Origin of the sequence: Halobacillus seohaensis, from assembly GCF_042663045.1 — a bacterium.
Classification (GTDB): Bacteria; Bacillota; Bacilli; order Bacillales; family Halobacillaceae; genus Halobacillus_A; species Halobacillus_A seohaensis.
Window position 1 is genome coordinate 288,357 of record NZ_JBHSZV010000013.1, and the last position, 89,907, is coordinate 378,263.

Sequence of the window (89,907 nt, forward strand, 5' to 3'; positions counted from 1 at the left end):
ACCTGGGCCTGTTTATCCAGGTTATGAACCTTTAATAAAACTTGCAGGAGCGAAAGTTAGGTATGTAGATACAACAGCTAATGATTTCAAACTTACAGCTGATTTAATCGCACAAGCAGTTACAGATCAAACAAAGTGTGTAATCCTTCCATACCCTTCTAATCCTACAGGAGTATCACTAACTGAAGAAGAACTGCAGGATATAGCCAATGTGATTAAAGATAATCAAATCTTTTTAATTGCTGATGAGATTTACAGTGAACTGGTTTATGATCAACCTCATACATCCATTGCAACTTTTTCTTCCGTAAGAGATCATGTCATTGTTATTAATGGCGTATCTAAATCTCACTCAATGACTGGTTTTAGAATTGGATACTTACTAGCTCCGGAATGGTTAGCCAAACATATTTTAAAAGTTCACCAATACAATGTTTCTTGTGCTTCATCAATCAGTCAATACGCAGCCTTAGAAGCCATAGAGAATGGACGTCAGGATCCAAGCGAGATGAAAAAAGAGTACGAAAAAAGAAGAGAATATGTCATGTGGCGACTGGATAAAATGGGATTAGAGTATGTCGTTCCAAATGGAGCCTTTTACATTTTTCCTAAGATTCATAAACAAGGACAGTCTACTTTTGACACAGCTATTGAATTAGTCGAGAAAGCAGGGATTGCCCTTGTTCCAGGAGATGCCTTTTCAACCTATGGTGAAGGATATATGAGGCTATCTTATGCTTATAGTAAAGAAACATTAGAAGAAGGCCTAGATCGTTTAGAAAATTTCTTATCAAACTAAACTGGGCAGTAAGTAAAGCAAACAATCTTTCAACTATTAGATTTGTATTAATTATGTAAAATTTTAATTACAATTAATCATTCTATTCATCGATTCCCATATGGGTGTGGTAAAATATAATGGAACCTAGAGAGATACGGCTTTGTATGAGAGGAAGATTAAGATTGTCCGAACAAGCTAAAAATGAATGGTTGGAATGGATTAAAGCCATCGCCATTGCGGTTGCACTAGCATTTATATTACGCACCTTTTTCTTTGCCACTTCTATCGTTGAAGGAGCGAGTATGAACCCAACGCTTGAGAGTGGAGAGAGAGTCATGTTTAATAAGATTATTTACTATTTGGATGAACCCCATTATGGCGATATTGTCATTATCGAACGGCCCTCAAAAAACTATGTAAAAAGAGTGATCGGGCAACCTGGTGACACGGTTGAATTCCGAGAGAATCAACTGTTTGTCAATGATCAGGCACAAGAACAAACCTATCTAGACGACCAAACCATGTCTGGCACGCGGGATTTTGGACCTGTAGACGTACCTGAAGGAAGATACTTCGTTTTGGGTGATAATCGCTCAATCAGTAAAGATAGTCGAAACGGTCTTGGATTCGTTAATGAAGACGAAATTATCGGTCGTACAGAACTTATAATTTATCCATTTAATGAAATTAGCCTAACAAAATAAAATGAAGCACTCTGGTTAGTGAAAATAAACAGGTTCGGTTTAAGTGACAAAACATGAAATAATAATCTTTTCATCAGTTCAACTAGCATATAAGTTGGGCTGATGATTTTTTATTTAACAGGTTTACAGAGGAAATAGTCAAAATAGCACTAATCATATGTTAAACCTTAATAAGCTGTCAGTTGAAGTGGCTATGATGGAACAGAATCAATGGTTCCGTAGTTAGAAAAAGTGAAAGGGCTCTTGGGATAAGTAGTTCCGATACCGTGGAGAACATCTAAAATTACAGGTGAATAGCAAACAAAAACGCTTGGATTTTTAATCCCCAAGCGTTTTTTCTTATTAATTGTGTTCATCACTTGTTAATTTGGGCACGCATTATATTATGATTTCTGCAACTTCTTTGGTCGTTATACCTTGCTTGAGAATTGGTGTAGTGTTTCAATAAGCACATCTAGCTTACCTTCAATGCGATGAAGCAAATAAAATGTTACCGCAATAGGAAAGCCTAAATCTGTTATAAAAGGCAACCAATTTTCCATCAGAATTCACTTCCTTTTCCCCTATCCTTTTTAAGTTATAGAAAAAGCCGCTATCTTCTTACATAGCGGCTTTAACTTCCTTACAATTCTATGCTCGTAACATTTCTTTCAACAATTCTGGCTTCCTTCTTGGCAACTAAATCTCCTCCGCTAGAATAAAAACAATTTTCAGCAATGATTGCATCCATTGCTGCGTTGATTTCAGTCTCATCTGCAGGCTCAATAGGTTGATCAATAGAAATCGTGACAACTTTATCTTCTTCATTTAAAAATTTCAACTCAAGCTTTTTCATACTTATTCCCCCTGGCTAAGATTCATCTAATTTTAAAGATCTACTAAAATGGAACGGTCATTTCTTTCAATTGTTGATAGTAAATTTTGTTGAAGAGCTTCAAGTGCTGTAGCTACATTATAAAGCTGCTCTTCCGTTGCTACCATTTTCACATTGTTAAAAGATTTGCGACGATACGTTACATTTCCTTCTTCATCAGTGCCATTTTCAAAGACGAGTTTCAACTGTGTATTGACCATATCTGCTGTTACTGCCATGTCAACCACCTCCTTTCACTTCTATAATCGATAGAAATGAAGTGGAGGTGTCCTTAAAAACAAAAAAAGTGAGCGTCTTTTTAAAAGACCTCACTTTTTCTCATCTGTGTATAAGATGTCCCATTCTATATAGGTGACTTTTAGCCACGATCGAAAATACAAAACCCTATTAGTGCGAATAATACAACAAGACAGACGAGAAACATAAGAATTTCTGCCATACGCTCACCCCCTCATCAATCCCATTTTAGCAAAAAATCAGACGAATAGCTTCATTTTTTATATTTCTATGATAACTCTTTCACATTTTTTTATACAGTAAAAACACCTAATTCACAAAATAGACACAAAACCTTGAATAGTTTGTGAAGTATTGAACAATATATTCATTTTTTTTGGAAAATTCAGTATATTATAAGAGTGTAATGAAGTTTGTGAAACAATGAACAAACAAAAGGAGGAAAATAATATGATGAAAAAATGGTTTACTAAACACGTAAGTGCCGCGATTATTTTATTAGGAATTCGTATTTATCTAGGGTACACATGGTTAACGTCTGGCTTTGGAAAAGTTACTGGAGGTTTTGACACAAGTGGTTTCTTACAAGGAGCCATCGGGAAATCTCAAGGAGAAGAAGCTGTCGTTCAAGCTTGGTGGGGAAGTTTTTTAGAAGGATTGGCCTTACCCAATCACGAACTTTTTACATTTTTTGTAATGTGGGGAGAGGTTTTGATTGGATTGGCAATGATTATAGGCTTATTAACGAAAACAGGAACATTATTTGGGATGATTATGAATATGGCCTTCCTATTAAGTGGTACGATAAGTTCAAATCCGGAAATGCTTATACTCGGGAGTTTAATTCTAGTAGGAGGAGCGAATGCAGGTAGAATTGGATTGGACCGTTATACGTTAGAGTTGGTCAAAGAAAAAGCCTATCCCCTTTTGAAAAAGATTGCTTAAATTATGTAAAGGGAGCATAGCTCAACAAGCTATGCTCTTTTTTTATAACCAAGAATAAAAAACGTGTCTACTCTTCCCTCTATTTTTCGCTTCATATAAGGCACGATCAGCAAATATTTGTATTTTTTCAACTGTATCAGCATCATCAGGATAAATGCTAATTCCAAGGCTGCAGCTAAAGGTAAATGTATAATCTTGAACTTGAAAAGGCTGATTTATCCGTTCAATAATCCTTTTAGCTACTTCCTCTGCTTCTTGGTCAGTCTCAATCTTTGGAAGTAATACCGCGAATTCATCCCCACCAATACGTGAAACAACATCCCCTTGGCGAACAGCATTACGAATCCTTTGTCCAATCAAAACTAGTAATTCATCACCTGCTTTGTGTCCAAATTCATCATTAACCTGTTTAAACTGATCACCATCTAAATAAAGAAGTGCTAACCTTTCTGGAGACCCATTTTGAACATTCTGCTCCGTTTTTGTTAAATATTCCTCAAACATCCTACGATTCGTTAAACCGGTTAAGTCATCCGTGTAAGCCAATCGTTTCCACTCGTCTTCCGCACGTTTTCGTTTCGTAATTTCTCTAGTAGATAATACAATTTTAGAATAAGATCCATCCTGATTTTTAACAGGAGTCATTCTCGTTTCTACCCATAAAACGCTGCTATCTTTCTTGACCAATCTTAGTTCATAACGTAAACCTTTTGTATTCGTCAATTTGGATGTTGAGTTTTGTTCAACGATTGCATGATCTTCTTTACAAACATAATCTGTATAATTTTCTCCAACTAAGTCTTTTGGATGATAACCTAAAACATGTTTGTGTGAAGGTGATGCATATTGGATCATTCCATTAATATCGATAATTTTAATAAGATCTTGGGAATAATCCGCAATTAATCGATATCTTTCTTCGGACTCCTCGAGCTGTCTTTTTGTATCTACCTGTTTGGTTATATCCTCAAGAATCATGACGACACTCGTATAATAACCGTTCTCATCAGCAATTGCCGTTAGTCCGATCGAAGCGGTTATCCACTCACTGTTTTTACGTTTGAGTTGACATTCGAACCTTTTAAGGCGAGCACCTTGCTTAAGCTGCTCCAACAAAGGAAAAAAATCTTCTCTTACATGTGGTTGAATATCAAACCAGGACATATCATATAGTTCGGATTTCTGATAACCAAATATGCGATAAAAAGACTCGTTAATTCTTAAAAATTGAAAATCAACATTAAAAAGAGCAAAAGCTTCTTCTGTATTTTCTGTATAAGACGAGAAAATTCTGTTTAATTGACGTACTTCTGGTGATTTAAGTGTATACATTGATAAATTTTTAGTTATTGCAAAAATGTGGGTGATTTCGGATTTATTATCTATAAGTGGAAGAAGAGTTGTTTCTGCGAGATATTGTACATTCGGGAAAACAACTGTGTCTTTGTAGGAGATCTTATGGTGGAACTGCAATACTTTACGATATTGTTCTGATAAAAAACTTGCTTCACTTTCTGGTAAACAGTCTATTAAGCTATAGCCTAAATCAGTCGGATTTAATCTTGCTAACTCATATCCAGCTTCATTCATATATTCATAGATAAATTCATCTTCTGAAACTTTCATTAAAAAAGCACAGTCACTCATGGAATCGCCAATGAGTTTTAGGAGCGGGATATGTATTTGATCTAATTGGTTATAAACTAAGGGCATAGTATTCCTTCTTTCTTTTCAACCATTTAATAGTTTTAATAGAAACAAACTGATGGTTTACATTATACAATATTTTCTGCCGTCAGCTACGATAAATTTAGACATTTATATACCTTTTTTTGCTAAGCTATTAAAACTTACTGTAGATTAGCTCTGAATTTATTCGTCCCTCCACTCCGATGTGACCAGGCCGTTTCCACTAGGAGTCTCCCTCTATTCTCATCCACCGTCCTAAGGTCTCGGTAACATCAACTGACAATATTGTAGTGTAATCGATGGTTCTAGCAACATTACGTCACATGAACGATTACGGATCCGTTCTCTCAATGTGGTTAGAGGGCGAAGGGGAACGGTGAGACTCCCTCCGGAAAAACTCACAGGTCACCTCGGATACTTGATGATATTTTTTGTATTATAGTTTATATAAAAGGTCAAGTGGTGACTTTTATGCGTGAACGGTATAGCCTGTGATGTCTTAAAATTAATATCAGTTAAAAAAGCAAACTTACTGCATTTCGGCAATAATTTGCTTTTTTTGTTGTTCTGAAACATAATTCTTTTTCCTAAAAACTTCATAGTGATTGCTTCGAACAGATTTTAAAATCGCTCGATACATATATGCGGCTCCTTGAACAGGAAATCTTGAATAGGCTGGATACTGAGGAAATGTAACCATTGCGCTTACATAATAATCTTCTGCAACTGTTGCTAAGTCCTCCCACACTTCCACAAAAGATGTATTAATGGTTCCATTAATCAGCTCTAAATAAGAATAATTATAGTGATCCATTGTTTTCTTAGGAAGGTACACACGTTCACGCTCGATATCTTCTCCAATATCTCGAAGTATATTCGTAATTTGCATAGCATAGCCAAGTTTAATCGCACCTTCGCGAAGCTCTTTTTCTTTACTTGGCGCTAAAACAGGAAGCAACATGAGCCCGACCGTGCTTGCTACATGATAACAATAATCCAAGAGATCATTTTTGTCTTCAATTGAAGTAGGTCGAAGGTCCATCCATTGCCCTTCAATCAACTCATAATAAGGTGTAAATTCTACGGGGAAATTATTAAATACATCAGCTAAAGCAATCCATGCCGGATGATTACTGTCAAGATCTCCGCTGACGAATAAATCAAACTCATGAGCAAAGTCAGATAATTGTTCCTCAGGATACTCTCCCTCGTCTACAATGTCATCAACCCGTCTACAAAAAGTATAAATAGCCCATACAGCTTGTTTTTGTTGTTTTGGAAGCATTGAAAAAGACTTGAAAAATGTTTTAGAGTGACTACTTATTACGCTTTTACAATAGTCGTAAGCTTCCTCTAAATTCGTCATTGTTAACCACCTCGTTTGTAATTATGCCTTGTATTACTTTTCTCTTGCAAACGATCAGTCAAAAGCTGTTACAAAATTGACACACTTTTCCATCCCTTGGATACACACATACGTCTGAAGCATACTAACTAAAATGCTTACAGAGTACTTCGAAAATCGAGCAGAATACTATGAAGAAGGAGTGTTTATATTGAATAATCAACGAGTATCTACAGCAAGTCAGATGCAAGAGGCCCTTTTAGTAACCGACATCGAAATGCAACACATCAATCATTGGTATAGTGATTTAGAAGATGAAAATGCAACAATTCACCTTGATCTTCAACACGGTTTAAACGATCCTTGTAAGATTGTTATGCTTTCAGATGGATTCTGTATAGAGTAACTTTTATAAAAATAGGCATCTCCCCATACCTCCGCTCTTTACCTAGCATAAGCTAAGGTGTAAGCCAAACAGGAGGTGGGATTATGCACGAAAACAATCCTTATAGTTATGGTCGCAGGTGCCCAAGACCCGGAAGCAACTTCGCTTTAATCGTGGTGCTGTTTATTCTACTCATTATCGTAGGAGCAGCATTTTATTGCTAAAAATGAAAGTGGTGGAGGTTGCAAAAAATTAAACATACTAACCAGTAACCTCCCCTCTTCCCTTGTCCAGAAATCAAGATACAACCCTTACGTTTTCTAATAGGACATGAAAAAAAGTAGCTGTCTTCCACATAAAGTGGGAAACAGCTACTTTTTTCTTACCCAATAAGAATTCGCTCCTTTGGATAATGATAATTCGTCGTCTTTTTGTCATGATGGAAACTAAACAAGAAAGTTAAGATCCCAATCCGCCCTATAAACATTAAAATCATTAGAATTCCTTTTGAAAAGGTGGACAAGCCTGGGGTGATGCCTAATGAGAGACCCACGGTACCAAAGGCAGAGCAAACTTCAAAAATAATTTCATTTAACGAAAAATCTTCAATAATTGAGAGCATCAGGATAGATAGAAACACCGTAAATAAAGCCATCATCGTGACGACCACAGCTCGGTTTAAATCCTCATGATGGATTTCACGTCGAAAGACTCTTATATTATTCTCACCACGAGCAAATGTCAATATAAAGATCACCACGAGTGCAAAGGTGGTTGTACGTATACCTCCCCCTACACTGCTTGGAGAAGCGCCGATAAACATAAGCGAGGACATAAAGATGTGAGTATGTTCGGCAAATTCATTAATATTCATCGTAGATAATCCACCACTACGCGTAGTAACCGATTGGAATAAAGCATAAAAGAATACTTCATGCCAGCTTTTATCAACAAAAAAGTGATTAAATTCCAAGATGATGATCATAACTGTTCCAAACACAATTAATGCAAAAAAAGTAAATGTAGTTAATTTTGCAAATAAGGAGAACTGAATTGTTCGGACATCATAATTATTAAAAAGATACTGTTTTACTTCAATTAATACAGGAAATCCTATGGCTCCTGCAACAATTAACATCATATTAATAAATTGGACAAAATAATCATCCCTAAAAGGAATTAGCGACGCTCCTGTAATATCAAACCCACCATTAGTCATGGCACTGATTGCCCCAAAAAACCCTTGTAAGTAAGCTTCTCCCGGACCATAATACTGCAAAAAATATGTTCCTAAAGTTAAAAAGCCTATAAATTCGATAATTAGTACGACAATAACAATTTGCTTTACCATCCGTACCATCCCTTGGAAGGATGTTTGATTTTGGTCAGTCATAATGAGACGACGCTCTTTCAATCCGATTTTCTTACCTAAGATAAGCCAAATCATAGTTCCAACAGTCATCACACCTATACCGCCGAATTGAAGCACAAAGGCAATAATAAAATATCCCGTCGTACTAAACGTTTCGGCGGTTGGAACAGTTGTTAGTCCTGTTACACTGACTGCGCTTACTGCAGTAAATAGAATATCGATAAATGATAAATCTACTCCAGGATTATGAGCTATTGGCAGGGCAATTAAAATGGATGAAATCGTTACAGCAAATAAATAAAACACAGCGATTAGTTGAAATGGTGATAATTTATTGACCCATCTCAGATTTCGCTTTCTCACCCACATCATAAATACATGCCCCTTTTACAATTGTTTTCCTAAATTTGTGTAATATGTAATTAATAAGCGAAGTTACGTTCCTGTTTCTTCGCCTCTACGTTTAAACTCATCTAAAAGGGCATCGCCTTGGTAACCCTCATCCAGAAGAGTTTTGAGCATTTTCTCGATATGCTCTCTTCTTTTATCTACCATTGTTCCCTTAAAAATCACATTCATGTCATTTCCAATTAAATTTAAATCGATAACCTTAGCCAAAAAGGTGGCAGGTTGATTGCTGCTTTTTGAGATTTTCACTTGAACTAACAATTCCTCAGAATGCGTTAAAATACGACTAAAGTATTTCTCGTAGTCATTTTCCATATAAGCTTCCATCACCCAATGTCCTTGCTCATCTTCACGGTTAATAATTAAGCCATCATTTAACTTAATTCTTCTCTGAGTAATATCTTCATTTTTTTCCTCAACTATATCTAGAGTTACAAGTTTAAATGTCTTCACAATCTGGCACCTCCGATTGGAATCTAACATTATTATAGAGGACGAAACCAAATAGGGCAAAGATCGATTTAATATTTTCTCGAAAACTAAGACAGTGAAGCGAGCCATAGCGAAAAAAAACGAGCTCTATAAATTAGAACTCGCAAGTTTTAACCGCCAATATAAGACATTTCTATTTTTGTTTTCGTTGTCGGTACTCCATTCTTTCGATCGACTGAATATTGGTCATCTCGCATCGTCCAAATTTTGATTAGTCTTGAAATAATTGCTTGATCCTCCTCAGAATTACGGATCATTTCCCTAATATCATATCCTTCAGATGCAAATAAGCAAGTAAATAGCTGCCCGTCAGCTGATATTCTAACTCTCGTACAACTGCTACAGAAAGCTTCCGTTACCGATGAGATAACACCAATCTCTCCTGAACCATCAGAATATTGATAACGATCGGCGACCTCTCCATAATACTGGGCTTCTAAAGGTTCTATCGGCATTTCTGCATTAATTTGCTCAACAATTTCTTTCTTTGGTACAACTGTACTCATGTTCCATCCATTATGATTCCCGACATCCATAAATTCGATAAACCGAAGAGTGTCTCCTGTTTCTTTAAAATAACGAGCCATTGGTAAAATTTGATCTTCATTCATACCTTTTTTGACGACCATATTAATTTTTATCGGTAAATCAGCTGCTCTTGCCGCTTCAATTCCTTTAATAACGGGAGCTGTTTTTATCCCTCTACCATTCGTTTTCTTAAAGACTTCATCTTCTATTGCATCTAAACTTATATTCACACGGTCTAAACCGGCTGCTTTTAATTTCTTCGCTTGCTTTACCAAAAACACCGCGTTCGTCGTAATCGCTACGTCTTTGATTCCGTCTACCTGCTTAATTCTGGCCACTAGCTGGTCAATATCTTTTCGCATAAGTGGCTCGCCTCCAGTTATACGTACTTTTTCCGTACCAAACCGAGCGAATATTTTAACTAATCGAATGATTTCATCAAAGCTTAATAATTCTGATTCAGGCATAAAACGATAATCGTCTCCGAAGATTTCAGCAGGCATGCAATATGTGCAACGAAAATTACATTTATCAATTACAGAAATCCGCAAATCCTTCATTGGCCTGTCGTGCTTATCTAATACGTATTGAACCATATTCACAAGCCCCTTTCTGTTTAACCATTCAACAAAAATTCTTCCGATCCACTTTCCTCTTCTAAAAGTACAGCTTGAACTTGGTCACCTTTTTGATAGCCTCTCGTTCCGCCTTTTAATACAATGAGAACATTAGTATGTGCTAAAGAAGTAACTACTGCTGATTTATCTAATCCTGCTGGATACACTACAACTCTTCCATCCTCATAGGAAATGAAACCTCGAATAAATCGTGTAAAAGGATTGGGTTTCATTATATCACTTCCAAGGCTAACGTCGATGATGGAATGATAGGAATCTGATCTCTTTAAGTAGGCTTGAATATAAGGGTGAGCATACAGCTCGTATCCTACGTAGCATGCTGAAGGGTTTCCAGATAGCCCAAACAAGAGTTGCCCATCTACTTCAGCCACGGTTGTAACACTTCCTGGTCTCATAGCTATTTTATTAAATAGTACTTTTGCACCCAATTTTTCATATACATCGGGCATTAAATCGTAATCGCCTACAGATACACCGCCCGTTGTGATAACAATATCGACTTGTTGCATTGCTTTAAAAATAGCCTCATAACAAGGATCAAATTCATCTGCCAATTTTCCGAGATAAACGGGTTCTGCACCACTTCTTTCAATTTGCGACAAGATCATATAAGCATTTGAATTCCGTATTTTACCTGGTTGTAAAGGTTCATCAACATCAAGCAATTCGGTTCCAGTAGCAAATACACCCACGACAGGTTTTTTGTACACATGAACTTCATGGTAACCAAAAGTTGCTAAAAGAGCTTGTACTCCCGGGTTGATAGTTTCCCCAGCCTTAACTAAAGTCGTTCCTTTTGAAGTTTCGGATCCCTTAGATATAACATTTTGACCGTCTTCCATTTTACGTTTTATCGTCATATAGGAATTTCCATTTTCTTCTAATGTCTGACAAATTTCGAACATTGCCACACAAGTGGCTCCCTCTGGGATTTCTGCGCCCGTCATAATTCGAACAGCTTCTCCTGTTTCAAGAGCACGACTAGCACGATGCCCAGCTCCGACCTCTTCAATAACATGAAGTCGTACTGGGTTTTCACGAGAAGCTTCAGCTACATCCTCCGCGTTGAAAGCAAACCCATCGTAAGGTGATTTATTAAATGGTGGAACCGCATGAGTTGATACAATATCTTCTGCAAGTACTCGTTGATAACTTTCGTCAATTGTAATTTTTTCTATAGAAGACTGGGGAGCAAAATGCATCACTCGTTCCACTGCCTCTGTAACTGGTATAGGTGTTCTATGTAAATTCATGTACTTTCCTTCCTTCTATGAAATAAAGATATCTAATTTGACCTTAACGAAAATAAAGAAAAATTACAATCTTTAATAAACATGAGCTTCCTCTCCTATCGAGAGGAAGCTCATTTAATACAGGTTTCGATAAGTTGCTTTTCGATTTAACAACTGTTCATCAATCACTTTATTATACTTCTTTATCATTCTACGTTTGTGCCTTTTAACCGAAATATTTACTGTGAAAATAAAAAAGTGTACCGTCATGATACCTACACCCTTCCCCAGGAAAACTATCCGTAAATTAAAAAAACCACAAGATTACTCTATGTAATCGTTGTGGTCAATATGAGTGTGTATTAACTAGGAACAATTATTTTTTTGTCTAAATGGCTTAACAACTTGACTGCCTGGCTTGGAGTCATCTTTTTATAATGATGAAGCCCATGCTGCTGCTCATCTTTCCGATCTGCCTCGGCTACTACATCTTGTAAAGCGTTCCTTTGATTATCAAGGGTAAAGGGTAAGTAACTGTCCGTATGCAGTAAAACAGCCAACGATACTTCTTTTGCTACTAACCGATCTTCACCAAGACGAATTAAAAGCTTATGCGCTCTTTCAGCTCCTTTAATGGCATGAATATCATGCTTACGGTATTCTTCATAATCCCATTTTCCATCACGATACCACTCGTAATGGCCCATATCATGAAGCAGGGCGGATTTTGTTGCTAAATCAGGAGAAACACCTTTCCTTATCGCTAAATCATAAGCGTAGGTTGCAACTGTAACGGCATGATGAATGCCTGAACGTTGTAAATACTTCTGAGTTATTCGATGTTTAAACACTTGAACTAAAGTAACCCTCGACATTTCATCACCTCTCTTTTCAAAAAAATATACCACTTATTTGTTTTCCTTAACAAGTATCTAGATTACTTGATAGTGAAAAAAGTTTACCTTAGTTATGAAAAAGGAATAAGACACATAGATCAACGTATTTGCACTTACGGCCCTACGTTACAAATGAGAATTCAGAAGACAACTTGTAAGCGGAGGGATGACGAAAAAATGTTTTATAAATATTATTTGATGAATGTCTCCTTACGTTTAACAACTTTTCCTTAGGGGTAATATTATTTTAAGATATTAATATAACTGGAGGTGAGTGAGGTGAACCAACTATCCTCTTATCAAGTACGTTTTAATCAGCCCTTATCTACTGATCAAATTGTAAATATTTATAAATACTCAAAAAAAGATGATCGCCACATATATCTGCACCAAGATCAATTAATTGCAGATGCCGGTCATTTCACAAAATTATTATCATTTTTTCTATTTGTAGATACCGATCAACCAACATTAATGATTATCGATGGTAAGGATATTGAAGAAGTGTTTGAAACCATCCACACCGAGTGGAAAGATTGTGTTTCTGAAATAAGTATACGATCAAAGTTCAGTGAGGCTCAAATTAATAATCAAACGTCGATATCTGTATAGAGTTCAAGTGGTTAATTAAACGTTGATTATGCTTGATAACCTAGAAAACAATAATCACTATTGTTTATCACATCTGTCCGCTTATATTCTTACTTAAATATCCGTTTTTTGAAACCTATGATAGGATAGTAATAAAGATTGTCATAGGGAGGCATCGTTGTGAGCGTAACAGAATTAGTTCTAAAAAGTGATCTACTGCTTTTACGAAGCATTACAGATCATGACATCCCCGTCCTCTGGGATCTGATATATGGTACGAATGAACCTGAATGGAAAAAGTGGGATGCTCCTTACTATCCTCTTGAACCTCATACATTAGAGAGCTATAGAAGTCACGAAAATGCCAGAAAAGAGCGTTTAAAATTTGGAGAACCTGATTCAAGATTAGTTATTGAAGTTAATGGGATGATTATTGGGACCGTGACTTATTACTGGGAACATAAGCCATCTTTATGGTTAGAAGTTGGGATAGGAATTTATAATTCTGACTACTGGAGTGGAGGCTATGGTACAGAAGCTTTACATTTATGGATTGATCAACTTTTTAAAAGTTTACCGATTGCACGTGTAGGATTAACCACATGGTCAAAAAACGAGCGGATGATGCGTGTAGGTGAAAAACTTGGTATGAAACTAGAAGGTCGAATGAGAAAATGCCGCATTTACGAAGGGAAACACTATGACTCAATACGAATGGGCGTGTTAAGAGAAGAATGGAATTATTGGCGATATAAAAAGGGATCTTTCAACTAACTGAAAGATCCCTTTTTCGTCTTATGATAGTTGGTCTGAAAGTGGTGGTACGATTTGTTTTTTACGTGAGACCACACCTGCAAGAACCGCTTGATTATTTTCAAGTTGTACCTCAAAGGCTTTATTTACAGCCTCAGATTTTTCACCAATAACAATTGTAGTAGAGTCATTGGTTAATATATCTGTAATAACAAAAACGAATAAATCAAGATTTTTGTTAGAGACGGTTGCTTCTATTTCACTAACAATCTCTGCTTTACGTTCCAATACCTCATTTGTATCGACAGTATTTACTTGGGCGATTTCTACTTTAGATTCTCCCATGGTAAATTCTTTCGCGTCAAGAGTAAGAAGATCACTGGTAGACAATCCACTTATATCAGCACCCGCTTTAAGCATGTCTAATCCGTAAGAATCCGCATCCACATCAGCGATGGAGGCTAATTCTTTAGCTACTTCAACATCTTCATTAGTGCACGTTGGTGATTTAAATAAGAGAGAGTCTGAAATAATACAAGATAACAACAAACCAGCTGTCTGCTTGGATATCTCTTGCTTATTTTCTTTAAACATCTTAGTTAAAATAGTAGCTGTACATCCTACTGGTTCTGCACGATAAAACAAAGGTCCATTCGTTTCAAAGTTAGCAATTCTGTGATGATCAATAACTTCAGTAACTTGCACTTGGTCAATATCATCAGCACTTTGCTGACTTTCGTTATGGTCGACTAAGATTACTTGGTCTACTTCATTAGCAACCGTCTCTACAAACCTAGGTGCTTCTACCTGAAAATAGTCCAGTGCATACTTTGTTTCACCACTTACTTCCCCTAGGCGAACAGCCTCAACCTCGTCACCAATCTTATTTTTAAGTTCAGCATATACAATTGCCGAACAAATCGTATCTGTGTCTGGATTCTTGTGTCCAAATACTAACTTCTTCGTCATGAGATCCACTCCTTTTCAATCATTATGTAATGAAACTTCAGTTCTGATTATAAGGCAAAATCATTCACACGTCTATTATGCTACTTAAGTTGATATATTTCTTTACAAAGGAAAAGACATGAAATAGTTACTATTCCAAAAAAACGCAACTTCACTAACCAAAATAGCACAGTAGAAAGAGTTACATGAGCTTGTAGCAAAGGTATTCCTATAGAATGGTACGGTTTATTATGGTGTCCTTGTCCGTTCATTTGTTACCTAGAAGCCCCCTTCCCCCTAATAGAAGCCACTGAAAAACTGATAATTTAAGAGAAGAAGAAATAAATCAAAGAAGGGATCACCAATAAAATGTAGGTGATCCCTTCTTTATTCTTTGTAAAGACTTTTCAATGGCTTTAGCTTTAGCTCGAGGGGCCTTGCCGTTTTCGCCGCGGAAAGCGAGCAAAGATTCCCAACCAATCAACACTACTATTTGCGTATTTCATAGTTGCAAATGATGTAGAATTTAATTTTTTATCCAACCCTGATATAAAAATCAAAATAAAGGATTGAATTTCTCCATTAATTACTTCTCTTCCAATCCCACAAACGCATGTTTAATTGGAGTTTGGACTATGAAGAATACGATTCGTCCGATGGATACCATATTTTTCTTTAAGTTCAAGCCTGTAAAGCTCTCGTGATAGTTTGTTGTAGTTTTTTAACCGCTCGCTTGTTAGTTCACCTTTTGAAATCGCTTCTAAGACAGCACAGCCTGGCTCTTGATGATGCTTGCAATCTCGAAATTTACATTCATCAGCCAACAGGTCTATATCGGAAAAAACCTCTTCTACACTCGAGGAGTCTCCCCATAATTGTAATTCCCTCATGCCTGGAGTATCAATGACTACAGCTCCATTTTCTAGGATAAACATTTCTCGATGAGTCGTAGTGTGACGGCCTTTCCCATCTTGCTCTCTCACGTCTTTAGTTACCTGCATTTCTTTTTCTAATAATCGATTAATAAGAGTAGATTTGCCAACACCTGATGAACCAATTAATGAAAAAGTTTTCCCAGCTTGCAACTCAGTCAACAGGCTATCCATACCCAGTTCATGAAGACTACTGACAGCATAGACAGGTACAGCAGGGATATGGTTTTCAATTTGAGAAACAATCCCTCCAACATTTGCACATAAATCACGTTTCGTACACACAATGATGGGCCGTGCTCCACTTTCATACACTTGCAAAACATATCGTTCAAGCCTCTGAAGGTTAAATTCAGACGTAAGAGCCGTTACAACCATAGCCCCATCAATATTCGCAGCCATGACTTGCCTTTTATGTTTAGAACCTGGTTCTTTTCTAGATAATACGGTACTCCTATCCAGTACTCGATGGATCATTGCCTGTTTGACGTCATAGGGTTCATATACTACCCAGTCCCCAATGACCGGCCACTCCGTAGCTTCATAACGAAACTTACCTGATACCGTCGCCTGATATCTTTCCTTCTCTCCCCATACGGTAAAAATATCCGAAGCCGTACGAGCGATACGTCCAAGTAATTCCCCATCTTGAAGTTGATTTTTCAGAAAATCTGTAATAACAAATTGACTCACCGAATTCCTCCTATTTTGGAGGATAACATCAATTCAGCTGATGGTTCCTCCATTTGATGGTAAATAAGTTAGGTGGATACGTTCAAATAGATTAGTCATAACACATCAGCTCCTTTGATTTATTAATTTAATTATACATTATTTTTTAAAAAAAGCATCGAGTTTGGATAACTAATCCAAACTTGATGCTTTCGCCTAACGTAATTGATCAAAAACATTTTTCACTTTCGGCACGACATATGAGCTTCCCTCATCAACATCCTCAATTGTCATCGATACTAACAAATCTTTTTGATCTGTGTCCCAAGCAATAAACCAGCCGTTTTCTTGACCATTTTCATCTTCAAGAGACTGTTTTAGCTCTGCCGTCCCTGTTTTACCAGCTAAGTTGATCCCTTCAAGTGGTGGTTCATAACCCGAGCCTTCTGAATCTTCTACAACCGCCTTGAGATTTTCACGGATTGTCACAGCTGTACCCTCACTAATCACATCGTCTTGCCATAATTGTCCTGGTTCTTCATCTTTGTAAAGCGTTGGTTGCAATAAGTCTCCATCCGTAATAAATGGCGTATACGCTATAGCAAGGTGCAGTGTACTCATTTGTACTTGTCCTTGACCATATCCAGTATCAGCGAGTAAAACCTCATGATCACCAAATTCTCCCTCATTTATAATCTGAGAACTTGAAATAGGATAAGGAAAAGGGATCTCCTCGGAAAACCCAAAATCTTTAGCCTTTTGTAAAAACTTTCCATCGCCAATACTAAGGATTGAACGAGCAAAATAAATATTATCAGAGCGAACGAGAGCATCACGTAAATTTACAGATTGATCCACGTTAGCACTGTCAACCCTAGTAACAGAGTAATCCCCCCAACCTTTTTTAGTGAAAGTTTTGTCTGGTATCGACATTTCTTCCGATGGATCAATATCTCCAGTCTCTAGGCCAATGGCTGCTGTGATAGGTTTAAATGTTGATCCAGGCGATGAATTGCTCGTGAATTTATTTAAAAGCGGACGCTCAGGGTCTTCTTGCAATTCACTTCTTCGTTCACTGTTCATCCCTAATACAAATTCATTAGGATCATAAGCGGGTGAGCTAACTAAAGCTTTTACTTGACCAGTTGACGGATTTATTGCAGCAGAAGAACCTGCATCTCCATCCATTTCACTATATATTGCTTGCTGGATATCAGAATTAATCGTTAGTGTAACATCCTTACCATCTCTCGGTTCCTTCTCAGCGAGCACTTCTTTCTCATTATCCGCTTCATCTAAGATAGCAACTTTTCCACCTGCTTCCCCCTTTAAATCATTTTCTAATATTCTCTCTAATCCTGTTTGACCCAATTGATCAGTAGCAGTATAACCCTCTCCGCTCTTTTCTTCCAACTGTTCCGCAGTAATCGCATCGACGTAACCTGTTAAGTGAGCAGCTGATTCTCCTAAAGGATAAATACGAGCACTTTTTTGTTGAAACTTAGTTCCATTTAGCTTTTTAATTTTTTCGATACGCTCTTCATCATCATTCGCTATAGATGATAGGGGGACGAATGACGAAGCTTTCACCCAAGATTGCTCCATTTTTTCATTAATATATTCTATAGATAAACCTAGAATATCTGCTAACTCCTTTTTAACCTCTTCTTTATCGTCTTCCATCCAGTCAGGAACGAGGCCGACTTGTTGAACCACTCCGTTTTCCGCTAAAGCCTGCCCATTTTCATCTAAAATCTCACCGCGCTCAGCAGCTAGAGGTTGAGCTCTTATCGTATCTCCTTCTTCCATTCCTGAAAAGATCATTGATGAATCCCATAGAATAGCCCATTCCCCTCCTTCATCATTATCTTCAAAGACCAGTTCTGCTGTATGGGAAAAATTCAAATCTCCAGCTAACGTTTCCATACTAACTTCATAATCATAGCTTGGTGAATCTTCTTCATCATAATCCTTTTTTTCATCCGGTAGATTATATGTAACCGCAAGATTAGCCATGGAAATGCCATCATATATAGCAGTATATCTTTTCTCAAATTCCTCTTGAGTGATTACATTTTGTGAACTCTCACTAAGTAGGTTATACATGTTTGTAAATTCTTCACTCTCCCATGCCTCCATATATGCTTCTACAGTTGTTTCCGGTCGTGGTTGATCAGAGCAACCTACAAGCACAATAAAGGCAGATAGAAAGATAAACATCATAAGTTGTTTCATGTTTTCCTCCTTCTCATCCTTCTTATAATTTATGAAAAAAAGTTAATTGTATGTAATTATATCAAAACTACCTCAATAAGAATTCGTTCTTTCTCTAAGAAATCCTGATAAAACTCATAGACAAGTTAGAAACCTTCAAAACAAAAAAGCAAGAACTTCGGGCTTTATAAGCCTTTCGTTCTTCCTTCTATAAATACACATAGGTCCCCAATAGTGGAAAAAACCTCAAATTCTTTCCCTTGAGGATAAGCACTTGCTCGCTCTATTTCAATACCCCAATATTTAGTAAGTTCTGAAAAGGCATAATAAAATCGATCTCGATCTTCCTTAAACAAATGCCTTAATTCACTATCTGTCGTTAAATGTTCAACTGGATTTGTTAAATCTACAGCACTATACCTATAAACGTATTTAACTGTCGTCAAATAAATTTCATAAATAACATTTTCTTGTGAAACCTTCCTTATCTCTTTTCGTGATTTATAACGATCAAAATCAAATACCTCGCCCATTGACGGTACGTTCCTCCCCTAAAAAAGCTTATCTAATATATCTATCTGTATTTAGTTCTACTTTGGTCGACGGAATTCCTTTATTACTATACATAATTTTATGTGAATTTTATAAAAACTTAAAGTATTTGGTTTAAAACTTCATTACCGTGTAGGCACAGATTGTATAAGAAGATTTACAGAAACCTTTTATGTTATTCTTACATCGACATTAACCAAAAGGAGTAGGTGTAATGAACTCAACAATAGAAACGATATTGAATCATAAAAGCATCCGAAAATTTAAAGATACCGCCATAACACACCATCAATTAGATTTAATTATTCGTGCTGCCCAACAGGCTTCAACGTCTAGCTACATGATGGCTTATACAATTATAGGAATTACAGACCCTACCAAAAAAGCAGTTCTAGCAGAGGTCAGTGGTCAACCTTATGTAAAGGATAACGGGCACTTACTTGTCTTTTGTGCAGATTTACATCGGCCAACTAAGCAAGCGAGCGAGGAAGATTTCAGCCAAATGACGGAAAACTTAGAGAATAGTGAACACTTTCTCGTTTCAGCTATCGATGCTGCTCTTGCCGCGCAAAACGCTGCAATTGCAGCAGAATCCATGGGTTTAGGAATTTGCTATTTAGGAAGCTTAAGAAATAATTTAGGTAAAGTCGATGAGCTTCTATCATTACCCAAACACGTTATTCCTTTATTCGGTATGGCAATCGGCGAACCCGCACATGGGCCAGACAGAAAGCCACGGTTACCTAAGCAAGCTGTATACTTTGAAAATGAATATCAAGAACATGATGAATCTATCAATCAATTCGATGAACAAATGGCCACCTATTATCAGTCTCGATCATCGAACAATCGAGCCGACACTTGGACCAAGCAAATGCACCGACGCTTTGCAAAAACAATAAGAATGGATGTTACAGACCTAGTCCAAAAGAAAGGGTTCAATAAACGCTAAAGAAAGATTGGTGTCCACATGTACAGTCAACTTGAACAAGTTGCTAAACAAATCGCTCAAGCTAAAACAATTGTTGTATTAACAGGTGCTGGTGTATCAACGGCTAGCGGAATTCCAGATTTCCGATCAAGCGATGGGGTATGGTCTGAAGATCTTTCGCGAGAAGATTATATGTCAAGCCACTATTTTTCAACGAATCCCATCGATTTTTGGAAAAAATATAAGAGCATTTTTCATATCAAGTTATTGCAACAGTATGAACCAAACAATGTTCATTACTTTCTAAAAGAATTAGAAATCAAAACAAGAAAAGTATCGATCATTACACAAAACGTTGATGGGTTACACACAAAGGCTAATAGCTCTCGAGTCATCGAATATCATGGCTCATTAGATAAAGCTTCTTGCCCTGCTTGCGGTCAATTATATTCTGTCAATTATGTACTCGCCTACGAAACTCCGCGTTGTGAAACATGTCAAACGGTGATTAAACCAAACGTAGTATTGTTCGGGGATTTAATTACAGCCCATGATGAAGCAGAGGCTGTAATTGATCAGGCAGATCTGTTGATAGTTTTAGGAACGTCCTTACAAGTCTCGCCATTTAACGTTCTCCCTCAATATGCAGTGAATAAAGGCATTGCTACCGTCTTAGCAAACAAAGAACCCACCCTGAAGGACTATATATTTGATACGGTGATCCACGGAGATTTATCTTCTATTATCACTGACCTAAAGTACCAACTTAAAAATATGTCCTCATCGTAATCATACGATGGGACATATTTCTCTTATTTACGGAGAAAGAATAAGTTCTTCTCCTTCAAATTCCGAAAGACTCGTTGTATGATATCCTCCATTCACCCAGTCTTCTAACTGGTCATGGTACCATTCGCTACGAAAATGTCCCGATTGACCCGGCCCGACTACATGCTCAGCTTGATCAATAGTTGATAGATCACTAACAAAACGCCAAGGAGCTCCGTGATTAACTATCCCATCCTTATTAAAACCTGCCGCTTGTACAGTCACTCGACTGCCACTTACAGGAGTAGGGTCTCCAGGATTATAAAACCGCTCCAAAAATCCAATACTAGACAAAGGATGTGTGAATTCCACAGCGTGATAATCGCCCCACTGCCAGGACCGTGGGTCATTACCTAGCTGTTTTTTATGATCATTTATCGTTTGATTAAATGCTGATTGAACGACTTCTGTTATACCTCCAGCTTCTTTAATCCAAATAGAAGCTTCTCCTCCCATTTCCATTCTTAATAACTCATCTGTCGTTTGTCCAGCTCCATGGAACAACTTTAATATTTCCTTATTTATTTTTTCAGAGAAAATTCGTTCCTGAATATTCGCCATCCAGTCATGGAAGATTAGTGGTTGAGGTAACTCTTTATCATCTTCATAATTCCAATCCTGCATTAATTTTACAACCTGATCATCTGAATCATTCAACTGGCCTAAGAAGAATGGTAGAAATTCCTTTGCTTGTAGATTCATAATATCCATTTGAATATCTTTCATGCTTTCAATCGTATGGCTGTCAGTTGCTTCAATAAGCTTGACGATTCGCTGATAACGATAAGGTTGCGCCCAGTTATGACTTATATGATAAGGATAATTATCCGTTACGATTTTATTGTTCGCTGTTGCTACAAATCCTTTGTCAGGGTTTACAGTTGTTGGTAATTCTTCAAACGGGATATAACCTTTCCACTCATCTTCAGACTCCCAACCTCTTAAAGGCAGTAAAGCATCTTCCGCTTCTTCGTATATAGGAATACGACCATTTGCTTTATAGGCAATCGTACCGTCACTTGAGGCAAACACGAAGTTCTGAGCAGGTGCTAGGAATTTCTCTAGCCCTTTCTCGAACTCTTCCCAATTGCTCGCACGATTAATTTCAAGAACAGCCTCAAGCTCTGTTGTGGAATCTAAAGCTGTCCATCGCAAAGACATGACTGATTCTTCCCCACTTTTTTTAGCGAATTCACTAATAATCGGTCCGTGCCGTGTTTCCATCACTGTGTAATCTATTCTATCTTCACCTTTTACTGCAATTGGTTCATCGATCACCTTAGCTTCTTCCCACTGATCTTCATACAAAAATTCACTTTCATCTTCCGGGTTTCTTTTTTCCAAATATAACTGTTGAACATCTGGCCCGACATTCGTAACCCCCCACGATACATCTTGATTGTGACCAAGAATCACACCAGGAACACCGGCAAAAATAACTCCCGACACATTGTATTCCGGCGAATTCAAGTGCATTTGATACCAAATCGATGGTGTGGCTAACCCTAAATGAGGATCGTCGGCTAAAAGAGGCATTCCTGATTCAGTCAAATTGCCATCAACGACCCAGTTATTACTCCCATTGAACTCTTCCGGCAGAACTGCCCCTTTAAAACTGCTAGCAACGTCGACCTCCTCTTCATTTAAAATTGAAGGGGCTGCTTTTGGATAAGTGGGCATTATTTCTTCAGCTTGGTCTTTAGGAAACTCATGAATGGCAAAATAGTTAAACGCCTGTCGCTCCCAATGCCCCCCTAAATCAAATGCCATAAATTTACCGATCGTTAACGAATCCACCGGCTCCCAAGGTTCTGGATTAACGCCCATTAATTTAAACTCTATAGGCAAACGATTTTCATTAATGGCCTGCTCCATATAACCATTCACCCCCTCAGCAAAAGCTTTTAAGCTCTCGAGAGTTTCTTCTGAATAGTCTGCAATTGAATCTTCGGCTGCTCTCCTTAATCCAAGTGTACGAAAATATTTATCTTGATCGATTGTCGCTTCGCCGACTACTTCACTTAACGTACCCGATGCCTGCCTTTTCGCTAACTCCATTTGAAATAACCGATCCTGAGCTTGAGCATAGCCTTGAGCCATAAACAAATCATGACTATTTTCGGCTTCAATATGAGGCACACCTTGCTCATCCCTTGTAAGAATCACGGTATCCTGTAAACTAGCTAATTGTACCTCGCCAGAGACTTGGGGTAAGGTTCGATTTAGGAAAACGCTTACAAAAATAAACATAGCAACTACTAGGAAAATCAGTATTCCAATTATTATGAATGTAACTTTCTTCCACCGTTTCATCTTTCTATTTTCCTCATAAGTATTACGTACCGCTTCCACTAGATCCCCCCTCATACGAACTTTTTTCTATTATACCTTAACTAGAATGGGAAATGTATACATATATTCTCTGGCAAGAGTTAGTAGACTCTTGCTTCGGGTAAACTTAATTTTATCAAGATCTAGGCTTTAACTAACAGGTTCTGGCATTGCTTTTAATAGAGGACCATTACTCCAATCACAATCCCTAGCCATATGAAAACATTGCAAATTCCAGAAAAAAACATTAAAGTTTTAGTGGGAGATCAAAATTTATGTTCACACCCAATGGTCAGAGTAGATAAAAAAAAGACCGATTACAAAGATTTTGAAGAACTATGAAAGAACGATAATTTTATTGGAGGTTAGTTTGTGTCCGTTCTTATTTGGATCGTTATTATTGCATTATTTCTTGCTAGCTTTGTCAGTCTCGTGTTTCCAATTATTCCAGGTCCTTTAGTTTTATGGCTTGGCTTTCTTGCTTATTACTTCTTCCTTAATGGGAATGAACTCAGTCTTTTTTTCTGGATAGCCATGGTGCTCTTAACGATATTGCTAATCGTTTCAGATATTATTGCAAATAGTTATTTTGTGAAAAAATATGGGGGGAGTAAATGGGGAGAACGTTCAGCTGCACTTGGAGTGATTGTTGGGTCATTCATCATTCCTCCATTTGGTATAATTGTCGTGCCATTTCTTATTGTTTTAGTCGTAGAGTTAGTTCAGAAACGTACGGTTAATGAAGCTTTAAAAGCGGCAATGGGCTCGCTATTTGGATTTCTTAGCGGAAGTTTCGCTAAAATTATCATTCAACTATTTATGATTATCTGGTTCTTTATAGAAATATGGATTTAAATTGGACATAAAAAGGTCCATGCCCGTCACATCTAGAAATCTAATCAAAAAGTTGCAGCCTAACGGGTTCGGTTTTGAAAATCATTACTTAAAATTTCACACTCGAAAACCGAACCCGTTACCTAATAGGCTGCAAGTTTTTTAATTTATCCTGCTTTACGTTGATCATCGTCTTTCTCTGTTTCTTCTAACTGTTCAATCTCGGAATCAGGATTTGAATTAGATTCAGTACCTTCCTCAAAGCGGAAATTTTGCAATCCATTTTCCATAGAGGCAGCTACATTTTCCAATTCTTCTGCAAGATGATTCAATTGTTCCATTGCAGCATTACTTTCCTGAACGGATGCCGAAACTTCTTCAGCTGCTGCTGCTGTATCTTCGGTAACTGTACTTATTGCATCAATATTTTGCACGAGTTGGTCCTTTTGACCGCTCATTTTCTGCATAGACTCGATAATTCCATTAATTGCACTCACATTTTCTGATATGTTTTTAAATACTTCATCAAATGATTGTTCCGTATCATTGACAGATTGTTCCTGATGAGAAACGACTTCTCCTGTATCTTCAATGAGACCGACAATATGCTTCGTTCGATCCTGCATATGCTCTATCATCGAAGCAACATTCGTTAAGGCTGATTCTGATTGTTCAGCAAGTTTACGAACTTCTTCCGCAACAACGGCAAATCCTTTTCCTGCTTCACCTGCTCTAGCCGCTTCAATCGCAGCATTTAAAGCTAGCAAATTGGTTTGACCAGCAATACCAGAAATTGTACTAACTACTTGATTAATATTTTCTGAACTGTTCTGTAAATCTTCAATCGATTCACGCATCTCATTTGTCATCGTGGTTGTTTTGTTCGAATGAGTACGCAGCTTTTGCACAATTTCTTTCGCTTCTTCTGATTGATTTAAAAGTAGATCAGATTTTGACTTAATGGATTCACTTTGAGTAACTACGTCAGTAATTGTATGGGCAAGAACTTGGGAGGATTGAACACTGTCACCCATTAGTTCAGTCTGACTTTGTGCACCTTTAGCAATTTCTTGAATCGCACGTGAAATTTCAGAAGATGCAGCCGAGTTTTCCTCCGAATTAGCAACCACATTCTCTGCAGAGCTACTCACTTGATTAGAAGAATGCTTTACTTGATCGATTAATGTACGTATAGAATGAATCATTTGGTCAAAATCCTTAGATAGTTCACCGATTTCATCGTTACGATCGATGGCAGCTTCAATTGAAAAGTTCCCTTCACCAGCTTCTTTCATCGATAATTGTAAGTCTTTAATAGGCTTTGTTAAGTAACGTGTAAGTAAAATCGCAATACCAAGTGATATTAGAATAACAACAACTAATACGATCACAATTGGTAAAATAATGGTGTTAGCTTGTGATACAAAATCAGATACATTTACAGTACCAACCATCTTCCAACCAGTTTTATCATTTGTAGCATAGGCAACTATTTTCTCCTCACCGTCATCAAACTCATATGTTCCCGATTCATTGTCCATCACCTCTGAAAAGTAAGGTGAGTCTTCCGCACTAGTTCCAATTAATTCTTCGTTGGGATGAGCCAGGTAGATGCCAGTATCACTAATAAGCATGGCACTGCCTGTTTCACCAACTTCCACTTCTTCGATCATTTCAAAAAGTGTGTTGACTGTAAAATCTATAGCAAAGACACCCGATACACTTCCATTTTGCTCAATAGCTCGTGCTGCACTTACTACCGTGTCCCCGGAAGCTGCATCTTTATAAGGCTCAGTCCAGATGACTTCTCCCAATTGTTCTTCAGCTTTGATAAACCATGGTCGATCTGTCGGATCATAGTCGTCTCCAAGATCTGTCTCAGGATAGATAAACATATCTTGTGACTGCTTTTCACCCATATAGATATTTAAGATATATGGATTCGAAGCCTGCGTATTTCCAAATTGATTTAATAACTCTTCCCTATTTTCATTTGGATCTGTTAATAAATCATCTTCTGCATATCGATTGACATTATGACTGATGCTATCAAACAGCGTATCAAATGAATCGCTCATCGATTGCATTTGCTGTTCAACGTTTTCAGTCATAGCGGAAGTTGTGTTATTTAAACTAAACCAATAACTCGTTCCCGCCACAATAACTCCTGTAAGTAAAATTAAAAATAAAAACGGAAATAGAAATTGCCGCTGTATTCTTTTGGTGAAAAATCCTTTCAAGTTGAATCCCCCTTTATATATCTATTTATCATATCGGTATATGTATAGAATTTTTTATAGAAGGTTAGTTTTTTTCTGAAAAATATTTTCCGCCAACTAATTACTAGGCCAATTGTTCTTGTCTAATATAAGGAACATCCCAGCAATACACTTGCAAATTCCTAGTTAAAAAAAGTAGTTCCGTATTGGTGGAGAAACATACGAATTAGCAGACCAAATCGTAAACCAAAAACATGATAATAACTATTGTCAATTACCCTTATTACACAATCTGCTTTAGTATAACAAGACTTTATAAAACAGAACGCTTGAATATTAAAATCCAAGCGTTCTGTTTTGCTATTTATACTGTTAATCTTATGAACGATTCATTTGCTTTAGAAATTCAAAGACTTCCAAGTCTATAAAGCCCTGCTTTTGTTCACGTTCCTCAAAGTTTTCAGTGTGCAAAAAAGCTCGCAATCCATCATAAAGTTCCTTGTGACGAGGAGATTGAGTTTTTAAGTAGCCAACTCTGTATAAGTTTTCCATAACTTCTTGTTTAAGTTCTCCTTCAATTCTTATAACCTGATCTTCCTTTGTTTCAGCAAAATATAGTTGGTGAAGCTTATAGATTCGTTCAAGTTCTTGAATCGGTTCCGGGTGGTCATCTACTCGAAGATTTACAGATACATCGCTTAATCCACCGTAACCACCTTTTTCCTTAACGACATAGATAGCAGCAGACTGCTTACCACGACTATCTCCACCTGCTTGCTGGGCAGCTTTTAAGCCTTCCAACAATCGGTCAGCCAAAGAACCTTCACTCGTTTCAAATGCTTGTCCCATTTCAGTAACCGTTTCTTTATTAACGAGAATATTCCCTTGCGCGGCGTAATGTTTACCTGTAACGCCTCCAGCCCAGTCATAGCACTTTTCGCCTGTAAATGTAGCTGCATTTCCTTTGGCATCCACTACACCGACTTGTCGCTCTGCGGAACCTGAATCATCATTTATTAATTGATCTATAGTTTCTTGTGCATCAAAACCACGCTTTAAGTAACTTAACCCATCAGGTCCATACATAGGATTCGCAAAGGCTTGGGTAGCAATAGCACCAACTCCAGCTTCAGCCCATGGAACGACTGCACCTACACCAAGAAATTTTGATTGAACAGCTACGCCAATTTCTCCAGTTTCCGGATCTGCACCTACAATCGAAAATGTTGCAATAATTTGGTTCATAATTCTCCACTCTCCTCTATCTGCATTATTCGACATATTCATTAAAAATCCTTTTTTTAAAAAGGCTATGTTAAACCTTGCGAGCCGTTCCTTCTAACCTCATTCCTATGTCTTTACTAACGGAACCCATTTTTAAAACTCTTTATCAAACAATACTGCCCGATGGTTGAAAAAACTCCTTCCTCAACTCGGCAAGTATCAACATGAATGTTTAACGTAGCCTTTAAAAAATAAATTAGTAAGAGGTAAACCATGTCCACTTCTGAAGATGATAGGTTAGATAACGAAATGTTGTCAGCTGATCCTCATACTCTTCATAATCAACTGTATAGTTCCCCTCATTATTATTCCATATTCGTCGAAAATAATCATCAACCTCGGTGAAAATCGTTTCTCTTGAATCTCCTTTTATTCGAACATTTGCCTCTAAATTTAAATTCGATAAATTCCTTCGTGTATAGTTACTAGAACCAGCAATAATAACATTCTCCTCTTTTCGATCAACATATAACATTTTCGTGTGATATTGCTCCATATTAATATCATACCATCTTATATTGAGATTATCGTTTCCAAGTTGATTCATTTCCGCAGCAACTGGCAAGTTAGGAAGCCCTGACTTTTGATGACCAAATGATTTTGTATTAGGATCCATTACGATATTCACCGTCGCTCCACGATCAGCTGCCTGATCAAGTTGGTCAATGATATTTCGATCTGCCAAATAATACATACCTAACCAAACACGATCTCCTTCCTCCACGTTTTCTAATTCTTCAACTACTGCCTTTTTAATTTTCTTCTCCGTAATATATTGAGCTTCAAGAGAACCTTCTTCTTTTCCAAAGTCCCGGCCTTTGTATTCAGGAAAGTCAGCTTCACCAGAAAAATCGACCACTGCTTTTTCCGATTCCAACATGTCACCTATAATTGGTCCAGTCATCTTAAAAGCTACATTCTCATGAAAACCACTCTCATTATGAGGATTTGCAGATGACACCATAGCAGCATTTTCTGTAATCAGTACTTTTCGATGATTGGCTTTGATATTTAAGAGTTTCAAGTAAGAACGCAACGTAAGCTCTGGCGCTTCTTTAGCAAACGGATTCGCAATCCATCCATCTCCACCAGTTCCCATCCAACTAAACAATACCCTCCAAATACTAGAGTATGCAGGGTTAGAATCTCTCAAACGATTTAAATCTGTCAAAACTATGTCAATGTCATGATTTCTCAATCTTCCAATTTGTTCTGATTCATATGATCCGTACCCTGTATTGATTTGATCCGTTATAAAGACCACTTTTAAGTCAGAGTGTTTTTGTTTTTGGGCGATAAGACGATCAGTGAGCTCACTAGCTATTTCTGGAAATTTTTCACCTTCGTCACTATATCCATTGAATAAAAACATATCAATGACGATAAAATCCTCTGCTTCTGATATCGTCTGATACATTTCATTAAAGATCTCAAGTTCATGGATAACTTCACCATTTTCATTTTCGTAGGTTAGATCTTTATAAAAATTAATATTCTCTATATTACGAAATTCTCCCTCGTAAGAAACCCCTTCTGGGAGACTTTTCCAAGATGTGTGATAAGCAATAACGAATGCTAAAATTATACAGACCCCTACGATTATCCAAAACCAATTCTTCTTATGTATTTGCGTTAATTTCCTCAATTTTTTGCCCCCTTCACCAATATAATATATTCACTAAAGGGAACTCTCTGAAACCTTAATATAATGTAAAATGACTAAGTTTATGCCCCTAGCACATAAACTTAGTCAACAATCCTTAAGGGACAATAGTTACCGGAATCACTGTAGATTGTAAAACATTATAACTTACACTTCCTAAAATAGCACCTTTCACACGCCCCACACCGCGAGTGCCCATCACGATCAGATCCACTCCATCATTACGCGACTCCTCAAGGATTACTTGGTCTGGAATACCAATTCTTTTTCTTAAAGTATAAGAAACTTCTTTCTTCCCTAATGACTCCTCAGCCTTTTCAAAAGCCTCACGAGCTGATTCGTCTTGATAATATTTGATCTGATCTTCTCCGGTAAATCGTCGTACATTTCTTGTGTTAAACTCTAGCTGAACATTTAACACAATTAACTCATAGCCAATTTTCTCTGCCATTTGAATCGAATAATTTAAAGCACGAATTGAGCTAGGTGAAGCATCAAAAGGCACTAACAATTTCGTTTTCATCACGACCCCCTCCTTAATTCTATTATACTAAAAATGAACAGCTATGAGTCATAAATTCTTGTCCGTTGACAGAATTAGCACATAGATTCACAATTTAATTCGTAACAATTACTATTAATGAAACAAGGAGGCTTCATAGTGGCAAAGAAAGCAATGGTTCAAAAAGAACTAAAACGTCAAGCAACTGCTGAAAAATATAAAGATATTCGACGTCAACTGAAGGCTGAAGGAAATTACGAAGCACTCAGAAAATTGCCTCGTGATTCCTCACCTACACGACTTCACAATAGATGCATAGTAACAGGCCGACCACAAGGCTACATGCGCCAATTCGGCCTGTCCTGAATAAAATTCAGGGAGCTAGCCCACAAAGGCCAACTCCCTGGAATTAAAAAAGCCAGTTGGTGATGTAGAAAAGTGAAAGCGACTTGGTAGGACACGACCATAAACAAAACACCTACGTGAATCATTCTTCCTTCACGTCTGTTTGCAAAGCCTACACCGAGGCCACTGAAAAACTGATAATTTAAGCAAATTAGAACCAAATGATCAAAATTAGTAAAACAAAGGTAGGGGATCATATAGATAGTAGGTGTGATCCCCTACCTTTGTTTTTTGTGAAGACTCTTTCAGTAGTTCCATATGCCCTGCGGGGTCTCATTTAATCATCGTCGTCGCCAGAAGAAACGAGATAAGCCCAGCCCAAGTATAAACAATCAATAACAGCTTAATCCCCGCTCTTTTTGCATCTACTTATCAGGGGGTTGCTTATCATTAAACTAGGTTGGAAATTTTTTAGTTCTACCACTTCTAATTAACCATAAGTGCTGAATAATTTCTGTAACCATTAAAATAATGGCCGTCAAAATAGCTCCTAAAAACGTAACTTTTGCTTCTTGTAGCAGAGAGACTAAATAAACAATTAAAGTTGCCGCAATAAAGTCAAATATGGTACTTAACCAAAGCGTACCTCTTTTTAAAAACATCACTTCCATCATATGAGCAAATAGAGCAAGAATTAAACCCACAATTATTGGCTGATATAAAACCGTATAATTAACATTGGCAAAAATTACATTAGCAAGTATTATGACCAGTGGACAAACGATTAGTTTTACAAGCAGTCCCCACAAAAGAAATGCACCCTTCCTTTTACTTATAAACTTTACAAATTTGTAATTTTTATGCTCTTTATATGTTGATTTCTAAAAGTGTTTGACAAATCATATAAACACCTGTTGAAAATTAAGTAGTTCCGATACTGTGGAAAAGATTTAAAATAACAAGTGAAATAATATACTAAAATACATTATGTTTAGCATCATAAAATAACAGTACAAACAAAAACGCTTGGACATTTTAATATCCAAGCGTTTTTCTTTATATTTTCTTCTTCAACTAAAGAATCCTTTACTTGAAGACTCAGCTTCGAGAGATGTTGTTTCCGTTATGGTTGAAAGCGTTTGGAGGTCCGGGAAATCACTCGCTTTCCATGGGCATGTGGCGAGCTTCCTCGGGCTATCGCCCTGCGGGATCTCACCGATCATGTTCATCCCAGCTCTTACGCCTTATAAGTACGAAGGGGTAAATCATCCGTTCATCAATCCTATTGGCGTTATCCAGCTCCGGCGCCTAGCGGCTAGTGAGACTTCCCTCGCTTCTGTACGATAAGTCAACATCGAATCACGATGTTCTTCGTGTTTCCTTTATCTCCGACAGCTCAGTCCAGTCCATACGCCGCTGACCAAGGCGCCTCCGCTTTTAAAGGAGAAGTCTCGCGATTTCCCGGACCTCCTTGCAATTGTAAGGCAAACGGAAACCTCAGTAACTGGTTCTTCAAATTGTAGGCTATTCATAGAAGAGAGTTTGCAACTGCACACTTGTTCCATATGGTGTAGCGAACACAGAAGACGACTCATGGCAGTAGGGCCAAAGGATGGGGGGGCGAGGAAACGGGGAGATTCCCAAGCCCCCCACCATTTGATGTGTGAGAAATGAATCCCTTTCCCAGAAGGACTATCTACATGCAAACTTAGGAATGGCTGCCTTTTCTTAAAGTGGTATCGAGACACTTATATGGTAAAGGGGCGGAGGGAAACGGGGAGACTCCTATGGGATGTGCGGGACAGCTGAGACCCCACAGGACGAAGTCCGAGGAGGCTCAGCGCCCACCCCATGGAAAGCGAACCGTTTCCCGCAGCCCCTAAATTCACACAAACATCTCGAATTAAAGCACAATCTCTATATTTATTTTAACATAAATCCCCATATTCTTTTGGTTTACCAAAATCAACATTACAAATAGCACGTAATTAGCCTAGTATTTAGTACGTTGACTTTAGCTATTGTCACTATGTTATTTGTGGTGTGATTTTGTATGCTAATTTATATGGTAAATACCGATCATCGTTGAAATAACAAGGCATAATAAGAGACCAAATCATATGCGATTTGGTCTCTTATTTCGTTTCGTATGTTATTTCATGTTTTGTACTCGAAAACTGAACCCGTTATTTTTAATGCCCAAGAGTTTTTGTTATATTTTGATTGACTTGATTTTTATTCTCTTAAATTATCAGTTTTTCAGTGGCCTCCTAAAGCTTTTCGGGTTCTTTACAGTCTATCGTTTCAAGATTCTCACCGTTTCATTCCTGTGTGAATCGTGCCATGAATAGACCTAGTACTATTTACCTGTACTGACAAGGCTGGATCCTGTGATGTCAATATTCACCGGTCTGTATCAGGCTACAATTGGCGTTATAACAGATACCTCATACTTTTAAGTAACGGTAAACGGCACGATTTCTCCACACAACCATCTCGGAATCGAATCTTCAACAATCCTTCACATACTCTAGAATGACCTACTAAATCAACATAGCAAATAACATAGTAATTAGCACGTTGAAAACAGCTATTGTCATTTACTTCCAAACCAAACACGTTATCCTCAGAAAGAGCCGTTATTAATTTTAAAAAAATGCCCAGGAAAAAATAATCCTGTCTTCACTTCGAATTATGATCTTCTAAAGTTCCCTATAACTTCAACTGTTTCACTAATGCTCACAAAAGCCTTCGGGTCAACACTTGTTATAAGTGACTTGACTATGGCTAGTTCATAACGGGAAATAACAGTATATAATACTTTGCGTTCTGCATTAGAATAGCCACCGTGCCCATCCATAACAGTGATACCTCGAATTAAATTTTTAATAAGCTCACTTTTAAGTTCATCTCCTCTACTGGTTACGACCATTAGACTTAACTTTATATGGCGGGTGTGAACACGATCTATAACTATTCCGGTAATGTAGATCGAAGCCATCGTATATAATGCAAGATCCCAAGAAAACACAAAGCCGGAAATAAACACAACGACACTATTTAAACCGAAAATTAATCCACCCAGAGGAATATCACGTTTTTGGGTAAGAACAAGTCCAATAACATCAAATCCTCCAGTTGATCCATAAAAACGAATAATAAAGCCAATAGATACACCTGCAATAACTCCTCCAAATACCGCAGATAACAAAGCGTCATCGGTTACTGCAAATACCGGGATATATTGCATGGCCATAGAGGTAGTAAAAACAGAGAATACACTGTTTAATATAAATTCCTTTCCAACCTTTTTCCATCCAATTATTAAAATAGGGATATTTAAGATGACAAGCCAAATACCAGCGTTTATCGGAGAAAGCAAGCCAAATACCATGGCAAGACCTGTTACTCCACCTGTTAGTACTTCATGTGGAAGCAGAAACACGTTAAAAGCAAACCCCAATACAATAGAAAATACAAATAGTACAGTAAATTTATATAAACGATTCATTGACATGACCTCCGATCCGTTAGTAGCAACACCTAATGAATTCTAGTGGTCAACAAAAAAAAAGTCAATACTGTTTTCACCAAGATCAGAGCATTTCTATTGTACGTGTTCAATCTAAATACACAATATTTAAATATCTAAATAATACTAGTCTGTTAGTTTTCTTATACGTTTGGTCTTACAAGAAGATTCTCTATAGGAGGTACCGTTAATGCTCAGGAAGTCTGTATGAACACAGACGTATGAGTGAAAATACATTATCTAAAATGCAGCTAAAAAAAAAGAGACCATCAAGAAAATTTGACGATCTCCTAATCACTCTGGAATTTTGATCACCTCAGTACTCCTCTATCTACTTAGCATTCGAATACATAACGACAAACTCTAAACTACGTTCAATGATACTGTCCCGATCGTTATCTAATGTTGCGACATGGTAACTATTTTCCAGATGAATTAGTTCTTTATGTTCTGATAGCACTGTTTCAAAAATCATCTCTGAGTTTTCTGGAGGTACGATGTGGTCTTCTTCGGAAGCGAAGATGAGAATTGGACAGTGAATACGTGAGAGTTGATCATGAGTCTCACTCATTAGACTAATGAGATTACGAATCGATTTTACCGGGGTTCGGTCGTACGCCAACTCTTCCACCCCATCCTTTTTAATATCCGATCCTATTGCTGCAATAAAACGATCGTCTGTGTTATCTAAAATGTTGTCCATGGCAGGGATATTAATAGCTGGGTTAACAACCATAACTCCTGATATATCTTCATACTTTGCCGCTAAATGCAGAGCTAGTGTACCTCCCATTGATAACCCGACAACAAATATTTTTGTGCACCTTTCCTCTAACCATTTGTAAGCTTCCTCTACAGAATCGATCCAATCCTTATACGTCGATTTTTCCATTTCTTCTGGGGTAACGCCATGTCCTTTCAATCTAGGACTAACTACCGTATATCCTTCTTTCGCATACGCTTCTACAATTGGTTTCATACTCTGATTTGTCCCTGTAAAACCATGAGATACTAGAATACCAACTTCATTTCCTTTAAAGTAAATCGATTGGGCACCATCTAGGATTTGATTTTCTGCCATCTCTTCAACTCCTTTTTTTGTGATCCAAGTAATCTTTTAAGTACTAGATTTTCCAGGATGGACCAAGGCAGCATTCTTTTTAAAATAATATTCATTCGAACTCCAGGACCTATTGGATAGCGGAGTTTTTTTAATGTCGGTTTAGCTGCTAAGCTAGTCATTAAATCCGCAACTTTATTTGGATCCTCATGATTCTCACCGTTTAACGCATCCCATAAACCTTTTACATAGTTGTGATACGGGGAAGAAGGATCATAAACAGCTTGCGGCAAGTCTAACCCTGAGGTCCATATGTTGGTTTCATAAGACCCAGGTTCAATAAGTGCTACATCAATACCAAACGGCTTCACTTCAAAGCGTAAACTCTCCGATAAACCTTCAAGTGCATGTTTAGAACTAACATATGCAGAAAGCCCTGGAAATCCAATCAATCCGCTAATACTACTCACATTAAAAATTTTGCCTTGAGCCTGCTTCCGCATTTTCGGTAAAACGGCTTGCGTTACTTGAACAACACCAAAAACGTTTGTTTCGAATTGGCGACGATAATCCTCTATTGGAACTTGTTCCGTAAATCCACCTAAAGCAAATCCTGCATTATTCACGAGTACATCAATTCGCTCAAGGGTATCAACTCTCTCCCGAAATTGTTGAATCGACTGATCATTCGTTACATCCAAATTCCATACTGTAATATTTTCCGCAACGTTTAATTGTTCAAATACTTTCATTTTGTTTGGGTTACGAATAGTTGCAATCACATACATACCCTTTTCTGCACATTTAATAGCAGTATGATAACCGAAACCACTTGATGCCCCAGTTATTATGACGGTTGGTTGCATCCTTCCCCTCCGATCTTTTTTCGTTTTTTATCTAACTTTTCTATTTCAGTTCTTATAGGTATATACCCTTTTCACATACATCATTAATCCACTTTAAAGTAACTAAACTAAATTTAGGCTATTTGCCCTTCCATAAAAAGAGTCCAATCATAAAGTATTCTATAAAGCAAAAGGTGGTGGATAATGTGCACTACTATGGAGGATATGGTTACGGATATCCCAAACAAGGTGGGTGTGGATTTGCTCTTATCGTGGTGTTGTTTATATTATTAATTATTATTGGTGCTTCCGTGTACTACTGATTTTTGGATGAGGCCAGGTTTCGTTCTCTGCCTGGTCTTGTCAATAAAACATTTTGACGGTTCTTTCACCATTTATTACAATGAGTAAATATGGCTTACCAAAGGAGAGTTTACATGCCCATTTTAGAAATAGGACAAGACAAAATCAACTACCAGTTGAAAAGAGAAGACGATATCTACTTTGTGAAAATTTATTTAGATGATCTTAACGGTATATGTGTTACTGCACCTTCTAAAAAGCAGGATGAAAATGTTGAGGCCTTTATTGTAAAAAAGAAAAAGTGGATTAAGGAGAAGTGGATAAAAATCCATGATGATCTGTATCAAACCGTCCAGATAGAAACAGGTGCACGAGTTTCCTATTTAGGGCGAAAATATAAGTTAATTACCGAAAACTCTACCGAACAAGAAACTTACTTCACCTTTCAAAAAGGAAAATTCTTTTTTACATATCCTTCCTCTCTTTCAAATGAGGAAATAAAAAACGAACTGAATAAGCAGAGAGATCAATGGTTACAACAGAAAGCTAGTGAAAAATTTAAACAACTTCATTCTAACGATATTCAAAGTGAAGATGATCACTATCGATTAGGTTTTAAAAAAGAAGACGGGATCCTTTTAAACTGGCGATTGATTCAAAGGTCTAAACCGGAGATTCAATCCACCATCGATGATTTAATTGAAGAAAAGACATTTTAAAAGAAGCAGAGATTAAGCTTATTAATTCAACTTTGAAGTTTGAAGTACAAAAACCGCACTTAGATTGTAAAATAACAATAGAATCACCAACTAAATTGACAAGGTAATATACATTATAATTAGCATAAAAAAACGCTCCGAGCGAGAAAAAGCTTAGAGCGTTTTTTCATATCATATTCAACTAAAGCCCCGAATTATGGAAGACTCAGAGCTTCGAGACATTCCAGTGGTTTCCGTTACAATGGATGGCGTTTGAAGGTCCGGATGAGCTGCTTCACGTGAGCTGAACGCCTCATGCATGAGAATCGTGTTGGGTGAGGCTTTGCTATACTCTATAGCATAGGTAAGACGCATTCTCCTATACCGGGGTTCGTTCGTGTTTCAAAGTCACCCTATCCATTATACGGTAACGAACCCCTATGATCTCGGAAGCGAGTCTTCAACAATACGGCCCGTTAGCTTAATTATATTGCTTCACAACCTCTGTACTTTTTTAATATAAATTTCCATTTCATTTATTAAGATTTTAACATTTGATTTGTTTTGTGCCATAGCCTATCCATTATACGGGTAGCAAGTTTTTATGTCATCTTGTTAAAACAGCTGTTTTATCTTTTATTTATCTATAAACTTTGTTAAATCAACAAAAACAAACCGTCCAATTGATATTAGACGGCAAAAGAAAGTATTTTTAAGTTTTGTACCGTTAAGCTTACACTCTCTTAAATAAACAGTAATAAACTCAAGGCCATAACACCCATGCCAGCCACAACTCCATATATGGAAAGATGTGCCTCTCCATACTGACGTGAAGCTGGTAATAATTCATCGAGTGAGATAAATACCATAATACCAGCAACTCCAGCAAATAAGACCCCGAACATCACATCATTAAGAAACGGCATTAATATTAAGTAAGCAACTACAGCTCCTACAGGTTCTGACAAACCAGACAAGAAAGATAGTTTGAACGCTTTTTTCTTATTTCCTGTAGCAAAATATATCGGCACAGAAACCGCAATCCCTTCTGGAATATTATGAATAGCAATCGCCACAGCAATTGCTACACCTAAAGCAGGATCCTGCAGTGCTGAAGTAAAAGTTGCGATTCCCTCTGGAAAATTATGAATCGCTATAGCTAAAGCTGTGAACGTTCCCATCTTGAGTAAGTGATCATTTTGCACTTCTGAAGCTGGTTTAGACATATCTTCTACATTTTTAGGTTCATGAGGATTCCCCTGCTTAGGTATAGCTTTATCTATTAATGCTATGACGAGCATTCCACCAAAAAAGCTAGCAACGTTCACCCAGTTTCCCATTTGATGACCTAATGCAGCAACTAGGGATTCTTGTGCTTTAAAGAAAATTTCAACCATAGAAACATAAATCATAACCCCTGCTGAAAAACCTAAAGAAACAGACAAGAACCTCGTATTAGTCGTTGAAGTAAAAAAGGCTAGCAAACTTCCAATCCCCGTTGCAAGACCTGCCATCAATGTTAAGCCAAAGGCAAATAATACATTTTCCATTAGTCTCTCTCCCTCTTTCATTTCTAAATTAAGTGTAATCTAAAACTTTCCTTGATGCAACTTTTTTAGTTATAGTTACATTTTATGTATTCGGGTAAAAAGTGATTCAAAAAAAAGCAACTTTATCTTGAGTATAGACTCAAAATAAAGTTGCTTTCATTTCCCTATTCCATTTCTTCACCTTTACCAGATAAAATCATCATTTGATCGTTTTCGTAAGCTACAACATATTCAAGCTTATATTTTTTAATTTCAACTTCTCCATCAACTGTTTCTTCGGCAGTGATAATTGCTGTCACTTGTATTTCTTCACCCTCGGGATCAGCTACTGTATTATCAAGCGAAACAGAAAGTGTATTGTAATAACCTTCTCTAAACTGTTCGTAGCCAGTGCTTTCTTGCCAATCACTACCTAATAAAGAGTAGGCTGCTACAAAATCCCCTTGATTTATACTGTCATAGAAATATTGAATTAAATAAGTTGCTTGATCAGCATCTGTCTGCTGATTTGACACTTCAGCACCATTCTCTAACTCAGGGAATTCTGGAAGATCGTCCATAGGTGATTTCGACCATTTCCTTACAATTGGTAAGATATTCGAAACAGGGATACTAAAACCAATGGACTCTTCTCCGAGCTTGGCGGAATTGATGCCAATTACCTCACCCGTTTCTCCATTCAGTAAAGGACCTCCACTGTTACCTGGAGAAATAGGCGCTGAAATTTGATACACATTTTCATAACGAAAAGGTGTGAGTTCAAAGTTACGATCTAAACCGCTTATTTCACCACGAGTCACTGTATTCTGAAGCCCTAATGGACTACCTAATGCTAAGACCTCTGTTAATAGAGGAGCATTATCTTTTTCTTGAATGGATAATGGTTCTTGCTCTGCAAGTTCAGGTACTCTCACAACTGCTATGTCTGTACTTCTACTGATACCAATAACCTTCCCAGTCATTTCCTTTGAATCTACGGTAACAATATTTACTTCTTCAGCATTCGCTACAACATGAGCATTAGTTATGACATCACCTTGGTCATTATATAAAAAACCTGAACCTATCGTGCCATTATCTAGTTCAATTTGGACGACCAGCTTTTGTGATTCATAAATAATTTCTTGATTGCTTTTATTAACAGGTTCCCCTTCTTCCTCGGGAACCGGCTGGTCTAGGATAGAAACTGCCTCTAACTGGGAAGGTATTTTTTGCTGAACAAATATCATTCCACCGATCCCAAGCAAAATGAATACGGCAGTAATAAGCAGGCTTGTCATCCAAGTACGCTTCATATTACACCTCCTACTCTACATACCATTGTACATTTGTCACTTTAACTGTAACCTTATTTTCAAAATCATAGTAATTTTTTTCAAACGTTCCCTTATCCTCTGGGTTTAAGTACATCGGATAAACTTGCGCAGTTTCACTTTCTATGACTTTATCATTTTCATTTATAATGTCATAGGTTACTTCAATTGAACTGACAATTTTCGTAGCTTCACTCTGCACTTCTCCCTTAACCGTTATATCGCCAAATTCATCTTCAGAAACGTTTACATCTAAAATCTTGACAGCATCTTGCCTGTTTTTTAAATCTTCCTCTGCTGCTTGTTCCATCGCACGTTCAATCCGCTCTAATTTTTCCTGTTCAAAAGCTTGCTTCTCTTGTTCTACTCGGTCTTTTAATTGAGCAAGCTTTTCATGATTAATAACATACTGTAGTCCTTCATCTACTGCAGCAATCGCCTCATTAAATTGTTTTTCTTTCATTGCTTCTTCTGCATTTTTTGTACTGATGGAGACGATTTTTTCAGTGATCTTTTCTCGTACTCGAGTAGCTTCTTCTAAATCAAGTCCTGACAAAGTGTTTAATTTTTCAGCAAGTTCATCAATACTTGTTAGTTTTTTAAGTTGATTATTAATTTTGTTTACAGTAATCCTAGAATCAAGCTGGTTTAGTTTTTCTGTTAACGTAACAACTAACCGATCTTCTTTTTTCATCATTGAATTATTAATGGAAGCTAAATTTTCCAGGGCTGTGTCTAATTTGTTATTTTCTATAGACTCTTCAACTTGGTTGAGCTCATTATCTAGCTTTCTAACATCCCTTACGCTGGATAAGCTTGTTTGAAGGGCCTGATAATTCGGGCGTTGATTGGCAGCTGTTACTAATAAGTTTTCCGCCTCTTTATATTTTCCGTTCAGTGCTAATTCTTCTGCCTCATTCTTATCCTCTAGTACGCTCTTGTTGACTTGTTTCGAATGATTATATGTATAGCCTATTACACTTGCAATCAGAATAAAAACTGCGATCGGCAAGATAACCGGCCAAATGTTTTTTGGACTAGGTTCAACGTCTACATCTGAACCTTCCTTTGGTACATTGGATAACTTTTCACCACAATGAGAGCAATAACGGGAGCCCGAATTATTTTCACTACCACACTCCGTACAAATGACCATGGGCCCGCCCTCCTTCTATTTAACGAAATAAAAAATTCACCCCTCATTATATCATGTTTCCATAACCTACTGTCATAGAATTTTATTTTTTTCTGCTAACTTATTGCAAACGCACGGCCAACTTTTCCATTGTTGCATAAAATATCAAAAATAGTGGAGAAGGGAGTTTCACTTATGCAAAACAACCGCCACAAAAAAACAACCCAAAGTTCTTCAAAACCAAAAAAATCAAGTTGCTGTGGAAAGAAAAGAAAAAATTCTAATAAATAATTCTGATGATTACTCTAAACTCACATAAATCAGAAAAAAGCAGTTCGCTATTACGCATTACAATTGGTAAAGAAAAACGCTTGGACATTTTAATATCCAAGCGTTTTTCTTTATATTTTCTTCTTCAACTACTTTCCATGGGCATGTGGCGAGCTTCCTCGGGCTATCGCCGATCATGTTCATCCCAGCTCTTACGCCTTATAAGGACGAAGGCTAAATCTAGTTCATCAATCCTATCGGGCGTTATCCAGCTCCAGCTCCTAGCGGCTAGTGAGACTTCCCTCGCTTCTGTACGATAAGTCCAGTCCATACGCCGCTGACCAAGGCGCCTCCGCTTTTAAAAGAGGAGGCTCGCAATTTCCGGACCTCATTGCCATTGTGTGGCAGACGGAAACCTCAGTAATTGGTTCTTCAAATTGTAGGCTATTCATAGATGGGAGTGGGTCGCTAGGAAACGGGGAGATTCCCAAGCCCCCATTCGATGTGTGAGAAACGAATCCCCCTCCCATTCTGACTGCATACTTTTCAAACATCCTGAGACCCCACAGGACGAAGTCCGAGGAGGCTCAGCGCCCGCCCCATGGAAAGTGATCCGTTTCCCGCAGCCCCTACATTCACACAAACATCTCGAATTCAAGTCTTCAACAATCCTGCTCTGTTAGCGAGCATTTGCGAGTAAATAGAATAATCTAACTGAGAGAGTTTAAGAACAATCCTTCACAGACTCTACAATGCATAGTATTACCCGGTTTGTTTTTTTTCCATGGACTCTAAATTAGAGTTATCTTTTGTCATTCGGTTTGCGATCGTCGTAATAGCGCCATCACCTGTCACGTTAGTAGCTGTCCCAAAACTATCCTGTGCTAAATACAGTGCGATCATTAAGGAAACCATCACCGAGCTGAATCCTAGCATGCTTTCTAGCAATCCTACAGCTGCCATTACAGCTCCACCTGGAACCCCAGGAGCTGCAATCATAGTGACACCAAGCATTAGAACAAAGGGAAAGATATCTATAAAATTCAGCGCTTGTCCTTGCATATACATAACTGCCATCGCACAGCTTGTTATTGTGATTGTACTACCAGCAAGATGAACATTGGCTAATAGTGGTACGGCAAAATCCGCTACACGTTCTTTCACGCCTATACCTTTTGTATGTTTCAGCGTAATAGGGATAGTAGCCGCGGAGGATTGTGTACCCAATGCTGTAAAATAAGCTGGGGCCATTTTACGTAATAAATAAAATGGATTGGCTCTATGCAATGCGCCTGCAATTCCATAAACTCCAATTAAATAAAATAAATGCAAAATAATGATCATGACAAATACTTTAGCAAATACACTTAAAATCGTAGCTACTTGTCCAGAAAATGCCATATTAGCAAAGATACCAAAGATATGAAACGGAAGTAATGGAATAATAACCTTCTCTATTACTTTTTGAATGATGGAACGAAACTCTGTCATCGTATGATATAGAGTATTTCCCTTAATTGCCGTCATTCCAACACCAAGTAAAAAGGAAAAGACCAGGGCTGCCATAACATCCATAATTGGATTTATTTCAACTGAAAAAGAAGCTTCCACTAATGAATCCTCAGGGTTTGTCATGCCTCCCCCATCTCCCGTATTTAAAAGGGTTGGATATAAGTTTCGCGCCACAAGATAAGCAGCAACCCCAGCGATCACCGTTGAGATATAGGCAAGCCCGGCTGTGATGCCAAGCATTTTACCTGCACCACTTCCAATTGAAGCAATTCCCGGGGCGATAAACCCTATAATAATTAAAGGGATGACAAAACTTAAGAAACTATCAAATAGCCCTGTAAATATTGCAAATAGTTGAATACCTCCTTCAGGTACAACTAAACCAATGGATATTCCTAAAATAATAGCGAGTATAATTCGTACTAGTAATGGAATTTTATTCAATTCCCTCTTCCTTTCTTGTGCAGTTAAATTTTAATATATTAATGTAGTACAGAGAAAAATAATCTTAATAGATAGTAACTTATTACAAACTCTTTGTGAAGGAAAGAAACCTGTGAAAACCCTTTAATATAAAAAAACTTTTATGTCTTTATCTCGCTTTTCATTTCGCCTACAATCCATTTATTTATAAGTAATCTAAATGTAATACTTTTGTAGTGGTTTTGTATTTGTTAATCAGGAATTTACTTGTTATACTCCTATAAGCAGTTACAAGAAAGGGGTAAAAAGTCATGAAAAAAGCAATTATAATATTCTCTTTTATGTCCTTTTACATTTTTGGTATTTTAGGGTTTAACTCTGAATTACCATTACAAGCAGAAGAAATCTCACATGATAAATTAGATGAAAGAAAGCCGATCACTTTAAGTAAAAAACCAGGTGATTTTGACAATATAAATTTCAAAAAAGAGGTAGTAAAAACAGTAAACGTGGAAGCAACAGCTTATACGGCCTTTTGTGAAGGATGCAGTGGGACAACCCGTACAGGCATTGATTTAAGAGCCAATCCTAATCAAAAAGTGATTGCCGTAGATCCTGAAATTATTCCACTTGGTTCAAAAGTAAATGTTCCAGGATATGGTGAAGCCATCGCGGGTGATATTGGTGGGGACATTAAAGGAAACAGAATTGATTTATTTATGGAAGAAAATAAGGACGCTATGAATTATGGACGTCAACAAATTAAAGTCGAAATATTAGCCTCATAATGTTGGCAATTTAGATAAGCCTAATTTTTAATAAGCCTTATCTAAACAACGTAAAAATGCACCCCTTATGTAAAAGTAACGGGTTCAGTTCTGGGGGAGAACACAAAATAACGTAGTAATTAGGAGGGCAAATCGCAATGCGATTAGCACTCCTTTTTTTTATTGACATAACAGCGTTTATGTAGTCTTATCCCCCTAAATTAGATTCGGTTTCGAGATCATGGGGGGGGTCGTTACAGGGGTGGCTTTGAAACAACTCGCTTTCCTGCGGAGAACGGACCGAGCCTCCTCGTTCGTTGGCACTCCCTGTGTGGTCTCGCCTAGCTCCTTCTGAGGCCACTGAAAAAGTCCGGTAAATTTTAAGAAAAGCAAATCCCTAAAAATTCTATCCCCATTTTCAGTTTATAAATTAGGGGTAAATTGGACTTAATCCTCCACTTTGACAGGAAAAAACAATGTGATTTTGGGTGAATAGTTCGGTTTTGGAGTACACCACTATCCGTGTTCTATTGCAATGAACCTCTCTATATCAAGGATTTTAATAGGACTGCCCGCTATCAAGATTTGCATGCAAACTTAGGAATGGCTGCCTTTTCTTGAAGGGGTATCGAGACACTTATATGGTAAAGGGGCGGAGGGAAACGGTGAGACTCCTATGGGATGTGCGGGACAGCTGAGACCCCACAGGACGAAGTCCGAGGAGGCTCAGCGCACGCCCCATGGAAAGCGAGCCGTTTCCCGCAGCCCCTACATTCACACAAACATCTCGAATTCAAGAATCTCTCTATATATTTTAACATAAATCCCAATATTCCTTTTGTTGTTTTGTATGCTAATTTATATGTTAAATACCGATAATCGTTGAAATAACAAAGAATAATAAGAGACCAAATCATATGCAATTTGGTCTCTTCATTCGTATGTTATTTCATGTTTTGTACTCGAAAACTGAACCCGTTAGATTTTGGGATAGTGTTTTTCAAAAAGTTCATTATTATATAGAAAAGGACTTTTTCAGTGGCCTCGCGCCAGCCTGAGGAGGCTCAGCGCACGCCCACGGAAAGCGACTCCTTCCCCACCACCCCTTTCTCCACATAATCATCTCGCAATCGAGTCTTCAACAATCCTGCTAAGTTAGCGAACAAGCACAACTTCGTCAATGTGCATAACTAGTAGTATGTATACCCTTTTCGTGAGCATCGATATTGATAAGAGTAACAATGGTTGTATGATTACTAAGACGATCATACACACTCTTACAAATATAAGGGCAGTCCTTAACTGGAAAAAGTGTTGTATTTTAATAAGCAAAAACTGTGTCAACTCTTTCAAGCGGTCACACGGGCCTTCTTGTTATTAAACAATCTGGGATTTAGTTGAACAAGACAGACAAAATAAACCAACCTTAAAAAGGCTCAGTGAAAATACTGAGCCTTTTTACTTGTTAATTATAATGCTTATTTTAATGTGAAAACTATGCTGATTCGTTGTGATTTAATATATTATTACCAATACTGAACCCGTTAATGTCAAAGTGCTGCCTCTTTATTACTCTTTTGAAAAACGAGTTCTATAAGCACGCTTGTCCAAATAAAAGCTTTCTACGCTTGCAGTATGGACAGCAACTCCATCTTCCAAGAACCACCAAGATCCTCTATCAAGTTGCTTCACAATAAATTCCATCGTTTCTCTTTCATCCATTTCTTCACTTAATTCAAGATCATGTGTTACGACACGTTTGCTATCTAACAAAAAAACAACGTGCCACTCATTTTTAGCTGCCAATGACATCAACCTCCTATATGTATATTACAAGTCTTTTCCCCATTTTTTTTGTTTTATAACTTCCATTTATAAATTTCTGTTTACGATTTTTAGTCTATCCTTATTGTGAGTGTTTATTCAATTGTGTGGTACCAAGTATACGGAAAACAAATCATTACTCTGAGTCCCTTTCTCTATTTCTAACGCCTGACTCAATATATACATATGAAAGGATTGCAGAACTTGGTTATCCAATGTTTTGTACTCTTAATCCAATCCATTGCGCTATAAACTTTTTGTTAGGAGAGAATTTTCGCTTTCACTTTCCGGGATCTTGGTCCATCAAATTCACAGAAGTAGATGCCTTGCCATGTACCTAGTACTAATTGTCCTTCTGAAATAATAATAGTTTGAGCATGACCGACAGTACTTGTTTTCATATGGGCCGCTGTATTACCTTCCATATGTCGATCTTTTGCATCCTCCCAAGGATATACTTCACGAAATCTACGAAGCATATCGGTTTTCACATCAGGGTCGGCATTTTCATTAATTGTGATTCCAGCCGTCGTATGAGCTGAGGAGACAATCACAACACCATCTTCAACTCCTTGTTCACGGACCCAATCAGTAATTTCTCTCGTTATATCAATCATTTGATCATGATGTTTTGTTTGAACAGAAAATGTCTTAAACATACCACCGCCACCTCTCTTTAATATATTTGAGATGCTGCAAAATCTTTTAATTTTTGATAGATATCGATCTCATTTTGGTGAGTCGTTGAATCGATCCAATTCCACTCATTATTCTCTAAACTGACATCGATAGTTGCCGTGTACACATTGGTTGCATTCCCTCTTAATTGAATAGAATAACGTCTTTCTGCTTTCTCAACGACACAGTTTACGAGTCCACCTTTGTTTATAACTACGATCGGAGTTTCTACTTCATTAGAACCTAAGATCGTAGAAACGAGAGTTGACGCGGACATCGCAGTGCCACATGCATTCGTTAGTCCTACTCCACGTTCATAGGTTTGCACAAAGATCTTGTTCGTTGCTAAAATTTGCACAAAACTCACATTCACACCTTTCGGAAAAACTTCCGAAAGGTTATTCGCCTTTTTCCCTGTTGCCTCTAGCTCTCGCTGATTTACTTTATCTACAATCGTGACAATGTGAGGATTCGGAACACTCAATGCCGTAAAGGTTAAATCATCAGATAGCTCAGGAATGACAACGTCCAACGCTTCATCTTTTTCAAATTTCATTGGCAAGGATTGCACTTCAAAAGAAACAGGTTCGATCGTCACTGAAAACGTATCGATTCCTTCATAGATAGGCTCCACTTGCTCTACTGCCAAGACAGCCTTTTCTGTTTCTATTTGAACTTTTGCTCTTCCTTCTTGCTCAATAATATGACGGGCCACACAGCGCAAACCATTTCCGCACATTTCCGCTTCTGTCCCATCTGAGTTAAACATCCGCATACGTGCTTCCGCCACTTCACTATTCATTACAAAAAGGATTCCGTCAGATCCTACCCCGTTATTTCGATCACATAATACGATGGAAAGCTGACTACGTTCCTCTTCAGTAAATTGATAATGATTTGTCTTTTCATCAATTAATAGAAAATCGTTATCTGACCCATGACATTTAATAAATTGAATCATATAGATACTCCCCCTGTTTTTTTAACCCCATCATAGCATATTTCACTTTTTTATACAGAGCGCCGCTTCATAAGCCAAAGAAAATAAGGGGCACCGATTAACGCGACTAAAATACCTGATGGGATCTCATTTGGTGCCAATAACGTTCGGCTAAACAAATCAGAAATTACGAGAAGGAAACCTCCTAAAAGCATCGTAACTGGAAGCAGCTTTTGGTTCGCACTGCCTACCAACAATCGTGCGAAGTGTGGAGCAATCAGTCCGACGAAACCTATGGAACCTACCGCAGCTACACTACATGCAGCTAGTAATGTAGCCAGTAACGCCATTTGAAATCTAACAGATATAACTCCGAGCCCCAGGCCTTTTGCTGCGTCATCACCTAAGGAAAGAACATCTAAATTTTTAATGTGAAAAGCAAGTATTGGAATAAATATAATTAATGGCCAGAGCAAAAACTGGAAAATTTCTTTCCATCCTGTAGCATACGTTGTTCCAGACAGCCACGTAAGTGCAGAAGCCACTCCCAGCTCTGACTGAACAACCATGATTTGAATAAGAGCTGAACCAAAAGCTGATATTCCAATACCTAATAAAGCAAGTGTCGTTGGATGAAATTCCGCTTTGGCACCTAACGCCATGACCACTAAGAAAAACACAAAAGCTCCAGTCATTGCACCAATTGGAATCCAAACAGCTGATGCACTGAAGAAATACATCGTTGTTAATGCCCCCACACCTGCTCCTGATGTTATTCCGATTACAGAAGGGTCTGCTAGTGGATTACGTAATACTCCTTGAAATATAAGACCACTTACAGCTAATACGGCTCCACTTAATAATGCAACCAGCGAACGTGGAAGTCTTAATTCTAGAATGAAATTCCTCATAAATTCATTCGTTTGACCGGTTAGCGCTTCAAACGTTGCAATCGGTTCAAAACCGTAATTTCCATAAGACATGCTGATTAAAATAGTTCCTATAATAATAACCAAGAGAATCGGAACTAATTTTTTTAGTGACATGTTAATGGCAACTCTTCCTGCCATGATCGAGCCAGAGTCCTTCGTGTTTGATTCCTGCTTCATTCTTAAAACTAACCCAATAAGCCATGGTGAACCAACAAGTGCCGTAATGGCTCCAACAGGGAGCTCGGAAAAAGATGGATCAATAATTCTTGCAAAAACGTCAGCCACAAGAAGAATATTGGCTCCCCACAAAAACGACCCAATTAACAAAGGAACATGGGTCCGATAACCAATTAATTTTATTAAGTGAGGGGCAACGAGCCCAACAAATCCAATAGGTCCTACAATGCTTACAGTAACTGACGTTAACAACACAGAGGCTAGAATAGTGATTAATTTAACGGATCGAACATTTTGACCTAAAGCAGTAGCTACTTCATCACCTAGCTTTAATGTGTCTAATTTCTGAGCATAAATGAGCAGTAATACGAAGGAAACAACAATAAAAGGAAGGGAAAACTGTACACCACTCCAATCATTTTGAACAAGTGTTCCTGATCCCCATAAAAATAGTCCCTGTGTTTCATTTTCATAAAAAATTTGCATCAAAGTTGTTAGAGATGAAAACAGAAAAGTCACAATCATTCCTGCTAACACCATCCGCACAGGCGTTGCATCACCGGCACCTGATAACAAATAAACAAAAGCAAATGTAACAATTCCCCCAATAAAAGCTATAACTACACCATTAGCAAACATTGCAAATGGAAAAAAAATCGTCGAGGCAACAACAGCGAAGTATGTACCAGAGTGAATACCGAGTGTACTTGCCGAAGAAAGTGGGTTCTTTGTAACCGTTTGTAACACGACACCAGATACCGCTAAGGCACCCCCAGCGAGTATACCGATAACAGCCCGCGGCATTCTCATAATACGTACTGTGTGATGCTCAATTATGTCAGCCGGATTAATAACCGATTGTATAACAGTAGATAGCGGCAGAGACACATTACCTTGGTTTATATGTATAAAAGTTAATAAACATAATAAGATGCTCCCACCTCCGAAGGTGAGAGCTCCTACTAGTACTTTTTTGAAAACAAAACTCATTACAATCACTACCTTTTACCTACAATAACGCCATAAGTTCTCCTACGCTACTTCCTTCTTCTAACTATACACGGAAAACCCTTGTCGCCTACCTATGAAAGCTAACTCAAATATTTATTCTCCATCTTCTTTAAGAACAGAGTCAACTACTTGTTCTGCTAACACCTCAGCTGATAATGGACCACCAAACGTCCATGTACTACCAGGCATTTTATATAGCCGATCATTTTTCACAAAATCTAACTCTTCCCATACTGGATTGCCTGCTAATTGATCGTCAAAAATATTATCTTCATCTTGAACGATATAGAAGAAGTTAGAATCTTGATAGTTTTGCAAGGTTTCCACAGTCGTTTCTGTATACCCATAAATTTCTAATTCGTCTGATTCATAATCATTCTTCATACCTAAATTATCCATAACATTTGCTACCATTGAATTATCTGTAAACAAACGAAGAGTTGGTGTGTTTTGTGCAGTGAACGCTTGAGTGATCACATAATTCATACCTACTTTACCGGCTTCTTCTAGACGAGCCTTTTGATCTTCAAATGTTTGTTCCATATCACTGATCGCTTGCTCAGCTTCCTCTTCTTTATCAACCGCTTTTGCAATGGTATTAAATTCATCCAACATGCTTTCAAATTGATTTTGTGCGCTCTCTTCAGAATATGGTGCGAACATAATTGTTGGGGCGATTTCCTCTAAATCTTCAGCAATTCCTTCATGTCGAAAGTCTACACCAATAATCAAGTCAGGTTCAAGTCTAGAAATCGCTTCTAAGCTGGGCTCCTGACGAGTACCTACATCCTCAACTGAATCACTAAAAGGCTTTCCTACATCTACCCAGTCACTGTAAGAGTCTAAATCAGCAACACCTGTTGGTTCCATCCCTAACGCTTGAAGTTCTTCAGCGTAAGACCACTCCAAGACTACAACGTTTTCCGGTGTACCTTCAATAGTTTTCTCCCCCGTTGCATCTTCAATAGTTACAGATCTAGAATCCTCAGCCTCAGACGAATCTCCATTATTATTCTCCTCTTCATTTCCACCACAAGCTACTAAAACGGTCATCATTAAAGTGAGCATCAGTATCCATATTTTCTTCATTACATCTCTTCCTTTCCTCTATTGTTTAGTTTGCGTTTAATTGCCTACTTTTACTATGTACACAATGATCACCGTGAAGCAGGCGAACTAAATGATATTGATTCTCAATTCCATTATAATCATATCGAAGTCTTCCGCATGTGTCAATGAAAACTTTTCTCAATTAGAACGAATAAATCTTTTGGTATGAGTTCATATTAATACCAGGTAATAATTACAATTGACATCAGCTATTCTAAGTTGCTAAGATTGATACAATAAAAATCCGAAGTGTAAACTTGGTTGTGTTGGAGGTAATCACATGGAAGATTTGCATTCTTATGGTTGGTACGCCAAACGCGTTGCAAAATATATGCCAAAAGGGGTTTTCAAACCTGTCCCTAAACGCTTGTGGGGTGGGTTAGCTTATTTGTCTATTATTATCTCTGGATTACTAATTATCAGTTTAACGGAGTGGCATCCCCTATTTTTCTTACCTATTTCCTTTATATTAGGGGCAAGTTTCGCCGGAATGGGGTTCTTAGGACATGAAATTCTACATGGAACCGTTGTAAAAAAACCATGGCTACGTGATTTACTAGGTGCCATTGCTTTTTGGCCTTTAAGTACGGGGCCAAAGCTTTGGAGAAAATGGCACAATTTAAATCACCATATTCATACACAACATGAAGACAACGATCCAGATGCTTGGCCGAGTTTAGAACGTCTTAGCCAATCAAAAATGTTTCACTGGATCTATAAACTACCTTTATTTGTGAGAGCGTTTTTTGCGTTTGCATCGCTAGCTGTTCAATTTACCGCTCATTCTCTGAAGATGTTCTGTGCTTACATCAAAGACTTCAAACCAAAGCAACAGCCTAAAGTTTGGATTCAAATGGCCCTACCTTGGGCGAGTTGGATTGGTTTACTTTTCTTAATTGGCTGGGAAAAGTGGCTCTTCGCCTTCTTTATCCCACTGCTCGTTGCTAATTTGGTCGTAATGGGGTATATTTCAACGAATCATCGATTAAACCCACTTGTACCTGTAAACGATCCATTAGCCAATAGCCTGACTGTAACGGTTCCAAAGTGGGTTGATTATATTCATTTTAACTTCTCTCATCATACAGAACATCACCTTTTCCCAGGGATGAGTTCTAAGCATTATCCGTTAGTCAAATACTACATTAAACAATTGTGGCCAGAAAAATATCACGAAATGGCCATGAGCAAAGCTCTCATAGCATTATGGAAGACTCCACGAGTTTATTTTGACAATCGTGAGTTAATCGATCCCTCTCATGGGCATCTCTATGGCTCCCTTGGCCACGGGTTAAACCCTGAAAACATTGATTATAAAAAAATGAATAATTAACTGATTTGGCTCTATTTAGATCGTTCTGATCTAAATAGAGCTTTTTTCTTGGTTACTTTGTTATCGGCCAAAACTTACAAATATGGGTCTATAGTGAATGTGATGGTGTGGAAAATAAACAGATCATTGATATTTTACCCGATCGAAAGGTAGACACCATCAAGAAATACTTGCGTTCTTGTGATACAGGATCGGTGGAGATTGTGGTCATGCATTGGGTTTGTCCAAGTCTTTCAAACGTGCGGTGTGTGATGTTTTAGAACTTAGAATTTGAATCATTGTAGTTTTGGATAGATAAATGTTTGAGAAAACCATCTCACAAGCAGCTAAATCAAATGGGTGATGGAGATCATTCTCCATCACCACATTTGACAGAGAAACCAAATATTCTGGTTTATCGACGAACGGACTGCCTTCAAACAAAAAAAGCGCCAATCAAAGTCAGAAATCGACTTCTCATGACGCCCTCAACCTCATCTCTTACACCATAACCATTCTTTTTGTAAAAGCTAGCTGTTGAACGTGTGGTAATCTGGATAAATCCATGTTTCCACCACTTACTACAACACCGCATTTTTTCCCAGTCAAAGCAGGCTCTCGAGCTAATACTGCCGCAAGAGCGGTTGCTCCTGCACCTTCAACCAGTGTCTTTTCTCGTTCTAGCAACTGAAGAATAGAATTGGCAATTTGCTGCTCATTTACCGTTACAATCTCATCGACGTATTTACGAATGTAATGAAACGTTTTCGTACCATGCTGTTTAACAGCAATTCCATCTGCGATCGTGGTAACGGAGGTTAACTTTTTCGGACCACATTTATAAAATGAGTTGTAAGTAGACGGTGCTTCTTCAGACTGTACACCGACTACCTTAATGTCCGGCTTTAATTGCTTTGCAGCATAGGCAATTCCTGCAATTAATCCTCCGCCGCCAATAGGTACAACAAGCGTATCCAAGTCTGGCTGTTCTTGTAACATTTCAACAGCTACTGTAGCCTGACCAGCCATAACATCTACATCATCAAATGGATGAATAAATGTCGCGCCACAGCGCTTTTGCTCTTCCATGGCTGCCGTAAAAGCTTCCTGAAAAGATTCACCAATGAGGACAGTTTGGGCTCCATAAGCTTCTGTCGCCTGAACTTTAGCTTGAGGAGTTGCCTCTGGCATAAAGATTTTTGCAGGGATACCACGTTTGGCAGCAGCCAATGCTACTCCTTGTGCGTGGTTTCCTGCAGATGCAGCAATGACACCACATTCGGCTTCTTCTTCAGTCAGCTGGGAGACTTTAAAGGAAGCACCTCTCACTTTAAATGCACCTGTCTTTTGCTGATTTTCCATCTTCATGTACACCTGTTGTCCTGTGTACTGATTAAATGTTTCAGAGGTTTTAAACGGTGTTTGATGGACCACATCGTTTAATTGTTCTTTGGCTTCAAAGACTTTAGCTAGCGTTAAGAAATTCCCAACGTCTTCACTCCTTAATTTTTATTTGGCTTTCTGTGTTTCATACTGATCAATGGCTTCAGCATAATTTAACGTGACGGATATTTCATCCCAGCCATTCAATAACATGTCTTTATGGTAAGGTTGAATATCAAATGCTGATACTAAACCATGATCACTTTTTACTTGTTGCTTTGCTAAATCAACCTCGATTGATACCTTTTTCTCCTTCGCCTGCTCAAGTAATTCATTGACTTCGTGGCGAGGTAATACAATAGGAAGAATACCATTTTTCGAACAATTGTTGTAAAAAATATCGCCAAAACTTGGGGCAATCACTACTTTAAATCCGTAGTCTTCGATTGACCAAGGAGCATGCTCCCTTGAAGACCCGCAACCAAAGTTTTCACCAGCCACCATTACTGTGGCATCTTTATACATAGGATCATTTAACGAGAAGTCCTCACGAATTGAATCATCCTCATGGAAACGCCAGTTGTAAAAAAGAAACTGGCCGAAACCTTGGCGTTCAATCCGTTTTAGGAACTGCTTTGGAATAATCTGGTCAGTATCGACATTGGATCTATCTAGTGGGTAAATGATTCCTTTATGTTGATTAATAGGTTCCATACTTTACCCTCCTACGGCTGCGCCAAATTTTCTCACATCAACAAAAGTGCCCTCTAGAGCAGCAGCTGCTGCCATTTCAGGACTAACAAGATGAGTTCTGGATCCATTTCCCTGACGTCCTTCAAAATTTCGGTTTGATGTCGATGCACAACGTTCACCAGGTGGAACGATATCATCATTCATGGCTAGGCACATACTGCAGCCAGCATCGCGCCATTCAAATCCTGCCGTAAGAAAGATAGTATCCAATCCTTCTGCTTCCGCCTGTTCTTTAACCGAATGTGAACCAGGTACAACGATGGCCGTTACGTTTTCATGAACTTTTCCACCTTGTGCAATTTTAGCGGCTTTTCTTAAATCACTGATTCTAGAGTTAGTACAAGAACCAATAAATACGTGATCAATAGGAACCGATTGAATTTTCTGGTTTGCTTCCAAGCCCATATAATCAAGGGCACGTTGAATGCTATCCTGTGCTTGAGCATCGTCAAGTACAGAAGGATCTGGAGTTGAGGCACCAACTGGTATACATTGGGATGGGTTTGTTCCCCAAGTTACCTGAGGTTCAACATTGGATGCATTAATCTCTACAGTAGCGTCATATGTGGCACCAGGATCAGTGGCTAGAGCTTTCCACTCTGCTGCAGCTTCTTCAAACTCAGCTTCTTTAGGAACATAGCGTTTACCACGCAAGTATTCGATCGTCGTATCATCAGGACTTATTAAACCAGCTCGTGCTCCTGCTTCAATAGACATGTTACAAATCGTCATTCGTTCTTCCATAGATAGATCACGAATGGCATCTCCCGTGTATTCTACGACATAACCTGATCCAAAACGAACACCAAATTTTGCAATGATTGCTAAAATCAAATCCTTTGCAGTTACACCAGTACCTAAAGAACCATTCACTTTAATTTCTAGCGTTTTAGGCGTTGCTTGCCACAGAGATTGAGTCGCTAGCACATGTTCTACTTCACTTGTCCCTATACCAAAAGCTAAGGCGCCGAATGCTCCATGTGTTGATGTGTGACTATCTCCGCATACAATAGTTTTTCCTGGTTGGGTCAGGCCAAGTTGAGGACCAATTACGTGAACAATACCTTGGTCCGGATGGTTGATGTCAGCTAAACGAATGCCAAACTCATCACAGTTTTGTTCCAAAGTATCCATCTGTTTTTTTGAAATTTGATCCTTAATGATATGTCGATGTTGTGTCGGCACATTATGGTCCATTGTAGCATAGGTACGATCAGGGCGACGTACTTTTCGTTTTTTTATACGAAGCCCTTCAAATGCCTGGGGTGAAGTAACTTCATGAACTAAATGTAAATCGATATAGATTAGTTCTGGCTTCCCCTCTTCTTTGTGGATCACGTGCTGATCCCAAATTTTCTCAATAATCGTCTTAGGTCGCCCCATGTTGGATGCTCCTTTCTTCAATTATGCGTAACACCTCATAATGTTTTCTGTCGTATCATGTGAATTCATTTGCTCAGAAATTTTCTTAGCCATTTCGCTTCCACTAACTTGCGAACCACCATTAATATCTAAGTCAGCTGTATGATACTTGTTATTTAATACACTATGAACAGCAGCTTCGATTTCATCAGCCTCTTCATTCATATTAAAAGAATGGCGCAGCATCATTGCCGCAGATAAAATAGTTGCAAGTGGATTGGCTTTGTCTTCACCGGCAATATCTGGTGCGGATCCGTGAACTGGTTCATATAAGCCAAGTCCATCCTGACGAATACTAGCTGATGGCAGCATTCCTAAAGAGCCTGTTAATACAGAGGCTTCATCACTTAAAATGTCACCAAACATGTTTTCCGTAACAATAACATCAAAGTATCCAGGGTTAGTAACTAGCTTCATAGCAGCAGCATCAACGAGCATGTGCTCAACGTTTACATCAGGATAATCTTGTTTCTTTTCCTCCACAACTTCTCTCCACATACGGCTTGACTCTAAGACATTCGCTTTATCTACGGAAGTTAAGTGGTTTCGGCGAACTTGTGCGCTTTGGAAAGCTTTATCTACAATCCTTTCCATTTCATAGCGAGAATATGCTAGTGTATCGACAACTTCTTTGCCGTTATTTCGGCGCTCACTAGGCTCACCAAAATAAAGACCTCCTGTTAATTCCCGAACAATTAATAAGTCACTGCCTTCAACGACTTCCGGTTTTAATGGAGACGCATGAAGTAAGGGTTTAAATCCTTTAACTGGGCGAAGATTGGCAAAAAGCCCAAGTTGCTTACGAATCCCTAGCAAACCTTTTTCCGGTCGCATATGTCCAGGAAGACTATCCCATTTCGGACCACCAACAGCACCTAGTAAAATACCATCCGCTTTCTTGCAAGCCGAAATCGTGTCTTCTGGAAGAGGGGTGCCCTGGTTATCAATGGCAGCCCCGCCAATTTCATGAGTTTCAAAAGTGAAACGATGACCAAACTGTTCAGCTACGGTCTCTAATACGCCTTTTGCAGCCTTAGTTACTTCAGGACCTATGCCATCACCAGGCAATACAACGATATGCTTTTCCATACCCATTCCCCTCCTATAATTGGACTTCTTTAACGTCATTCGTTTGACGTGTATGGAGCGTTCTGTTGACAGCATTCAGAAATGCGTGAGCAGATGCTTCCAATACGTCTTGTGCTGATCCACGACCGGAAGCTTTGTAACCATTAACTGTAAGCTGTACATAAACTTCAGCTAACGCGTCTCTCCCTTTACCAATGGAACTTAACTGGTAATCTTGCAAGTGAACTTCTTCGTCTAACAATTCGTCTAGTGTATTGTAAATGGCTTCAACGCTACCTTCACCCGTGCTAGCCTTTTCAACTTCCTCACCATCAGGGCGAGTCAACAGTACCGTTGCTGTTGGACGGTTGATACTACCATACTGCACTTGGAAGGCTTTCAATTCGTATCTGGCAACATCTTCATTTTCTGTTTGTTTATCCGCAAGAATGGCAAAAAGGTCTTCTTCTGTTACTTCTTTCTTTTTACCTGTTAGGTTTTTGAAAGATTCAAAAGCTTCCTTAAGTTTCGTCTCCGATAATTCAAAACCTAATGATTCGGCTTTTTGTTTAAAGGCATGACGACCAGAGTGCTTACCTAGTACAAGGTTATTGGAATCAATCCCAACCATTTGCGGTGTGATGATTTCATACGTTGTTGATTCTTTTAGCACGCCATCCTGGTGAATACCTGATTCATGGGCAAATGCATTACGCCCAACGACCGCTTTGTTCCCTGGTACCTGCATTCCTGTTAGCTTACTGACAAGATCACTTGTGCGTTTAATTTCTTTTAGCACCAATCCGGTTTGAAAATCATAACGATCTTTACGGATTTCTAGAGCGACGGAAATTTCCTCAAGGGCAGCATTTCCTGCTCGTTCCCCTATACCATTAATGGTACCTTCAATTTGACCGGCTCCTGCTTCAATCGCTGATAAAGAGTTACTAACTGCCATCCCAAGATCATCGTGACAGTGAGCAGAAAGAACAACTCCATCAATATTGCTTACATTTTCTTGAACATATTTGAAAAGTTTCGCATATTCATCTGGTGTCGTATATCCGACCGTATCAGGAAGGTTAATAACGTCGGCACCCGCATCGATTACTTTTTCGATAATGTGTACTAGAAAATCGTAATCTGAACGCGTGGCATCCTCAGCTGACCACTGAACATAAGGAAATTTTTCTTTGGCATATGCAACAGATTCAACAGCCGTTTGAACGACTTCATCTGGAGTCTTTTTTAACTTATGAGTCATGTGAATGGAAGACGTAGCCAAGAAAATGTGTAATCTTGGCTCTGCTCCACCCTTCAATGCTTCCCAAGCGGTATCGATATCACTTTTAAATGATCTCGCAAGGCCAGTTACTGAGCAGTTCCGAACTGTGTCAGCTATTTCCTTTACCGCATTAAAATCTTCTTGTGAGGAAGCGGGAAATCCCGCTTCCATAATATCTACCCCAAACCGTTCCAATTGTTTAGCAATCTCAATCTTTTCAAGACGATTTAAGTTTACACCAGCTGACTGTTCACCATCTCTAAGGGTAGTATCAAAAACATTAACGCGAGCCATGGGTGACCACATCCTTTTCTTTAGATTGAGATTTCTTAACAAAAGGCATTAATTCACGTAACTCTCTCCCCACCTTCTCAATTTGATGATTATTTTCAAGTCTATTCGTTGCATTAAACTCTGGACGATTTACTTGATTTTCAAGGATCCAACCTTTAGCAAACTTACCAGTTTGGATATCAGACAGTACGTCTTTCATGCGAGCTTTTGTATCTTCATTAATAACACGTGGTCCAGAAACGAAGTCACCCCATTGAGCTGTATCAGAAATGGAATAACGCATTCCTTCAAGTCCACCTTCATACATAAGGTCAACGATAAGCTTTAACTCGTGCATACATTCGAAGTAAGCCACTTCTGGCTGATACCCCGCTTCAGTTAACGTTTCAAATCCTGCCTTCACAAGACTCGTTAGGCCTCCACAAAGAACGGCTTGCTCTCCGAATAGATCTGTTTCAGTTTCTTCTTGGAAAGAAGTTTCCAAAATTCCAGCACGACCAGCACCAATTCCTTTTGAGTAAGCAAGAGCCACTTCACGGGCAGATCCTGTAACGTTCTGTTCTACACCGAATAGTGCAGGAACTCCAGCTCCTTCTTCAAATGTACGGCGTACAAGGTGTCCTGGTCCTTTTGGTGCAACTAGGAAAACATCAACGTTGCTCGGAGGAACTACTTGATCAAAGTGAATATTGAAACCGTGGGCAAAAGCTAGAGCTGCACCTTCTTTAAGGTTCGGTTTGATTTGTTCCTCATAAATCTTCGGTTGATGCTCATCAGGTAAAAGAACCATTACAACATCTGCTTCTGCTACTGCATCTGCTACGTTTTTAACCTCTTGACCATCTTGCTCTGCTTTATCCCATGACTTTCCTTTTCTTAAACCAACAACAACATTATGACCACTTTCTTTTAAGTTTTGCGCGTGTGCATGACCTTGTGAACCGTAACCTACAACAGCTACTTTCTTATTTTTTAGTACCTCATCTTTAATGTCATTGTGATAGTATACTTGTGCCATTTATAATCATTCCTTCCAATAGTATTATTTTAGTAATGAATAAGGTTTAATTTCTGCTACTTGAGGCTGATGCCCTCTTGCAAAGGCGGTTAACCCTGTTCTCGCCAGCTCCTTAATTCCATAAGGCCTGAGAAGATCAATTAAGGCATCCACTTTTTCTGAATCTCCTGTTACTTGAACCGTCATATTTTCTCTACTTACATCAATAACGGTAGCGCGAAATGGTTCGATAATACTTTGAATCTCACTGCGGATTTGCGGGTTACTAATAACTTTTATCATAGCTAGCTCTCTCGCCACAATAGCTTTATCCGAAATGTCCGATACTTTTAATACATCAATCTGCTTATTTAACTGTTTAGTGAGTTGTTCTAATTTACGCTCATCCTCAACTTCAACGACGAACGTCATTTTTGAAACACCCTCTGTTTCTGTGCGTCCAACGGAAATACTTTCAATGTTGAACTGACGCTTTGACAAAAGCCCCGTCACCCTATTGAGAACACCACTGCGATTATGAACAGTAGCTGTAACTATGCGTTTCATCTTGTCACCCCAATCATTTCATGAAGTCCTTTACCAGGTGCAATCATCGGATAAACATTTTCCATTTGAATAACACGGCAATCAATTACGGCTGGATGTGGATCATTCAGCACACCAGGTAATACTTTTTCCAGTTGCTCTTTGGTTTCGATTTTATAACCAGGAATATCGTAACTATCTGCTAGTTTTACAAAATCCGGTTGAGACTGAACAAGTGAATGAGAATAGCGACCTTCATAGAAACTCTCCTGCCATTGCCTTACCATCCCTAAAGCCTGATTGTTTACGATAACTACTTTTACCGGAAGCTTTCTTTCTTGTAAGAGGGAAAGTTCCTGCATAGTCATTTGAAATCCTCCGTCCCCAACAACTGCTATAACACTAGCTTCTGGAGCAGCAATTTGAGCTCCAATTGCTGCTGGAAAACCAAATCCCATCGTGCCTAATCCCCCTGAAGTTACCCATTTGTTCGGCTGGTGAAAACTATAATACTGTGCGGCCCACATTTGGTGTTGGCCTACATCAGTAGTTACGATCGATTCACCTTGAGTATAGGCATGCACTTTTTTCATGAGCCACTGCGGTGAAATCTCATCCTCTTGTTCATCATGCCACAATGGATACTCAACCTTATTACGGTTCGTTTTTTCAAGCCACTCTTGATGGTTAAGTTTGGATGGACTGCGCTTGTTCAGCGCTTCTAGTGCAGCTTTAGCGTCAGAGACGATCGGGATCGAAGTTGGAACGTTTTTCCCAATCTCAGCTGGGTCAATATCTACATGAGCTACTTTTGCGTTAGGCGCAAAATGCTGTAAATTCCCTGTCAGTCGATCATCAAATCGAGCACCAATATTAATGAGTAGGTCGCTCTCATACAAGGCCATGTTCGCAGCGTATGTTCCGTGCATACCTCCCATTCCTAATGAAAGTTTATCACTTCCTGGAAAACCACCAAGTCCTAACAGAGTGGTAACAACTGGAATATCATAATTTTTAGCGAAATGTTGCAAATCTTCTGAACCCTTAGCGTGTATTACGCCAGCTCCAGATAGAATAACCGGCCTCTTCGCCTGTAAAAGTGCTTCATGCAGCTTATTGATCTGCATTGGATTAGGGCGGATCGTTGGCTGGTAGCCTGGTAAATGAAACGTAGATTCCACTTCAGATTCATATATTGTTGAAGATATATCTTTTGGAATATCTACGACCACCGGACCTGGGCGACCAGTAGTTGCAATATGAAAGGCTTCTTTCACAACTCGAGGGAGTTCTTCGATTTGTTGAATCTGATAGTTGTGTTTTGTAATGGGTGTTGTTATCCCCATAACATCAGATTCTTGAAATGCATCCGTCCCAATAACTCCCTTTGCCACTTGACCTGTAAAAATAACAACAGGCAGCGAATCCATCATTGCATCTGCAATTCCTGTAATTAAGTTTGTTGCCCCAGGTCCCGAAGTACCAATGACAACACCTGGTCGCCCAGAAACCCTCGCATAACCTTCCGCTGCGTGAATAGCACCTTGCTCATGACGAGGCAAAATATGATCAAATGTTTCTCCTGCACGGTAGATCGCATCGTATATCGGGAGAACTGCTCCCCCAGGATATCCAAATAAAGTGTCGACACCCTGTTCAACTAATGAATCGACTAACAAATCTGCCCCCGTACGTGGTACTGTCTCCAACTTTTGAGTTGCTTCAGCCTTCATAATTTTTAATCCCTCCTAAAAATACATATAAAAAAGACCTCTTCATCCTCAGTTCTTCTACAAAACAGAGACTTGTAGAAAGAAAGAGGGGCGAAAAGATCTTGGTTATTCCACGGTACCACCCTCATTTTACGTACATAATGACTTAATGTACGCCTTAAGGAGCCATAAACTTTGGCTCACATTTTGATAACAGGTGCTTTGGTACACCTGGTCCTACCTACTTGAACAATCGTTCAGTCGGACACTCAAGGATGATGTCGGAGATAAGGAGCATTTCCGGGCTTTCAGCAACCCCGGCTCTCTGTAAATGCCTGAACTTATTCCTTTATTCCTGTCTTAGAGTTAAGATATATTATTTAGTTTAGCTGACTTGCGCTTTTTCTTTGGATGGATAAACTTGATGACCATCCGTTTTCGTGATTTTTCTAAATTCGGCTAATAAATGATTCGTTAAAACTCCAGGTGTTCCGTCACCAACTGGCCGTTTGTCAACCTCTACAACAGCAATAACTTCGGCTGCTGTACCTGTTAAAAATACTTCATCTGCTATATAAACATCGTGTCTCGTAAATGGTTCCTGTTTTACTTCGTAACCATGTTCATTAGCAAGATCGATAATTGCGTTACGCGTAATTCCTTCTAGAGCACCTAAATAAACTGGGGGCGTATAAATTACGCCATTTTTCACAATGAAGATGTTGTCTGCTGAGCCTTCCGTTACATAACCTTGATCATTTAACATTAAAGCTTCATCCACGCCTGCTTGGTTTGCTTCTATTTTCACTAAGATATTATTTAAATAGTTTAATGATTTAACTTGTGGAGGTAGTACATCCGGCCGATTTCTCCTGCTAGAAGCAGAGGCAAGACGAACACCTCGTTCATATAATTCTTTAGGAAATAAAGCAAGTGCTTCAGCAATGACAACCACACGCGGATTTGCACAGTTGGTAGGATCTAATCCAAGATTCCCAACTCCTCTTGAGATTACAACTCGGATATAAGCTGACTCAAGCTTATTTTTGCGGACTGTTTCAGCAATAATCTGCTCCAATTCCTCCTTCTCATATGGGATGTGAAGCATGATTGATTTAGCTGAATCGTAAAGGCGTTTCAAGTGTTCGTCTAATTTGAAGATGTTGCCATCATAGACACGAATGCCTTCGAATACTCCATCTCCATATAAGAAACCGTGATCATAGACACTTACAACGGCCTCATCTTTTTTAACATATTCTCCGCTTAAATATATCCACTGGTTGCTCATTTAAAGCACTCCTTTCTTTTTAGATTTTGTCACTAACGTGTGTTTAACATATTATACATTTTGGGTGACCCCGTGCAGGCATGCACTCCTGCACAATTTGGGTCAATGGGTCAGTTTTCCACATGAAATCAACTTGCACAGCCATTGGTTTCGGTAGCGTTATAGTTGATTGAGGACTACTTTAAACCCATTTTCAGAAAAGGTCAACAGGTTTTGAGCAAGTTTTCTGACTAGTTAGATTATTAAGTTAACTTAGTAAGCGTTTTCATTCAGTCCAGGCTTGAGTTTAGAGTTAACGGAGACCATTTGTTTTTTTCTTTTTTATCTGAAAAATAAATCAACTTTTGTTCATTTTAGTAGATGATCGCCTTTTTTCTTATAGATAAAATTTTATAAAAAAAGCCTGCTGAACTTTCCAGCAAGGCCTCTTTGGAACAATATATACTAGTTAACTTAATACATATTTTGCGAGAGTTTGTTGAACTTCTTCTATTGGACTATCTTTTTTAAATAGTTTCTGAATAGGTTCGGTTTGACCTGTTAACCAAAGCTTTAACTCAGCATCTAGATCAAAACTTCCTGCTGTTTCTGTACTAAAATGAGTAATACTTTTATATGGAATAGAATGATATTCTACTTTCTTACCTGTCATCCCTTGTTTATCAATGAGAAGAAGACGTTTATTCGTAAAAATAAAAGAATCTCTTAACACTTTATATCCACTCTCGACTACTTCATTAGGAATTAGAACACCCTCGAGTTCTTTACCAAGTTTTTCTGTATCTACTTCACTCGCATTACCCATTAATTCATCAAAAAATCCCATGATTATTTCCTCCCTAATGTTATCGTCTAATTTTAAACACCTGACTTATCTTACATTTACCCCTTAAATGAATAACTATAACTTCCTCGCACCCCTGCCTTCACTTTAAAAACTCCACCTGCATGAGGGTAACGTAAAAGATCTTCTTCGCTCGTATCTTTTCTCGCCGTGGTGACATACAATTCATCAAGGTTATTTCCCCCGAAAGTACAGGAGGTTACGTTTGCTGCTGGGATCGGAATAAATTGAAGCCGATTTCCTGTGAGAGGATTCCAGCGGGAAATCCCATGTCCGTCAAAATGAGCGATCCAGAGCATCCCCTCTTCATCAATTGTCATACCATCTGGATGTCCCATATCTTCTTGGAACTGGATAATGACTTCAGGTTGTTTAATTTCACCTGTAGACAACTCATAGTTATAACGCATTACTTTTCCTGTCGGTGTATCAATAAAGTACATATAAGAATAGTCAGGTGACCAGGCGAGTCCATTTGAAATTCCCACTTCTTTAATTTTCTCAGTGATTTGCAATTGTTCATCTAAACAATAAAGAGAACCAGTTACGTTTTCCTCGGATAAATCCATCGTTCCCGCCCAAAAGCGACCGGCTGGATCACACTTCCCATCGTTAAACCGATTCATAGGAAGATGGTTTTCTGGATCGACGATAGGTGTTAGCTCTTCCTTTTGCCAGTCTAGAAAATACATCCCTTTTTGGAGTGCCACTACTAGTCCTCCCTTCTCACGAACAGCAACTGCCCCCACGAAATTGTCTACGTCTATGCTCTGAACCTTTTCTGTTTGCGGATTAAATTGAATAATTTTTTTCTCTAATATATCCACAAAATATAGAATCCCACGCTCATGATCCCAGCAAGGCCCTTCTCCTAAAGTCGATTGACTATCGATAACTAATTCTACATTCATATGTAAGAACTCCTTTGTTGATTTATGCACTATTTCTATTCCCTTCCTTAAAAACCCTTCTTTCTTAAAGAGTTCCTTTTTTACCCTTGTCAAATCGTTTCCAGTGGTGTACATTGAATTGAAAGAATTTTATAAAATTAATCTCTTATCAAGAGAGGCAGAGGGACTGGCCCGACAACGCCTCAGCAACCACTGGTTCGACCAGAAAGGTGCTAACTCCAGCAAGTTGAATGATTCAACTTGAAAGATAAGAAGGAGAATTGTACGTACAAAAGTCTTCTTCTTACAAGAGGACTTTTTTTTGTTTTTTAATAAGCTTAAAAAAAGGGGAAATCGCTATGCGCCAAAATCAAACAGAAACAAAGTTAGTTCATACAGGAAAAAATAATGGTGACGCTTCAGGATCAATTAACGCACCAGTCTATTTTTCTACAGCTTATCAGCATCCAGGAATTGGTGAATCGACTGGTTATGATTACACACGAACAGGAAATCCGACTAGAACTCTCTTAGAACAATCCATTGCAGAGCTTGAAAATGGAAAAGCAGGTTTTGCCTTTAGTTCAGGAATGGCTGCTATTCAAGGGGCTTTATCCCTGTTTAAATCAGGAGATGAAATCATTGTCTCTGAGGACTTATACGGGGGAAGTTACCGACTGTTTGAATACTTGTCCACTCAATACAACCTCACATTTATTTATTGTGATAGTAAACATCTATTAAACATCGAAACATACATAACCGAAAACACCAAAGCGATCTATATAGAAACTCCAACTAACCCGCTTATGAACACAGCAGATCTTGGGGCACTCTCGCAAATCGCTAAAAAGCATGGCTTGCTTTTTATAGTGGATAACACGCTATACACTCCTTTATTACAGCAACCACTTGTAGAAGGTGCCGACATCGTGATTCATAGTGCCACTAAATATTTAGGTGGACACAACGATGTACTTGCCGGCCTGCTTGTTGGTAAGGATGAAAAGATTTGTGAAAAATTAGGATACTACCAAAACACGGCGGGGGCTGTTCTCTCTCCTTTTGACTCCTGGCTGCTTATGAGAGGAATGAAAACACTTGCTTTGCGGATTGAAAAACATGAACAAAACGCAAAAACTATCGTCGATTATTTAAGAAATCATAAAGCAGTAACTCATGTGTTTTATCCTGGAAGAGGAGGAATGTTGTCTTTTCGGCTTCAATCTGAATATTGCGTAGACCCATTTTTAAGAAACTTAAATGTGATCACGTTTGCCGAAAGCCTTGGCGGGGTGGAAAGTTTTATCACCTATCCTGCGACACAAACTCATGCCGATATCCCCGAGGAAACGAGAACAAGCTACGGTGTGTGTAATCGACTGCTGCGCTTCTCGGTCGGTATTGAACATATTGATGATTTAAAAAAAGATCTGGAACAGGCACTTGCCACTTTAGAAAAGGAGGAGATTGTTCATGACTGATAAACACACGTTTCAAACGCGACTTTTGCATAATGACCATAAATTTGATCGCCAGACCGGGGCTGTTAGTGTACCAATTCAACAAGCATCAACTTTCCATCAAAAGGATTTTGACCAACCTGGGGACTATGATTATGCTCGCTCAGGCAATCCAACTCGAGAAGCGCTTGAAGATACAATCGCAAGCCTCGAAAGTGGAACGAAAGGGTTTGCTTTTGCATCAGGCATGGCGGCGATATCCACGTCGTTCATGCTTTTGTCAAAAGGTGACCATGTTGTAATTTCTGAAGACGTGTACGGTGGTACGTTTCGGATGATATATAACGTCCTGCATAGATTTGGAATAGAACACACTTTTGTCAACATGACCGATCTTCATGAAGTTGCATCTGCAATCCAGCCAAACACAAAAGTGCTTTATATTGAAACACCTTCCAATCCATTACTTAACATAACCGATATAAAAGCTGTAGTTAAGTTGGCCAAAGCAAATAACTGTTTGACTTTTGTTGATAACACGTTTATGACACCTTCTTTACAAAGACCTCTAGAATTAGGAGCAGATCTTGTTTTGCATAGTGCCACAAAATTTATTGCCGGTCATAGTGATGTCGTTGCCGGATTGGCGGCCACCAATCGTTCAGACTTAGCCGAAGAGCTAGGCTTTTTACAAAATTCTTTTGGTTCCATCCTGGGAGCACACGATTGTTGGCTTGTGATGCGCGGGTTGAAAACGCTGGATTGCAGACTTAAACAGTCTTCTGAATCTGCTGAGCAAATTGCTAGTTTTTTATCTAACCATTCACTTGTAGATGAAGTGTATTACCCTGGTTTCACGAGCCATCCAGGTTCATCGACACACGCTTATCAGTCTAGTGGGGCTGGTGCTGTCCTTTCCTTTCGTTTAAAAAATGAAGCGGATGTGCGTAATCTTAGTCAAAAACTGGAATTGCCTGTATTTGCTGTTAGCTTAGGAGCTGTCGAATCAATTCTTTCTTATCCAGCAAAAATGTCCCATGCCTCGATGCCTGAAGAGGAACGATTAAAACGCGGAATTACAGATGGATTGCTAAGGCTTTCGGTCGGATTAGAAAGTCCAGATGACTTGATTCGTGACTTAGAAAAAGGATTACAATATGTCGGGGCACGGCGTAATCTTTCTAGAATGGTATCGAACTAAGAAATTAATAGTATAGCCCCTTAAGTTCCGATCCTGTGGAGAAAAGAATATTAATAACAATCTAAATAACAAACCAAACAATAGTATAATTCGCATAAAAACGCTTAGGTTGTATTTATTAAACGGGGTCGGTTTAAGAGTACAAATCATTAAATAACAATCTTATCAGCAGTCCAGTTAACATATAAACAGGACTGCTGATTTTTTTGATTTAACTGACGGACAGTATCGTTGAATAAAGTGTTGTATAAAAAGGTTAAGACAGAGCAATGGGTACATAACCACTTTAAGTTGAGAACATCATAAACCTCATTAAGAACCAAGTTCTTCCGCAGCTTCAATAATAAGACAAATTAACCTTTATCTGTTAAGCAAGAAAAACGTTCGAAATAAAGTCAGGGAAAAAACTATTTTTCCGCAACCTAAACGAGTTCTCCATATCAAAATAGATAGTTACATGATATAAAAGCTCGCTTCAAGCTCTTTGATTGGAAAAATACTAAATCCCTTATATGATACAATGGGGAAAGTTTTGTAAAAGAGAGGAAGAGTACTAATGAAGGTAACACAAGTCACAAGTGAACAAGAATTAAAAGCTGCCTTCGATATTCGCCAAAAAGTATTCGTTCAAGAACAAGGCGTACCATTAAAAGATGAATTTGATGATTTTGACGAAATATGTGAACACATCCTTATACTCAATGACCGTTCACCAGTTGGTACGGGAAGGATACGAAGAATAGAAAATGCCGCAAAGCTCGAAAGAATTTGTATTCTATCCGATTATCGAAAGTTTGGACTTGGAAAAGTCATAATTGAAAACCTTGAAGCAATCGCAAAAAATAAAGGACTAACGCATATTAAGTTACATGGTCAAGTTCAAGCTAAAGGCTTTTATGAAAAATTAGGATACAGCAGTGAGTCAGATGAATTTATGGAAGATGGCATTGCCCATGTGTTGATGATTAAAGATATCTAGAAAGGAGGCTACAAATGGCTGTTCGTACTCGACAAAGAATGCTATTCTACGTTTTCGGTATTATCATTATGACTTTTGGAATAGCTCTAACCATTCACTCCAAGTTGGGTACTTCTCCTTTTGACGCACTGCTTGTTGGTTTATTTCGTACGTTCGGCCTAACGATCGGCAGTTGGGAAATCGTTGTCGGTTTCTCTATGCTCGTGTTCAATGCAATAGCTGAGAAAAAAAGGCCTGAATACTTTGCTATATTAACAGCTCTCATAACTGGATTTTTTATTGATGTATGGGTGTTCTCAACCCAATCCTGGATCACTCCAGATTCAATCCTGACCCAGTTTATCTGCTTATTATTCGGATTGTTATTTGCTGGCCTTGGAATTGCTATTAACTTGCAAGCTGATTTTGCTCCTAATCCCTTTGATCGTACAATGCTCGTCGTAAGAAATCTCACAGGGTTAAATGTTTCGATCTCACGTGCTTTAATCAGTGTCGTTCTGGCGATTGTTGCATTTCTATTTAATGGACCAATTGGAATTGGAACGATCATCATTACGCTATGTAGTGGGATCATTATTCACTTTTTCATGCCGTACGTAGGGCGAATAGATGAAGCAATGACTAGGCAGGCAAATTCCATAAAGAAACACAAGGCAACATTTTAAAAAGGGTTCTTATTCTAGGAATAGGCACCCTTTTTTATGTAGAACATTCAATTCCTTAGGACTGAGAAATCCAAAATGCTCTTTTAACTCATCGTCGGAAACAATTTCAATTTTATATTTACAAAACCTTTAATCACTGTTAAGTAGTTCCGTTTAGGTGGAGAACATCAAAAATAACAGTACAAATAACAAACAAAAACGCTTGGATCTTTAATGCCCAACCATTCTTGTATATTTTCTTGTTAAACTTGAAAATAGCGATTCATCCACCCAACAATGAATTTCCCATTTTAAACGCAACTTGCCGAGTAGAACCTCCTATCTTCGGCAGGTTATAAATAATCAACAAGTAGTGAAACCTCTTCTTCTATATACAATTTATTTGAGAATTTAATATTCTATGACAAAATCTAGTAGATATACAAAAAGTGCTCCCTATTAAAGGAGCACTTTTCAACATCACTATTCCATCTCACTCAACCGATTTTCAATTTCCGCCATGATTGAACCAGCTTCTTCCCAGTTTCCACTTGAAAGCTCCTCTTGATATTGATCAAACATTGAGGAAACTTCCTCCAAAATTTCTTTGGATTCCAGGATGGCCTCTTCAGATTCTCCTTCCCCTTCAGATGGAGCAGCATCTGGTTCGCCTTCCTCTTGCTCAACTTCAGGATCAATCGAACCAAGTATCCGTTCTACTGCTTGATCAAATGTCGGTTCCATTACAATTTCGTCTCCATAAGCTAAGATAATCTGCTTCACTTCAGGTAGTGAAGTCTCATTTGAAGATTCAATATAGATTGGTTCTGCATACATCACCGTATCTTCAATCGGGATAGCTAAGAGATTTCCGCGAATGACTTCTGAACCACCTTGTGACCATAAGTTCAATTGTTGAGAAATGGTACTATCTTGGTTGATTCGATTTTCAATTTGCTGTGGACCGTACACATTTCGCTGTTTCGGGAAACGATAGACGAATGTTTCGCCATAATTCTCCCCATCATTTCGCACGCCCATCCATGCAATCATGTTCTGCCGATTTCTCGGAGTATACGGCATCATCAGAACAAATTCCTCTTCATCATATTCGGGGAGCTGCATCGTTATATAGTAAGGCTCCATTTGAATATCTTCATTGAAGTATTTCTCAGTAGGAAACTGCCAGAAATCTTCCCTGTTATAGAAAACTTCTAAATTCGTCATATGATACGTTCCATACATCTCTGCTTGAATTTTAAATAAATCGATCGGATAACGGAAATGAGTATCTACATCTTCAGGGACCTCCTCTGTAAACAAATCAGGGAACATTTTTTGATACGTTTGGAGTAATGGTTCTTCTGGATTAACTGCATAAAAATCCACTTCTCCTGTATAGGCGTCAACCATAACCTTTACAGAGTTTCGAATATAACTTTCGTTTCCCTCATGAGGTTCGGAGTATGGATATCGTTCTGCCGTCACGTACGCATCTACCATCCAAGCCAAGCTACCATCATCCCGGACGAAAATATATGGATCTTCATCATAATCAAGAAATGGTGCTATTCTTTCTATACGGTCCATAATATTACGTGTTTCTAGTAATTGGCTATCACCCGTTACTTGATCAGATACGAACATTCGGAATGAACCTTCATTAATAGCAAACATTAGTCGATTTAATCCAGATAAAGGAATTCCGCTATCTTCTTCATAACGTGATGACACATTTTCGTCCCCTGCCGGATAATCAAATTCGTCCTTTTTACTGTTAACAATGACATTTCTCGCATCTTCTTCTCCAAAATAGATTTGTGGCCGATCAATATCCATCACACCTTCTGATGGTACATTTTCAAGCATATATTCAGGCTGTCCTTGTGAAGTAATTGCATTCACATCACTCATCGCTACTCCATAACCATGCGTGTATCTGAGGGTTTCATTCACCCACGTTTTTGATTGTGATGGAAGATCCACTGTATTGATTTCTCTCGCCCCAAGGAAAACCTGTTGATATTCCCCATCAATTTCATACCGGTCAATATCAATATCATTAAATTCATAGTACGTTCGGAATGTCTGAAGTTGATTGTAAATATCAAGAATCGGACGTGCATCATTAATTCGAACGTTATTAATCGTCAATTCATTCCGCTCAACCATCGCCTTGTCAAGCGACTGATTTCCTGGATGATCCCGTTCGTCAATGTTTGTTAAATCATAAGCAGCTCGAGTGTACTCAAGGTTACGCTCTAAGTATGGACTCTCCTTCGTAAATTCGTTAGGGGAGACAATATAATTTTGAACGATAACCGAAGCACCTTGTCCAATAATTACTAGTCCAAAATAAGCTATCATTGGCATAAGCATCGATTTTATATTGCCACGTGATAAAGCAATAATCATCCAAATTGCTCCGATTACTGCTGCAGCTGCTAATACATATGAAGCTGGAATATTCACCACTTCATCCGTGTAACTTAGACCGTAAACCACACTATTCTGGAAAAGGTTCACTTCATTTGTAAGCATCGTGCTATAAGGTTCTAATAGATGAACAGCAGCTAGTAGCACACCAATACCACCTAGCGTTACACCCATATGCAGCTGGGCTAAACGACTTCTTCGATACATATGATAAGGAGAGTACAAGCCCATTTCAATAAGAAGCAAAAAGACCCCTAATCCAAGCAGTGTAAAGACTGCAAATTCTATAAACGGCAAAACAAACATATAAAAAGAAATATCCATATTAAAATGGGGATCTGTTTCTCCAAAAGAAGAGTGGTTTAAGAACTTAAGCCATAGTTCCCAGCCAACCCCTTGAACAATACTACTGCCTATCAAACCTACAAAAACAGCAATAGCTAAAGTAACTAATCTGCTCCATTTCTTCACTCGAATAATAGTTGGCAGTTGTGGTGAATCAAAAAGTCCAACATACCCTTTTCTAATCCAGGATAATGTGAAATAAGTACATACAAAATAAAGGAAGAATCCGATGACACCAAGCAACACCTTACTTCCTAAAATTGTTGTATAAACTTCTTTAAACCCTAGTGTATCCATCCATATGTAATCCGTAATCCAATTTAAGGAAAGCGCCCCTATTATCATTAGCACAATGATAGCTCCAATAACTTTGCCGATAAAAGTGCCGATTTTTTTCGTTTTTTCTATATGTCTTTGATTAAATTGATTTCCCAACCTTCTCCCCCTTTTGCTTCTACTATATTAAAGTAACCGCTTCTTTTAGTTTACCATAGTCTTTAACCGATAAAGTTGGCCGCGGAAAATTTTTTATCGACGATTTTTTTGATTTAAGGACGACTAGGGAAGTTTACCGACGAAAAATAAGAAATCATCGCCGAATTTGGCTCATTTATCGATAGGCTCTGTTAATGGTGATTGTTAATATTTAATAAAATTAAACGAACGTTCTGTGATGAAGTCATCAAACATAAGTGGGTAATGACTATGAGAGCAACTGATATCCTAAAAGCCATTCAAAAACTGAATCCAGCGGAAAAGGGCGTTTACGAGAATACTAAATAGATGCTCTCACTGACTCATCGTCAACAGGAACGGCACAGCAAACATTGAATCTTGTTCAACTAATGGTAATTTGTCTCGAAACTGAGTCTTAAAGAAACGGGCAGAATTGTTGAATACTCGATTCCGAGATGATTGTGTGGAGAAAGGGGCGGTGGGGAAGGAGTCGCTTTCCGTGGGCGTGCGCTGATCCTCCTCAGGCTAGCGCGAGGCCACTGAAAAAGTCCTTTTTTATTAATAATGAACTTTTTGAAAAACACTATCCCAAAATCTAACGGGTCCAGTTTTCGAGTACAAAACATGAAATAACATACGAATAAAGAGACCAAATTGCATATGAATTGGGCTCTTGTTATTCCTTGTTATATCAACGATTATCGGTATTTAACATATAAATTAGCATACAAAATACCAAAAGGAATATTGGGATTTATGTTAAAATATTTATAGAGATTGTGGACGATTACAATTAAACTAACGAAACCGTATTGTTGAAGACTTGAATTCGAGATGTTTGTGTGAATGTAGGGGCTACGGGAAACGGCTCGCTTTCCATGGGGCGGGCGCTGAGCCTCCTCGGACTTCGTCCTGTGGGGTCTAAGCTGTCCCGCACATCCCATAGGAGTCTCCCCGTTTCCCTCCGCCCCTTTACCATATAAGTGTCTCGATACCCCTTCAAGAAAAGGCAGCCATTCCTAAGTTTGCATGCAAATCTTGATAGCGGTCGGTCCTATTAAAATCCTTGATATAGAGAGGTTCATTGCAATAGAACACGGATAGTGGAAGATAGTCCTTCTGGGAAAGGGATTCGTTTCTCACACATCGAATGGGGGCTTGGGAATCTCCCCGCTTCCTAGCCACCCATCCTTTGCTTTTAATGAACGGGCCCTACTGCCATGAGTCGTCTTCTGTGTTCGCTACACCATATGGAACAAGTGTGCAGTTGCAAATTCCCATCTATGAATAGCCTACAATTTGAAGAACCAATTACTGAGGTTTCCGTCTGCCTCACAATGGCAAGGAGGGCCGGGAAATTGCAAGACTCCTGTGGGATAACATGTTCGGTGAGATCCCGCAAGGCGTAGCCTGAGGAAGCTCACTACATGCCCACGGAAAGCGAGTGATTTCCCGGACCTTCACACGCCATCCTTTGTAACGGAAACCACCGGAATGTCTCGAAGCTGTCTTCTACATAAGGGCAGAAGTGGATTATTTCAATGGCAATATTCACACACCATCCCCTATTCTCCGATGAAAAGCAACGGAACCGCCACTCTTTTATTAAACAATCTGGGGCGTTAGTTAAATAAGCCCAATATACAAAAAGGAACTTCCATGAAATTGGAAGTTCCTTTTTTTCTACGTAATATCAACACTAAACTTTATCAGAGCCTATCGATACAATAAAAACCCGTCTGGAATCCCAGTTCCAAACGGGTAATCTAATTCTGTCTCAAAATTTAATCATGCTCCTGGTGTATCTTCTAGATCATCAACTCGCTTCTCAAGATATTGGGTATCCTTTCGAGCATTAAATTTTTCTGCTTTTTCTACCTTAACACCAATATTATAATCGGGAATTTTGGCAAATTGCTCGTATCGTCCTTTAGGCAATAAGAAGTTCCCTTCAGGAAAATGCACACCAAGATTTCCTTGGGCAATACTAACAATCTTAACACGTCCTTGGAATATCCCATATTGATTGTGCAATACTATGGCCTCTTCCTCTTGAATTCTAAGTTCCTTAGCATCATCTGCATTCATTAATACATCATATCTTTCAGCGCCGTTAAGTGGATCCGTTTTCTTATAGACCATCGAATTAAATTGTTTTCCACGTCTTGTTGTGAGATAGAAATCGCCAGGCTCTTTCTTTAGGTCTGGAATCTCCACTGGAATTAAGTTACCTTTTCCATCTGGAGTAGGACAAATCCCACCTTCACATAACCAAGCTCCTCCCCATTGGAAAACATCTCCTTGCTTCTTCAAGTGCTGTACTCCATCGTAGCTTGGATTAGCCTTCGCCATTTCTTCACGAATCGCTTGACCATCTTTGAAGTCTACTAAGTGAGCCGTTTCTGGTTTCACACGCTTAGCAAGATCAATATATATCTTCCATTCCGTGCGGGCTTCCGCTACTTTATTTTTATTCCCTTCAATTTCTGGAGAATAATAAACCATACGTTCTGTAGAAGTTGATGTTCCACCACCTTCTTGCTCATAACGCGTTTTAGCTGGTAGAACGATGACCGCTTCTTTAGCATCGACAAGCGTAGATGTATTTAGGATAATATCTTGGTGAACACGGATATCAAGTTCAGATAGAGCTCTCTCTACGAAGCCTGGATCAGGCATTGTTTCTAAGAAATTACCTCCTGAAAGGTAATACAATTTAATTTTTCGTTCGTGGTCTTCAGGGAGTAAAATATTTTCAAGAGTTACGCCTACAACATCACCTTGCCACTTAGCAAGTTTAAAACCCCAAAGGTCTTCGATCCGTTTGATATTGTCATGTTTAAAATCCCCACCTGGCAAAACAAATGGATCAGCCCCCATCTCTCCGCTTCCTTGTACACTTGAGTGGCCACGAAATGGCATTAAACCGCTATATTTACGTCCTAGAAATCCGCGAAGTAACGCAAGGTTTGCCACTTGTGAAATATTATCTGTGGCGAAAGAATGCATTGTCAAACCTAATGCCCAAGCAAATACGGCATTTTTACTATTAGCTAACAAGTTTGATAGTTCAATGATTCTTTCTTTTGTAACACCTGATGATTCTGTAATTTCTCCCCAGGACTGTGATTGAACTTCTTCTTTTAATTCTTCATAGCCATTTACATGTTCCTGAACATATTCATGATTAATCGCAGAACCATATTCTTTTTCTTCCATATCAAACCAGTGCTTCATAATTCCATGCATGAATCCGATATCTCCACCAATATTAATTTGGTAAAAATCATCCGCCACTTTTGTGCCAAACAAAGCGGACTCTGCGTTTGATGGGATCCAATACTTATCCATCGACGGTTCTCTATATGGATTAATCACAATTATTTTTGTGCCTTTTTTCTTCGCCTCGAGCATGTATTTCGTGGAAACAGGAGAACTATTTGATGCTACACTTCCCCAGAATAATAGAACATCAGTCCCGATCCAGTCTTGATAGTTTGCTGTTGAAGCACCTACGCCGACGGAACGCTTTAACGCTGTTTTACTTGGAGAGTGGCAAATACGAGACGCGTTATCAATATGGTTGGCCCCAAGAAATCGTGCCACTTTACCGGCTACATAATAAGATTCATTCGTGATTCCTCGTGAAGTCAGGTAATAAGCATATTGTTTTGGATCCAATTGCTTCATTTTATCGGCAATCATATCCATAGCATTATCCCAATTAAGTCGAGAAAATTTCCTTTCTCCTTTACGACGAATCATAGGATACGGAATGCGACCTAACTCCCTTAATTCAGTACTTGAATATTTCCTTAATTCATCTATATCAGAGTGGAGAATTTCCTCATTAATTTGTGGCATTGTATTTAAACGAAGCACATTTAATCTTGTTGTACAAATATGTGGACCAGTTAACGTTTGGTCATAAAGGCCGGATACTCCTAACGCACAGCCATCACATACACCTTTCGTTATGATGTTTTTCGCATAACCTAAATTATCTTTATTATCCCAGGCAACTTTCATCGTATCGCGAATGTGTTTAGGCTTTACTTTCCCTAATCCAAAAGGAATTGGACTCACCCAATGCTTAGGTGCTGGCATTTTTGCTTTTTTTATCGGTCCGTTATGTTTTGTTTGTCCCATGATTTTCCTCCTTCATGTTTGTAATGATCACTTAATTAAGAAAAAACCACCGTACAGTTCTTCATATTCGTGAAGAGAATGCAACGGTGGTTAAGTCTTTTGCAGGATCGCTGCGAAGTACCAAAACCTTTATTAGGTTATGAAAATTTTTTGCCAATGTCTTCACTGAAAACGAAGATTGACATTCCAAAATCTTTTTCAATATCAATATCAACGAAAAGGTCGACAAATTCACACTGGAGAAATTGTTCCATCTCAACAGGATGATTTTTTCGATACATATCTTTAACCATTTCTGTTCGAGCGGCCCGCAACATTTGTTTTCCATCATCTGCGCTAGCAATAAATTTTTCAACAGGAGATAGATTGCCTTCCATCTCACAAATGGCCCAATTATTACAAAACTTGGTATTAATTTTGCTTGGTCCTTTTCCCATATGTTTCTTTCGAAAAGACTTTACTAGATTACTAAATTCTGCCTCATATTTATTCATACATGTTTCAACCTTTTCCGTATTTACTTAATTAAAAGATTATTCTCATTCACATAAAAAGTCAACTAGTAAGCTGTTCTTCTCTTGTTTCTTGCTGCGCTTCATTTGTTTGTTTTAATTGTTTAATATCTAGACGAATCAGTAAAGAAACGACCAATGCAACAACTAATGAAATTCCAAAAATAGACAATGTTAATACATAACTCTCGGTTACTTCACGGATCCATGATACTAAAATGGGGCCAACCAACCCTGCTGCAGCCCACGCTGTGAGAATGTAACCATGAATGGCACCTAACTGTTTGGTTCCAAATAGATCTCCAATGTAAGCTGGAACGGAAGCAAAGCCACCACCGTAACAAGTTATGATGAGAAATAAGGCAATTTGAAATAACAACGCGTGCGTGATACTTGGCAATGCAAAGAATGCCGCTATTTGAATAAGGAAGAAAGTCGTATAAACATTTGGACGTCCCATATAATCGGAAATCGTCGCCCATGCAATTCGTCCAGCTCCATTGAAGAATCCCATGATCCCTACCATAGTTGCTGCTGCTGCAGCTGAAAGTCCAGCAATCTCCTGTGCGATTGGTGAGGCTACAGAAAGGACAGCGATACCACATGTTACATTGATAAAAAGCATCACCCATAGCAACCAGAACCTTCTAGTCTTGATCGCTTCATTCGCCGTTAATTGGGATAAGTCAGGTGTTTTCTTTTCAACCTGAGCAAACTCTTTCATATATCCTTCTGGTGGTCTTTCCAGATACAGAGCTGACGCCATCATGACCACAAAGTAAGTTATACCTAATATGAAGAACGTAGCTGGTATTCCAACAGATTCTATTAAACTTGCCATAATAGGACTTGCAATCATAGCTGCAAAACCAAATCCCATTATTGCTAGACCAGTAGCTAAGCCTCGGCGATCCGGGAACCATTTAACAAGAGTAGATACAGGAGTAATATATCCTATACCAAGCCCGATTCCACCTAGTACTCCGTATGTAATATATAACAGCCAAATTGATTCTAACGTTGTCGCTACTCCAGAAGTCATCATTCCTACTCCAAAGAAACTTGCTGCAACTATTCCAGAAACACGAGGACCATATTTCTCAACGAAATGCCCCATGAATGCAGCGGAAAGGCCTAGGAATAAAATAGCAATACTAAATGTTAACGATACATAACTAAGATCCCATCCATACTGATCAATCAAGGGATTCGTGAAAACACTCCACGCATACACCGAACCAATAGAAATATGAATCCCTACAGCTGCTAAAGCAATAAGCCAACGATTTTTTGTTTTTTCCATCTCATTCACTCCTTTTTCACAAATAAAAAACGTCGTACCTTCCTTCTGTAGAGATTTTTCTCACACAAAAGAAAATGACGACGTTTAGTTTCAAGCAGGAATCCCTACTTACGCACCAAAGTAATCGCTTACATAGAAAGAACATATAAGTCGATAACAGGATCGCTGTTTCGCACCTTAAATGTTACAATTTAATGAATATAAGTAAATATTATCTCTTTTTCAATCATTTTTCAATCATTTTTACATTTTAATTTGACAACACTCGACTTTTCTTACTATTGCATATTTATAATGCTTTTCTTTTCTTTATATCTTTAGTAATGTGAAAAATATTAGCAGGTAAAAAGCGAGGTGAAAAATTTGGAGCATCAAATGAGTGTGAAAAAACCCATCGTTTCATTTAAAAATGGGGCGTTTCAATCAATAAAGGATGATATCGTTACTGAATTTCCTCTGACAATCCAAGTAAACGGTGAAGAATTTGCGACCATGGTCTGTACCCCTACTCACTTCGATGAAATGGTTATCGGTTTTTTAGCGTCAGAAGGTGTTATTCGCTTTCGTAGTGATATTAAAAATATCACTATTGATGAGGAACGGGGTTTTGCCTATATCGATTTGGTTGAGGGAAAAACAATCAATAATCAAAGTGATTTTTCTAAAAGATTTATTGGGTCCTGTTGTGGGAAAAGTAGACAATTTTATTTTCAAAATGATGTACAAACGGCTAAAACATCAACGTCTCAAACGAAGATAACAGCAGACCACTGTATAAATTTAATGAGAAAAATGCAAGAAAACAGCCACGTTTTTAAAGGGACAGGTGGTGTTCATAATGCAGCGATCTGCACTAATAATGAAATGATAGTCGGTCGAGCAGACATTGGTAGACACAACGCTCTAGATAAACTTTACGGTCATTGTCTTCTAAATAAAATACCCGTTCGTGATAAAATCCTTGTATTTAGTGGTCGAATTTCTTCGGAAGTATTAACAAAAGCAGCAAAAATCGGTGTGGGAATTGTTTTATCCAAGTCAGCTCCAACTGATTTAGCCGTTCAACTTGCAGAGGACTTAAATATTACAGCTGTTGGGTTCATCCGCGGTAACTCTTTTAACGTATATTCTCACCCAGAGCGAGTGCTTCAAACAGAGCAATAAGTAATAAAATCTAAATGAAGAGGTGAAGAAAATGAGTTCATGTAATCTAGACCATCCTAATGAAGATGTTAGAAAAAAACTAGAAGATCAAAAGAACTATTTACCTGAAGACCTTTATGAACATTCAATTCTGTTTTTAAATCAATCTCCTACTCAAAGTGATTTAAATGAACTTTTTCATTTATTAAAAAAATATGATTTATCATCGGAAAAGGAGAAAAACGAGCGAAACAAAAGTATAAAGTCTCTCGTTCAGAGTTAACCTCTAAAAGGTGTCTTGCTCATAACAAGTAGTACCGATACTTTACTCACACAAAACCGCTTGGATTGTATGAAAATCCAAGCGGTTTTGTGTACCATTATAATCTTAAGTTTGGTTCGTCTCCTCAATGAGGGGCTTCACTAGCCTGTTTTTCCATAGGAGTCTTTCATGTTCCCCAACTTATATTCCCATATAGATTTATCGGATTTGCTCGCTTACCCCTACGCCCTTCTCTCTATTTGCGTTACCAAAAATCTCGATCATGGAATCGCTTAGAACGACTCTTAGACGAAGGAATGCCTAGTAAAACACGTACCACCCCTATAAGGATAAAGAATATAACTATTCCTAAGGCAAGACCGATAAAGAAACACCTCTCGTTCTTTTATTCATTATCTTATGATCATACTCAACTTCACCCGAATAGTTGAGAAACATAGCTCGGGACATTACCCTAACAGCCCAATGAGATGATTAAATATTAATTTTTGGTTCGTACTAACTATCAATTTAATTGTAACATTTTTCAACTAATCCTCAAAAAAACATATGGCCTCACGGTACTACATCTCACCCTGCACACACCCTCCTTTCCAATATGAATAAAATAGTAGAAATTCATTCATTTTGGAGGATGGTTAATGTGACACTTCCTACCATTTTATCTGGACCAATAATTCGACGTGTGGATCCCACCCAAGTCTATATTTGGATTGTATTAAGCGAAGAGCACGCTTTCGATGCACAGTTATATAATATTGAACCTAAAGATGGTTCTTATCAGTACGAAATTCTTTCCCATCATACCACAGCGACAACGATGCAAGCGGGTAACCATTGTTTTGTTAGTCTGATTAAACTCTCTCCTTCAAGTGGAACATTCCCTACGGATCGCCTGATCGGTTATAATCTTTTTTTTACCAATCAAATAAAACAGTTTGATTTAGGCATGTTACCGATACTTGATCCACGACACCCTGATTCTCTTGTTTACGGAAACTTAGGGTATCCTTCCTTTTATATCAACGAGAAAAAGAAAGGATCTTCGTTGTATGGATCCTGCAGAAAATTACATGGCAAAGGCGAAGATGCTTTAGCTAGGGCTGATCTGGAACTTGAACAGAACCCAACAACACTTTCAGAAAGGCCCAGCTCTTTATTTTTAACAGGCGATCAAATTTATGCTGACGACGTTGCTGATCCTATCATTTCTAAGATCAGCAACATTGGTGAACTGACCATTGGTAGTGAAGAGATTCATCCACTTATGGATGAATCCTACTGTGAAAAAATTAATAGTCCAGGAAATCGACAGAAAATCGCCGGAAATTTATGTCGATTTACTTCAAAAAAAGCTTCGAACCATTTACTCAAGTTTAATGAATATGTGGGGATGTATCTATTAAATTGGAGTCCAGAACTGTGGCCTGATTTCGAGCCACTATCAGGGAATGATGAGCAACTAAGTCATCTGGACATGAAAACATATAATGCTCAAACCAGTGAATTATCCAGTCTAAAGAAGGATCTCCCCCGAGTAAGACGCTTGCTTGCTAACACACCTACCTATATGATCATGGATGATCACGATATTACAGATGATTGGAATATTTCCCACCAATGGAAAACGGATGTGAAAAACGCCCCATTAGGTCGACATGTAGTAGCCAATGGGCTTACCGCTTACTGGCTATTTCAAGGATGGGGAAACGATCCCGAATCTTTCAGTAAGTCTTTCTTAACAACGATCCAGTCTTATTTTAATTCTTTTAAGATAAATTCAAGCGCTTATGAGCCGTGGCTTAATCTGTTATGGGACTATGATCAATGGCATTTTCTCGCCCCTACCTATCCTAAGAGTCTCTTTTTCGACACTCGAACAGAACGGGATTATAAAACGGGTATTGAAATAAAAACAGGGCCAATTTTACTAAGTGACCAGGCTCTTCACAAAGGGACCTTGTTACTTGAACAGGACAATTGGGAAAGTGGTGATCCGTTAGTAATCGTTTCTCCCACTCCCGTGTATGGATTACATTTAATCCAATCGTTTTTAAAAAATTGGATATATCCGCTCCGAACTATTGGTGTGCCAGTTCATACGCTCTTTGACCTCGAAACATGGAGATTTAACAGCAAAGGACTTACTCGCTTACTTCAAACAATTACCGATTGGGATCCTGGCCACTGTGCGATTATATCAGGAGACGCTCACCTAGCTTACTCGCTGCAATCCAGCATAAAAATGGATCAAGAGTTTCAGCTTTATCAATTCACAAGCAGTCCAACGCACAATGAAAATTTTACGGGGATTTGGGAATTACTATTGAATGCCGTTGTCTATTATGAATCCAATGTCAGAGGTAAACGTGAATGCAGCCGCTATTGTGATTCGTCCTATCAAGTTGCCGAAAGTAGTGATTCGACACCGGACCATGTACTATGGGAAGAATATATACGATATTTAGAAATTGATAATGGGGCACTCGTCGAAACAGCGAATAACATCGGCCTTCTCAGTTATGCTTCAGAAGGCTTCGAGAATAAGATTTTACTGACTTCACTTCAACGTTTTAAGTGAAAGCATATACCAAGTGAAATATGCAGCAACAAGTAGCATAATTACCTTAACGAACACTAAAGGCACAACAAAAAAGGCCGAATACGTGATGGATATCCATAATGTCGTCACACCTACAATCTTCGCCTTTAACGGAATCCCTTTTCCTTCTCGAAAATTTGTAATATAGCTACCAAAGTATTTATTCGTCATTAGCCAGTTATATAATGTATCCGAACTCCGTACAAAACAGGCAGCTGCTAGCAACAATAAAGGAGTCGTAGGAATAAACGGTAGCACAATTCCTATGATTCCTAATCCTAAAGACAAGCTGCCGACAATGACGAGAAGGATTTTCACTAAAAATTTCATATGTAGGTCCTTTCATAACTTGTCTAAGTTTTTACCTTGTTAGTATACAGGATAATAAAGCCTATATAAATGCGCAGCCTTTGATCAAGTTGAACTTTCCCTCCATGCTTATTGGTTTTTAGTAATAGAACTTTTATCTTATACTACTTAGTGTTGTAGGCATCTTAATTTCCTATAAACATTGAGACCCTACTAATACTTCAGTCGTTAGAAAGGTGAAGAACGCTATGGATTTTCTAAATAAAGATTTTTACGCTCAGCCCACTTTAAAATTAGCGCAATCCTTATTAGGTTGCCAGCTAGTAAAAGAAACAAAAGAAGGTATTGCTTCAGGTTATATTATTGAAACAGAAGCCTATCTAGGTCCTGATGATCAAGCGGCTCACAGTTATAAAAATAAAAGAACCAAACGTACAGAAGTCATGTTTGGCCCTGCCGGTTATGCTTATACATATGTCATGCATACCCATTGCCTCGTCAATGTAGTAAGTGGTCTAGCAGGAATTCCAGAAGCCGTTTTAATTAGAGCCGTAGAACCACTTTCTGGGATTGATTTGATGTATAAACGAAGAGGAGATAAAAAAGAAAAGGATTTGACCAATGGTCCAGGAAAACTCACGAAAGCACTTGGCATCACCCAACAAGATTATGGACATCCCTTTAACGTCCCTCCCCTTTACATTACACATGGCTATGAACCCGACCACATTTCTCAAGGAAAAAGAATCGGCATTGAAAACTCGGGCGACGCGCGTGATTATCCTTGGAGATTTTGGGTGACCGGAAGTAAATTTGTTTCTCGATGAAAATTAGTAAAAGTGATCTCCCTCATTCCCAATAGGCAAGACTTTCATGGTATAGATCATGCTTTATTACAAATACTTTAGTTAACAAAATTAGAAGGAGGTTTCATAAGTGAAAGAAGAGCAGTATCAGCTAGCAGACCTTTCCGAAACTGAACGCGAACAAATAGAAGTTCTAGAAAAGGAATTTGGAAAAGTTCTAATTGCTTGGGAAAATGAGCAAACTCCCCATAAAACAAATTAAGTTAAAAAGGTGGTACCATCTCCCTTGATCTCCAATCCTGTTCAATCAACCTACTTATTTCCAAATAAATAAAGACTTCCACTGTTCCCCTAGCATGGGTCCAGTGTAAGTCTTTTATCCTATATCCCCTTTTCTCAGTACTACGTTCTAATTTGGAAAAAATATTTAATCATAATGACTCAAATACAACAAAGACTATAACGAAACTCTATTAAAGAAAATACTCACTGGAGTGGAGGATGTCAACGTGACAGATGAACGAGAAGATTTTATTGGTATTCAAGATGAAAATGGTCATGAAATGGATTTAGCTATTGCAGCTCAATTCGATATGGACGAACAATCTTATGCTTTACTGAAGGAAAACGATGAAGCCTTTCTAGTACGAGTTGAAACTAAGGGAGACGAACAATATTTAGTGAATGTAACAGATCCAACAGAAAAAGAATCGATTCTCGATGCTTACGAAATTGCGATGGAAGCAGATCCTGAGGATATTGAGGAGTAACAACCAATGAAAGAAACTATTGATACCATTCATCCTGACTTAAGGAATAAAATTGATAAGGAACTAAGTGGATTAACCTTCACAAAAAATTTTCGTTCAGCTACAGCTGAGGAATGGTACATCTTTTTACCTTCTTTTGTTGATCCAGTAACAAAAGGTGCTGTTGGAAAAGTGATCATTCAATATAATCTCTATGGAAATAAAGATGTTTTTATTAATACGACGATTATTTTTGATGATCCTGAGTTATATAAAGAGGAAATCCATCCTCTCGTCTACTCGGTTTCTGATAAAATTGTCAACCGTTTAGTTGGCTATGCAGACACACTTTTATCTGTACATGCTGGAAGTAACTCCTATAATGCTGAATATAAAGAGTAGTACTTGAAACCATAAACAACTAAGGCAATCAGTAGGGATTGCCTTAGTTATTTTACATCAGAGAATTATCACATAGTGGAAATTAGCTTATTATTTTGTGACCGTAATATTCCCATTCTTTGTCGTTAAATTAATGAGGTGGTCGCCATCCCCAATTACTGTGTCCCAATTAGAATCACCAAATATCGTGATTTTCCCATTACCTACTCTTGCATCTAATATCACATTTGTTGGCTCTTCTTCCGTTTCTATTGTAATACTTCCATTGTCGGATTCAAGTTCAATAGAACGATCTAGATCATCTGTGGTAAGCGAAATCGATCCATTATTAGTTTTCCCATTAATCTCACCATCAACATTACGAAGTGATATTTTTCCGTTATTTGAATGAGCCTGTAACACCTTAGAGGAGATATGGTCTAGGGTTATACTTCCATTCTTTGTCGTTAAATTTAAATCTGTTACGTTTAATTGTTCAGCATGTAAACTGCCATTATCAATGTCGATTTGTAATGATTTGTATAATTTCTCAGGTAAATATACCGACAACTTTGATGGACCAGTAAAAAAATCGAAGTTGATTAATTTATTTTTTGCATTAACTGTTTGAATATAAAGTGTATTTCCATCTTCTTCTACAGATAATAGCTCTTCAGGGTTCCTCGTTCTCTTCCCTACCGAAAGCTCTACCCTCGTTTTTATGTTTTTCGTAGGAATAATTTCTACCCTTTCATTATTCGCACTAATCGCTATCGCTTCAGTATTTGAACTATCGATTTCCTTTTCTTCGGTGAAGGTATTTGGTTGGTTAAAATTAAACGTTACCACACTTCCTACTCCACCCACTAGCAAGAGCAGGAATGCAAGAATCATTATTTTTTTCACATTATTCATGGTTTAAACCACCTTTGACAAGTCTTACATTATAATTTAAATAACGGACAAGTCCGGTTGTAATGAAACGTGTAACAAACAACATTCCGATTGCAATTATCAAGCCAAGACCCGTTAATGTAATGGAAAAGAATAAATCAAATAATTCAAATGTTCCTGGATAGATTGCTAGATTAACTAAAACCAATAAAGGAGAAACAATAAACGCAAGCCCTGATACCCAGCCCGCTAAAACGACGGCAACGACTGCAATAAATGGACCGAGCACAATCACTAAATTAAAAAAGCCTAATCCTATGACAGCCCATACAGCTCTCAAGACATTCCCAGTTGTAGATGTGTCCTCTACTTTTTCTAAGTAGTACGAAGCCAGTAACTCCTTCGCAATTTGGGTGGGTGAACCAAGGGACTTCGAAATTTCTTCTTCGGTTTCCCCCTCTTCTTTACCGATGTCAAAATGCTCTTGGAAATCTTGTAAAATGTCTTCCCTCTCATCTTCAGAAAGTCTTCTCAAAGATGTACTTAACTTTTTTAAGAATTGCTCTTTATTCATTTCAATCACCTTCCTTCAGAATATGATTAACACCATTTGAAAATTGCTGCCACTCGTCTGTAAGTACATAAAGATAATTTCTACCCTTTTCCGTTAGCTGATAATACTTACGAGAAGGACCTTCTTTTGATTCCTGTAAGTAGGTCGTAAAATATTCTTCTTTTTTTAATCTCCTTAAAAGTGGGTACACAGATCCTTCTGAGATCGCAATTTGGCCTGAAATTTTTTGCACAAGTTCATATCCATAACGATCTTGCTTATTTAGTAATGCAAGCACACAGAGTTCTAAAGCACCTTTTTTAAATTGTATATTCACGTTATAATCACCTTCATCCTTCGTTTTCACTATTATATATTAAACAGTACTATGTGATTACAATTAACTTATCTATGTAACGATACCACCCAGTACTATTCATTACAAGGTACTATATTTTATTATACCTAAGGAAAATTACTTTATGTGAAGTTTGCTTTATGGAGTTTGGAATAGAGGGAAAACAGCTCGCTTTCCGCGGATTTTTCCTATGAACGGGGTTACTACAAACGCAGTTATATTGAGGAGTACAGAGCATTTTCTGTGACTCCTAACTATTATATTCCTCATTCTTATGATAAGAGGATAAGGAACTGCCTTATTGTGGAATTCTCGATATCAAAAGATAAATTTTCCGAAATGGATTGGAAGAGGGGGGGCAGTGAGACTCCTGTAGCGTACGCGTCGTTGAGCCACCCGAATTGACCGTTTCGAATCGTTGCCATGAGCCCCTGCTCTGCTTCTAACGACGGAACCATGACTCTGTTCCTAATATTTATTTTAGCTAACTGCTTCGATTATTAAATAATTATAGAACCCATTTTCTATCTTTTGTAAAGGAAAGAGTGAACCATTTCGTATGTCCTTCAATATGAAGCTGCTGATCGAACTCTTTTCTAACTTTATCAAACTCATCCACGTTATTAATAATTGTGCCTTCACTTAAAACAAAGTCAATTTCAATAAAAATTGTTTTACCTACCTTTGTTACTCTCGTAAAGTCTTCATTAATATTATATTTGGCTTTTGCCAATTCCACGGCTTGAGTAACCTGATATTGAATGTCAGTTGATGGAGCCATCCAAAGTAGCTCTTTGGTGTTTTTAATTAACATTCGGACAGGGACCTTCAGAAAATATAATGAAACTAGTAATACCATAGCGGGGTCAATATAGGAGGTTAGGAAAGACAACGTTGTTTGGTTCAAGATCAGTGCAATGATAAATCCTAAAAGTACAGCTCCACTTAAAATAGTATCCATCAACCACTGAGCAGCCTCAGCTCTTACAAATTCAGAGTTACTCTGTTTGTTTTTCATAATGCGGTAAACGATGATACATAAAACAGTCGCAATCAGAGCATATAAGGCAGCAGGACCTAACGCAACTTCCCTCCCCCCTTTCAAAAGGTCAATGATTGACGTAGAAAAAGCAAATAGACACATAGCTATAATAGCACATGCCTTAAAGATAATAACTAAGGGTTCAATAACATCTTTACCATATTGAAACCGCTCTTGATCCTCTTTTTGGATAAACGAAAAAGCAAACAGGGATAACAAAGATAACCCCAAACTAATAAACGAATACAATCCGTCAAAAATGATCATTTGTGAATTTGCTAGTATCCCCCACGTGATACCCATTACTGAAAAGAGCAGTGCACCAAAGACCGATATTTTTAAGATCGTAGAATCATGATTATTTGTTTGCATTTCTAACCCTAACTTTCTATTTTACAGTCATTATAAAATATCTTGAATATAGTATGTAAGTGTAACTCTTCAACTATGGCATCGTGGTAGGATTTACTGAATCATAAAAAATATGTGAACGACAGTGATTTCGCAATGTTCCGACTATTATCCCTTTCATAAAAAACTATTCCCTAACATACAAAAAGGCAAGCATTCGAATAAGAATGCTTGCCTTTCATCAATTACCTTAAAAATTCATGATTGCCGATTACAGTTGTTACTTCTTGGCTACTTAGATAGCTACTTTGCGCTTTATCCGGGTTATAGAAGAAAAGTGAATCACGATCATATCCCTGGTAAGCGAGCGCTTCTTGCACTGCGCGTTTTGACTCATTGCCAGCTGGTTGATGAATCGTCCCATTCAGAACTGGTGAGAATTGATAACCATCATGAATGACATCGTATATAGAGTCTGGGAAACGATCACTTTCTACTCGGTTAAGAACGACAGTAGCAACTGCAACTTTACCTGCATAGCTTTCCCCTTTTGCTTCAGCTTCAACTAGACGATCAAGAAGATCTTTCTCTGATTCGCTAGGAACAACAGGAAGCTGCAACTGTTCACCAGGATAAATCTCAACGTTAGATTTATTATTCATGGCTTGTAGTTGCTTTGCGGGTACACCGTATTTCATGGAAATTTTATATATTGATTCGCCTTTTTGGACGGTATGCGTATTGGCATGTGCAGAACTTTGCGTCGGAAATGAAAAAGTTAAAACGCTACATGTTGCGATTCCGACCATCAACATTTTCTTGAACACTTGAAATCTACCTCCCTTAATTATGATCTACTTCAAAGTAACATAGAAGGCAAATTTCTTGAACTATTAATTCTTTCCAGTGTTTGAATTTTACGCGTTGTTAAATCTTATTGTTAATTTTTTCCTTTGTTTTTAATCCCTCAGGATCAAAACCGTACCATTCAAACCAGATCTCTCTTGTCTTCCCTCTATATTTTTAGAGCGTTTTTAATACAAATACTCTTAAAATTATAGACTTCAATAAAAATAATTCATATTACAACTGTTTATTAGAGAAACTATACTTAACAGTTTATACGATATTTTCCTGAGAGGATGATGATCATGGCGCAATCTAATATGCACATAATTCTTCGTTTAGAAATAAATAAACAACAAATTTCTTTTGGAGAGATTGCCACTTCTATTGGTAATGCTGGTGGCGATGTAGTAGCACTAGATGTAATCAATGAGGAGCAAGATACCACAATAAGAGATTTAACAATCAAAGTGAATAACAAAGACGGTCAGGAAACAGTAACCCAAGCTATCCAGTCTTTAGTCGGGGTTAATATTAAGCATATTTCCGATCGAACCTTTTTAGTTCACCTCGGTGGTAAAATCGAAGTTCGCCCTAAGCTTTCGATTGATAATCGCGAGGAATTATCTCATGTCTATACACCTGAGGTTGCAAGGATTTGTACAGCTATCAACGAAGATCCATCCCTTGCACACAATCTAACGATAAAAAATAACGCTGTTGCCGTTATTTCAGACGGAAGTGCTGTACTAGGTTTGGGGAAAATAAAACCAGAAGCTGCGATGCCAGTGATGGAAGGAAAAGCAATGCTTTTTAAACAATTGGCAGATATTAATGCTTACCCTCTTTGTCTTGATGTTGAAAACACCGAAGATATTATACAAATCATTAAATCACTCAGCCCCGCTTTTGGTGGAATTAATTTAGAAGATATCGCTTCCCCGGGATGCTTTGAGATTGAAGAACGGTTGAAAAACGAGCTTAATATACCTGTCTTTCACGATGATCAGCATGGCACAGCAATTGTAGTCTTAGCTGGTATTTTAAATGCTTTGAAATTAGTAAATAAAGACTTAAGTATCTGCAAAGTTATTATCTGCGGCATAGGAGCAGCAGGAATTTCTATTACAAAGATGCTATTAAAAGCAGGCGTAAAAAATATAATTGGCGTTGATAAAAATGGTGCAATAACAAGGGTTGAGAACTATGAAAATAAGATGTGGACGTGGTATGGGGAGAACACAAACCCGAACATGGAACAAGGTTCTCTATCGGCTGTCATCCAAGATGCAGATATTTTCATTGGTGTGTCTGTAGGTAATATTCTCCAAGTAGAAGATATTAAAAAAATGGCAAAGAACCCTGTTGTTTTTGCCCTAGCAAATCCTGATCCTGAAATCTCACCAGAAAAAGCAAAACCCTATGTGAGGGTGATGGCCACGGGAAGATCTGATTTTCCAAACCAAGTCAACAATGTGTTATGTTTCCCGGGAATTTTCAGAGGAGCTTTAGATTGTAAAGCCTCAATTATAAACGAAGAAATGAAGCTAGCAGCAGCAAAGGCTATTGCAGCTACAATTCCAGAGGATGAATTGAACGAAGATTATATTATACCAGGTGTGTTTAACAAGAGTGTTGTTTCTAATATAAAGAAGGCAGTAGTAGAAGCAGCGCATGACACAGGGGTTGCAAAAAACTAATCATCCTTTAGTACCCAGTGAAGTGGGGAGGTTCGAATTTCCCCTATTCTTTCTTTTTATCTCTTTACCAACGTAACGGGTTCCGTATCCTATCACAAAACTCGAAATCACACTATAAAATGCACTTATATTTGTATGACTAATTGCAATGTATTTTAGTGATATTTTATTTTCAATTGCTTCTTCAACAAAAGCCCCAGATTATGGAAGGATCACCTTCGAGACATTCCGGTGGTTTCCGTTACAAAGAATGGCACTTGAAGGTCCGGGAAATCACTCGCTTTCCGTGGGCATGAGGTGAGCTTCCTCAGGCTACGCCGAGGCCACTGAAAAAGTCGGTAAATTTTAAGAAAAGCAAATCCCTAAAAATTCTATCCCCATTTTCAGTTTATAAATTAGG

78 protein-coding genes, 3 pseudogenes and 1 riboswitch (1 of these 82 cut by a window edge) are annotated in these 89,907 nt (G+C 38.2%); of the genes and pseudogenes, 28 read left to right on the forward strand and 53 right to left on the reverse strand.

Annotated elements, in window-relative coordinates; all coding sequences use genetic code 11:
- Both ACFQIC_RS05900 and lepB read left to right on the forward strand, forming a co-directional pair.
- Nucleotides 1–799, forward strand: partial view of an aminotransferase A gene (locus ACFQIC_RS05900; RefSeq protein WP_204707985.1) — the 3' portion only. Its footprint begins 353 nt before the window's first position; the window shows 799 of its 1,152 coding nt (coding positions 354–1,152); its start codon lies off the left edge, out of view; it ends in the stop codon at nucleotides 797–799.
- Between the two features lie 164 nt (nucleotides 800–963).
- The gene (gene lepB, locus ACFQIC_RS05905) at nucleotides 964–1,485 is read left to right on the forward strand and encodes a signal peptidase I (RefSeq protein WP_204707986.1); all 522 of its coding nucleotides are present in this window, start codon (nucleotides 964–966) and stop codon (nucleotides 1,483–1,485) included.
- Between the two features lie 410 nt (nucleotides 1,486–1,895).
- Here the strand turns inward: lepB and ACFQIC_RS05910 are convergent, their stop codons facing one another.
- From ACFQIC_RS05910 to ACFQIC_RS05920, 3 genes are all read right to left on the reverse strand, one after another.
- A complete protein-coding gene (locus tag ACFQIC_RS05910) occupies nucleotides 1,896–2,027 on the reverse strand; it encodes a YvrJ family protein (protein WP_204707987.1) in 132 nt (43 codons plus the stop codon).
- 80 nt (nucleotides 2,028–2,107) lie between these two features.
- Nucleotides 2,108–2,320 carry a DUF2922 domain-containing protein gene (locus ACFQIC_RS05915; protein WP_204707988.1) on the reverse strand — a complete coding sequence of 71 codons (213 nt, stop codon included), beginning with the start codon at nucleotides 2,318–2,320 and terminating at the stop codon, nucleotides 2,108–2,110.
- A 32-nt stretch (nucleotides 2,321–2,352) separates the two neighbouring features.
- Nucleotides 2,353–2,577, reverse strand: a complete 225-nt coding sequence (locus tag ACFQIC_RS05920; RefSeq protein ID WP_204707989.1) for a DUF1659 domain-containing protein — start codon at nucleotides 2,575–2,577, stop codon at nucleotides 2,353–2,355.
- Between the two features lie 469 nt (nucleotides 2,578–3,046).
- On the opposite strand from ACFQIC_RS05920, the gene ACFQIC_RS05925 reads away from it, so the two are divergent.
- A complete protein-coding gene (locus ACFQIC_RS05925; protein WP_204707990.1) occupies nucleotides 3,047–3,541 on the forward strand; it encodes a DoxX family protein in 495 nt (164 codons plus the stop codon).
- 42 nt (nucleotides 3,542–3,583) lie between these two features.
- On the opposite strand, the gene ACFQIC_RS05930 is transcribed toward ACFQIC_RS05925, so the two are convergent.
- Nucleotides 3,584–5,254, reverse strand: a complete 1,671-nt coding sequence (locus ACFQIC_RS05930) for a sensor domain-containing protein (protein WP_204707991.1) — start codon at nucleotides 5,252–5,254, stop codon at nucleotides 3,584–3,586.
- A gap of 505 nt (nucleotides 5,255–5,759) precedes the next feature.
- The gene (locus ACFQIC_RS05935) at nucleotides 5,760–6,596 is read right to left on the reverse strand and encodes a phytoene/squalene synthase family protein (protein WP_204707992.1); all 837 of its coding nucleotides are present in this window, start codon (nucleotides 6,594–6,596) and stop codon (nucleotides 5,760–5,762) included.
- A 190-nt stretch (nucleotides 6,597–6,786) separates the two neighbouring features.
- Here ACFQIC_RS05935 and ACFQIC_RS05940 point away from each other — a divergent pair, with 190 nt between their 5' ends.
- Together ACFQIC_RS05940 and ACFQIC_RS05945 are read left to right on the forward strand one after the other, a co-directional pair.
- Nucleotides 6,787–6,981 (forward strand): hypothetical protein, encoded by a 195-nt coding sequence (locus ACFQIC_RS05940; RefSeq protein WP_204707993.1) that lies wholly within the window; start codon nucleotides 6,787–6,789, stop codon nucleotides 6,979–6,981.
- A gap of 83 nt (nucleotides 6,982–7,064) precedes the next feature.
- Nucleotides 7,065–7,184, forward strand: coding sequence for a YjcZ family sporulation protein (locus ACFQIC_RS05945; protein ID WP_204707994.1), 120 nt, complete (start codon nucleotides 7,065–7,067; stop codon nucleotides 7,182–7,184).
- Nucleotides 7,185–7,342: 158 nt separating this feature from the next.
- Here ACFQIC_RS05945 and ACFQIC_RS05950 read toward each other — a convergent pair whose 3' ends face one another.
- The 5 genes from ACFQIC_RS05950 to ACFQIC_RS05970 all read right to left on the reverse strand — a co-directional run bounded on the left by ACFQIC_RS05950 (nucleotide 7,343) and on the right by ACFQIC_RS05970 (nucleotide 12,505).
- Entirely contained in the window at nucleotides 7,343–8,701 is a 1,359-nt protein-coding gene (locus tag ACFQIC_RS05950) for a TrkH family potassium uptake protein (protein ID WP_204708033.1), read from the reverse strand.
- A 66-nt stretch (nucleotides 8,702–8,767) separates the two neighbouring features.
- Entirely contained in the window at nucleotides 8,768–9,193 is a 426-nt protein-coding gene (locus ACFQIC_RS05955) for a YwpF-like family protein (RefSeq protein ID WP_204707995.1), read from the reverse strand.
- Nucleotides 9,194–9,342: 149 nt separating this feature from the next.
- Nucleotides 9,343–10,356, reverse strand: coding sequence for a GTP 3',8-cyclase MoaA (gene moaA / locus ACFQIC_RS05960; protein WP_204707996.1), 1,014 nt, complete (start codon nucleotides 10,354–10,356; stop codon nucleotides 9,343–9,345).
- A gap of 20 nt (nucleotides 10,357–10,376) precedes the next feature.
- Nucleotides 10,377–11,651 carry a molybdopterin molybdotransferase MoeA gene (locus tag ACFQIC_RS05965; RefSeq protein ID WP_204707997.1) on the reverse strand — a complete coding sequence of 425 codons (1,275 nt, stop codon included), beginning with the start codon at nucleotides 11,649–11,651 and terminating at the stop codon, nucleotides 10,377–10,379.
- Nucleotides 11,652–11,992: 341 nt separating this feature from the next.
- The gene (locus ACFQIC_RS05970; protein ID WP_204707998.1) at nucleotides 11,993–12,505 is read right to left on the reverse strand and encodes an HD domain-containing protein; all 513 of its coding nucleotides are present in this window, start codon (nucleotides 12,503–12,505) and stop codon (nucleotides 11,993–11,995) included.
- Between the two features lie 300 nt (nucleotides 12,506–12,805).
- Between ACFQIC_RS05970 and ACFQIC_RS05975 the strand changes: the two genes are divergently transcribed.
- The gene (locus tag ACFQIC_RS05975; RefSeq protein ID WP_204707999.1) at nucleotides 12,806–13,138 is read left to right on the forward strand and encodes a hypothetical protein; all 333 of its coding nucleotides are present in this window, start codon (nucleotides 12,806–12,808) and stop codon (nucleotides 13,136–13,138) included.
- Nucleotides 13,139–13,297: 159 nt separating this feature from the next.
- Nucleotides 13,298–13,891: a GNAT family N-acetyltransferase gene (locus ACFQIC_RS05980; protein WP_204708000.1), complete on the forward strand. Its 594-nt coding sequence runs from the start codon at nucleotides 13,298–13,300 to the stop codon at nucleotides 13,889–13,891.
- 21 nt (nucleotides 13,892–13,912) lie between these two features.
- Here ACFQIC_RS05980 and ACFQIC_RS05985 read toward each other — a convergent pair whose 3' ends face one another.
- The 4 genes from ACFQIC_RS05985 to ACFQIC_RS06000 all read right to left on the reverse strand — a co-directional run bounded on the left by ACFQIC_RS05985 (nucleotide 13,913) and on the right by ACFQIC_RS06000 (nucleotide 19,169).
- Nucleotides 13,913–14,839, reverse strand: a complete 927-nt coding sequence (locus tag ACFQIC_RS05985) for a manganese-dependent inorganic pyrophosphatase (RefSeq protein ID WP_204708001.1) — start codon at nucleotides 14,837–14,839, stop codon at nucleotides 13,913–13,915.
- Nucleotides 14,840–15,435: 596 nt separating this feature from the next.
- Entirely contained in the window at nucleotides 15,436–16,443 is a 1,008-nt protein-coding gene (gene rsgA, locus ACFQIC_RS05990; protein WP_204708002.1) for a ribosome small subunit-dependent GTPase A, read from the reverse strand.
- 195 nt (nucleotides 16,444–16,638) lie between these two features.
- A complete protein-coding gene (locus tag ACFQIC_RS05995; protein WP_204708003.1) occupies nucleotides 16,639–18,657 on the reverse strand; it encodes a penicillin-binding transpeptidase domain-containing protein in 2,019 nt (672 codons plus the stop codon).
- 164 nt (nucleotides 18,658–18,821) lie between these two features.
- The gene (locus ACFQIC_RS06000) at nucleotides 18,822–19,169 is read right to left on the reverse strand and encodes a hypothetical protein (protein WP_204708004.1); all 348 of its coding nucleotides are present in this window, start codon (nucleotides 19,167–19,169) and stop codon (nucleotides 18,822–18,824) included.
- Nucleotides 19,170–19,402: 233 nt separating this feature from the next.
- Between ACFQIC_RS06000 and nfsA the strand changes: the two genes are divergently transcribed.
- Nucleotides 19,403–20,140, forward strand: coding sequence for an oxygen-insensitive NADPH nitroreductase (gene nfsA / locus ACFQIC_RS06005; RefSeq protein WP_204708005.1), 738 nt, complete (start codon nucleotides 19,403–19,405; stop codon nucleotides 20,138–20,140).
- An 18-nt stretch (nucleotides 20,141–20,158) separates the two neighbouring features.
- On the forward strand, nucleotides 20,159–20,908 hold the full coding sequence (locus ACFQIC_RS06010; protein ID WP_204708006.1) for an NAD-dependent protein deacylase: 750 nt from the start codon (nucleotides 20,159–20,161) through the stop codon (nucleotides 20,906–20,908).
- 27 nt (nucleotides 20,909–20,935) lie between these two features.
- Here the strand turns inward: ACFQIC_RS06010 and ACFQIC_RS06015 are convergent, their stop codons facing one another.
- Nucleotides 20,936–23,314 (reverse strand): penicillin acylase family protein, encoded by a 2,379-nt coding sequence (locus tag ACFQIC_RS06015; protein WP_204708007.1) that lies wholly within the window; start codon nucleotides 23,312–23,314, stop codon nucleotides 20,936–20,938.
- A gap of 336 nt (nucleotides 23,315–23,650) precedes the next feature.
- Here ACFQIC_RS06015 and ACFQIC_RS06020 point away from each other — a divergent pair, with 336 nt between their 5' ends.
- On the forward strand, nucleotides 23,651–24,133 hold the full coding sequence (locus ACFQIC_RS06020) for a DUF456 domain-containing protein (RefSeq protein WP_204708008.1): 483 nt from the start codon (nucleotides 23,651–23,653) through the stop codon (nucleotides 24,131–24,133).
- A gap of 146 nt (nucleotides 24,134–24,279) precedes the next feature.
- Here ACFQIC_RS06020 and ACFQIC_RS06025 read toward each other — a convergent pair whose 3' ends face one another.
- From ACFQIC_RS06025 to ACFQIC_RS06040, 4 genes are all read right to left on the reverse strand, one after another.
- The gene (locus ACFQIC_RS06025; protein WP_204708009.1) at nucleotides 24,280–26,352 is read right to left on the reverse strand and encodes a methyl-accepting chemotaxis protein; all 2,073 of its coding nucleotides are present in this window, start codon (nucleotides 26,350–26,352) and stop codon (nucleotides 24,280–24,282) included.
- Between the two features lie 357 nt (nucleotides 26,353–26,709).
- Nucleotides 26,710–27,576, reverse strand: coding sequence for a DUF1028 domain-containing protein (locus ACFQIC_RS06030; RefSeq protein ID WP_204708010.1), 867 nt, complete (start codon nucleotides 27,574–27,576; stop codon nucleotides 26,710–26,712).
- Nucleotides 27,577–27,811: 235 nt separating this feature from the next.
- Nucleotides 27,812–29,260, reverse strand: coding sequence for a phospholipase D family protein (locus tag ACFQIC_RS06035; protein ID WP_204708011.1), 1,449 nt, complete (start codon nucleotides 29,258–29,260; stop codon nucleotides 27,812–27,814).
- A 115-nt stretch (nucleotides 29,261–29,375) separates the two neighbouring features.
- Nucleotides 29,376–29,801: a universal stress protein gene (locus tag ACFQIC_RS06040; RefSeq protein ID WP_204708012.1), complete on the reverse strand. Its 426-nt coding sequence runs from the start codon at nucleotides 29,799–29,801 to the stop codon at nucleotides 29,376–29,378.
- Between the two features lie 138 nt (nucleotides 29,802–29,939).
- Here ACFQIC_RS06040 and rpsN point away from each other — a divergent pair.
- Nucleotides 29,940–30,209 (forward strand): annotated as a pseudogene (gene rpsN, locus ACFQIC_RS06045) (30S ribosomal protein S14).
- Nucleotides 30,210–30,580: 371 nt separating this feature from the next.
- Here rpsN and ACFQIC_RS06050 read toward each other — a convergent pair.
- The 4 genes from ACFQIC_RS06050 to ACFQIC_RS06065 form a co-directional block, all read right to left on the reverse strand.
- Nucleotides 30,581–30,934 carry a DUF2512 family protein gene (locus ACFQIC_RS06050; protein WP_204708013.1) on the reverse strand — a complete coding sequence of 118 codons (354 nt, stop codon included), beginning with the start codon at nucleotides 30,932–30,934 and terminating at the stop codon, nucleotides 30,581–30,583.
- 1,883 nt (nucleotides 30,935–32,817) lie between these two features.
- Complete coding sequence (locus ACFQIC_RS06055; RefSeq protein WP_204711045.1) at nucleotides 32,818–33,636, reverse strand: YitT family protein; 819 nt, start codon at nucleotides 33,634–33,636, stop codon at nucleotides 32,818–32,820.
- 352 nt (nucleotides 33,637–33,988) lie between these two features.
- The gene (locus ACFQIC_RS06060; RefSeq protein WP_204711043.1) at nucleotides 33,989–34,738 is read right to left on the reverse strand and encodes an alpha/beta hydrolase; all 750 of its coding nucleotides are present in this window, start codon (nucleotides 34,736–34,738) and stop codon (nucleotides 33,989–33,991) included.
- Nucleotides 34,717–35,583, reverse strand: coding sequence for an SDR family oxidoreductase (locus ACFQIC_RS06065; RefSeq protein ID WP_204711041.1), 867 nt, complete (start codon nucleotides 35,581–35,583; stop codon nucleotides 34,717–34,719). Before ACFQIC_RS06065 ends, ACFQIC_RS06060 begins: the two co-directional genes overlap by 22 nt.
- Before the next feature lie 185 nt (nucleotides 35,584–35,768).
- On the opposite strand from ACFQIC_RS06065, the gene ACFQIC_RS06070 reads away from it, so the two are divergent.
- Together ACFQIC_RS06070 and ACFQIC_RS06075 are read left to right on the forward strand one after the other, a co-directional pair.
- Nucleotides 35,769–35,885 carry a YjcZ family sporulation protein gene (locus ACFQIC_RS06070; protein WP_204711039.1) on the forward strand — a complete coding sequence of 39 codons (117 nt, stop codon included), beginning with the start codon at nucleotides 35,769–35,771 and terminating at the stop codon, nucleotides 35,883–35,885.
- 114 nt (nucleotides 35,886–35,999) lie between these two features.
- Nucleotides 36,000–36,584 carry a YgjP-like metallopeptidase domain-containing protein gene (locus tag ACFQIC_RS06075; RefSeq protein WP_204711037.1) on the forward strand — a complete coding sequence of 195 codons (585 nt, stop codon included), beginning with the start codon at nucleotides 36,000–36,002 and terminating at the stop codon, nucleotides 36,582–36,584.
- Nucleotides 36,585–37,306: 722 nt separating this feature from the next.
- Here the strand turns inward: ACFQIC_RS06075 and zupT are convergent.
- From zupT to ACFQIC_RS06095, 4 genes are all read right to left on the reverse strand, one after another.
- Nucleotides 37,307–38,113, reverse strand: a complete 807-nt coding sequence (gene zupT, locus ACFQIC_RS06080) for a zinc transporter ZupT (RefSeq protein ID WP_204711035.1) — start codon at nucleotides 38,111–38,113, stop codon at nucleotides 37,307–37,309.
- 164 nt (nucleotides 38,114–38,277) lie between these two features.
- Complete coding sequence (locus ACFQIC_RS06085) at nucleotides 38,278–39,408, reverse strand: S1C family serine protease (protein ID WP_204711033.1); 1,131 nt, start codon at nucleotides 39,406–39,408, stop codon at nucleotides 38,278–38,280.
- A gap of 10 nt (nucleotides 39,409–39,418) precedes the next feature.
- A complete protein-coding gene (locus ACFQIC_RS06090; RefSeq protein WP_204711031.1) occupies nucleotides 39,419–40,582 on the reverse strand; it encodes a zinc-ribbon domain-containing protein in 1,164 nt (387 codons plus the stop codon).
- A gap of 1,011 nt (nucleotides 40,583–41,593) precedes the next feature.
- On the reverse strand, nucleotides 41,594–42,787 hold the full coding sequence (locus ACFQIC_RS06095) for a dicarboxylate/amino acid:cation symporter (protein ID WP_204711030.1): 1,194 nt from the start codon (nucleotides 42,785–42,787) through the stop codon (nucleotides 41,594–41,596).
- 476 nt (nucleotides 42,788–43,263) lie between these two features.
- Here ACFQIC_RS06095 and ACFQIC_RS06100 point away from each other — a divergent pair.
- Nucleotides 43,264–43,554 (forward strand): annotated as a pseudogene (locus ACFQIC_RS06100) (3D domain-containing protein); the annotation flags it as partial.
- Nucleotides 43,555–45,102: 1,548 nt separating this feature from the next.
- On the opposite strand, the gene ACFQIC_RS06105 reads toward ACFQIC_RS06100, so the two are convergent.
- The 5 genes from ACFQIC_RS06105 to ACFQIC_RS06125 form a co-directional block, all read right to left on the reverse strand.
- On the reverse strand, nucleotides 45,103–45,345 hold the full coding sequence (locus tag ACFQIC_RS06105; protein ID WP_390216994.1) for a hypothetical protein: 243 nt from the start codon (nucleotides 45,343–45,345) through the stop codon (nucleotides 45,103–45,105).
- A gap of 272 nt (nucleotides 45,346–45,617) precedes the next feature.
- Nucleotides 45,618–46,016: a secondary thiamine-phosphate synthase enzyme YjbQ gene (locus tag ACFQIC_RS06110; RefSeq protein ID WP_204711027.1), complete on the reverse strand. Its 399-nt coding sequence runs from the start codon at nucleotides 46,014–46,016 to the stop codon at nucleotides 45,618–45,620.
- A gap of 17 nt (nucleotides 46,017–46,033) precedes the next feature.
- Nucleotides 46,034–46,996, reverse strand: coding sequence for a diaminopimelate epimerase (gene dapF / locus ACFQIC_RS06115; protein WP_204711026.1), 963 nt, complete (start codon nucleotides 46,994–46,996; stop codon nucleotides 46,034–46,036).
- Nucleotides 46,997–47,046: 50 nt separating this feature from the next.
- Complete coding sequence (locus tag ACFQIC_RS06120; protein WP_204711025.1) at nucleotides 47,047–49,074, reverse strand: iron ABC transporter permease; 2,028 nt, start codon at nucleotides 49,072–49,074, stop codon at nucleotides 47,047–47,049.
- A 114-nt stretch (nucleotides 49,075–49,188) separates the two neighbouring features.
- Entirely contained in the window at nucleotides 49,189–50,184 is a 996-nt protein-coding gene (locus ACFQIC_RS06125; protein ID WP_204711024.1) for an ABC transporter substrate-binding protein, read from the reverse strand.
- A gap of 301 nt (nucleotides 50,185–50,485) precedes the next feature.
- Here ACFQIC_RS06125 and desB point away from each other — a divergent pair, with 301 nt between their 5' ends.
- Both desB and ACFQIC_RS21075 read left to right on the forward strand, forming a co-directional pair.
- Entirely contained in the window at nucleotides 50,486–51,538 is a 1,053-nt protein-coding gene (gene desB / locus ACFQIC_RS06130) for a Delta(10) desaturase DesB (RefSeq protein WP_204711022.1), read from the forward strand.
- 107 nt (nucleotides 51,539–51,645) lie between these two features.
- A pseudogene (locus tag ACFQIC_RS21075) lies at nucleotides 51,646–51,797 on the forward strand (ISL3 family transposase); the annotation flags it as partial.
- A gap of 221 nt (nucleotides 51,798–52,018) precedes the next feature.
- Here ACFQIC_RS21075 and ilvA read toward each other — a convergent pair.
- The 11 genes from ilvA to ACFQIC_RS06190 all read right to left on the reverse strand — a co-directional run bounded on the left by ilvA (nucleotide 52,019) and on the right by ACFQIC_RS06190 (nucleotide 64,023).
- The gene (ilvA, locus tag ACFQIC_RS06140; RefSeq protein ID WP_204711020.1) at nucleotides 52,019–52,951 is read right to left on the reverse strand and encodes a threonine ammonia-lyase; all 933 of its coding nucleotides are present in this window, start codon (nucleotides 52,949–52,951) and stop codon (nucleotides 52,019–52,021) included.
- 75 nt (nucleotides 52,952–53,026) lie between these two features.
- On the reverse strand, nucleotides 53,027–53,614 hold the full coding sequence (leuD, locus tag ACFQIC_RS06145; RefSeq protein WP_204711018.1) for a 3-isopropylmalate dehydratase small subunit: 588 nt from the start codon (nucleotides 53,612–53,614) through the stop codon (nucleotides 53,027–53,029).
- Between the two features lie 3 nt (nucleotides 53,615–53,617).
- Nucleotides 53,618–55,036 carry a 3-isopropylmalate dehydratase large subunit gene (leuC, locus tag ACFQIC_RS06150; protein WP_204711016.1) on the reverse strand — a complete coding sequence of 473 codons (1,419 nt, stop codon included), beginning with the start codon at nucleotides 55,034–55,036 and terminating at the stop codon, nucleotides 53,618–53,620.
- A gap of 21 nt (nucleotides 55,037–55,057) precedes the next feature.
- Complete coding sequence (gene leuB / locus ACFQIC_RS06155) at nucleotides 55,058–56,164, reverse strand: 3-isopropylmalate dehydrogenase (protein WP_204711014.1); 1,107 nt, start codon at nucleotides 56,162–56,164, stop codon at nucleotides 55,058–55,060.
- A gap of 13 nt (nucleotides 56,165–56,177) precedes the next feature.
- A complete protein-coding gene (locus tag ACFQIC_RS06160; RefSeq protein WP_204711012.1) occupies nucleotides 56,178–57,722 on the reverse strand; it encodes a 2-isopropylmalate synthase in 1,545 nt (514 codons plus the stop codon).
- On the reverse strand, nucleotides 57,709–58,740 hold the full coding sequence (ilvC, locus tag ACFQIC_RS06165; RefSeq protein WP_204711009.1) for a ketol-acid reductoisomerase: 1,032 nt from the start codon (nucleotides 58,738–58,740) through the stop codon (nucleotides 57,709–57,711). The genes ACFQIC_RS06160 and ilvC overlap by 14 nt, the downstream gene beginning before the upstream one ends.
- Before the next feature lie 24 nt (nucleotides 58,741–58,764).
- Nucleotides 58,765–59,286: an acetolactate synthase small subunit gene (gene ilvN / locus ACFQIC_RS06170; RefSeq protein WP_204711007.1), complete on the reverse strand. Its 522-nt coding sequence runs from the start codon at nucleotides 59,284–59,286 to the stop codon at nucleotides 58,765–58,767.
- A complete protein-coding gene (ilvB, locus tag ACFQIC_RS06175; RefSeq protein ID WP_204710999.1) occupies nucleotides 59,283–60,998 on the reverse strand; it encodes a biosynthetic-type acetolactate synthase large subunit in 1,716 nt (571 codons plus the stop codon). The genes ilvN and ilvB overlap by 4 nt, the downstream gene beginning before the upstream one ends.
- 364 nt (nucleotides 60,999–61,362) lie before the next feature.
- Nucleotides 61,363–62,268, reverse strand: a complete 906-nt coding sequence (gene ilvE / locus ACFQIC_RS06180) for a branched-chain-amino-acid transaminase (protein WP_204710997.1) — start codon at nucleotides 62,266–62,268, stop codon at nucleotides 61,363–61,365.
- A 448-nt stretch (nucleotides 62,269–62,716) separates the two neighbouring features.
- Complete coding sequence (locus ACFQIC_RS06185; protein ID WP_204710995.1) at nucleotides 62,717–63,094, reverse strand: PH domain-containing protein; 378 nt, start codon at nucleotides 63,092–63,094, stop codon at nucleotides 62,717–62,719.
- Nucleotides 63,095–63,150: 56 nt separating this feature from the next.
- Nucleotides 63,151–64,023 carry an SMP-30/gluconolactonase/LRE family protein gene (locus ACFQIC_RS06190; protein ID WP_204710993.1) on the reverse strand — a complete coding sequence of 291 codons (873 nt, stop codon included), beginning with the start codon at nucleotides 64,021–64,023 and terminating at the stop codon, nucleotides 63,151–63,153.
- 142 nt (nucleotides 64,024–64,165) lie between these two features.
- A riboswitch (SAM riboswitch) is annotated at nucleotides 64,166–64,277 on the forward strand.
- A gap of 84 nt (nucleotides 64,278–64,361) precedes the next feature.
- Between ACFQIC_RS06190 and ACFQIC_RS06195 the strand changes: the two genes are divergently transcribed.
- From ACFQIC_RS06195 to ACFQIC_RS06210, 4 genes are all read left to right on the forward strand, one after another.
- The gene (locus ACFQIC_RS06195) at nucleotides 64,362–65,486 is read left to right on the forward strand and encodes a methionine biosynthesis PLP-dependent protein (RefSeq protein ID WP_204710991.1); all 1,125 of its coding nucleotides are present in this window, start codon (nucleotides 64,362–64,364) and stop codon (nucleotides 65,484–65,486) included.
- On the forward strand, nucleotides 65,479–66,666 hold the full coding sequence (gene metC, locus ACFQIC_RS06200; protein ID WP_204710989.1) for a cystathionine beta-lyase: 1,188 nt from the start codon (nucleotides 65,479–65,481) through the stop codon (nucleotides 66,664–66,666). Before ACFQIC_RS06195 ends, metC begins: the two co-directional genes overlap by 8 nt.
- Nucleotides 66,667–67,222: 556 nt before the next feature.
- On the forward strand, nucleotides 67,223–67,645 hold the full coding sequence (locus ACFQIC_RS06205) for a GNAT family N-acetyltransferase (protein WP_204710987.1): 423 nt from the start codon (nucleotides 67,223–67,225) through the stop codon (nucleotides 67,643–67,645).
- Between the two features lie 14 nt (nucleotides 67,646–67,659).
- Nucleotides 67,660–68,310, forward strand: a complete 651-nt coding sequence (locus ACFQIC_RS06210) for a YczE/YyaS/YitT family protein (protein WP_204710985.1) — start codon at nucleotides 67,660–67,662, stop codon at nucleotides 68,308–68,310.
- Nucleotides 68,311–68,772: 462 nt separating this feature from the next.
- Here ACFQIC_RS06210 and ACFQIC_RS06215 read toward each other — a convergent pair whose 3' ends face one another.
- The 4 genes from ACFQIC_RS06215 to ACFQIC_RS06230 all read right to left on the reverse strand — a co-directional run bounded on the left by ACFQIC_RS06215 (nucleotide 68,773) and on the right by ACFQIC_RS06230 (nucleotide 77,490).
- Nucleotides 68,773–71,505: a UPF0182 family membrane protein gene (locus tag ACFQIC_RS06215; protein ID WP_390216985.1), complete on the reverse strand. Its 2,733-nt coding sequence runs from the start codon at nucleotides 71,503–71,505 to the stop codon at nucleotides 68,773–68,775.
- Between the two features lie 1,809 nt (nucleotides 71,506–73,314).
- Nucleotides 73,315–75,675: an FdhF/YdeP family oxidoreductase gene (locus ACFQIC_RS06220; RefSeq protein ID WP_204710983.1), complete on the reverse strand. Its 2,361-nt coding sequence runs from the start codon at nucleotides 75,673–75,675 to the stop codon at nucleotides 73,315–73,317.
- Between the two features lie 137 nt (nucleotides 75,676–75,812).
- On the reverse strand, nucleotides 75,813–76,169 hold the full coding sequence (locus ACFQIC_RS06225) for a Na-translocating system protein MpsC family protein (protein WP_204710981.1): 357 nt from the start codon (nucleotides 76,167–76,169) through the stop codon (nucleotides 75,813–75,815).
- 61 nt (nucleotides 76,170–76,230) lie between these two features.
- Nucleotides 76,231–77,490, reverse strand: a complete 1,260-nt coding sequence (locus ACFQIC_RS06230) for an L-lactate MFS transporter (RefSeq protein ID WP_204710979.1) — start codon at nucleotides 77,488–77,490, stop codon at nucleotides 76,231–76,233.
- 375 nt (nucleotides 77,491–77,865) lie between these two features.
- On the opposite strand from ACFQIC_RS06230, the gene fdhD reads away from it, so the two are divergent.
- From fdhD to ACFQIC_RS06245, 3 genes are all read left to right on the forward strand, one after another.
- Nucleotides 77,866–78,654: a formate dehydrogenase accessory sulfurtransferase FdhD gene (gene fdhD, locus ACFQIC_RS06235; RefSeq protein WP_390216987.1), complete on the forward strand. Its 789-nt coding sequence runs from the start codon at nucleotides 77,866–77,868 to the stop codon at nucleotides 78,652–78,654.
- Nucleotides 78,655–78,685: 31 nt separating this feature from the next.
- A complete protein-coding gene (locus ACFQIC_RS06240) occupies nucleotides 78,686–78,916 on the forward strand; it encodes a group-specific protein (RefSeq protein WP_204710975.1) in 231 nt (76 codons plus the stop codon).
- 634 nt (nucleotides 78,917–79,550) lie between these two features.
- Nucleotides 79,551–81,497, forward strand: coding sequence for a metallophosphoesterase family protein (locus tag ACFQIC_RS06245; RefSeq protein ID WP_204710974.1), 1,947 nt, complete (start codon nucleotides 79,551–79,553; stop codon nucleotides 81,495–81,497).
- Here ACFQIC_RS06245 and ACFQIC_RS06250 read toward each other — a convergent pair.
- Entirely contained in the window at nucleotides 81,477–81,848 is a 372-nt protein-coding gene (locus tag ACFQIC_RS06250; protein ID WP_204710973.1) for a YbaN family protein, read from the reverse strand. The two genes, ACFQIC_RS06245 and ACFQIC_RS06250, sit on opposite strands and share 21 nt — an antisense overlap.
- A gap of 227 nt (nucleotides 81,849–82,075) precedes the next feature.
- Between ACFQIC_RS06250 and ACFQIC_RS06255 the strand changes: the two genes are divergently transcribed.
- The 4 genes from ACFQIC_RS06255 to ACFQIC_RS06270 all read left to right on the forward strand — a co-directional run bounded on the left by ACFQIC_RS06255 (nucleotide 82,076) and on the right by ACFQIC_RS06270 (nucleotide 83,784).
- On the forward strand, nucleotides 82,076–82,654 hold the full coding sequence (locus ACFQIC_RS06255; protein WP_204710972.1) for a DNA-3-methyladenine glycosylase: 579 nt from the start codon (nucleotides 82,076–82,078) through the stop codon (nucleotides 82,652–82,654).
- Between the two features lie 109 nt (nucleotides 82,655–82,763).
- Nucleotides 82,764–82,895: a hypothetical protein gene (locus ACFQIC_RS06260; protein ID WP_390216988.1), complete on the forward strand. Its 132-nt coding sequence runs from the start codon at nucleotides 82,764–82,766 to the stop codon at nucleotides 82,893–82,895.
- A 247-nt stretch (nucleotides 82,896–83,142) separates the two neighbouring features.
- Nucleotides 83,143–83,403 carry a DUF1292 domain-containing protein gene (locus ACFQIC_RS06265; protein ID WP_390216989.1) on the forward strand — a complete coding sequence of 87 codons (261 nt, stop codon included), beginning with the start codon at nucleotides 83,143–83,145 and terminating at the stop codon, nucleotides 83,401–83,403.
- A 6-nt stretch (nucleotides 83,404–83,409) separates the two neighbouring features.
- A complete protein-coding gene (locus ACFQIC_RS06270; protein WP_204710971.1) occupies nucleotides 83,410–83,784 on the forward strand; it encodes a hypothetical protein in 375 nt (124 codons plus the stop codon).
- 90 nt (nucleotides 83,785–83,874) lie between these two features.
- Here ACFQIC_RS06270 and ACFQIC_RS06275 read toward each other — a convergent pair whose 3' ends face one another.
- The 5 genes from ACFQIC_RS06275 to ACFQIC_RS06295 all read right to left on the reverse strand — a co-directional run bounded on the left by ACFQIC_RS06275 (nucleotide 83,875) and on the right by ACFQIC_RS06295 (nucleotide 87,788).
- Nucleotides 83,875–84,678 carry a DUF4097 family beta strand repeat-containing protein gene (locus tag ACFQIC_RS06275; RefSeq protein WP_204710970.1) on the reverse strand — a complete coding sequence of 268 codons (804 nt, stop codon included), beginning with the start codon at nucleotides 84,676–84,678 and terminating at the stop codon, nucleotides 83,875–83,877.
- The gene (locus ACFQIC_RS06280) at nucleotides 84,671–85,231 is read right to left on the reverse strand and encodes an HAAS signaling domain-containing protein (protein WP_204710969.1); all 561 of its coding nucleotides are present in this window, start codon (nucleotides 85,229–85,231) and stop codon (nucleotides 84,671–84,673) included. The genes ACFQIC_RS06275 and ACFQIC_RS06280 overlap by 8 nt, the downstream gene beginning before the upstream one ends.
- 1 nt (nucleotide 85,232) lies before the next feature.
- Nucleotides 85,233–85,547: a PadR family transcriptional regulator gene (locus ACFQIC_RS06285; protein ID WP_204710968.1), complete on the reverse strand. Its 315-nt coding sequence runs from the start codon at nucleotides 85,545–85,547 to the stop codon at nucleotides 85,233–85,235.
- Between the two features lie 529 nt (nucleotides 85,548–86,076).
- On the reverse strand, nucleotides 86,077–86,982 hold the full coding sequence (locus ACFQIC_RS06290) for a cation diffusion facilitator family transporter (RefSeq protein ID WP_204710966.1): 906 nt from the start codon (nucleotides 86,980–86,982) through the stop codon (nucleotides 86,077–86,079).
- A gap of 224 nt (nucleotides 86,983–87,206) precedes the next feature.
- Nucleotides 87,207–87,788 carry a cell wall hydrolase gene (locus ACFQIC_RS06295; protein WP_204710964.1) on the reverse strand — a complete coding sequence of 194 codons (582 nt, stop codon included), beginning with the start codon at nucleotides 87,786–87,788 and terminating at the stop codon, nucleotides 87,207–87,209.
- A 315-nt stretch (nucleotides 87,789–88,103) separates the two neighbouring features.
- Between ACFQIC_RS06295 and ACFQIC_RS06300 the strand changes: the two genes are divergently transcribed.
- Nucleotides 88,104–89,507, forward strand: a complete 1,404-nt coding sequence (locus ACFQIC_RS06300; RefSeq protein ID WP_204710962.1) for an NAD-dependent malic enzyme — start codon at nucleotides 88,104–88,106, stop codon at nucleotides 89,505–89,507.
- The last annotated feature ends 400 nt before the right edge of the window (nucleotides 89,508–89,907 follow it).

What these genes read in the sequence shown, in the direction of transcription:
- ACFQIC_RS05910 (WP_204707987.1), bottom strand. Translation starts at nt 2,027, where the DNA reads ATGGAAAATTGGTTGCCTTTTATAACAGATTTAGGCTTTCCTATTGCG.
- ACFQIC_RS05915 (WP_204707988.1), bottom strand. Translation starts at nt 2,320, where the DNA reads ATGAAAAAGCTTGAGTTGAAATTTTTAAATGAAGAAGATAAAGTTGTC.
- ACFQIC_RS05920 (WP_204707989.1), bottom strand. Translation starts at nt 2,577, where the DNA reads ATGGCAGTAACAGCAGATATGGTCAATACACAGTTGAAACTCGTCTTT.
- ACFQIC_RS05925 (WP_204707990.1), top strand. Translation starts at nt 3,047, where the DNA reads ATGATGAAAAAATGGTTTACTAAACACGTAAGTGCCGCGATTATTTTA.
- ACFQIC_RS05930 (WP_204707991.1), bottom strand. Translation starts at nt 5,254, where the DNA reads ATGCCCTTAGTTTATAACCAATTAGATCAAATACATATCCCGCTCCTA.
- ACFQIC_RS05935 (WP_204707992.1), bottom strand. Translation starts at nt 6,596, where the DNA reads ATGACGAATTTAGAGGAAGCTTACGACTATTGTAAAAGCGTAATAAGT.
- ACFQIC_RS05945 (WP_204707994.1), top strand. Translation starts at nt 7,065, where the DNA reads ATGCACGAAAACAATCCTTATAGTTATGGTCGCAGGTGCCCAAGACCC.
- ACFQIC_RS05950 (WP_204708033.1), bottom strand. Translation starts at nt 8,701, where the DNA reads ATGTGGGTGAGAAAGCGAAATCTGAGATGGGTCAATAAATTATCACCA.
- moaA (WP_204707996.1), bottom strand. Translation starts at nt 10,356, where the DNA reads ATGGTTCAATACGTATTAGATAAGCACGACAGGCCAATGAAGGATTTG.
- ACFQIC_RS05965 (WP_204707997.1), bottom strand. Translation starts at nt 11,651, where the DNA reads ATGAATTTACATAGAACACCTATACCAGTTACAGAGGCAGTGGAACGA.
- ACFQIC_RS05970 (WP_204707998.1), bottom strand. Translation starts at nt 12,505, where the DNA reads ATGTCGAGGGTTACTTTAGTTCAAGTGTTTAAACATCGAATAACTCAG.
- ACFQIC_RS05985 (WP_204708001.1), bottom strand. Translation starts at nt 14,839, where the DNA reads ATGACGAAGAAGTTAGTATTTGGACACAAGAATCCAGACACAGATACG.
- ACFQIC_RS05995 (WP_204708003.1), bottom strand. Translation starts at nt 18,657, where the DNA reads ATGAAACAACTTATGATGTTTATCTTTCTATCTGCCTTTATTGTGCTT.
- ACFQIC_RS06000 (WP_204708004.1), bottom strand. Translation starts at nt 19,169, where the DNA reads ATGGGCGAGGTATTTGATTTTGATCGTTATAAATCACGAAAAGAGATA.
- nfsA (WP_204708005.1), top strand. Translation starts at nt 19,403, where the DNA reads ATGAACTCAACAATAGAAACGATATTGAATCATAAAAGCATCCGAAAA.
- ACFQIC_RS06010 (WP_204708006.1), top strand. Translation starts at nt 20,159, where the DNA reads ATGTACAGTCAACTTGAACAAGTTGCTAAACAAATCGCTCAAGCTAAA.
- ACFQIC_RS06015 (WP_204708007.1), bottom strand. Translation starts at nt 23,314, where the DNA reads ATGAGGGGGGATCTAGTGGAAGCGGTACGTAATACTTATGAGGAAAAT.
- ACFQIC_RS06030 (WP_204708010.1), bottom strand. Translation starts at nt 27,576, where the DNA reads ATGAACCAAATTATTGCAACATTTTCGATTGTAGGTGCAGATCCGGAA.
- ACFQIC_RS06040 (WP_204708012.1), bottom strand. Translation starts at nt 29,801, where the DNA reads ATGAAAACGAAATTGTTAGTGCCTTTTGATGCTTCACCTAGCTCAATT.
- ACFQIC_RS06055 (WP_204711045.1), bottom strand. Translation starts at nt 33,636, where the DNA reads ATGAATCGTTTATATAAATTTACTGTACTATTTGTATTTTCTATTGTA.
- ACFQIC_RS06060 (WP_204711043.1), bottom strand. Translation starts at nt 34,738, where the DNA reads ATGGCAGAAAATCAAATCCTAGATGGTGCCCAATCGATTTACTTTAAA.
- ACFQIC_RS06065 (WP_204711041.1), bottom strand. Translation starts at nt 35,583, where the DNA reads ATGCAACCAACCGTCATAATAACTGGGGCATCAAGTGGTTTCGGTTAT.
- ACFQIC_RS06075 (WP_204711037.1), top strand. Translation starts at nt 36,000, where the DNA reads ATGCCCATTTTAGAAATAGGACAAGACAAAATCAACTACCAGTTGAAA.
- zupT (WP_204711035.1), bottom strand. Translation starts at nt 38,113, where the DNA reads ATGGAAAATGTATTATTTGCCTTTGGCTTAACATTGATGGCAGGTCTT.
- ACFQIC_RS06085 (WP_204711033.1), bottom strand. Translation starts at nt 39,408, where the DNA reads ATGAAGCGTACTTGGATGACAAGCCTGCTTATTACTGCCGTATTCATT.
- ACFQIC_RS06090 (WP_204711031.1), bottom strand. Translation starts at nt 40,582, where the DNA reads ATGGTCATTTGTACGGAGTGTGGTAGTGAAAATAATTCGGGCTCCCGT.
- ACFQIC_RS06105 (WP_390216994.1), bottom strand. Translation starts at nt 45,345, where the DNA reads ATGTCATTGGCAGCTAAAAATGAGTGGCACGTTGTTTTTTTGTTAGAT.
- ACFQIC_RS06110 (WP_204711027.1), bottom strand. Translation starts at nt 46,016, where the DNA reads ATGTTTAAGACATTTTCTGTTCAAACAAAACATCATGATCAAATGATT.
- dapF (WP_204711026.1), bottom strand. Translation starts at nt 46,996, where the DNA reads ATGATTCAATTTATTAAATGTCATGGGTCAGATAACGATTTTCTATTA.
- ACFQIC_RS06120 (WP_204711025.1), bottom strand. Translation starts at nt 49,074, where the DNA reads ATGAGTTTTGTTTTCAAAAAAGTACTAGTAGGAGCTCTCACCTTCGGA.
- ACFQIC_RS06125 (WP_204711024.1), bottom strand. Translation starts at nt 50,184, where the DNA reads ATGAAGAAAATATGGATACTGATGCTCACTTTAATGATGACCGTTTTA.
- desB (WP_204711022.1), top strand. Translation starts at nt 50,486, where the DNA reads ATGGAAGATTTGCATTCTTATGGTTGGTACGCCAAACGCGTTGCAAAA.
- leuD (WP_204711018.1), bottom strand. Translation starts at nt 53,614, where the DNA reads ATGGAACCTATTAATCAACATAAAGGAATCATTTACCCACTAGATAGA.
- leuC (WP_204711016.1), bottom strand. Translation starts at nt 55,036, where the DNA reads ATGGGGCGACCTAAGACGATTATTGAGAAAATTTGGGATCAGCACGTG.
- leuB (WP_204711014.1), bottom strand. Translation starts at nt 56,164, where the DNA reads ATGGAAAAGCATATCGTTGTATTGCCTGGTGATGGCATAGGTCCTGAA.
- ACFQIC_RS06160 (WP_204711012.1), bottom strand. Translation starts at nt 57,722, where the DNA reads ATGGCTCGCGTTAATGTTTTTGATACTACCCTTAGAGATGGTGAACAG.
- ilvC (WP_204711009.1), bottom strand. Translation starts at nt 58,740, where the DNA reads ATGGCACAAGTATACTATCACAATGACATTAAAGATGAGGTACTAAAA.
- ilvN (WP_204711007.1), bottom strand. Translation starts at nt 59,286, where the DNA reads ATGAAACGCATAGTTACAGCTACTGTTCATAATCGCAGTGGTGTTCTC.
- ilvB (WP_204710999.1), bottom strand. Translation starts at nt 60,998, where the DNA reads ATGAAGGCTGAAGCAACTCAAAAGTTGGAGACAGTACCACGTACGGGG.
- ilvE (WP_204710997.1), bottom strand. Translation starts at nt 62,268, where the DNA reads ATGAGCAACCAGTGGATATATTTAAGCGGAGAATATGTTAAAAAAGAT.
- ACFQIC_RS06185 (WP_204710995.1), bottom strand. Translation starts at nt 63,094, where the DNA reads ATGGGATTTTTTGATGAATTAATGGGTAATGCGAGTGAAGTAGATACA.
- ACFQIC_RS06190 (WP_204710993.1), bottom strand. Translation starts at nt 64,023, where the DNA reads ATGAATGTAGAATTAGTTATCGATAGTCAATCGACTTTAGGAGAAGGG.
- ACFQIC_RS06195 (WP_204710991.1), top strand. Translation starts at nt 64,362, where the DNA reads ATGCGCCAAAATCAAACAGAAACAAAGTTAGTTCATACAGGAAAAAAT.
- metC (WP_204710989.1), top strand. Translation starts at nt 65,479, where the DNA reads ATGACTGATAAACACACGTTTCAAACGCGACTTTTGCATAATGACCAT.
- ACFQIC_RS06205 (WP_204710987.1), top strand. Translation starts at nt 67,223, where the DNA reads ATGAAGGTAACACAAGTCACAAGTGAACAAGAATTAAAAGCTGCCTTC.
- ACFQIC_RS06210 (WP_204710985.1), top strand. Translation starts at nt 67,660, where the DNA reads ATGGCTGTTCGTACTCGACAAAGAATGCTATTCTACGTTTTCGGTATT.
- ACFQIC_RS06220 (WP_204710983.1), bottom strand. Translation starts at nt 75,675, where the DNA reads ATGGGACAAACAAAACATAACGGACCGATAAAAAAAGCAAAAATGCCA.
- ACFQIC_RS06225 (WP_204710981.1), bottom strand. Translation starts at nt 76,169, where the DNA reads ATGAATAAATATGAGGCAGAATTTAGTAATCTAGTAAAGTCTTTTCGA.
- ACFQIC_RS06230 (WP_204710979.1), bottom strand. Translation starts at nt 77,490, where the DNA reads ATGGAAAAAACAAAAAATCGTTGGCTTATTGCTTTAGCAGCTGTAGGG.
- fdhD (WP_390216987.1), top strand. Translation starts at nt 77,866, where the DNA reads ATGAGTGTGAAAAAACCCATCGTTTCATTTAAAAATGGGGCGTTTCAA.
- ACFQIC_RS06240 (WP_204710975.1), top strand. Translation starts at nt 78,686, where the DNA reads ATGAGTTCATGTAATCTAGACCATCCTAATGAAGATGTTAGAAAAAAA.
- ACFQIC_RS06245 (WP_204710974.1), top strand. Translation starts at nt 79,551, where the DNA reads ATGGTTAATGTGACACTTCCTACCATTTTATCTGGACCAATAATTCGA.
- ACFQIC_RS06250 (WP_204710973.1), bottom strand. Translation starts at nt 81,848, where the DNA reads ATGAAATTTTTAGTGAAAATCCTTCTCGTCATTGTCGGCAGCTTGTCT.
- ACFQIC_RS06255 (WP_204710972.1), top strand. Translation starts at nt 82,076, where the DNA reads ATGGATTTTCTAAATAAAGATTTTTACGCTCAGCCCACTTTAAAATTA.
- ACFQIC_RS06270 (WP_204710971.1), top strand. Translation starts at nt 83,410, where the DNA reads ATGAAAGAAACTATTGATACCATTCATCCTGACTTAAGGAATAAAATT.
- ACFQIC_RS06275 (WP_204710970.1), bottom strand. Translation starts at nt 84,678, where the DNA reads ATGAATAATGTGAAAAAAATAATGATTCTTGCATTCCTGCTCTTGCTA.
- ACFQIC_RS06280 (WP_204710969.1), bottom strand. Translation starts at nt 85,231, where the DNA reads ATGAATAAAGAGCAATTCTTAAAAAAGTTAAGTACATCTTTGAGAAGA.
- ACFQIC_RS06290 (WP_204710966.1), bottom strand. Translation starts at nt 86,982, where the DNA reads ATGCAAACAAATAATCATGATTCTACGATCTTAAAAATATCGGTCTTT.
- ACFQIC_RS06300 (WP_204710962.1), top strand. Translation starts at nt 88,104, where the DNA reads ATGATGATCATGGCGCAATCTAATATGCACATAATTCTTCGTTTAGAA.